A 113,126-nucleotide genomic window follows, 5' to 3' on the forward strand; every position below is an offset into this window, starting at 1 on the left:
AAAACGACGTGAACCGGGGGGAGCGCTGTGTTCACGGTCACGTCCCGCTGTTGATCATCCCTGCCCCGACGGTGACGCCGGTGGCCTCGTCGATCAGGATGAACGAGCCCGTGGTGCGGTTCTTCGAGTACGGGTCGCAGAGCAGCGGCACGGTGGTGCGCAGCTGGACGCGGCCGATCTCGTTGAGCGCGAGCTCGCCGGCCTCCTGGTCGCGGTGCAGGGAGTTCACGTCGAGGCGGTACTGGATGTCCTTGACCATCGCGCGGCCCATGCGGGTCGTGTGCTTGATGGCGAGCTTCTGGCGCGGACGCAGCGGCTCGGTGGTCATCCAGCAGATCATCGCGTCGATGTCCTGGCTGGGCTTGGGCGCGTTCTTCGGGCGGGCGATCATGTCGCCGCGGGAGACGTCGACGTCGTCCTCGAGGTGGATCGTCACCGACATGGGCGGGAACGCCTCGGGGATCTCCTGGTCGAAGAGCTCGACCTTGGAGATGGTCGACGTCATGCCGCTGGGCAGCACGACGACCTCGTCGCCCTTCTTCAGCACGCCGCCGGCCACCTGACCGGCGTACCCGCGGAAGTCGTGATACTGGTCGGACTTGGGGCGGATGACGTACTGCACCGGGAAGCGGGTGTCCACGAGGTCGCGGTCGGAGGCGACGTGGACGTGCTCGAGGTGGTGCATGAGCGTCGGGCCGGAGTACCACGGGGTGTTCTCGGAGCGGTTGACGACGTTGTCGCCCTGCAGCGCCGAGATCGGGATGACCTCGAGGTCGGGGATGTTGAGCTTGGTCGCGAACGTCGTGAACTCGCGGTGGATCTTCTCGTAGACCTCCTCCGACCAGTCGACGAGGTCCATCTTGTTGATCGCCAGCACGAGGTGCGGGACGCGCAGCAGCGAGAGCAGCACCGCGTGGCGGCGCGACTGCTCAGTGAGGCCCTGGCGGGCGTCGACCAGGACGAGGCCCAGGTCGGCGGTCGAGGCGCCGGTCACCATGTTGCGGGTGTACTGGATGTGGCCCGGGGTGTCGGCGATGATGAACTTGCGGTTGGGCGTCGCGAAGTAGCGGTAGGCCACGTCGATGGTGATGCCCTGCTCGCGCTCGGAGCGCAGGCCGTCGGTCAGCAGCGCCAGGTCGGTGTAGTCGTAGCCCTTGGACTGGCTGGTCGACTCCACCGCCTCGAGCTGGTCCTCGAAGATCGACTTCGAGTCGAGCAGCAGGCGCCCGATGAGGGTCGACTTGCCGTCGTCGACGGAGCCGGCGGTCGCGAACCGCAGCAGGTCGGCGTTCTCGGTGACAGCGGCAGCTTCCTCGCCGGCCGTGGTGGTCTGGTCGGCCATCAGAAGTAGCCCTCCTTCTTGCGGTCTTCCATGGCGGCCTCGGAGAACCGGTCGTCGCCACGGGTCGCGCCGCGCTCGGTCACTCGCGCCACGGCGATCTCTTCGATGATTGCGGCGGTGTCGGTGGCCTCGGACTCCACGCAGCCGGTCTGGGTGCGGTCACCCACGGTGCGGAAGCGGACCATCCTCGTCTCGACCTTCTCGCCGCCCTTGGGCTGGATCTCCGGGCCGAGCGACAGCAGCATGCCGTCGCGCTCGATGACCTCGCGCTCGTGGGCGAAGTAGATGGAGGGGATCTCGATCTGCTCGCGGTGGATGTAGCTCCAGATGTCGAGCTCGGTCCAGTTCGACAGCGGGAAGATGCGCATGTGCTCGCCGGCGTGGATGCGGCCGTTGTAGAGGCTCCACAGCTCGGGGCGCTGGTTCTTCGGGTCCCACTGGCCGAAGTCGTCGCGGTGGGAGTAGACGCGCTCCTTGGCGCGGGCCTTCTCCTCGTCGCGGCGTCCGCCACCGAAGGCGGCGGTGAAGCCGTTCTCCTCGATGGCGCCGAGCAGGGTGCCGATCTGCATGCGGTTGCGGCTGGTCTTGCCGTCGTCGACGACGTGACCCGCCGCGATCGCCTCGTCGATCGTGGCGACGATCATCCGGGCGCCCAGCCGCTCGACCCACGAGTCGCGCGTGGACAGCACCTCGTCGAAGTCGAGGCCGGTGTCGACCTGGAGCAGCGGGAAGGGCAGCTTGGCCGGGAAGAACGCCTTCTCCGCCAGCCGGAGCATGACGATGGAGTCCTTGCCACCGGAGAACATCAGGACCGGCTTCTCGAACTCGGCGGCGACCTCACGGAAGATGTGGATCGACTCGGCCTCGAGCTGGTCCAGCTGACTCAGCTGGTAGTCGACGTGGGTGTTGGTCATGGCGTGTGCGACGGCCTCTCTCGGGGACAGCAGCCATCATCGTAGCGACGGGCAGCGCCACCGACGATTCGCACTGCCGGGCGTGGTCCGGCCGCTGCCCGGGGTGCCCTCCGGTCCCGGAGCGATTCGAGAGGTTTGGCACCGTCGCGCGTGGGGTACTCGTCACACATGCTCCTCTGGGCCGTGGTGATCCTCGCAGCGTGGATCCTGCTGTCCCTGCCCGTCGCCCTGATCGTCGGCCGGATGTTCGCGGCCCGTCCCGAGGTCGACGCCCGCCCCGCCCGTACGCCGTCCATGAGCGCCGCGCGAGTGGCTCACCTCTCACGGATCGAGTCCCGGCGCTGCGCGGCGTCGCGGTGGCCCCACGAGGCCTGGGCTCTTGCCGAGGCGCGTCGGCGCGAGGCAGTGACATCGGGCGGCTTCGCACGCACGGGGTGACGTCGCCCACCTGAGCGCCGGGCGGTCGCCGAGACGATTTGGTCGCCGCCACCGTGGCTTGGACACAATGGCGCGCATGCGGACCACCCCCCGGGCCCTCGCGGCCGCGCTCGCAGGAGCCCTGCTCGTCACCGGCTGCAGCTCGTCCGACGACGGCGACCCCACGCCCCCGTCGTACGACACGAGCGACAGCGTGCACGCCGAGGTGCTGCCGCAGCTCGCGGCGAACGGCGAGGACGTCGAGTCCGCCGCGGACGCCGCCTGGGTCGTGGACGCCACGATCGACGACGTCGACGAGGGGACCGCGGTCACCCTCGTGGCCAAGGACGACGACGGCTGGTCCGAGGTGGACGAGCAGGAGACCGACGACAAGGGCCGCGTCACGCTCACGAGTCGCGACTCCGGCGACCTCCACGTGATGGTCGGCGACGGCGACGACGCCATCGGCACCGAGGTCTCCACCGACGACGCCCCAGAGGCCACCTTCACCGACGACTTCGACGACGAGAGCACCCTCGACGACAAGGACGGCTCCTGGCACACCCGGGACCAGGGCTACACGGGCGTCCGCACCTGCTCCCGGGCCAGCGCCGACGCGGCCGAGGTCGCGGACGGCGTCCTGCGGCTGAGCGTCACCGAGGACCCCGAGCGCAAGGGCGACGAGTGCCAGCTCCCCGGCCGGCGCAAGAAGTTCGCCTACCGGCTCAACGGCCACGTCGGCACCGAGGGCCGGGTGGCGTTCACCTACGGGTTCGCCGCTGCGCGCATCAAGACGCAGGCCGGCCGCGGCCAGCACTCGGCCTTCTGGATGCAGACCGTCGGCGGCCAGGGCCCCGGCGGCCCCGAGAAGGGCGGCGCCGAGATCGACGTGATCGAGTACTTCGGCGACGACCACCCCGAGGGCGGACTGACCAGCTTCACCTACTTCCTCGACAAGCAGGGCAAGAAGCAGACCGTCGGCGGCTGGCTGCCGAACGCCGACGAGCTCGGCGACGACTGGGCGAGCAAGTACCACGTCTTCTCCGTGGAGTGGACGCCCGAGGAGTACGTCTTCCGCATCGACGGCAAGGTCACCCAGCGCCTGAAGGGCGTGAGCTCCGGGAAGCCGGAGTTCCTCATCCTCAGCCTGCTCTCGTCCGACTACGAGCTGCCGCGCTTCGACGGCGACCTGCCGCAGACCATGGAGGTCGACTGGGCGCGGGTGTGGGAGACCGGCCCGAAGTCCTAGGGAGTGTCGAGGACCAGCGTGATCGGGCCGTCGTTGACGCTCTCGACGCGCATGTCGGCACCGAAGCGGCCGCGCTCCACGTGGGCGCCGAGGCGCTCCAGCTCCGCGCAGACGGCGTCGTAGAGAGGCTCGCTCACTGGGCCCGGCGCGGCGGCCTGCCAGGTGGGGCGGCGGCCCTTGCGGGCGTCGCCGTACAGCGTGAACTGGCTGACGACGAGCACGGGCGCGCCCACGTCGCTGGCGCTCTGCTCGTCGCGCAGCAGGCGCAGGTCCCAGATCTTGCGTGCCGTCCAGGTCACCTCGGTCGCGCCGTCGTCGTGCGTCACGCCGAGGTAGACGAGCAGGCCCGGGCGGTCGAGCTCGCCCACGACCCCGCCGTCGACCCGCACGCTCGCGGACAGCACCCGCTGGATGACGGCCCGCACGTCGCGACTCCGCTCCGGCTCAGACGCGGTCGAGGACGCCGACCTCGACGAGGTCGTCGACGTGGGTCTGCACGAGTGACCGGGCGTCACCGGACTCCGGCTCGCCGAACTCGACGAGGAGGGCCTCGGCGAGCTGGTCCAGCGTCGCGGAGCCCTCGCCGAGCAGGGTCAGGATGCGGGTGGCGAGGAACGACAGCGCGACGACGCTCTCGCCGAGCATCACGCAGCCGATGCCGTCGCTGACGTGGAAGTCGACGAACTCGCGCCGGCGTACGCGCTCACTGCCGTCGGCCGTGTCGGGACCGAGGAGCTCGACGACGGTCGGCTCGGGGGCCGGCGCCACCTCGACGTCTCGGACCGGCGGGTGGTTGAGCAGCTGCTGGGTGACCGCGACGAGGTCGTCGGCCTCGCGGTAGTCGACGCGGTGCACGGCCCCGACCTCCTCGACGAGGGCGGCCAGCCGGTGCAGCGGCTTGTCGAGCGAACGGAGGTAGGACGCGTTGCCCGACAGGTGGGCGATCGCCTCCGCGGTGGGGAGCTCGGTGAGGACGGGCGGGACGAAGTCCTCGCTGTGGCGCTCCAGCAGCAGCACCGCAGCCGGGCGCAGGTCGCCGGGCGCCTCGCGGAGGCCGAGGTCGTCCGGGGACTGCAGTCCCAGCCCGGGCTCGTCGGCGGAGACGAGCGGCTTGCTGTAGGCGACCAGGTCGAGCGACGTGGTGAAGGCGACCGTGTCGTCGGTGACGTAGCCGAAGTGGCGCGCGAGGGTGCGGGCGGCCGTCGAGCGGCCGCTGCCGGCGGGCCCGACGAGCACGACGCACCTGCCGGTCTCCGGGTCGGCCACGGCCGCCGCACGGAGCATCAGCAGGTCGCCCTCGTTGGCCTCCATCGCCTGGAGGGTGACGGCGAGCGCGACCTGGTCGCCGACGACGGGCCCGCTGGGTCCGGCGATCGCGCCGTGCGCAGCAGCGTCGTCGATCACGGCGGGGTCGTCGTCGACCAGCACGCGCACCGTGCGTCCTTGCGCGTCGTCGACCCGCCGGGCGTCGCAGCGCGACCACGCGCGGAGCAGGTCGTCGGCGATGCTGCCGGCGTTGCCCCCGGCGACCTCGACGTGGACCTGCGTCCCGAGAGCGGTGACGGCGACGACGTGGCGAGGGCTGGCCGAGAGGGTCACGCGCGGGAGTCTAAGGTGCGCGCATGGACGAACTGCTCATCACGGTGGCACCCACGGGCGCCGAGACGGCGAAGGCCGACTGCCCGCAGCTCCCCACCACCCCTGAGGAGGTGGCTCGCACCGCCGCCGACTGCGAGGCCGCCGGCGCGGCGATGATCCACATCCACGTGCGCGACACCGCCCACCAGCCCACGCTCGACCAGGGGCTGCTGCGCGAGTGGGTCGCCGCGGTGCGCGAGTCGTCCTCGCTCGTCGTCCAGCTCTCCACCGGCGGCTCGGTGCACGACCCGCTCGACGAGCGGCTCAAGGTGCTCGACGCCGAGCCCGACTCGTGCTCGCTCACCATGGGCACGACCAACTTCGGCGACGACGTCTTCCTCAACCCGTGGCCCTTCGTGAAGGACCTCTACCAGCTCGCCCTCGAGCGCGGGGTGGCGCCGGAGTTCGAGCTCTTCGACCTCGGCCAGGTCCACGCGCTCGGACGCCTGATCCGGCAGTACGGCGTCCCGGCCGGCGGCAAGGTGCACGTCGACTTCGTCATGGGCGTCCCCGGCGGCATGCCCGGCACCGCCCCGGCGCTCGTCGCCGGCGTCGCGACCCTCCCGCCCGAGGTCACCTCGTGGTCGGCCACCGGCATCGGCCGCTCGACGCTGTCGGTCGCGATGGCCTCGCTGTCGATGGGCGGCCACCTGCGCGTGGGCATGGAGGACGTGCTCACCATCAGTCGCGGCGTGCCCGTCGAGTCCAACGCCCAGCTCGTCGAGCGCGCGGTCGAACTGGGACGGATCGCGCAGCGTACGCCGATGACGCCCGCGCAGTGCCGCGAGCTGCTCGGCCTGGCCTGACACGCCGGGCCCGCCGTCAGGTCAGCGGCGGCGGCGCTTGCCGCCGCCGGACTGCGGGGTCTCCTCCAGTGGAGCGTATCCGTAGCCGTATCCGTAGCCGCTCGCGGACTTCCTGGCCGGCGTCTGGTTGACCACGAGGCCCAGCGTCGTGGCGCCGACGGAGTCCAGCCGCTCGATGGCTGTGGACAGCTGGTCGCGCGTCGTATGACCGTGGCTGACGACCACGACCGCGCCGTCGGCCCGGGTCGCGAGCAGGGCCGCATCGGTGACGGGCAGCAGCGGCGGCGCGTCGAGCACGACGACGTCGTAGCGCGAGCGGAGGTCATCCAGCAGCGCTTCCATCGCCTGCGACTGCAGCAGCTCCGACGGGTTGGGCGGGATCTGACCGCACACCATGACGTCGAGCGTGGTGTCGGCGTAGGGCTGCATCACGTCGTCGGCGCTCACCTTGCCGATGAGCACGCTGGTCGTGCCGATGGAGCCGTCGAGCTCGAGCCGGTCGGCGATCAGGGGCCGGCGGAGGTCGCACTCGACCAGCGCGACCTTCTGACCTGCCTGCGTCAGGGTGACCGCGAGGTTCACCGCAGTCGTGCTCTTGCCCTCGCCCGGCAGTGAGCTCGTCACGACGAGGATTTTCTGGTCGTGGTCGACGTCGACGTACTGCATGTTGGTGCGCAGCACGCGGAAGGCCTCAGCCCACGGTGTTGCCGTGAACAGCACCTCGTGCGGTGCCCGCTTGGCGTCGGTGTCCGAGAAGATGTTGCCCAGCACCGGAGCTGACGTGATCGCGGCGATGTCGTCGGCGCCCTTCACGCTGGTGTCGAGCAGCTCGCGCGTGACGGCGAGGCCGACGCCCAGGAGCAGCCCGAGGACGCCGCCAAGTGCGAGGTTGCGCAGCGGTTGCGGAGACACGGGAGACGTCGGCACCTCGGCGTCGTCGATGAGCGTGGCCTTGATGACAGCAGTCGACTTCCCGTTGGGGGTCTCCAGCTCTTCCACGAGGACCTGGAGCTGCTCGGCGTAGGCCTGGGCGATGTCGCGGGCGCGCTCGGGGTTGGCGTCGGTGGCCGTGATCTCGAGGAGCACCGTCTCCGGGACCGCCGACGCGGTGACCTGCCCGCGAACTGTGGTCGGGTCGGCGTCCTCGAGCTCCCCGGCCACCCGCTCGGCAAGCTGGTTGCTGGTCACCAGGTCGGCGTAGGACGCCACGCGCTGGGTCGCGAAGAGGTTGCCGGTGTAGGCGCTGTTCTCGTCGGTCTGGCTCGTCGAAACGAAGAGTCGGGTGCTGGAGGAGTAGAGCGGGGTCGTCGTCCACGTCCACACCGCGGCGATCGCAATTACCACCAGGACACTTCCGAGAACCAACCGCCAGCGTCGTCGAACCGTGCGCCAGTAGTCCTGCAGCTCCACTCGTCATCCTCTGCTTGTCAACAAAACTTTGACAAGCCTAAGCGACTACTCGCGGACCTTCTTCATCCCCACGACTCCCGGGCGGTAGTCGGGGTCCTCGAGCTGGGCGATGGTGGGGGAGCCGAACATCGGCAGGCCCTGCTGCTTGCGCAGGAAGCCCCAGACAATCGGCAGGACGACCAGCACGACGATGCCTATGCCGGCGATCAGCATCGGGTGGGTCTCCTCGACGCCGAGCGGGGCCCAGCCCGACTTGTCGAGCAGCGCGACGCCGCTCATCGTCAGCACGACGACGATGCCGCGGCGGATGAAGGACTGCGGCACGCGTGGAGCGAGGCTCGAGCCGAGGATCGTGCCCGGCACCGAGCCGATGAGCAGCGGGACGAGGATCGTCCAGTCGATGCCGTGCAGGGCGATGTTGGAGATCGCGGCGGCGAGGACCAGCGGCACGGCCTGCACGAGGTCGGTGCCGACGAGCCGCACGGCCGACAGGCCGGGGTAGAGCATCAGCAGGGCGATCATGATGACCGAGCCGGAGCCGACGCTGGTGATGCCGACGAGCAGGCCGCCGAGCATCCCGACGAGCAGCGTGGGCACGACCCGGATGGCGGGATCGTCGTCGTGGACGTGGGTGCCCGAGCGGACGCGGAGCAGGTTGACGTAGAGCCGCAGGGCGTACGTCGCCGCCGCCAGCAGGAGCGCGAAGCCGATGCTGATCACCAGCACCTGGTTGAGCTCTTCGGTGTCGTCGGTGAACCACGCCACCAGGTGGGGCCCGAGCAGTGCCATCGGGATGGAGCCGATCATCAGCCACATCGCGAGCCTCATGTTGGGCGAGCCCTCGCGCTTGTGCACGATCGCGCCGCCGGTCTTGTAGACCGCGGCGGCGGTGAGGTCGGCGGTCACGACGGTCGCGGCCTCGCCGACGCCGAGGAACAGCAGCGCCGGCGTCATGAGGGCGCCGCCGCCCATGCCGGTCAGCCCGACGACGATGCCGACGAGGAAGCCGGCGGCGAGGATCGAGAAGAACGTGACGGTCAGCAGCTCAGCCACCGGAGCCTCCTGCAGCGAGCCGAGGAACGATCACACCCAACATTCTCGACATTGTGTCTGCTGCGGTGGCTGCAGCCGATTCCCCGCGCCGGTAGGGGTCGGCGATGTCGAGCTCGCGGCGCGCCGCCGTACGCCGCGCGCCGACCGCCGCGACCAGCTCGCGCCCGCGCAGGTCGGGGTGCTCCTCCACCGCGGCGGCGAACTGGCCGACCGTGAAGACCTTGCGGAGGTGCTGGGGGAACTCCTCGAGGATGAAGCTGCGGTGCGTGGCCTCCGCGGTGAGCACCAGGTCGGCCTCGGCGAGGATCGGCCCGGTCAGGCGCCGGCTCGCGAAGCCCGAGGAGGTGTCCTCGGCGAGCGTGGCGACCATGACCTCGTCCATCGCGTGGCTGTCGAAGCCGTGGGTGCCCGCGCTGGAGAACTCGACCCCGGAGCCGGGCCCGGACAGGGCGCGCGCGGTGAGCTCGAGGAACGGCGAGCGGCAGATGTTGGCGGTGCAGACGAACAGCACCTTGAGCGGCTCAGCCACCGGTGCCCCGCAGATGGAGGTAGCCCGCCTTGTCGAGCGCGGCGAGGACGTCGTCGAGCGCGTCCTCGATGGTGCGGCCGGTGGTGTCGACGCGCACGGCGGGGTCGACGGGCTCCTCGTAGGGGGAGGAGATGCCGGTGAACTCGGGGATCTCGCCGGCGCGCGCCTTGGCGTAGAGGCCCTTGCGGTCGCGGAGCTCGCACTCCTCGAGCGGGGTGGCGACGTGGACGAGGAAGAACGCGCCCCCGGCGGCCTCGACCATCTGCTGCACCTGGTCGCGGGTCTCGGCGAACGGGGCGATCGGCGAGCAGACCGCGACGCCGCCGTGGCGGGCGATCTCGGCGGCGACCCAGCCGATGCGGCGGATGTTGGTCTCGCGGTCGGCCTTGCTGAAGGTGAGCCCGGCGGACAGGTGACGTCGTACGACGTCGCCGTCGAGGCTGGTCACCGTGCGACCGCCCTGCTCGAGCAGGAGGTCCATCAGCGCGCGGGCAAGCGTCGACTTGCCGCTGCCGGAGAGTCCGGTGAAGAACAGCACGAGGCCCTGCTCCTCGGGCTCGGGCTGGTCCTCGTCGACGATCGCGGCGATCGACTGGGGCAACTGGTCCCGTGACGGGCGCGGGGCGCCCTCCTCGACCAGCGGGGGCGGGCCCGCCAGCGCGTGGACCGGGTCACCGGCGGCGTAGGTCCCGACCACCTGGGCGCCGAGGGCGTGGTCGGCGTCGGCGTCACCGTGGGACGGGAGCGGGACCGCCACGACGGAGGCGTCGTCGAGGAGGTCGGCGGCCGCGAGGGTGGCGCGCACCAGCGCGACGGGGGACAGCGACGACGTGCCGGTGCCCATGAGGGCGAGGAGCACCACCCGGCCGAGGCCGCGCAGCTCCTCGAGGTCGGCCTCGGTGAGCGCGTCGACGACGGGGACGAAGGTCGCTCCCGCGTGCTGCTCGCGCGCCTGGGCGGGGGTGAGGTGCAACCGGCGGAAGGGGCCGTACTGCGCGTGGGTCAGCGGCTCCAACGAGCCGTCGGCGGCGACCCGGGCCAGCGGGAGCCCCTCGGGGTCGACGAGCTCGGCCTCCGTGGCTCCGTCGGGCAGGTCGAGGGTGACGACGCTCCCGTCCTCGTTGAATCGCGTGAGCGGGGCGTAGGCGCCGGAGACCAGGAGCTCCAGGTCGTCGAGCTCGGTCGGCGTCGGGCAGTGCTGGATCACCCGCGCATCCTCTCAGAACTGCGGTGAGTAGCCTGCCGCCATGTCTGTCGCAGGGTCTGTCGCGGGTCGCCCCGTCGTCGCCGAGATCGTCCGCTCCGGGTTCGTCGAGGGCCACCACTACGGCTCGGTCGTCGCCCTGGCCGCCGACGGCTCGGTGGACTGGTCGGTCGGCGAGGTGACGGCCCAGGTGCTGCCGCGGTCGAGCAACAAGCCGGTCCAGGCGCTGGCGATGGTCGAGCTCGGCCTCGACCTGCCCGACGACCTGCTCGCGCTGGCGTGCGCCTCGCACTCCGGGGAGCCGTTCCACGTGGAGGGCGTACGTCGCACGCTGGCGTCGGCCGGTCTCGACGAGTCCGCGCTCCAGACGCCGGCCGACTACCCGCTCGACGACGACGCCCGCGAGGCCGTCGTACGAGCCGGGGGCGCGAAGGCGCCGGTCCTGATGAACTGCTCGGGCAAGCACGCGGCGATGCTCGCGACGTGCGTGCTGCAAGGCTGGGACACCGCCACCTACCTCGACCCCGCCCACCCGCTCCAGGTGGCCATCGCCGACACATTCGCCCGCCTCACCGGGGAGCCGATCGACGCGGTCGCCGTCGACGGCTGCGGCGCGCCGCTGCTGTCCACGTCGCTCACCGGGCTGGCGCGGGCGTTCTCCGTCCTCGCTACCGCGACCGACGGGCCCGAGCGTCGGGTCGCCGACGCCATCCGGCGCCACCCGGAGTACGTCAGCGGCACCACCCGCGACGAGCTCGCCCTCCACCGGGCCGTCCCCGGGCTGATCGGCAAGGCCGGCGCGGAGTCCTGCTACGCCGTCGCGCTCCCGGACGGACGCGCCTGGGCGCTGAAGACCGACGACGGAGCCGCGCGGGTGCGCCCGGTGCTGATGGCCGAGGCGCTGCGGCGCTCCGGCGTCCTCGAGGACGACGGCGTGGACGCCGAGGCCGTCTGCTCAACGGGGCGGTTCGAGCTCCTCGGCGGAGGCGTCCCGGTCGGGGAGATCCGCGCGGCCTTCTGACCCCCTCGCGAGCAGGAGCCACCTGACGAGGACGGCGAGCAGCGCGCCCACCAGCATGCCGAGGGTGTTGGCGACGACGTCGGCGTTGGTCGCCTGCCGGTCGCCGAGCGCGAGCGCCTGCACCACCTCGACGAGGAACGACACCACGAAGCCGACCGCCGTCCAGTCGCGCCAGGACGGCCGCGGCCACAGCAGGCTGCCCAGCAGGGCCAACGGCACGAACGCCACCACGTTGAGCATCGACTCGACGCGCCCCGGGTGGGTCAGGACGTCCGGGAGGCCGAGCCGTCCCAGCGCGTCCGACAGGTGGAAGATCAGCCAGTCCGGGCCGCGCGACGACGGGGCCAGCAGGACGACCGCCAGCAGCACCACCCAGGCGACGAGCGCGGCGAGCACCGCCGTACGTGCGCGGCGACCGAGGGGGCTGGGGGACACGGGTGGATCCTAGGTCGCCGTCGCTTTCGAGGATGCGTGCGAACTGCGTTGCTAGCGCCGTCTCGCGAGATCAGTAAAGGGTTTGTGAGTGTCGTCACCCGGTGAGGGTTTGCATTCTGCTAACAAGTGTTAGCACAATGGGGGTATGGCCAAGGACAAGCTGACCCCGGCCAGGGCGAGCTCCAGGAAGGAAGGCACGACGCCTTCCAGGACGACCAAGACCAACGGCAAGACCAGCAAGGCGGTCGTCGGCTCGCTCGGCACGCTGGGCGACTACCTCAAGGAGCAGCGCCTCGCCGCGCAGCTCTCGTTGCGACAGCTCGCCGACCAGGTCGGGGTGAGCAACCCCTACCTGAGCCAGATCGAGCGCGGCCTGCGCAAGCCGTCGGCCGAGGTGCTGCAGCAGCTGGCGCGCGCCCTGCGCGTCAGCGCCGAGCAGCTCTACGTCCGTGCCGGGATCGTCCACCCCGACCCCGGCCAGCCCGGGTCCGTGGAGCTCGCGATCCTCGCCGACACCGCGCTCACCGAGCGCCAGAAGCACTCGCTGCTCGACGTCTACGCATCGTTCCTCGCGCTCAACGAGCGCGAGCAGTCCTGACCGCCAGCACCACCCCACCCTGAAGGAGAACCACATGGCCACCACCAAGCGCGACCTGAAGACCGAAGCCCTCAAGCCCGTCCTCGCCGGCGTCGGCGTCACCGACCTGGCCGTCGAGGCCGTCCGCGAGGCCGTCGCCGACGTGCAGAAGCGCGTCGCCGCCGTGCAGAAGGACGTCACCACCCGCGTGAGCGACGTGCAGAAGACCGCGACCGACCCCAAGGTGCTGCGCAAGCAGGCCCAGGCCCGCCGCGCCCTCATCGAGTCCCGCGTCGCGGAGCTGCAGGCCGAGGCCCGGGCCTACCCGGCCAAGGTGACCACGCAGGTCTCCGCGCTCGTCGACGAGAACGTCGCCGCGGCCAACGCCACCTACGCCGACCTGGTCAAGCGCGGCGAGTCCCTCGTGGGCCGCATCCGCCGCCAGGAGTCGACCAAGGCCACCGTGACCTCCGCCAAGACCACCGTGACCAAGGCGAAGACCACCGCGACCCAGGCCAAGAAGGCCGCCGAGGCCACCGCCGCCGCTGCGGACAAGACCGCCGCCACCAAGGTCGCCCCCAAGCCGAAGCCGACCGCCAAGAAGGCCACCCAGAAGGCCGCGGCCAAGAAGGGTGCCGCCACCACGGCCCGCAAGACGGCCGCGAAGAAGACCGCCACCGCGCAGAGCAGCGCCAAGGCCACCGCCAGCGCCGCCACCGAGACCGCGACCAACGCCGCCAAGGCCGTCGCCGACGCCGCCGAGAAGGTCGGCGACTGAAGAGCACCCGCCGATGAGCAGCAGCTGATGCTGTTCTGAGCAAGGCCGAGGGCCCCCGTCCGACAGGGCGGGGGCCCTCCGTCGTTGCCCGCCTTTGTCCGGCATGGACAACTGTGGGCAACTCCGCTCCAATGGGAGGGGCGGCAGCGGTGAGTTCTCGACCCGCCGCGGGAGGCCGCGGAGGCTGGCCATGGATGTCACGAACGCGAAGCTCGTGGAGCTGCGGGTCCACGGCGTGAGCGGGACGCCGCCCGAGGAGATGCTCGAGACGCACCACGCGCGGCAGGAGGCCGGCGACGAGTACTCCCGCTTCTTCGTCGCGGTCGACTGCTTCGGCGACAAGCCGCCCGACCCGGTCGAGGACGGCAAGGGCCCGCACGTGCGCACGACCAGGCTCGAGGGCTTCCACTGGGGCCGCTACACCTCGGGCAACTGGCGGCAGGCGCTGTGGCTCGCGCTGGTCCCGTTCGGCATGGTCAACGCCGCGCAGTTCATGCTCACCCCGCCCGTGACGTGGCGTGAGCGGATCCTCCACACGATCGTCGGCGGGGCGCTACGACTGCTCGCCCTCGGGCTGACCGCGACGTTCGCCCTGGCGGCGGCCTCGATCAGCATCGACCTGGTCGCCCGGCAGCGGCTCGCCACCACGCGACTCGGGCAGGCGCTCGGCGAGGGGACCCTGCTCGCGGGCGGTGCGCTGGTGGCCGCCGGTGCCGTGCTGCTGCTCTACCGGCTGGGACGGCGCAACACGACGGTCCCCGAGCCCCCGGACGCCGCCGACACCCTGGGCCGGTCGCTGGGGGCGACCTCGGGCCTGACCCGGGAGAACTTCTACGCCGGCGACCCGGACGCCACCAGCCTCGGGCGCCTCCACCTCGCGGGTGGCTGGGCGACAGTGGCGCTCGTCGGCAGCCTCAGCGACGGGGATGCCCAGGTGGCCACGGGTCTCAGCTCGTTCGTGTACGCCGCCAGCGCCGGGCTGCTGGGCGCCCTCGCCGTGCTGGTGACGGTGCTCGGCGACCCCGAGCACAGCGCGCCCCGGTCGTGGGAGCGCGACTCGGCGTGGGAGCACTGGAACCACGTCCTGCAGCGCCCGGTGGTCGGCCTGACGGCTGCGCTCCTCGCGCTCGCGGTCCTGCTGTCGTCCGTGGTCATGCTCGTGCTGCGCGGGGTGAACCCGGACAACCCGCTCGCGGCCGTGGACGAGGTGTCCAACACCCTCGTGGTGGTCCTGACGGCCACGCTGACCGTCCTCTTCGCGGCCTCCGCCGGGCTCGCCCACGCGACCCGGCACGTCGACGAGGAGGTGCCGCGGCCCTTCCGCCGCTACGCCCGCGGCATGGCGGCACCGGTCGTCGCGGCCCTCGGCGGCTTCCTCGCCGTCGGCTACTCGGCGGCGCTGCTCCTGGCCAGTGCCGAGCTGCTGGTCGAGGACGCCGCGCTGCCCAAGCTGGTCGAGGGCGTCACCTTCACGTGGGGCGTCTCGGTGCTGCTGCTCGTCGCCGTCGGCGTCGTGCTCGGCTTCCGCACGTGGACCGACCGCGACTGGCGTACGGAACGGGTCCGGCGCAGCTACGGCCTCGTCTACGGTCGCCCGGCGGACGACGGGTCCGATGCGGGTGCCCGGTCCGACCGGCCGACGTGGCTCACGGACGAGCGGGTACGCCGGATCGCGACGGCGAGCGCGGTGGCCCGGGTCAAGCTGGGTCTGCCCGTCGTGCTCGTGTGCTTCTCGCTCCTCGGCATGGTGCTCGCCGTGCTCCTCGCCGTCGACCTCATGACCGGGGTGGGGGCGCCCCGCGACGCACTGCCCGACGACTGGGTGTCGGTGGTCTACCGGCTCGGCGCGCTGACGCTGATCGCCCTGGCCGGCCTGCTCATGACCACGGCGCGCCAGTCCCTGCGCGCCCGCGACCGGCAGCGGGTCGTCAACGTGGTGTGGGACGTCGTGTCGTTCTGGCCGAGGTCCGTGCACCCGTTCGTGCCGCCGCCGTACTCGCAGTTCGCCGTGCAGTCGCTGCGCGACCGGATCCGCCACCACCTCGGCACCTGCGCCAGCGAGGACCCGCCGACGACCGAGGTCGCCGACGCGGTCGTCGTGGAGGCGCACAGCCAGGGCAGCTTCATCTCGGTCGCGGCCCTGCTCTGGCTCAACCCGCAGGAGCTCTCCCGCGTCGGCTTCCTGACCTTCGGCTCCCAGCTGCAGGTCATCTTCCCGCGCGCGTTCCCGGCGTTCACGAGCTATCGCGTCCTCACCGAGCTCGACCGCGCGCTGGACGGTCGCTGGATCAACCTCTTCCGCGACACCGACCCGATCGCCGGCCCGGTGCTCAGCTGGGCGCACACCGGCGAGGAGAAGGGGGGTGTGCTGCGCTCGCGCCGGCTCGGCCCGCGCTCCCCGGACGCGCGCGACCCGTGGCCGCTCGAGCCCGACCGCCTCCCCGCCGTCCGCACCGGGCGGCGCGAGTGCGGACGGGACTGGCGGCTGCTCGACCCGAGCCCGCCCGACCGCCAGCTGCGCGCCGAACCCCTCACCTCGATGATGCAGCACAGCCACTTCGCGCTCTCCCCGGACTGGGACGACGCGGTCGAGTGGCTGGCGACCAGGACCCTGGGCGCGGCCGCCGCCGCCGCGCCGTCGGTGCCGGCCCCGCGCGAGGACGTACGCCCCGGGACTGACGAGGCGGGCGAGATGATGGGCCCGGTCGACTACCAGGCCCACGACTGAGCGGTCGGCGACGGCTCCCGTGTCGCGGCGGGTCCGGCTACCCTCGTGCCGTGGACATCTACGCGTTCCAGAGCACGCTCATGCTGGTGGTGCTCGTCGCGCTGCTCGCGATCAAGGGATTCGCGTTCATCAACTCGCTGACCTACTCGGCCGAGGCCTACCAGGCGGCCGGCAAGCTCACGAAGCCGGCGTGGTGCGCCATCACCGGCCTCGGCTTCGCCGCCCAGCTCATCCTGATCGGCTCCTCGCCGCTCGGCCTGATCCACCTCGTCTTCACCATCGCGTCCCTCGTCTACATCGCCGACGTCCGCCCGGCGCTGGCCGAGGTCACGTCCCGCCGCTGAGCACGCTGTCGATCGCAGCGGCAGCCCGCTCGGCGGACATGGGACTGTGCGGTGACGTGCGTGCCACGCGCATCCCGCGCGCGAGCGCCAGCACGATGTCGACGTGGTGGTCGAGCCTCAGGCTGTCGTGACCGCCGGGGTCGACCGGCCGGTCTGGCAGGCGTTCCTGGAGCAGGTCGGCGACCACCTCCTGCTCTCGCGCCTGCACGTCAGCCACCACTGATCCGACCAGCTCGTCCCACCGCCCCGCCTCCACGACAGTGAGCCATACCCCGTCGAAGACCTCCTCCAGCCACGTCTCCGGAAGGAGGGCATGCACCACCTGGGCGCGCGCCGCGTCCAGATCGTCTGGACGCGGAGCTCCCAGGAGCCTGCGACCCGCTTGATAGGCACGCTCACGGATCCACCTGTGGCCGTACCGCTCGGCGATGGCGACGCGCATCATGGCGACCGTCGGAAACCATGCCGCGATGGCCTGCGGCGTCACGTTGGCGGCTCGCGCGACGGTTCGCAAGGTCACGGCGGACCAGCCACCCTCGGCCAGGAGGGGGATGGCGAGGTCGGTCGCCATCTCGGCCTTCGCCGGGCTGCTACCCGAGAACATCGGGCCGAAGCGAGGGATGTAGCGCTCGTCGCTGTCCACGGCCTCAGCACAGCAGAGTCGGTGACGTCCTCGCAGAGCTCCTCCACAGGCACCATGACCAGTGCCCCCGACGCGCGTTCTGAATTGACGTCAAGTCAACTCGCGCGGGCACGAGGTGTGGCGCCTCCGCGAACCTTGATTGACGTCAATTCAGAACGCGAGGTAACGGTCGAGGGCGGCCATGGCGTCCTCGGGCTCGAAACCGGTGGCGCGGAGCTTGTCGAGCGACATCGCGGAGTTGAGCGGGCGCGGGGCGAACGGGTTGCCCTGCGCCAGCACCCCCTTGGCGTAGGCCTCGGTGGACGTGCCGGACACGTCGTCGGCGGTGCGGCCGGAACGCTCGAAGACCGCCTGCGCGATCTCGCGCCACGACATCGCCGGGCCGCCGTTCGAGACGTGGTAGGTGCCGAACGCGGCGTCGCTGTCGAGGAGGTGGCGGGTGGCGCGGACCAGCTCGTCGGTGAAGGTGAGCCGGCCGACCTGGTCGTCGACGACGCTGGGGGAGACGCCCTTCTCCGCGAGCGACTGCATGGTGCGGACGAAGTTCTTGCCCTCGCCGATCACCCACGACGTGCGCAGGACGTAGTGGCGCGGGGCCAGCGAGACGGCGACGTCGCCGGCCGCCTTGGTCTGCGCGTAGACGCCGAGCGGCGCGAGCGGCTCGTCCTCGGTGTGGCCGGGGTCGAGGGGCGCGGTGCCGTCGTAGACGTAGTCCGAGGAGTAGTGGACGAGGGTGAACCCGTGCTCGCGGGCGAGGCCGGCGAGGGTGGCGGGGCCGGTCGCGTTGGCCGCCCAGGCCGCGACGCGCCCCTCGGGCGTCTCCGCGGCGTCGACGGCGGTGTAGGCGGCCGCGTTGAGCACGACGGCGTACTCGTGCCAGGGCCAGGCAGCGACGGCGTCGGCGTCGGTGACGTCGAGCTCCGCACGCGTGGCCGTGTCGCAGCCCGGGAAGGCGTCAGTTAGGGCGAGGCCGAGCTGGCCGCCGCCGCCGAGGACGAGCGTCTTCTTGGCGGGGATCGCCGTCGAGGGGTCGAGGCCGGGGTTGTTCTGGTCCTTGTCGCTGATGATCGCCTCGGACAGCGGGATCGGCCAGTCGATCGCGACGGTGGCGTCGTCGAGCGCGAGCGCGGGGTAGGCGATGCCCGGGCGCCAGTGCGCGTTGACGAGGTAGGTGTAGGCCGTCGCGTCCTCGAGCACCTGGTAGCTGTTGCCGACGCCGCGGGGCACGAAGACCGCGACGGAGGTGTCCATCTCGAGGGTGAAGGTCGCGCCGAAGCTGTCGCCCTCGCGCATGTCGACCCACGCGCCGAAGATCCGGCCGGTGGCCAGCGAGACGAACTTGTCCCACGGCTCGGTGTGGATGCCACGGGTCACGCCGCGGTCGGCGTTGTAGGAGACGTTGTTCTGGACCGGCCCGAAGTCGGGCAGGCCGATGGCGAGCATCTTCTCGCGCTGCCAGTTCTCCTTGAAGAACCCGCGGGAGTCGTCGCGGCGGTCGAGCCGTACGACGACGAGGCCCGGGATCGGGGTCTGCTCGAGGGAGGGGAGGGTCACTGCCCCGCTCCTACTGACCCTTGGCGGCGTACGTCGCCTCGACCGCGTCCTTGTGGGGGCGCCACCAGTCCTCGTGTGACTGGTACCACTCGATGGTGTTGGCCAGGCCGGCCTCGAAGTCCTGGAACTGCGGCTGCCAGCCGAGCTCCTGGCGCAGCTTGCCCGACTCGATGGCGTAGCGGAGGTCGTGGCCGGCGCGGTCGTTGACGTGGTCGAAGTCGTCGGCGTCCTTGCCCATCAGGGTGAGGATCAGGCGGACGACCTCGAGGTTGTTCTTCTCGCCGTCGGCGCCGATCAGGTAGGTCTCGCCGATGCGGCCCTTCTCGAGGATCGTCAGCACGGCGGAGGAGTGGTCGTCGGCGTGGATCCAGTCGCGGACGTTCTCGCCCGAGCCGTAGAGCTTGGGGCGCACGCCGTCGATGACGTTGGTGATCTGGCGCGGGATGAACTTCTCGATGTGCTGCCAGGGCCCGTAGTTGTTCGAGCAGTTGGAGACCGTCGCGCGGACGCCGAAGCTGCGGACCCAGGCGCGGACGAGGTGGTCGGAGCCGGCCTTCGACGCGGAGTAGGGGGAGGACGGGTTGTAGGGGGTGTCCTCGGTGAAGCGCTTCGGGTCGTCGAGCTCGAGGTCGCCGTAGACCTCGTCGGTCGAGACGTGGTGCAGGCGCTTGTCGTGCTTCCGCACCGCCTCGAGGATCGTGTAGGTCCCGAGGATGTTGGTCTTGATGAACGGGCTCGGGTCGTTGAGCGAGTTGTCGTTGTGCGACTCGGCCGCGTAGTGGACGACCGCGTCGTGGGCCGCCACCAGCGGGTCGACGACGTCCTCGTCGGCGATGTCGCCGACCACCAGCTGCACCCGGTCCTCGGGCAGCCCCGCCAGCGACTCCTTCGAGGCGGCGTAGGTGAGCTTGTCGAGCACCGTGATCTTCAGGTCGGTGTGGTCGACGAGGTGGTGCACGAAGTTCGACCCGATGAACCCCGCGCCCCCGGTCACGAGAAGGCGTTCCATGCCGCGGAGTCTAGGGGCGGGCGACGATCTCGAACGAGTCGGCCACGTCGAGCGCGTTCGTGGTGTACGTCGCCACGCGACCGCCGCGCGTCGACCAGCCGTCGGGTAGGTCGTCCTCGACGGCGTATCCGCGGGGGAAGGCGACCCGCACCCGGACGTCCTGCGGGTCGACCATGCCCTGGGGGTCGAGCGCCAGCCGGTAGGCGAGCCCGTCGCCCTCGCGCACCGCGGCGGCAGGGACGTCGTACGTCACCGCGAGGGTGTGGCGGGCCTGGGGCGCGAACCGCACCTCGGGGCGGATGAAGTAGCGGCCGAAGAAGCTGCGCGGTGACGTCTCGACGGGCTCGCCGTCGACCTCGACCGAGTCGAAGGTGGCGCCGGTGGGGAGGAACGGCGCGATGCTCAGGGTGTTCCAGCGGGTGAAGTAGCCCTGCTGCGGGTCAGGCACCGGCTGGACGTAGGGCGGGGAGTCGTTGTGGACCTCGACCTCCATCCGCACCCGCGCGCTGCCGTCCTCGCGCAGCGCGACGTCGGTGCTGACGGTGCGCCGCTGCCAGTAGTCGGACTTGCTCGGCACCTTGTTCTGGGTGAAGACGCCGATGTAGTCGTGCTCGGTGTCGGAGAGCCGGCCGGTGAGGCCGAGCCCGTCGAAGGCTGCCTGCTCGTCGGGGCTGCGGAAGTACAGCGCGAAGCGGCGCTCGTCGGCGGCCTCGCCGAGGACGCGGCCCGTGCCGACCGGGTCGTTGCCGGACAGCAGGCGCTCGACGAACACGGGGGCGAGCGCGCGGTTGACCGCCTTGCGGGCGGCCGGGTCGGGGTAGTCGTCGTAGCTGCCGATGAGCTTCTCGACGAGGTTGTCGCCGGTCAGCGTGCCGAGGGTCGGCACCTCGATCGGGCCGGTGACCTCGACCAGCTTGGAGAGCGCGACCACGTCGATCACCACCACGCCGGCCAGCCGGCGCCCGCGCAGGCTGCGCCAGGCGTTGGCCAGCTCGTTGCCCGAGACCTCCCAGTCGGGGGCCATGGTGGCCAGCGCCGGCTTCATCCGGCCGCGGTGCAGCGGGTTGCCCTTGACCTTCTTCCAGTAGCGCGGCTGGCGCGTGCCGGGGGCGGTGGACAGGTCGACCGTCTCGCCCATCGACAGCCGGCCGCGGTCGAGGTCGACGGGGACGAACGTCTGCGGGGTGCCGCCGGAGTAGAGCATCTCGGCGGGGTTGAGCAGCGCCACGAGGTACTGCCGGCTGGCGTCGCGCCCGAGGACCTTCGGCAGGTGGTCGAGCAGCGGGTCGATCGTCTCCAGGCCGTCCGCGAGCGGCGCCACCTCACCCTGCGCCTGGTCGCGGGCCTCGGCGAGCCGGTCGCCGACCACCGCGCGGGAGTCCGCGACGTCGGCGAGCTCGGCCTGCGCGTCGGCCAGCCGCGTCGACACCTCGCGCAGGTCGTCGATGACGCCCTCCAGCACGTCGATGTCGACGTTGCCGTTGTCGACGAGGGTCGACTCCTCGCCGCGCACCTGCGGCAGGATGCGTACGCCGGTCTCCGCCACCCCGACGAGCTGGTCGAGGGCGTTGCCGAGGCGTCGCACGTCGCGCACGGGGCCGCCGGCGACCGGCACCCAGCTCCACACGTCGCCACCGACGCCCTGGACCGAGCCCTGAAGGTCGTCGGTCTCCGACCGGGCGCGCTCGACCGCCGCGACCGCCGCCTCGGTGTCACCGGCGTCCAGCGCGTCCTTGGCGGCCGTGAGCTCGGCACGCGCGTCCTCGGCGTGGCCGGGGGCCGAGAGGAAGGGGATCGCCAGCAGCGCCAGCACCACCACCAGCAGCAGGAGCAACCCGCCGATCACGGTCGCCGGCCGGAGCAGCCGTCGCGGCGTGGCGCGACGGGAGGACGGCATGCGCACATGGTGCCGCAGGGGCGGGAACCCGCGGCAATCGCGGACGCCCCCTAGGGTTCACCCATGCGCGGAATCATCCTGGCCGGGGGCACCGGCTCGCGACTGCACCCGATCACCCAGGGAATCAGCAAGCAGCTGGTGCCCGTCTACGACAAGCCGATGATCTACTACCCGCTCTCCACGCTGATGCTGGCGGGCATCCGGGACGTGCTGATCATCACCACGCCCCACGAGGCCGACGGCTTCCACCGGCTGCTCGGCGACGGCTCGCAGTTCGGCATCAACCTGTCGTTCGCGGTGCAGCCCTCGCCGGACGGTCTGGCGCAGGCCTTCATCATCGGCGCCGACCACATCGGCTCCGAGCGGTCCGCGCTCGTCCTCGGCGACAACATCTTCTACGGCTCGGGCCTCGGCCAGCAGCTGCTGCGCTTCGCCGAGCTCGACGGCGCCGCGGTCTTCGGCTACCACGTCGCCGACCCGCGCGCGTACGGCGTCGTGGAGTTCGACGACAACGGCCGGGCCCTCTCGCTGGAGGAGAAGCCGGAGAACCCGAAGAGCGACTTCGCGGTGCCGGGGCTCTACTTCTACGACAACGACGTGGTGCAGTACGCCGCCGAGCTGGCGCCGTCGGCCCGCGGCGAGCTCGAGATCACCGACCTCAACCGGCGCTACCTCGAGGAGGGCCGCCTCCACGTCGAGGTGCTGCCGCGCGGCACCGCCTGGCTCGACACCGGCACCTTCGACTCGCTCAACGACGCCTCCAACTTCGTGCGCACCATCGAGGGCCGGCAGGGCTTCAAGGTCGGCGCGCCGGAGGAGGTCGCGTGGCGGATGGGCTTCCTGTCCGACGACGAGCTCGTCGCGCGCGCCGAGCCGCTGCGCAAGAGCGGCTACGGCGAGTACCTCCTGGGTCTGCTCAAGCACGGCTGACGCGTTTGGGGGCGTTCGTGGCGGGGGAGGGTCAGGGGTAGCGGACCGGACGGCGGCCGCACCCCGCCCAGCGCGAAGGAGGCCCCGTGCCTGACCCGACCTCGCTCGACCTCGTCTCGGGTGCGCCCGCGGCCCGACAGGTGCTGCAGGACCCGTTCTGGGCGACCGTGCTGCGCCGCCACGACGACGTCGACCTCGTGGTGCTCCCGCAGGAGCCGCCCGACCGCACAGAGGTCCCGGCGGACGAGCCGACGCTCGACCCCGACGCGGCGCGCGAGGAGCTGCGGGCGCGGATGGCTGCGCTCTGGGCCGCCCTCGGCCTCGATGCCGAGCCCACCCACCTCGACGACGTCTGGTTCGCCGGCGCCGCGCCCGGCACCCTGCGCTGGCAGGGCACCGCGACCTTCGACGGCCTCGACCCGGTCGTCGCCTCCGGCACCCTCCAGCGCGCCCAGGGGCTCCTCGACGAGGCCGACGGGTGGCACGTTCTGGCCCCGCCCGACGGCGTACCGCGCGTGCTCGCCGGGCGCCCGGCGCGGGTCGGCCGCGAGGACGTGCAGGTCCTGGCGCCCGCTCCCGGCCGGGTGGTGCTGCGGATCCGCTCCGCGCTCGTCGTGGTCGGCGAGGCCGCCGTGTCCGAGGCGATCGCCGGGGGTGAGCGATGAGCGACCCGCTGGTCTGGCAGATGGAGACCCTTCGCCGCGGCACCCAGGGGTGGGAGTCGCAGGAGACGCTGATGGACACCTCGGCCCGCGAGCTCGGGGCCGCGTCGGCCTCGGCCCTGCCGCCGAGCGTGCAAGGGGCGGCGACGACGTTCCTGACGCGCTGGGCCGGCTGGGCCGGGGAGAGCGCCGCGATCGCGCAGGGCTTCGTGGGCGCCCTGCACGCGACCGCCGACGACTACTCGACCACCGACGACGCCACCGACCGGCAGTTCAGCGACCTCGACGGACGACTGGGGTCGGCCCGGTGACCGTCACGATCGAGGTGCCGACCTCCGTCCCGGCGCAGCTCAGGAAGCCCGAGGGCGACGCCGGCGGGGCCGACGGGCTCGCCACGACCATCTACGCCGCGGCCGGCCGCTACGAGGAGTTCGCCGACCGGTGCGCGGAACTGCAGACCCTCGGCAGCTGGACCGGCGTCGCCTACGCCTCCTACAAGGAGGCGTCCGGGAAGGCGTCCACCGAGCACGCGGCGATGGCGACGACCGTACGCCGCGTCGCGCGCGGGGTGACCGCCTTCGCCGACACCCTGCGCGACCTGCTGCGCGACCACGAGGACCTCGTCGAGCGCAAGCGTGGGCTCGACGAGCGGCGCACCGCCCTCATCGCCGACATCAACGCCGCCACCGACGTCACCGACAACGAGATCGCCGCCTTCCGTGAGCGAGCGGTCGACCTGCGGGCCGACTACTCCGAGCTCGTCACCGCCGACGACGACCTCCAGCGGCGCGTCCGCGACAACGAGACGCTGCTGCGGCAGGTCTTCCAGGCCGCCGACACGCTGCCCGAGTCGCTCGGCGCCGACGGCGGCATCCCGCCGATGGCGGAGTCGGCGATGAACCGCCCCGGGGCGCCCGGCAGCGGCGCGACGCCCGAGGAGGTGCAGCAGTGGTGGGAGGGCCTCAGCGAGGCCGAGCGCGAGGCGGTGATCGCGGCCTACCCCGAGCGCGTCGGCCAGGGTGACGGCCTCCCGGCCGGGGCCCGCGACCAGGCCAACCGGGTGCTGCTCGACGACGACCTCGCGCGGCTCGCCGCCAAGGACGAGGACGGCACGATCTCCCCGCTCGAGCGCCGCGTGCTCGCCAACGCCGGGCATGCGCGCGACGCGCTCGCCAACGCCGACGCCTACACCGACCCGCTCGACCCCGACCTGAAGCCCGGCGGCGTGCTGTGGCTCTACGACCCCGCCGCCTACGACGGTGACGGCCGCGTCGCCGTCGCGGTGGGCGACCTCGACCACGCGACCGACGTCGCGGTCTTCACGCCGGGCATCAACACCGACATGTCCGACACCACCTCCTACACCGACCGGATGATGAACCTCTACGAGTCGACGCGCTACAACGGCGACGGCTCGAGCGTGGCCACCATGTTCTGGCTCGGCTACGACGCGCCGCACGGACCGACCGACCTCGCGACCCTCAGCGAGGGGCGTGCCGAGGAGGGTGGCCGCAACCTCGCCGACGCCATCGACGGGCTGCGTGCCTCCCGGCCCGACGACCCCGCCCACCTCACCGCCGTCGGCCACAGCTACGGCTCCACCACGACGTCGTACGCCACCCACGGGGACACGTCCGACGTCGACGAGGTGGTCCTCATCGGCAGCCCCGGCGCGGGCCCGGCCGACCACGCCAGTGACCTCGGGCCCGGCGCCGACCACGTCTACGTCGGTCGCGACAGCCGCGACTTCGTGGCCGTGCTGGGCGACGAGGGATGGGTGGGGAAGCTCGGCGTCGGGCTGGGCACCGACCCGTCGTCGGAGGACTTCGACGCCAACCGGTTCGAGGCCGAGGACGTCGACCGCAGCTGGCACCGCAACACCGGCGACGCGCACAGCTCCTACCTCGACCAGGACACCGAGTCGCTCTACAACATCGGCCGCATCGTCGACGGCCACGGTGACGACATCAACACCGCGGAGCAGAGCTATGACCCGTGGTGGGGCCCGCCGCAGGACCCCGAGTGGGACCGCGACCCGACCGCCGACCAGCCCGGCCGTTCCGACACGAGCCCCGACCGGTGAGGATGGGGCGCATGAGACTCCTCCCGCTCCGCCTGCTGCTGGCCCTCGCGCTCGCCGTGGGGCTGGGGTCGTGCGGCGACCCCGACCCCGAGCAGGCAGCCGACGACCTGGCGTCGATGAAGCAGGCGGTCAACGCCGAGCTCCGCGACATGGCCGCTGCGATCACCGGCACCGGCCTCGCCGTCGAGCGCGCGCAGGGGAGGGTCGAGAGCGAGGGCATGTCGACCTACCGCGCCGAGGACTACAAGGCGTCCGCGGTCGTCGTCGGCGAGGGCGCCGAGGGGGACCAGGTCGAGCAGGCCGCGGCCGCGCTGGAGGAGGCCGGGTGGACGCGCACCTCCGACGGTCTCGACGCCTCCGAGCCGTGGGCGCAGCTCGAGCGCGACGACTTCCGCACCACCATCGGCTGGACCAAGGTCGGCGAGCGCGAGCTGGTGCTCACCCTCGACCAGGAGGGCGAGGTCGAGGTGCCGAAGGACTCCGAGCCGGTCGAGCGCGACAACTCCGAGGACATCCCGCTGGACTGAACGGTCGTCCTTCAGCCCAGGTCGGCGGCGACCATGCGCCGCACGATCTCGGCGAAGCCGACCGTGGGCGCCCACCCCAGCTCCTCGCGCGCGCGGCTCGCGTCGCCGACCAGCTCGGCCGGGTCGGCGGGGCGGAAGAACGCGGCGTCCTGGCGCACGAGGTGCTCCCAGTCGCCGATGCCGGCGGCCGCGAAGGCGGCGGCCACGAAGTCGCGCACGGAGTGGGCCGTGCCGGTGGCGATGACGTAGTCGCCCGGCTCGTCCGCTCGGGCGGCGCGCACCATCGCGTCGACGTAGTCGGGGGCCCACCCCCAGTCGCGGCGGACGTCGACGTTGCCGAGGACCAGCTCGTCGGCCTCGCCCCGCGCGATCGCGGCGACCGTCGAGGTGATCTTGCGGGTCACGAAGCGCGGGTGGCGGCGCGGCGACTCGTGGTTGTAGAGGATCGCGCTCGACACGTGCAGGTCGCGCTGCCGGAACACGCGGGCGGACAGGTGCGCGAAGGCCTTCGCGGCGCCGTACGGGTTGACCGGCGCGATCGGCGTGCCCTCGTCCTGGGGAGAGCCGGCGGCGTCGCCGAAGATCTCCGCGCTCGACGCCTGCACGAGTCGTACGCCGTCGACCCGGCGCGCCGACTCCATCAGCGCGACGGCGGCCAGGCCGTTGACGTGGGCGGTGCGGTCGGGCTCGTCCCACGACTGCGCGACCGAGCTGATCGCGGCGAGGTTGTAGACCTCGCGCGGCGCGATCTCGCGCAGCAGCCGCCGGGTGGCGTCGACGTCGCCGAGGTCACCGGTGTGGAGGACGACCTCGTCGGGGCAGTGGGCCGGGTGCCCGTCGGCCTCGAGGACCAGCGCGTGCACCTCCATGCCGTCGGCGACGAGCCGCTCGGCGAGGTAGGTGCCGTCCTGCCCGCCGATCCCGGTGATGAACGCCGCCGTCACCAGCCCGCCTCGGCGGCGGCGATGTCGGCGTCCACCATCATCGCGACGAGCTCGGGGAAGGTGACCGTGGGCGTCCAGCCGAGCCGCTCGCGGGCCTTGCTCGCGTCGCCGATGAGCATCTCGACCTCCGCCGGTCGCATGAAGCGCGGGTCCTGCGTGACGTGCTTGCTCCAGTCGTCGATGCCCACGTGGGCGAAGGCGACGTCGAGGAAGTCGCGGATCGACCAGGTCTGCCCGGTGGCGATGACGTAGTCGTCGGCCTCGTCCTGCTGCAGCATCCGCCACATCGCCTCGACGTAGTCGCCGGCGTAGCCCCAGTCGCGACGCGCGTCGAGGTTGCCGAGGGCCACCGAGTCCTGCCGGCCAAGGTGGATCCGGGCGACCGCCTGGCTGATCTTGCGGGTCACGAACTCGGGCCCGCGGCGCGGCGACTCGTGGTTGAAGAGGATGCCCGAGGAGGCGTGCATGCCGTAGGACTCGCGATAGTTGATCGTCATGTGGTGGCCGAAGACCTTGCTGACGCCGTAGGGCGAGCGGGGCCACAGCAGGGTGCGCTCGGTCTGCGGCACCTCCTGCACCTTGCCGAACATCTCCGAGCTCGAGGCCTGGTAGAACCGGATGGCGGACGGGTCGTCGCCGGCGTGGAGGCGTACGGCCTCCAGCACGTTGAGCACGCCCATGCCCGTGACGTCGCTGGTCACGAAGGCGTTCTCCCAGGAGTAGGCCACGAACGAAATCGCGCCGAGGTTGTAGACCTCGTCGGGCTGCGAGTCGCGCATCGCCCGCATCAGGCTGGACAGGTCGGTGAGGTCGCCCGTGTGCAGCCGGACGTCGGGGACGAGGTCCTCGACGAGCGCGCGGCGGGGGTTGTTCTGGCCGCGGAGCAGGCCGTGGACGTCGTACCCCTTCTCCAGCAGGAGCTCGGCGAGGTAGAGCCCGTCCTGCCCCGTGATCCCGGTGATGAGCGCGCTGGGCATGCGCGGCATTGTGTCAGCACGACCTCTCGTAGGGTGGGGCGCATGAAGATCCTCGTCAGCGGCGGCGCCGGTTACATCGGCTCGCACACCGTCGTCCAGCTCGTCGCCGCCGGCTACGACGTCGTCATCGTCGACAACTTCAGCAACTCGCACCCGACGGTGACGGGGCGGCTCGAGGCGCTGACCGGGACCCGGATCACCGTCCACTCGTTCGACCTGACCGACCACGACAAGACCGAGCACCTCTTCGCGACCGAGCACTTCGACGGGGTGATCCACTTCGCGGGCTACAAGGCCGTCGGCGAGAGCGTCGAGAAGCCGCTGGAGTACTACGAGAACAACCTCGTCTCCACCTTCTCGCTGGTCCGGGCGATGCAGCGCTACGACGTCGACAAGCTGGTCTTCTCCTCCAGCGCGACGGTCTACGGCGAGGACCAGGCCGCCGCGACCGAGGACCGTACGACCTACGCCACCAACCCCTACGGCTGGACCAAGGTGATGCAGGAGCAGATCCTGCGCGACGTCGCGGTCGCCCGGCCCGAGATGCGGTTCGCGCTGCTGCGCTACTTCAACCCGGTCGGCGCGCACCCCTCCGGCACGATCGGCGAGGACCCGTCGGGGATCCCCAACAACCTGGTGCCCTACATCGCCCAGGTGGCGGTCGGGAAGCGCGAGAAGCTGATGGTCTTCGGCGACGACTACGACACGGTCGACGGCACCGGCGTGCGCGACTACATCCACGTCGAGGACCTCGCCGCCGGCCACATCGCCGCGCTGAAGGCGCTCGCCGACACCGACGAGCCGGTCCACACCTGGAACCTCGGCTCCGGCCACGGCACGAGCGTGCTCGAGATGGTGAAGGCGTTCGAGAAGGCCGTCGGCCGCGAGATCCCCTACGAGATCGTGGCCCGCCGCCCGGGTGACGTCGCCGTCTCCTACGCCGACCCGTCCAAGGCCAACCGCGAGCTCGGCTGGAGCACCCGGAAGACCGTCGATGACATGGCCGCCGACACCTGGCGCTGGCAGTCGCAGAACCCCCGGGGCTTCGCCGGCTGATGCTCCGGCGGGCCGTGGTCGTCCTGCTGCTGGGCTGCCTGCTGCCCGCGCAGCCGCCGGCCTCGGCCGCTCCCGACAAGCCCCTCGCCGGGCGCGTGGTCGTCCTCGACCCGGGGCACCAGCTCGGCAACCACAACTTCCCCCGCCGCATCGACCGGCCGGTCCCGGCCGGCGGCTTCACCAAGCCCTGCAACACCACCGGGACCGCCACCGACGGGGGCTACCCGGAGGCGACCTTCGCCTGGCAGGTGTCGCGCCTGGTCGCGGCCCGGCTGCGCGAGCTCGGTGCGACGGTGCGGCTCACGCGGCACAGCAACCGTCAGGACCGCTGGGGCCCGTGCGTCGACGTGCGCGGCCGCACAGGCAACAGGATCGACGCCGACCTCAAGCTCTCCATCCACGCCGACGGGTCGTACGCCGCCGGCGCGCGCGGCTTCCACGTCATCGCCCCACCCGACCGCGCGCCGTGGACCGCCGACATCCACCGGCCGTCGATGCGGCTGGCGACCTCGGTGAAGGCCGGCCTGCTGGCCCAGCGCTTCGGCGTCGCGACCTACACCGCGGGCGGCGACGGGATCGACGTACGCCCCGACCTCGGCACCCTCAACCTCTCCGACGCCCCCACCGTGATGGTCGAGCTCGGCAACATGCGCAGCGCAGCCGAGGCACGCGTGATGACCTCACCCTCCGGTCGCGCCCGCTACGCCCGCGGCCTGGTGTCCGGGGTGCGCCGCTACCTCGACTGAGCACCATGCAGGCAGTTCGCGCGTCGGTCCGGCCGGCTGAGCGTGGGACCCGGGAAGCGCCACCCGAACTGCCTGCACGGTGCCTGTGGATGACCGGAGCGGCCGAAGGCTGACCTGTACCAGTGTCGGGGGATGGATCCGGTGGTGGCACTCAGGGAGCTCGGCGGCGTCGGCACGTTGCGCGAGCTGCTGGCGTACACCACCCGGTCGCAGCTCACCGCCGCGCTGGTCGCCGGACTGGTCCACAAGCCGCGTCACAACAGGTACTGCCTCGTCGACCTCGCCGATTCGCTGCGCGCGGTGGCGCGGACCGGGGGCACCGCGTCCCACCTGAGCGCGGCTCAGCAGTTCGGGTGGAAGCTCAAGCACGACCCGGTGCGCCCCTGCATCACCCTGCCCCGGAGTGCCCGCAAGCCCGCCGGGGCCTACGAGCTGCACTGGGCCGATCTGTCCGAGCGCGAGCTGCGCCGCAACGTCACCTCGCGCACGCGCACGGTCATCGACTGTGCCCGGGCGTACGACTTCGACGTCGCGCTCTGCGTGGCCGACTCGGCCGTGCGGGAGGGCATCGTCGACCGCGACGACCTCCTGATCGCTGCTGCGCGCAGCCCGCGCACCGGCCGCGCCAAGGCACAGCGGGTGGCCGAGGCAGCTGACGCGCGGCGGGCGAACCCGTTCGAGACCTGCCTGCACGTCATCGCGATGTCGGTGGCCGGGATGGAGGTGACCCCGCAGGGCCACGTGCCGGGGGTGGGGTACGTCGACCTGCTCGAGCGGCGCCTCGGAATCGTGCTGGAGGCCGAGTCGCTGGAGCACCACTGGACCAAAGCCGGCCTGCAGCGAGACGTCGACCGCTACACGAAGGCCGCTCGGCTCGGCCTGGTGGTCCTGAGGTTCACCTGGACCGACGTCATGTTCCGGCCCGACGACGTGCGCGCGGCCATCGAGGACGTCGTCCGGTGGCGCACCAGGCAGGCAGTTGGGTGCCACGGCCTCGTCGCGTGAGCGTGCGACACCAGAGCAGCAGCGCGAACTGCCTTCGTGGTGCTCGTCAGCGGACGTCGAGCTCGGCCATCGCGCGGAGGACGACGCGGAGGTGGGCGACCTCGTGGATCCTCAGCAGGTGGGAGCCACCGAGGGCGGCGAGGACGCCGTAGAAGCCCTCGGCCTTGCGGAACTCGTCACCGAAGATGTCGTAGGTGTGGGGCAGCACGTTGCACACGGGGACGCCGAGGGGGCGCAGCTGGAAGGTCTGCGCGAGCACCCGGGCCTGGTGGCGGGCGCGGGTCATCGGGTCGACGAGGTTGCCGTAGTAGAAGCCCATGCCGGGGTCGACGACGACCTTGTGGACGCCGAGGGAGCGGGCGTGCTCCAGCCGGGGCCCGAAGTGGTCGAGCAGCACCGGCATCGGGTCGGCGTCGGGCGGCACGTCGGCGATCTCGCGGACGTTGGCGGTGGTGCCGAAGCACAGGACGACAGCGGCGTCGTACTCGGCGGCCAGCGCGAGCATGACGTCCTCGTGCTGGCGTCCGGTCATGTTGAGCACGCGCGCGCCCGCGTCGAGGCAGGCGCGGACGACCTCCGGCTCGTAGGTCTCCACCGACACGACGGCCTCGGCCGCCAGCTCCTTCACGGCCGGCACGAGGGTCGCGATCTGGTCGGCGGCGGACACGCGCGCCGCGCGGGCATTGCTCGACTCGGCGCCGAGGTCGATGAGCGCCGCACCCTGCGCCGCCTGGATACGACCCATGCGGACGGCGTCGGCGGGGCCCGTGGCCACGCTCTCGCGGTAGGTCGAGTCGCGCGAGAGGTTGATGCAGCCCATGAGGGTCACCGCACCGTCGCCGATCGTCACCGGCCCGCGCGGTCCGTCGAGGACGACGGGGGCGACGGGGCTGTCCCACGACGCGCCGTGCTCGGCGTGCAGGGCAGCCAGATCCGCAAGGGTGATCACGCCTTCCAGCGTAGGCGGCAGGATGAAGGTCGTGAGCGAACCCCTCGACCTGCAGCGCCTGGCCGACCTGTCCGACGACGACCTCTCGGCGGCGTACACGCCCGAGCGCGAGCCGTGGCTGCGGGTGAACTTCGTGAGCACCGTGGACGGCGCGGCGACCGGGTCGGACGGGCTCAGCGGCACGATCAACGACGATGCTGACAAGCGGGTCTTCGACACCCTGCGCCGGCGGGCGCACTGCCTGGTGGTGGGGGCGGGCACGATCCGCGAGGAGGAGTACGACGTCCCGCGGGTGCCGATCGTCGTGGTCAGCCGGTCCGCCGACATCCCGCCGACGCTGGCCGAGGCGCCGCCCGGGCGCGTGCTGATGGCGACCGTGGCGACGTCCGACGGCCTGGCCGACGCCCGCGAGGCGCTGGGGGAGGACCACGTGCTCGTCCTCGGCGAGGAGGAGATCGACCTCGTCGCCCTCAAGGCCGCGCTGGCCGAGCGCGGCTGGACCGAGCAGCTGTGCGAGGGCGGGCCGTCGCTGTTCGCCGACATGCTCGCGGCGGGCGTCGTCGACGAGCTGTGCTGGACGGTCGTGCCGCGGCTGACGGGCGGCGACGCCGTCCGCATCGCCACGGGCGCCGAGGTCGACGTGGCGCTGCGTCCCGCCCTGCTGCTGGAGCAGGACGGGACGCTGCTGGGGCGCTGGCTGGTGGAGGCTCAGGGAGCCGGGTGGTCCACCACGTAGCTCGGCACCCCCGGCGCCGAGCTGTCCACCCGCGCGCCGACGTCGTTGACGACGTGCTCGATGCTGCCCGCCTCGAGGTTGACCGTCATCACGTGGTGCAGGCGCACCCCGGCACGCTCGGGCACCTCGAAGCCGCTCTCGGTCGTGATGGAGGGGTCGTTGCGGTTGAACACGTAGACCCCGCCGCCGAACAGCTGGTGGCGCCGCACGTCGTCGGAGACCTTGTAGCCCGACCACCCGAGCGTCCCGTCGGGGCGGGTCCAGTCGGCCTGGCTCGGCGGGTCGTAGGGCAGCTCGTTCTGGTAGAGCACGACGTGGCCGTCCTCGCCGTTCCAGACGGTGTTGAACTCCTGGAAGTGCTCGACGAACAGGCCGGTCGCGAAGACGCGGTCGCCGTTGACGACGGCGCCGACGCGGCCGGTGTTGGTGCGCCAGCGGTCGGTGTCGCCCGCGACGCCCGCGGTGAACCCCTCGACGCCGTGGTCGGCGCGCCACACCCAGGTGTGGTCGATGAGCACGTCGTCGGCGTCGACCTGGAGCGCGACGTCGGTGCGACCCACGTGGGGGCCGCCGACGCGGAAGTAGACGTCGTTGAGGGTGGTGGTGGGCACGGAGCCCTTCCGGGGCCGGTGGTCGCCGGAGCGGCCGGGACGGCCCTCGAGGTGCATGAGCGTGTCGGACAGCCCGGTGCCCGCGTCGACGGTCACGCCGGCGATGACGACGTCGGTGGCCTGCTTGGCGACGACGACCGGCGTCGCCCCGCCGACCGCGGTCAGCGTCGCCTGGCCGAGCCCGAGGACCACGGTGCCGCTGCGGCGTACGACGAGGCTGCGGTCGACGTCGTACACGCCGGGCGTGAGCAGGAGGTTCTTGCCGCGGTCGAGCGCCTTCGCCATCTCGCGCGCCGGCTGGTCCGGGGTGGCGACGTGGAACGACGACAGCGCGAGGTCGGTGCCGCCGGCGTCACCGGAGGTCCAGTCGGGACCGCGCGACCCGGTGCGCACGTCCGGCACGCGCACCTGCCACGCGCCGTCGGGTCCGATGTGCAGGAACGGCTTCTCGCGGCTCAGCGGCGTGGTGTCGAGGGTGGTGTAGGGCGGGTTCGGGAAGCCCGACTCGGAGGGCGCGCCGACGGTGCCGGCGAAGACCTGGTTCCACACGCCGTTGGTCCAGCTGCCGACCTCGGAGTTGCGGGTGATCCACTGCTGCTGCGACCCGTTGATGATCGTCCCGGCCCGCGAGTCGGCGAGGTAGCCGCCGCTGGCGTACTGCGGGCCCGCGGTGCAGTAGTCCATCAGCGACAGGTTGCCGCCGCGGACGTCGACGCGGCGCAGCGACGAGGCCTGGGAGACGGCCCAGAAGTTGGCCGACGAGCGGCAGCCGTCCTGCCCGGCGCCGTTGACCTGGATCGTGAGGTTCGACATCGAGCGCCAGAAGTTGTTGAGGGCCACGCAGTAGGGCTGCGTCGGGCCGTCGGTCAGGCAGCGGTTGTAGACCTCGACCTTGCCGTTGATCACCGTGTCGGACGGTGACGCGCCGAGCCCGGCGACCTCGGTGTAGTAGCCCACCTTGATCTGCAGCGGCTCGGCGTCGGTGCCGTAGGTGCCGGGCTCGAACAGGAGGCTCCAGCGCTCGGACGACATCTCGGCGTCGACCTGCTGCGCCCAGATGGCGTCGGCGCGCGCGCGGATCTCCGCGACGGGCATCGAGGGGTCGAAGACCACGACGCGTGGGCCGAGGTCGGGTGCGGCCGCCCCCGGTGGTGCCGGCGGCGGGCTGGCCGCGGTGCCGGGCGCGAGGGCGAGCGGCGTCAGGCCGGCGAGGGCGAGGACGAGGGCGACGAGGGCCGCGCGCAGCGGCGTACGACGGTGTGACGGGCGTGGGGGCATGGGGGGACCTTCCCGGGGGTGTGGGAGCGCTTCCACACCACTGTGCCCCAGAAGCGTGACGACCGCCACACCCCGGGAGGGTCCGGGCTCAGCCCAGCGCGTCGAGCAGGGCCTTGGAGAAGGCCGGGATGTCGTCGGGGTTGCGGCTGGTGATGAGGTTGCCGTCGACGACGACCTCCTCGTCGACCCACTCGCCGCCGCCGTTGCGGATGTCGGTCTGCAGGCTCGGCCAGCTGGCGAGGCGCTTGCCCTTGACCCGGTCGGCCTCGACGAGGGTCCAGGGTGCGTGGCAGATGGCGGCGACGGGCTTGCCGGAGTCGACGAAGTCCCGGACGAAGGCGACGGCCTCCTCGTCCATGCGGAGGGCGTCGGGGTTGGCGACGCCACCGGGCAGGACCAGGGCGTCGTAGTCGGCGACGGCGACGTCGGAGACCCGCCGGTCGACCCGCTGCGTGCTGGACTTGTCGAGGTGCTGGAACAGCTGCACCTCGCCCTCGTCGGTCGAGAGGAGCTCGGCAGTGTGGCCGGCGTCGACGGCGGCCTGCCACGGCTTGGTGAGCTCGACCTCCTCGATGCCTTCGGATGCGGTCAGGAATGCGATGCGCTTGGACATTCCTTCACCGTCGCTCGGCATCGGGGGACCGACAACACTCCGAGGGGTGAGGTGACTAGCCGATGGCGCCGGCGTCGTCCTTGGCGAGCGAGCGCGAGATGACCATCCGCTGGATCTGGTTGGTGCCCTCGAAGATCTGCATGACCTTGGCCTCGCGCATGTAGCGCTCGACCGGGAAGTCGCGGGTGTAGCCGTAGCCGCCGAGCACCTGGACGGCGTCGGTGGTGACCTTCATGGCGTTGTCGGTGGCGACCAGCTTGGCGACCGACGCCTCCCGCGAGAACGGCAGTCCGGCGTCGCGCAGCCGTGCGGCGTGGAGCATCGTGGCGCGGGCGGAGACGATCGCGGCCTCCATGTCGGCCAGCACGAAGGCGAGGCCCTGGTGGTCGATGATGCGGGTGCCGAACGTCTCGCGCTCCTTGGCGTAGGCCACCGCCGCATCGAGCGCCCCCTGGGCGAGGCCGACCGCGACGGCGGCGATGCCCAGGCGGCCCGAGTCGAGCCCGGCCAGCGCGATGCGGAGTCCCTCGCCCTCGGCGCCGAGGCGGCGCTCGACGGGCACGCGCACGTTGTCGAAGCGCATCGTCGCGGTCGCCGAGCCGGTGAGGCCCATCTTGCGCTCCGGCGGGTCCGCGCTCAGGCCCTCGGCGGACGCCGGCACCAGGAAGCACGAGATCCCGTTGCGGTCCTCCGACGTGCGGGCCATCACCTTGTAGAAGTCGGCGTGGCCACCGTGGGTCGTCCAGGCCTTGGCGCCGTTGAGGACGTAGGAGTCGCCGTCGCGGCGGGCCGTCGTCCGCATCGCGGCCGGGTCGGAGCCCGCGTGGGGCTCGGACAGGCAGTAGGCGCCGAGCAGGTCGCCGCCCAGCATGTCGGGCAGCCACTCGGCGCGCTGCTCGTCGGTGCCGAAGTAGGCCAGGCCGAAGCAGGACAGCGCGTGCACGGAGACACCGACGCCGACCGAGGACCACACGGCGCCGATCTCCTCCAGCACCTGGAGGTAGACCTCGTAGGGCTGGTCGCCGCCGCCGAACTCCTCGGGGTACGGCAGCGACAGCAGGCCGGCCTGGCCGAGCATCCGGAAGACGTCGCGCGGGAAGGTCTCGGTGGCCTCCGCCTCGGCCGACCGCGGGGCGAGCTCCTTGGTGCAGATCTCGCGGGTGAGGGCGAGCAGGTCGCGGGCCTCGTCGGTGGGCAGCTGGCGGCGTGCGGTCATGGTCCGGAGGCTACCCGCGCGGACGCGAGACCGACCGATCGGTCAGGTGCGCGGGTGGGCCCACCGGTAGAGGGCGATGACGCCGGGCAGGAAGAGCGTCAGCATGACCAGCCCGAAGATCAGCGTGCCCAGCTCGTCGGCGAAGAGCACCATGGCACCGCCGCCGAGGATGAAGGGAGCGGTGAAGAGTCCCACCACCCAGAAGACGATCCGGGGCAGCACGCCGCGCTGGGTCGGTCGGTGGCCCCGGAGCGCGGGGCGGTACGACGGCGTGACCGGAAGCTCGAGACCGGCCATCACGTCCTCGAGGTCGCCGTAGGTGCGTGCGGCCAGGGCACGTGACGTGCGCTCGTCGAGCTCGGGGGAGGTGATCCGGCCCTCGCTGAAGGCGGTGGACAGTCGTCGGCACACCTGGTCGCGCTCGGCGTCGGAGACGAGGAGGGCGTCGTGCTCGGCGTCGGCCTGCTCCTGGAGGTGCCGCCACCGCTGGTAGGACTCCCCGGGCCCGGGGTCGCCCGGTCCCGAGCGGGCGTCGTACGGCGTGCTCATGCGGCACAGGCTACGGCGCCGGCCGGGCCGCCGAGGCCGGGTTCGGAGGATCCGTGGGGAATGGTGCCCGGCCGGCGGGTGTTGTCGCAGGTCGATGACGACCTCCGCACCGGCCACCGGCCGCACCGACGCCCCGGACGACTCCCGACGGGTCTCGATGCTGCTGGGCCTGCTCTTCGGGCTCGCCGGGATGGGCTCGTCGAGCGCCGCCGTCGCGCTGGCCCTCCTCGCCGAGGACCTCGGGGTGAGCGCCGGGCTCGCCGCCTGGGCGATCAGCCTCTACGTCCTGATGCTGGCCGTCACGACGGCGCTCTACGGACGGATCTCCGACCTCGTCGGCGTGCGGGCCCCGCTGCTCGCGGGGCTCGTGCTGATGTCGGTCGGTGCGCTGGTCGCGGCGCTCGCGCCCACCTTCGAGGTGCTGCTGGGGGCGCGGATGCTGCAGGGCGCGGGCGCTGCCGCCGTGCCGACGCTCGGCGTCACCATCCTGTCGGCGAAGTACACCGGGGAGGTCCGCGGCTTCGCCTTCGGTCGCCTCGCCGGCGTCGCCGCCGCGGTGAGCTGCCTCGGCCCCTTGATCGGCGGCCTGGTCGAGGCGGCGTGGGGCTGGCGCGCAGTGATGGCGCTGCCCATCCTCGGCGCGCTCGTGGTGCCGCTGCTGTGGCGCGCCCTGCCCACGGGTGGCAGCGGCGCCCGCCTCGACGTCGTAGGCGCGGTCGTGGTCGCCCTCACCGCGGCCGGCATGGTGCTGCTCGTGCAGTCGCCGTCGGCGGGGCTCCTGGTCGCCGCGGTCGGCGCGAGCCTGCTCGTGCTCGGCGTCCCGGCGGTGCGCGCGAGCGTACGACGACGCCCCGACGGCTTCCTGCCGGTCGAGGTGATCCGCAACGCGACCGTGGTGCGCAGTGCCGTCGCCGCCTCGGCGGTCCCGGCGTCGTGGTTCGCCATGCTGATCGCACTGCCCGCGGTGCTGCTCGCCGAGGGCTGGGAGGCGTGGCAGGTCGGTCTCGCCATGGTGCCGAGCGCCGCCGTCGCCCTGCTCGTGCCGCAGGTCGCCGGGCCGATGCTCACCCGCCTCGGCCCGAGCCGGTCCCTGGCGATCGCCGGGCTCGTCGCCTCGACGGCGCTGCTGGTCGCCACCCTCGGTGCCCTCTGGGTCAGCGCGGCCGTGCTGGTCGTCGCCATCATCCTGGTGACCTTCGCCTTCGGCCTCGGCCAGCCGGCCCTCAGCGCGGTCGTCGGCGACGCGGTGGACGAGGACGTGCGCGGTGTGGCGATGGGTGTCTCGACGCTCCTCTTCCTCATCGGCGGCAGCATCGGCTCGGCCGTGGTGGCCGGCATCAGCGGGCCGCTGGGGATGCCCGCGGCCCTGCTCGTGCTCGCTGCGCTGCCCCTTCTCGGGCTCGTCGTGCTGGCCCCGACGCTGCGTACAGAGCCGGTCGACGCCTGAGCCCCAACCGCTACCAAAGAGGTATGGCGCCTGTCGGTGGGCCTACCTAGGCTGCGAGTTCGCCATCGAAGGAGCTCGCGTGCCATCTCGCTTCCGCAGTCTTGCCACAGGTCTGGCCCTCGTCGTGGGAGCGGGGGCGCTGAGCTCGGTCGCCCCGGTCGCCGCCGCCCCCGACGACCAGGCCTTCACCCCGCTCCGCGGCTTCGAGCCCTCGGGTGCGAAGGTCCGCGTCGAGCCGAAGGACTACGCCGCCTCGCGCGTCGACCTCGGCGCCGTGCGCGGCGAGCTGCCGCGCGGGTCCGCGTCCGCCGTGATCGACGTGCCGGCGCCGGACGGGCGCCTGCAGTCGTTCCGCGTCCAGCAGACGCAGCGGATGGAGTCCGAGCTCGCGGCCGGGCACCCCGAGATCGCCACCTGGTCCGGCGTCGGCATCGACGACCCGACGGCGAGCATCGCCCTCGACGTCACCCAGATGGGCTTCCACGCCTTCGTGCGCACGCCCGGCGGTCGCAGCGACTGGTACGTCGACCCGGCCTACAACCGCCCCGGCACGACGGCCCACCTCAGCTACCGCTCCGCCGACCTGCCGGCGGCGGAGGCGCGCCGCAAGGAGGGTGAGGTCGAGGCGATCCGGGAGACCGTGACGGCGGCCGCAGCCGACCGCTCGACGGCGTCGAACGCCCCCGTGCAGCGCCACTACTACCGCCTGGCCCTGACGTCCGACCCGTCCTACGCCGCCTACTTCGGCACGGCCAACGTGCTGGCCGAGAAGGTGACCCTCATCAACCGGGTCAACCAGATCTACAACGACGACCTCGCCACCGAGCTGCGCCTGGTCAACGAGACCGACAAGCTCAACCTCGACACCGACGCCAAGGCGACCGGTGCCGACGGCCCCTGCGGCTCCGCGCCGTGCTTCCGGCTCGAGGACCTCGGTGCCCCGGGCCCGAACGACGACATCCCGGGTGACCTCGACTTCTGCAGCGGCCTGACGCTCGGCCAGAACCGCACGGTCCTCGGGCAGCTGATCGGCGCTTCCAACTACGACGTCGGCCACATCACGCTCGGCAAGAACGGCGGCGGCGTCGCGTACGGCGGCGTGGTCGGCGGTGACTACAAGGGCGGCGGCTGCACCGGCCTGCCCGCACCCAAGGGCGACTTCTTCGCCATCGACTACGTGGCCCACGAGATCGGCCACCAGTTCGCCGGCAACCACACCTTCAACGGCGACCTGATCAACTGCGGCGGCAACATCTCCGAAGCGTCCGTGGAGCCGGGCTCGGGGTCGTCGGTGATGGCCTACGCCGGCATCTGCGGCAGGGACGACCTGCAGCCCCACACCGACCCCTACTTCTCCTTCCGCACCATCGACGAGGTCGACGCGTACCGCGCGGCCACCTACCCGAACATCGAAGTGCAGACAGTGTCGCTGCGCGGCTTCGACCCCGCCACCGAGGCGCTCGCGATCCAGTACGGAGCAGGCGCCCCCGTTCCCGTCGCGGCGTACACCCCGGCGGGTATCGAGACGGCCGTGGAGGCCGCCAGCGCGACCAACGTGTCGATCGCAGAGTGGGGGTTCGACGAGTTCGGTCTGGACGACACGCCCGTCGTGCCCGACGCAACCGGCTTTCAGGTCATCTTCAACGAGAGCCCGACCATCCAGGGTGCCACGCCCGCCGACGTCGACCGCCTGCCTCTGAAGGTGACCGTGACGAGCGGTAGCGCCGAGGCGTTCGTCGGCGAGACCGCGCGAGGCGGCCCGGCGCAGAACGACGGCATTGTGCTGCCCCCCACCGGACCGGGCCAGGTCGCCGACAATTCGGCGCCGGAGGTGCGGGCCCCGGACCCGAAGACCATACCGGTCCGCACGCCGTTCGCGCTGACCGGTCGGGGCGCCGACCCCAACGGCGACGCGCTCGTCTATCTGTGGGAGCAGACCAACAACGGCGATGGCACCGAGCTGGCGTCCAACACCAAGGACTACGGCCCGCTGTTCCGAGTCTTCGGCGACGACGCCGTCGTGAGCACGGCGGACTCGCTGAAGTCGCCATCGCCCGGTCTCAACATCGCCGACGGCAGTCCCACGCGCGTGTTCCCCGACATGACCCAGGTGTTGGCAGGCAACACCAACGCGAAGAACGGAACGTGCCCCGATGCGAGCGGGGTCCCGGAGGACGAGCAGATGCCCGACGAGCTGCTCGATTGCTACTCCGAATTCTTGCCCACCACCGATTACCTTGGCAGCTTGGGCGCCGGCGACGATCGGGTGATGACGTTCCGCCTGACTGCTCGCGACCTGTTCCCCAACGGCGGCGGCGTCGCGTGGGACGACGTGGCACTGACGGTCGACAAGACCGCCGGCCCGTTCCTCGTCACCTCGCAGGCGACGGCCGGCACCACGGTGGCCGGCGGCTCGTCGGTCCCGGTCACGTGGGACGTCAAGGGCACCGACCGGCTGGCGAAGAACGTCAGGATCTCGCTGTCCACCGACGGCGGGACGACGTTCGGCACGGTCCTCGCGGCGAGCACGCCCAACGACGGGTCGCAGACGCTGGCCATGCCCAACGTCGACGCGGCCAGGGCGCGCATCAAGGTCGAGGCGGTCGACAACTACTTCTTCGCCGTCAACGACAAGGACTTCGCGCTGAAGGCCACCCCGGCCCCCGACACGAGGATCACGTCCGGACCGGCGAACGAGTCGATCGTGCTGGAGCGCCGCCAGGCCTTCACCTACACCTCGTCGGTCAGCCCGGCGACGTTCGCGTGCACGGTCGACGAGGAGGCCGTGCCCTGCGACGCCAGCGGCCTGACGAAGCGCTTCCGCGCGGGCACGCACACCGTCACCGTCGCGGCGGTCAACGCGGCCGGCGTCGCGGACCCGACCCCGGCGTTCGTCTCCTTCACGGTGCCGCGTGACGAGAGCACCTTCGCGCGGAAGGGCTCGTGGAACCGCAAGAAGGACAAGCGGGCGTTGTTCGGCGACTACATCACCTCGCGGCGCAAGGGCTCCGAGCTCGTCACCCGCGTGCCGACCACCGAGCGCATCGTGCTCGTCATCGGCACCGTGAAGAACGGCGGCAAGGCTCGCGTCTTCCTCGGCAAGCGCAAGCTGGGCGTCGTGAAGTTCGCGGGCAAGCAGAAGTTCAGCAAGCTCCGCAGCTTCGACCTGCCGCGGGCGCGCAAGGGCAAGCTGCGGGTCGTCGTGACGAAGAACAAGCCGGTCCGGATCGAGGGCGTCGCGGTGGTGACGACCAAGAAGACCGGCTGACGCAGCAGGACGCCGGGTCAGCCCTGCGCCGAGCGAGTCCGCTCGGCCAGGGCGACCGCGGCGTGCTGCACGACGGGCAGCTCCTCGGGGTCGCGGGCCGCCTCGTGCGGCACGGCGCCACCCAGGAGGGCCGCCGGGGTGGTCAGCCAGATCCAGGCCCGCCACGGGTCGACGCCGGCGGCCAGCAGCGGCTCCAGCACGGCCAGCAGCTCCTCGCGCACCTCACCGGTGTCGTCGAGCTGGAAGGCGGGCACGAGGGTGCCGCCCTCGTGCTGGACGAGCAGCACGGTCCGGCGCTGGGCGGCCTTGTGCAGGGCGAAGCGGGCGGCGTTCTCCGAGGTCCCGCGCAGCCGCCCGACGCCGGCGTAGTCCAGCCAGCCGCCGTCGAGGAGCGACTGCCGCACCTCGGCGTCGCGCCGTAGGCGCACGAGCTCGACGGGCACGCCGTGGGCGGGGTCGTCACCCATCGAGCGCAGGGCCCGGTCGAGCTCGGCCAGCCTCTCGGCGTCCAGCTCCTCACCGGTGGCCGGGTCGCGCCAGCGCACGACGTCGCCGTCGCGCTCGTAGGTCGGCAGGCCGGCCGCGGCGAGCTGCCCGCTCAGGCCGAGGCGCTCGAGCCACTCCGCGAGCTCGGTCGCGAGCGCGGGCGGGACGTCGGGCACCTCGGCCACGCGGCGACTACTTGTTGGCCTTGCGCGCCCGCGACGCGGTCTTGGCACGGGCGTTGGCGTCGAGCACGACCTTGCGGATGCGCACCATCTCGGGCGTCACCTCGACGCACTCGTCCTCGCGGCAGAACTCCAGGCACTGCTCGAGCGACAGGCGCTTCGGCGGGATCAGCTTCTCGAAGTTGTCGGAGGTGGCGGACCGGATGTTGGTCTGCTGCTTCTCCTTGGTGATGTTGACGTCCATGTCGTCGGCGCGGGAGTTCTCGCCGACGATCATGCCCTCGTAGACCTCGGTGGCGGGCTCGACGAACAGCACGCCGCGCTCCTGCAGCGACGTCATGGCGTACGCCGTCGCCGCACCGGCGCGGTCGGCCACCAGCGAGCCGTTGTTGCGCGAGCGGATCTCGCCGGCCCACGGGAAGTAGCCCTCGGAGATGTGGTGGGCGATGCCGGTGCCGCGGGTCTCGGTGAGGAAGTCCGTGCGGAAGCCGATCAGGCCGCGGGCCGGCACGACGAACTCCATCCGGACCCAGCCGGTGCCGTGGTTGGTCATGCCCTCCATGCGGCCCTTGCGGACCGCGAGGAGCTCGGTGATCGTGCCGAGGTACTCCTCCGGCGCGTCGATGGTGAGGCGCTCGAACGGCTCGTGCAGCTTGCCGTCGATCTCCCGGGTGACGACCTGCGGCTTGCCGACGGTGAGCTCGAAGCCCTCGCGCCGCATCTGCTCGACGAGGATCGCCAGGGCGAGCTCGCCGCGGCCCTGGACCTCCCACGCGTCGGGACGCTCGGTCGGCAGGATGCGCAGCGACACGTTGCCGATGAGCTCGGAGTCGAGGCGGTCCTTGACCAGGCGCGCGGTGACCTTGGCGCCCTTGACCTTGCCGACCAGGGGCGAGGTGTTGGTGCCGATGGTCATCGAGATCGCGGGCTCGTCGACGTGGATCAGCGGCAGCGCGACCGGGTTCTCGGAGTCGGCGAGGGTCTCGCCGATCGTGATCTCGGGGATGCCCGCGATGGCGACGATGTCACCCGGACCGGCGGACTCGCCGGGCTTGCGCTCGAGGCCCTCGGTGACGAGGAGCTCGGTGATGCGGACGTTCTTGACCTCGCCGTCCCGCCGCATCCATGCCACGGTCTGGCCCTTCTTCAGGGTGCCCTGGTGGATGCGCAGCAGCGCCAGCCGGCCGAGGAACGGCGACGAGTCGAGGTTGGTCACGTGGGCCTGCAGCGGCGCCTCGTCGTCGTACTGCGGAGCCGGGATCGTCTCCAGGATCGTCTTGAAGAGCGGCTCGAGGTCGGAGCCCTCGGGCATGGTGCCGTCCGCGGGCTTCTCCAGCGAGGCGATGCCCGCCTTGCCGGAGGCGTAGACCACCGGGAAGTCGAGGGCGTCCTGGCTGTGCGAGTCGTCCAGGAGATCCATGAAGAGCTCGTAGGACTCGTCGACGACCTCGCTGATGCGGGCGTCGGAGCGGTCGGTCTTGTTGACGACCAGGATCACCGGCATGTCGGCGTTGAGCGCCTTGCGCAGCACGAAGCGGGTCTGGGGGAGCGGGCCCTCGGACGCGTCGACGAGCAGCACGATGCCGTCCACCATCGACAGGCCGCGCTCGACCTCGCCGCCGAAGTCGGCGTGGCCCGGGGTGTCGATGATGTTGATCGTCATGCCCTCGGGGGCCGACGGGCCGGTGTAGTGGACCGCGGTGTTCTTCGCGAGGATCGTGATGCCCTTCTCGCGCTCGAGGTCGCCGGAGTCCATGACGCGGTCGGCCACGCTCTCGGCCTGGTGCGCCGTGAAGGCGCCGGCCTGGCGGAGCATCGCGTCGACCAGCGTGGTCTTGCCGTGGTCGACGTGGGCGACGATAGCGACGTTGCGCAGGTCGGAACGGGACTGGGTGGGCATGCAAGGGCCTTCCGGGCGGAGATCGGGTGGCGACCGGCGGCCGAGGGGCCGAACGCACGAGGGCGCAGATCGCTGGTCAAGGTTACCGGCGGTCAGCGCGACGGCCTCAATCGCTGGCGCCCGGTGACCGGGTCGCGCACGGCTCCCCCACGGAGCGGTAAAATCGGTCCGCACTTCAACCACCCGTCCCTAGCGTCGCTCCCACCAGACCGGGACGGGCGCGTGGGGATGTGCCCGACCCGGTGCGAACACGTCATCCGGGAGGGATGAGCCTTGTCGACCACCTCCGTCGAGCCCGACGCCACCACCTCGCACGCCCCCTCGCACATCACGAGCCGCCGCACCGTGCTCCGCGCCGCCGCCTGGACCGCCCCCGCGGTGTCCGTCGCCGTCGCGGTGCCGGCGTACGCCGCCGCGTCCGGGCCGGTGGCGTGCGCGGACGCCACCTACGAGATCCGGTGGGCCTCGCACTACAACGCCCAGTCGAGGACGGCGGTCGCCGGGCTGGTGAGCGCTGCCGGCGCCGGCACCGTCGGGCGCGAGCCGCTGACGATGGTCGTGTCGAGCCAGTTCTTCGGCAGCACGGTCGCCGGAAGCACCGGGGGCTACTCGAACCTCGCGCTGTCGCCCGGCAACGTGGGCGGGACGGGCCGGAAGGGCCTGACCATCATGCAGCGGGCGACGGTCGACGAGTTCGCGGCCCCGCGGAGCAACCACCGTCAGGAGATCACGCTGACGTTCAGCCGCCCCGTGCGCAACCTGGCCTTCAAGCTGAGCGACATCGACGCCAACGCCGAGCCGTCGCGGTGGGAGTGGTACCGGGACGGGAAGCAGTGGAAGCAGCGTGAGATCAAGCGCGGTCAGTACCAGGACCGGGTGTGGCTCAGCGGCAACCCGAGCGGTGCCAGGGCCAGCGTGGTCGCCGGCTCAGGCACCTCGGCCGACCCCTGGCGCAGCACCAGCACCGACGTCGACCAGGACCCGGTGTCCGGTACGAACGGCAACGTGACGGTGAGCTACGCAGGGAAGCCGGCGTCCCCGGTCTACAAGCTCACCTACTGGAACGACCAGGAGGGCGAGCTCACCGCGCAAGCCCTGCAGGGCATCTTCCTCACCGACCTCAGCTTCACCGCGTCGTCCTGCGCCTGACCAACGCCTCCGCCCCTGGCCCGCTGTCGGCGGCCGGGGGTAGACAGGTGGCATGACGACACCTCGGGTGACCCGCTGCAGCTTCATCCCACCGTGGCTCGCAGAGCGGGTCGACGGCCCGGAGCGGGCCGCTCGCGACGACGAGCTCCGTCGCGAGCGCGCCCTCCGGGCAGGCGCCCCTCGGCCGACGCCCCCGTCGGCCGAGGGCGTCGTCGCCGGGCCGGCGTGGACGGTGCACGACGCCGAGTCGCGCACCACGCTGCCCGGCACACCCGCCCGCAGCGCCGGCGAGCCCGAGACCGGGGACGTCGCGGTGGACGAGGCGGCGTCCGGCATCGAGGCGACCCTGCAGATGTTCCTCGACGACCTCGGGCGCGACTCCCACGACGGCGCCGGTGCCCCGGTGAGCCTGACCGTCCACTACGGCTCGCGCTACAACAACGCGTTCTGGGACGGCACCCAGCTCGTCTTCGGCGACGGCGACGGCCGCGTCTTCGAGCGGTTCACCAAGCCCGTCGACGTCCTGGCCCACGAGTTCTCCCACGCCGTCGTCGAGCACACGGCCGGCCTCACCTACCGGGGCCAGTCCGGAGCGCTCAACGAGTCGGTCGCCGACGCGTTCGCGTCCTGCCTCAAGCAGCGGCTCCTCGGCCAGGAGGCGGGCGAGGGCGACTGGCTGATCGGGCAGGGCATCTTCACGCCGTCCGTCCAGGCCCGCGCCCTGCGTGACATGGCCGCCCCCGGCACCGCCTACGACGACCCCGAGCTCGGCGCGGACCCGCAGGTCGGCCACATGGACGACTACGTCGAGACGACCGCCGACAACGGCGGCGTCCACCTCAACTCCGGCATCCCCAACAAGGCGTTCCAGCTCGCCGCGGTGGCGATCGGCGGCACGTCGATCGCCGGTGCCGGCCGGATCTGGTACGACGCCCTCGTGGGCGGCGACGTGCCTGCGGGCGCCTCGTTCGCCACCTTCGCGGCGGCCACGGTGGCCGCCGCGGGTGACCACGCGCCCGCCGTCCGGGACGCGTGGGACCAGGTCGGCATCGAGGTCGCCGCGGCCCCCGGGGAGACCGGGGAGACCGGCGAGCAGCCGCCCCCGCCGGTTCCCGCGCCGCAGCCGGCCGGCCGGCTGCGCGTCGAGCGCAGCGGCGGCTTCGCCGGCCGCACCGAGACCGCCGAGGTCGACCTCGGCGAGGTCGACGACCCCGACCTCGGGCAGCTGGTCTCCGAGGCGGTGCTGCGGTCCGCCACGGCGGACGTGCCGCCCAAGCCGGACATGTTCGTCTACACCTTCACCGTCGAGGGCCAGGACCCGGTGCGGGTGCCCGAGCACCTCCTGACGGCCAGCCAGGCCGAGCTGGCACGACGCCTCCTCCGCGGCGGTGCGGCCGACGACTGGCAGGCCTGAGCCGTCGAGCAGACATCCCTCCGGGTGACGGCGCGACGAGGGCGCGTTCGCTAGGTTCACCGCATGCCCCGACTGCGGCGCACCTTCCCCGACCAGCCCGGCTGGACCCGACGCCGGTCCGGGAAGGGCTTCATCTACCTCGACGAGCACGGCGAGCGTCTCGACGCCGAGCAGGTGCAGCGCTGCAAGGACCTCGTCATCCCGCCCGCCTGGACCGACGTGTGGATCACCCCGCACCCCAACGGGCACCTCCAGGCCGTAGGCACCGACGACGCCGGCCGGCGGCAGTACCTCTACCACCCGCAGTGGCGCGCCAGCCGCGACGCGGCGAAGTTCGACCGGATCCTGGTCTTCGGCAAGGCGCTGTCGCGGGCGCGCGAGCGGGTGCTCGCCGACATCGGCGCCGACGGGATGTCGCTGGAGCGGGGGTGCGCGGTCGCCGTACGGCTGCTCGACCTCGGCTACTTCCGCATCGGCAACGACGTCTACACCGACACCAACGGATCCTTCGGCCTCACGACGATGCTCCGCGAGCACGTCACGCGCACCAAGGACGGGCTGCGGTTCACCTTCACCGGCAAGTCCGGGATCGAGCACGACATCACCATCGACGACCCGTCCGCGATCGAGGCGCTCGACGTGATGCGACGCCGGCGCGGCGGCGGCGACCGGCTGCTCGCCTGGAAGGACGGCCGGCACTGGAAGGCCCTCTCGTCCTCCGACGTCAACGACTACATCCGCACCTGCTTCGGCATCGACGCCACCGCCAAGGACTTCCGCACCTGGCACGCCACGGTGATCGCCGCGTCCGCGCTGTCCGAGACCGACGAGCCCGGGCAGACGAAGGCCTCGCGCAAGCGCGCGGTCTCCGCCGCGATGAAGGAGGTCTCGGAGTTCCTGGGCAACACGCCCACCCTCGCCCGTACGTCCTACGTCGACCCGCGGGTCGTCGAGGCCTACGAGCGCGGCCGCACGGTCAAGGTCCGCGGGAAGTACGACACGGACGATGCCCGGCAGGCCGCGCTCGAGCGGGCCGTGCTCAAGCTGCTCAATGCCGCCTGAGGCGCCGGCCTGATCAGCTGTTCGCGACGACGTGGTCGATCGCGGCGGTGAGCTTCTCGACGTCGGCCGGGTCGATCGCGGGGTACATCGCGATCCGCAGCTGGTTGCGCCCGAGCTTGCGGTAGGGCTCGGTGTCGACGATGCCGTTGGCGCGCAACGTCGCGGCGATGGCGGCGGCGTCGATGGAGTCGTCGAAGTCGATGGTGCCGATCACCAGGGACCGGTCGGCCGGCTCGGCGACGTACGGCGTCGTGTAGTCGGTGCGCTCGGCCCAGCCGTAGAGCGCGTCCGAGCTGGCGGTCGTGCGCTCGACCATGCCCTTGAGCCCGCCCTGGCTGTTCATCCAGTCGAGCTGCTCGGCCATGAGGAACAGCGTGGCCACCGACGGGGTGTTGTAGGTCTGGTTCTTCGACGAGTTGTCGATCGCGGTCGGCAGGTCGAAGAACGGCGGCACGTATCGGTCGCTCGCCGCGATCTCTTCCGCGCGCGCCAGCGCCCGCGGTGACATCAGCGCGATCCAGAGCCCGCCGTCGGAGGCGAAGCACTTCTGCGGGGCGAAGTAGTAGGCGTCGACCTGGTCGAGGTCGACCGGCAGGCCGCCGGCGCCGGAGGTGGCGTCGACCAGCACGAGCGCGTCGTCGGCCACGCCGGCCGGGCGCAGCACGGGCGCCATCACGGCGGTCGAGGTCTCGTTGTGCGCCCACGCGTAGGCGTCGACGCCGTCCTCGGCGACCGCGTCGGGACGCGAGCCCGGGTCGCTGGTGATCACCGACGGGTCCGCGAGCCACGGCGCCTTCTTCGCCGACGTGGCGAACTTGGAGGAGAACTCGCCGAACGACAGGTGCTGGCTCTTCTCGCGGATCAGCCCGAAGCAGGCGATGTCCCAGAAGGCGGTCGCCCCGCCGTTGCCCAGCACGACCTCGTAGCCGTCGGGCAGCTCGAACAGCGCCGCGAGGCCCTCGCGGACCCGGCCGACGGTCTTCTTCACCGGGGCCTGCCGGTGGGACGTGCCCATCAGCGTCGAGCCCGTCGCGGCGAGCGCGTCGAGGTGGCTGGTCTGGATCTTGGACGGTCCCGCGCCGAAGCGGCCGTCGGCCGGCAGGAGCTCAGCGGGGATCTTGAGGGCGTCGGTCATGGAGGAACCTCGGGTCGTTGCGGAGTACGGCGGGTCCTGACGACGCTGTCAGCAGTCCTATCCTGTCACCTGCTCGACCTCATCTCACATCGGGGGATTCCACGCGTGCCTGACCGCTCGTCCGTCACCTCACTGCGCATCGAGCGCCTGCCGATCACGCACCCCGACGCCCAGCTCCTGGTCGAGGCGGTCCAGGAGGAGTACGTCGCCCGCTACGGCGGTCGCGACGAGTCGCCGGTCGACCCGCGCGACTTCGAGGACCCGCTCGGCCAGTTCTTCGTCGGCTACCTCGACGAGGTGCCCGTCGCGACCGGCGCGTGGCGACGGTCGTCGGTCGCCGCGCTGGGCGCCGACGTCACCGCGGAGGTCAAGCGGATGTACGTCGTCCCCGCCGCGCAGCGCCGCGGTCTCGCCCGGCAGATGCTGGCCCACCTCGAGACGACGGCGGCCGCCGCCGGAATCGAGGCCCTCGTCCTCGAGACGGGGATGAAGCAGCCGGAGGCCATCGAGCTCTACCGCTCGTCGGGCTACGAGCCCATCCCCGGCTTCGGCTACTACTGCGGCTCCGAGCTCAGCCGCTGCTTCGCCCGCCGGATCTGACCCCCGGGGTGTCGCCACCCGCGGCCGGGTGCCGGCGGTGGTGACACACCCTCGGTCGGCACCCAGGACGTCGTGCGGCCTGTCGTGACACACCTCGTGCCGGAACCGGGTCATCCGCGTCCCCGGTCGTGGTCGGTGCTGTGCCACAACAGGCGCGGGCCGCCGCTGGGATCCGGTGTCCGCCGTGACACATCCCCGTAGCCTTGCCACGTGAGCCGCGGACTGATGCTGAACGACGCCGACTGCGGCTTCTGCATGCGCACCGCCCGCCTCGTGCCGAGGCTCGGGGTCGACGTCGACAGCTCGACCGTCCAGGCCGCCGACCTCGCGGCGCTGGGGGTCGACCCGCTGCGCGCGGTGGTCGAGATGCCGTACGTCCACCCCGACGGCCGGGTCGACTACGGCCACCGTGCCTTCGCCTCGATCCTCCGCACCGGACCGCTGCCCTGGCGCCTGGTGGGACGGCTGATCGAGTCCCGTCCGGTCGACCCGGTCGCCCGGCGCGCGTATGCCTGGGTGGCCGCCAACCGGCACCGCCTGCCCGGCGGGACGGCCGCCTGCGAACTACAGCGTTGATGTTCTGACGATCCCCGGACGGTGGCTCGTGGGGCCCCTTACGGTCCGTGTGCCACACGTGATCTCTGGGGAAGATGAGACGAGTCGATGCGAGGGTCACTGCGCGCTCCCGCGCTGCTCACGGGCACCTGCGCCCTGCTGCTCGCGCTGCTCGCCAGCGGGCTCACCGCGGCCTCGGCCGAGGAGAGCAGCAGTCGACGGGGGACCGTCACGGCGTCGGCGCCGTTCCTCATGCCGATGGAGCCGTACGCCGGCTACCAGCCGCAGACCACCTGCAAGCGCACGCCGAAGCCCGGCGTGCTGATGCTGGCCGACTGGCTCGTCGCCCGCGGCGGGGGCTACGGCCCGATCAGCCGGTCGTGCGCCGGGTCGAGCCGCAGCGAGCACAAGGAGTCGCGGGCCTTCGACTGGCTCCTCGACGCGACCGATCCCGCCGACGCCGCGCTCGCCGCCGCCCTGCTCGACGAGGTGCTCGCGCCCGACGACACCGGCCAGCCGCACGCGCTCGCGCGCCGGATGGGGATCATGTACATCATCTGGGACGACCGGATGTGGGCGTCGTACGACGGGTTCGTCGAGAAGCGCTACCTCAGCTCGGGCTGCCGCACCCGGCGCACCTGCTCGCCGACGCTGCGGCACCGCGACCACCTGCACATCTCGCTGACCCGCCAGGGAGCGAAGGGTGCGACGTCCTGGTACTACGCCCAGGAGCCGCCCGTCTGAGGACGGCTCACGCGCCCCAGCGCGCGTCCCAGCCGTCGACCTCGTCGGCCGGGCGCGAGGCCGGTCCGGCGTAGACCGCGGACGGGCGGATCAACCGCCCGGTGGTCTTCTGCTCGAGGATGTGCGCCGACCAGCCACCCGTGCGCGCGCAGGTGAACATCGAGGTGAACATGTGCGCCGGCACCTCGGCGAAGTCGAGGACGATCGCCGCCCAGAACTCGACGTTGGTCTCCAGGACGCGGTCGGGACGACGTGCCCGCAGCTCCTCCAGCGCGGCCTTCTCCAGCGCCTCGGCGACCTCGTAGCGCGGGGCGTCGAGCTCGCGGGCGGTGCGTCGCAGCACCCGGGCCCGCGGGTCCTCGGCGCGGTAGACACGGTGCCCGAAGCCCATCAGCCGCTCGCCGTTGTCGAGCAGCTCCTTGACGTACGACGACGCGTCGCCGTCGCGCTTCTCGACCTCCTCGATCATCCCGAGCACCCGCGACGGCGCTCCGCCGTGCAGCGGGCCCGACATCGCGCCGATGGCACCCGAGAACGCCGCCGCCACGTCGGCGCCGGTGGAGGTGATGACGCGGGCGGTGAAGGTGGAGGCGTTCATGCCGTGCTCGGCCGCGGACGACCAGTAGGCGTCGATGGCGTGGGCGTGCTTCGGGTCGGCCTCGCCGCGCCACCGGATGAGGAACCGCTCGGCCAGCGTGCGCCCCTGGTCGACCTCGGACTGGGTGACGATCGGCTTGCCGAGGCCGCGCGCCGACTGGGCGGCGTACGACAGCACCATCACCGCGACGCGGGACAGGTCGAGGCGCGCCTGCTCGTCGGAGATGTCGTAGGTCTGACCCATGCCGAGCATCGGCGCCAGCATCGCGACCGCAGCCTGCACGTCGGCGCGGACGTCGCCGGTGTGGATCGAGATGTTGTAGGGCTCGGCCGGCGGGAGGCCGGGTGTGTAGGAGCCGTCGACCAGGAGCCCCCAGACGTTCTCGAAGGGGACGCGCCCCACGAGCTCCTCGATGTCGACGCCGCGGTAGCGGAGGGCGGAGCCCTCCTTGTCGGGCTCGGCGATCTGCGTCTCGAATGCGACGACACCCTCGAGGCCGTGCTGGATCTCGGTCATGGCGGTCATTGTGCACCCCGGCGCTCGTGCGCCACGCCCCACTAGGGTCGGGACATGGACCTGTCCGGACTGCGCGAGGAGTACGGCCGCGGCGGGCTGGACCTGCCCGACCTGGCCGCCGACCCGATCGAGATGTTCGAGCGCTGGCTCGGACAGGCGGTCGAGGCGGGGGTGCACGAGCCCAACGCGATGGTGCTGTCCACGGCGACGCCGGAGGGTGCGCCGTCGAGCCGGATGGTGCTGCTCAAGGGCATCGGCCCCAGTGGCTTCGTCTTCTACACCAACCAGGGCTCGCGCAAGGGTGCGGAGCTGGCCGCCAACGCGCGGTGCGCGCTGCTGTTCCCCTGGCACCCGCTCGAGCGGCAGGTCCGCATCGAGGGCACGGCCGCGCCGATCCCGGACGACGAGGTCGAGGCCTACTTCCGCTCCCGCCCGCGCGGCGCCCAGCTCGGGGCGTGGGCCTCGGACCAGTCGCGGCCGGTCGCCTCGCGCTCCGCGCTGGCGGCGTCGTACGCCCGCGTGCAGGAGCGCTTCGGCGACGACGGACCCGTGCCGGTGCCGCCCGCGTGGGGTGGCTACCGGGTGCGCCCGGAGGTCGTGGAGTTCTGGCAGGGACGACCCAGCCGGATGCACGACCGGCTGGTCTACCGCCGACGCGGCGACGGCTGGACCACCGAGCGCCTCGCCCCCTGAGCAGGCGCGCGGCAAATCTCGGCAGAACACCGGGCATTTCCCGCAGACGCGCGCCGACCGGTGGGTCTAGCCTTCTGAGGCATGCAGGGAGCGCCGAGCAGGTTGCAGGTGCGGCTGGCCGCCGACGCCGCCAGCGTCCCCGCCGTGCGCCGCTTCGTGGCCGACGGGCTGGCCGCCTGGGGCGAGGCCAAGCTTGTCGACGCGGCCGAGCTCGTGGCGAGCGAGCTGTCGAGCAACGCCGCGCTGCACGCGATGGCCCAGTTCATGCACGTCACGCTCGAGCGCGCCTGCGACGACGCCGCCGGCGTGCGGGTCGCGGTGGAGGACGACGGCCCGGTGGGCGTCGAGGCCGTGCTGCCCCGGACGCCGGGCGGTGCCGAGCTCGACGTCGACGAGCTCGACGCCACGGGACGCGGGCTGGCGATCGTCGCCATGCTGGCCGGACGCTGGGGGGTCGACGTGACCCGGCGGGGCAAGCGCGTGTGGGCGGAGCTCGTCGACCCGGATCCCGAGCACGAGGCGCTCGACCCCGTGCGCGACGAGACCGACGCGGCGACACCTCCGGGCGACCTGCCGCCCGGCTGGGTGCTCGTCCGGCTGGTGCAGTGCCCGGTCGCGCTCAGCCTGCGCCAGGACAGCCACCTCGACGAGCTGGTCCGGGAGCTCCAGCTGCTGTCGGTCGACGGGCACAACCACGAGTCGGCCGCCATCGCCGAGGAGATCCAGGGCCTCCTCGCCTCGCCGACGCATGCGCGCATCGCCGGCCGTCGGGCCGCCGAGCAGGCGCGTGACGACCACCTCGAGGCGGTCGACGTGGACATGGCCATGCCTCGCGAGGTCGGGCTGCTCGCCGAGCAGCTGCACCGCGCCGTCGCGCGGGCGGACCGGCTGTGCGAGGAGGGGCGCCTGCTGACCGTGGCGTCCCCTCCCGAGCTGCGCGAGGTGCGTGCCTGGATGACCCACGAGGTGACGGAGCAGGCGATCCGGGGTGCGGCGCCGACGTCATGGCCGGACTGGCTGAAGGCGGCCGTCCCTCCCGACCACGAGGGCTGAGCGACCTCAGCTCGACCGCGGTCGCGGCAGCCCGACCGCGAGGGCGGCGACCAGCACCGCACCGCCGGCCGCGGCCAGCCAGGTGGGCAGGCCGGTCGGGATGCCGAGGAACGTCGTGATCCCCAGGATCCGCGCCATCCCCCACGGGAGCAGCGCGAGCTGGTCGTTCCAGACGGTCAGCGCGTCCTCGAGCCCGACCGCCGCGAGCAGGGCGCCGAGCGCGAGCACCACGGCACCGACGGTGCCGGCCGCCGTCGCCGCTGCCCGCCGGCTCACGGACCGGGCGGCCAGCGACCACACGAGGGCGGCGAGGACCCAGCCGGCGAGGACGACCGCCACCACGACGTACGCCGACCGCACGCCCGGCTCGGTCCAGAAGGCGAACCAGTAGCCCCCGGGCCCCCGCCACGCCAGCACGGCCAGCAGCAGCAGTGAGCGGAGGACCACCGCCCCGCCGACCGCCGTCGCCACGTGCCACGACCGCGTGCGCCGCGTCGCCACGGCGACCACGAGCGCGAGCACGCCCCACCCGAGGCCGACGGCGAGCAGGTGGCTCGGTGCCAGGAACCACGTCAGCACCAGCCGGCTCCACACCACGCCCGCCACCGGCAGCGCCACCACCAGCCACGGCGACACCGGGCCGGGGTCGCGCCAGGGCGTGGCCGCGGTGCGCACGAGCGCCCGGCCCGTGCGGGTCAGGCCCAGCCCAAGCAACAGCGCCAGCAGCCCGCCGCGGGCCAGCCACGCCATCGGCAGGTCGCGAGCGGCGCGCTCCTCGCCGATCCGGGCGGCGGTGAGGTTGTAGGCCGGCAGCGCAAGGTCGTCGCCGTACGTCTCCTCGTGCTGGGCCGCGGCGGCGTCGAAGCGCTCGCGGGCGGACTCCCACACGTGGCGGCCCTCGCCCGTGTCGAGCCACTGCCCGTGGCGCAGCACCATCTCGCGGTAGGCGCCGAGCAGGGCGTGCAGGTCGACCTGGTAGTCGAGCGAGGCGAGCAGCCGGTCCCGCAGCTCCGGGTCCCGATAGGTCGCCTCGTTGGTGCCGGCGACGAGGTCGCGCATGGTCGTGGCGACGTCGATCGCGTGCTGGCCGTCGTCGATCGCCTCCGTCACCCCGTCCGGGCCGGAGTCGCGGGTGACGGCGTAGAGGACGTCGAGGACCGCGCTGTCGCCGGTGAGGACGTCCCACTCGAACAGCAGCATCTGCGGCGGCGGCTCGAGGCCGAGCGCGAAGGCGCGCACCTCGGCGAACTGGGGGACGTACTGCCCGTGGGTGACGGCCTCGCGCGACAGGGCGAGGGCCTCGGTCACCTTCGCGACCGTGCCGGGGTCGGTGGAGAGCCAGCGCCGCACCCAGTCGGCGGTGAGCTCCGCGGGGTCGGCGTCCGGGTCGCGCGCCAGTCGGCCCGCGACCTCGGTGTTGAGGTCGTAGAGCTGCCAGAAGCCGGTCGTCAGCAGCAGCGACCGCGGCCCCGCGCGCCACGGGCCGCCGTCCTGCGTCCACGTCCAGATGCCCTCGACGTGCGGGTTGGCGGCGAGGAAGCGGCGCAGGGCGAGCTGGTGCAGCACGCCGAGGTCGTCGGGCACGCTGCCGAACGACTCGAACTCGCGCCGGCTCTGCATCTCGACGATGCGGCGCTGGCTGCCCTGCTCGAGCGTCTCGTTGAGGGGGAGCCAGGAGTAGAAGTCGCCGAGGCTGTACTTCGTCGACACCACGAGCCGCGGGGAGTCGACGCCAGCGAGCACCTCGTCGTAGGACGCCGGGTCGGTGTGCATGTCCCCGACGGCGCCGACGCCGACGCTCCACGTGCGGAAGACGACGTCCCGGTCCGCGCGCTCGGCCTGCCCGGTGAAGGCGTCGAGCATCGCCCGGACGGCGGGCACGGTCGTCACGGTGATCTCGGAGTAGTAGTCGATGCCGGGGGTGTTGTAGATCGAGCCGCCCTCGCCGATGCGCAGCACGACGCCGGACAGCTGCGGGAGCTCGGCGTAGATCTCGTCGAGCGCCGCCTCGTAGACGTCCCACAGCCCGGGGTCGGTCGGGTCGAGGTCGAAGCGCTCGGTGAGGTGGCGCTCCAGCGGCGTGCTGAGCACCAGCATGTCGGTGCGGAGGTAGACGTCGAGGCCCAGCTCGTCGAGCTCGGCCCAGATCGGGCCGAACGCGTCGCGGAACGCCTCCGCGCGTGCGACGTAGTCCGGGTCGTCGGCGTAGACCTCCGGCACCCCGGCGAAGGTGACGTACTCGAGGAAGCCGGGCACGGTCACGGCGTTGTAGCCCTGCGCCAGCACGTGGTGGGCGAAGTCGAGCACGCTCTCGCGGGCGGCGGGCAGGGCCGCCTCGTCGATCCACGGAGCCTCCGGCAGGAGGACGTCCTCGAACGCGCGCGAGTAGTGCGAGTAGTCGGTGCCGCCGCGCCACTGGTCGGGGTCGGGGTCGACCCCCGCCGCGCCGAGGTCGACCATCCGGAACGGGAGCCTGGAGGTGACCGTCTCGCCGAGCCGCTCGGTGAGGGGGCGGTGCGCCCACGCGGCCTGCGCGAGGTCGTAGACGCCGCGGACCGCGCCGGTCTCGGACGCCGCACGGATCACGAGCCGCTCGGCGGTGCCGGTGAGCCGGTACGAGTCGTCGTCGGGGTCGCCGTCGCCGAAGCCGACGCGCAGGGTCGCCGTCCCCTCGCCGTCGGCCGTCGCGTCGCGCAGCTCGGTCGTCGCCGCCTCCATGCGCGTGCCGCCGGGTGCTGCGACGCGCAGGTGCGGGGGAGCGACGGGCTGCCGCGGGGGTGCCGCCCGCAGCACCTCCCCCGGCACGTCCTTGGGCTCGACCCGGATGCCCAGCGCGACCGAGATGCCGTACGCCGTCGCCGCGCCCAGGGCACCCAGCACCAGGAGGGTGAGGACGACCTGGAGCCCCCGCTTCATCACGGGCGCACTCTAGTGACGAGGGCCGAGCCCCGGGCGGGAAAGGAAAGAGGTTGTGAGTGAGTGCTCACTCACTTAGGCTGGAGGGCGTGCCACCACGTGCCAAGCCCCTCTCGCCCGACGACCGCCGGGCGGCCCTCGTCGACGCCACGGTCCCGCTGCTGCTCGAGCACGGGCGTGCGGTGACGACCCGCCAGATTGCCGACGCCGCCGGCATCGCGGAGGGGACGATCTTCCGGGTCTTCGACTCCAAGGACGACCTGGTCCTGGCGGCCCTCGAGCACGCGCTCGACCTCGACCCCTTCATCGCCCAGCTCCAGCAGGTCGACCCCGACCAGGAGCTCGGCGCGATGCTCCTCGAGGTCGTCGAGCTGTTCCAGCGGCGCTTCTCCCGGGTGTTCCAGCTGATGACCCGGATGGGCATGGTCGGCCCGCCCAAGGCCCATCGGCACATGGAGGCCGAGCGCGAGCGGGTGGGCGTCATCCTCCAAGGGCTCGCCGAGCGGCACCGCGACTCGCTGCGGGTGCCGCCGGGCCAGCTGATGCACATGGTCCGGCTGCTGACCTTCTCCGGAACCCATCCCCACATCTCCGACGGCAACCCGCTGTCCGCCGAGGAGATCGTCGACACCGTCCTCCACGGCGTGCTCAAGCCCCGGCAGAACAAGGACTCCTGAATGCTGCTCCGACTCGTCCGCACCTACCTCCGGCCGTACGCCCGCCCGCTCGCCGCGGTCGTGGCCCTCCAGTTCGTCGGCACGATGGCCGCGCTGGCGCTGCCCAGCCTCAACGCCGACATCATCGACAAGGGCGTCGTCACCGGTGACACCGGCTACATCGTGCGCCACGGCGGGTTGATGCTCGCGGTCTCGCTCGTGCAGGTCGTCTGCTCGATCGCGGCCGTGTGGTTCTCCGCGCGCAACGCCATGGGCTTCGGCCGCGACCTCCGGGGCGCCATCTTCCGCCGCGTCGGCTCCTTCTCGGCCCGCGAGGTGCAGCACTTCGGCGCCCCGTCGCTGATCACCCGCGAGACCAACGACGTGCAGCAGGTGCAGATGCTCGTGCTGATGGGCGGCACGCTGATGGTCGCGGCGCCGATCATGATGGTCGGCGGCATCATCATGGCCGCACGGGAGGACATCGGCCTGTCCTGGCTCGTGCTCGCCGTCGTGCCGGTCCTCGGCATCTCCATCGGGCTCATCGTCCGCCAGATGGTGCCGAGCTTCCGGCTGATGCAGGAACGCATCGACGAGGTGAACCGGCTGCTGCGCGAGCAGATCACCGGCGTCCGCGTCGTGCGCGCGTTCGTCCGCGAGCAGCACGAGACGACGCGCTTCGCCGACGCCAACGCCCAGCTCACCGAGGTCGCGATCCGCGCCGGCCGCTGGCAGGCCGCGATGTTCCCGACGGTGATGCTCGTGGCCAACGTCGCGACCGTCGGGGTGCTCTGGTTCGGCGGGCACCGCGTCGAGGCCGGTCACATGGAGGTCGGCGCCCTCACCGCCTACATCTCCTACCTGATGCAGATCGTCATGTCGGTGATGATGGCGATGTTCATGCTGATGATGGTGCCGCGCGCGGCCGTGTGCGCCGACCGGATCACCGAGGTGCTCGACACGGACTCGTCCGTCGTCCCGCCGACCGACGCGGTCGCCGAGCTGCCCGAGCGCCTCTCGCTCGAGCTCGACGCGGTCACCTTCGCCTACCCCGGCGCCGACGAGCCGGTGCTGCGCGAGGTCACCATGGCGGCCCGCCCGGGGGAGACGGTGGCGATCGTCGGCTCGACCGGCGCCGGCAAGTCGACCCTCGTCAACCTCGTCCCGCGCCTGTTCGACGCGACCGGGGGAGCGGTCCGCGTCGGCGGGGTCGACGTACGCCACATCGAGCCCGAGACGCTGTGGTCCCGGCTCGGGCTGGTGCCGCAGAAGGCCTTCCTCTTCCGCGGGACCATCGCCGACAACCTCCGCTACGGCAAGCCCGACGCCACCGAGGAGGAGATGTGGGCGGCGCTGGAGATCGCCCAGGCGCGCGACTTCGTCGAGGCGATGCCCGACGGGCTGCAGTCCGAGGTGGCCCAGGGCGGCACGAGCCTCAGCGGGGGCCAGCGCCAGCGCATGGCCATCGCGCGGGCGGTGATCCGCCGCCCGGCGATCTACCTGTTCGACGACTCGTTCTCCGCGCTCGACCTCACCACCGACGCGCGGCTCCGGGCCGCGCTGCGACCCGTCACGCGGGAGTCGACGGTCGTCATCGTGGCCCAGCGGGTCGCGACCATCCGCCACGCCGACCGGATCGTGGTGATGGAGGACGGCGCCGTCGTCGGCAGCGGCACCCACGACGAGCTGCTCGACACCTGCACGACCTACCGGGAGATCGTCGAGTCCCAGCTGACCGCCGAGGAGGTGGCATGACCATGAGCACCAGCCAGACCAAGCAGGAGGCCCCCGCCGCCAAGGACGGCCAGCTGAAGGAGACCGAGCGCGTCCAGGCCGGACCCGGCCCCGGCCGCGGGCCGATGGGCGGCGGCATGATCGGGCAGAAGGCCGACACGTTCTGGCCCTCGCTCAAGCGGCTGCTCGCCCGGCTGCACCCGGAGCGCCACAAGGCGTACGCCGTCCTCGTGCTGACGGTGCTCAGCGTCGCCGCCACCGCCGTCGGCCCGTGGATCCTCGGCCGGGCGACCGACCTCGTCTTCGCCGGCCTGATCGGCAGGGACGTGCTCGGGACCGGGGCGACCCAGGAGCAGGCCATCGAGGCGCTGCGCGCCCGGGGTGACGACAACCAGGCCGACATGCTCGCGTCGATGGACCTCACCGATGGCGTGGACTTCGGGGCCGTCGCGGACGTGCTGCTCGTCGTCCTGGCCGTCTACGTCGCCGCGTCGCTGCTGGCCTGGCTCGGCGGCTACCTGCTCAACGACGTCGTGCAGGGCACGGTGCTGCGGATGCGCTCCGAGGTCGAGGACAAGGTGCACCGGCTGCCGCTGGGCTACTTCGACAAGCAGCCGCGCGGCGAGCTGCTCAGCCGCGTCACGAACGACATCGACAACGTGAGCCAGACGCTCCAGCAGACGATGAGCCAGATGCTCAACTCGCTGCTCACCGTCCTCGCGGTGCTGGCGATGATGTTCTGGATCTCGCCGCTGCTCGCGGCCGTCGCGCTCGTCTCCGTGCCGATCGCGATGTTCATCACCGGCGCGGTGATGAAGCGCTCGCAGGGCATGTTCATCCAGCAGTGGCGACGCACCGGCACCCTCAACTCCCACATCGAGGAGACCTTCTCCGGGCACGCGATCGTCAAGGTCTACGGCCGGCAGCGCGAGGCGGAGCGGGTGTTCGCCGAGCAGAACGACGAGCTCTACGAGGCGTCGTACGGCGCCCAGTTCGTCAGCGGCCTGATCATGCCGATCATGATGTTCGTCGGGAACCTCAACTACGTCGTCATCGCCGTCATCGGCGGCCTCCGGGTCGCCAGCGGCACGATGTCGCTCGGTGACGTGCAGGCGTTCATCCAGTACTCCCGCCAGTTCACCCAGCCGCTCACGCAGGTCGCCTCGATGCTCAACCTGCTGCAGTCCGGTGTCGCGTCGGCGGAGCGCGTCTTCGAGCTGCTCGACGCCGAGGAGGAGTCGGCCGACGCGACCGGCCGCCCGGCCTCGTCGGCCGACGCGCGGGGCGAGGTGCGCTTCGACGACGTGTCCTTCTCCTACGACCCCGGGCGGCCGCTCATCGAGCACCTGTCGCTCGTCGCCGAGCCCGGCCACACGGTCGCGATCGTCGGCCCCACGGGCGCGGGCAAGACGACGATGGTGAACCTGGTGATGCGGTTCTACGACCCGCAGTCCGGGCGCATCCTCATCGACGGCGTCGACATCACCTCGGTCCCGCGCGGCGTGCTGCGCAGCCGGATCGGGATGGTGCTCCAGGACACCTGGCTGTTCGCCGGCACGATCCGCGACAACATCGCCTACGGGCGGCCCGACGCGACCGAGGAGCAGATCCTGGAGGCGGCGCGCGCGACCTTCGTCGACCGCTTCGTCCACTCGCTGCCCGACGGCTACGACACGGTCATCGACGAGGACGGCTCGAACCTGTCGGCGGGTGAGCGGCAGCTCGTGACGATCGCGAGGGCATTCCTGTCCGACCCGGCGCTGCTCATCCTCGACGAGGCCACCTCGTCGGTCGACACGCGCACCGAGCTGCTGCTCCAGCAGGCGATGGCGGCGCTCCGCTCGGACCGTACGTCGTTCGTCATCGCGCACCGGCTCTCGACCATCCGCGACGCCGACCTGATCCTCGTCATGGAGGACGGCTCGATCGTCGAGCAGGGCTCGCACGAGCAGCTGCTCGAGGCGGACGGCGCCTACGCCCGCCTCTACCGCTCGCAGTTCGAGGCGGCCGTCGAGGACGTGGTGGTCTGAGGTCCGCTCGCTTAATCCATTGAGCACCTCCGCGCGCCGACGTACGGTTGGGGCACACAGAAGGGAGGTGATCCGAAGAATGAGTTCTTTTCGGATGAGTGAGGTGGCTGCCCGCTAAGGCAGCCCGGTCCGCCGACAGCTGCCGGCGAATCCACTGCAGCCACCCGACCCGCAGGCTCCCGGTGTCATCCCCCGGGGCCCCTCTCCGAGGGGCAGCAGGCCTGCGGGTCGCTGCATTTTCGGGCTTTGTCACTTCTGCGTCATACCGATCCGCACCTATGAGTGCTCCTTCGTATGACGCAACGGCCGCGGCAGGGGGCTGCGTCATACCGATCCGCACCTATGAGTGCCCCTTCGTATGACGCTGCTGGCGGGCGACCGGAGCCGTGGGGTGATCCACGTCTCGTCGCCGTCGGATGGTGGAACAAACCCCGCGCCCGTATGGTTGTGGAGAGCAACTATTGCTGATCGCAACCGAACGAAGGACTGCAGTGACCCAGGCTCCCCCCGTGACCGCCGAGCAGGGCGGCGAGATGACCCACCGCCAGGTGCTCGAGGCCCTCAGCGGCCTCCTCCTCGCGATGTTCGTCGCGATGTTGTCCAGCACGATCGTCAGCAACGCGCTGCCGACCATCGTCGACGACCTGGAGGGCAGCCAGACCGGCTACACCTGGGTGGTCGTCGCGACCATGCTCGCGATGACGGCCACCACGCCGATCTGGGGCAAGTTCGCCGACCTCTTCGACAAGAAGCTCCTGGTGCAGTCGGCGCTGGTGATCTTCTCCGTCGGCTCGCTCATCGCCGGCTTCGCGCCGTCGATGGAGGTGCTGATCGGCGCCCGCGTCGTGCAGGGCCTGGGCGTCGGCGGCCTGACCGCGCTCGTCCAGGTCGTCATCGCCTCGATGGTCTCCCCGCGTGAGCGGGGCCGCTACAGCGGCTACATCGGCGCCGTCTTCGCCCTCGCCACCGTCAGCGGCCCGCTGGTCGGCGGCGTGCTCGTCGACACCGTCGGCTGGCGCTGGTGCTTCTTCGCCGGCCTCCCGGTCGCCGTCCTCGCCTTCGTGGTGCTGCAGAAGACCCTCCGCCTCCCGGTGGTCAAGCGCGAGGTGTCCATCGACTACCTCGGCGCCTTCCTGCTCGTCGGCGGCGTCTCGATCCTGCTCATCTGGGTCTCCCTCGGCGGCCAGAACTTCGAGTGGGTGTCGTGGACCAGCGGCCTGCTCGTCGCCGCGTCGGTCCTGGTCACCGCCGCCGCGATCCACGTCGAGGCCAACGTCGCCAAGGACCCCGTGATCCCGCTGCGGCTCTTCAAGGACCGCACCCTGACCCTCGCCACCGTCGCGTCGGTGCTGATCGGCGTCGCGATGTTCGGCTCGACGGTCTACCTGAGCCTCTACTTCCAGCGCGCCAAGGACATGAGCCCGACCGAGGCCGGCCTGATGTCGATCTGCATGGTCGGCGGCCTGCTCGTCTCGAGCATCGTCAGCGGCCGGATCATCTCCAGCACGGGCGTCTGGAAGCGCTGGCTCGTCGGCGGCATGGTCGCCGTCATCGCCGGCATCGGCCTGCTCGCCACCATCGACGCCTCCACCCCGCTGTGGCGCACCGGCCTCTTCATGGCCGTCCTCGGCCTGGGCCTCGGCGCGACGATGCAGAACCTCGTCCTCGCCGTGCAGAACACCATCGCCCTCTCCGACATGGGCGCCGGCTCGTCGGTCGTCGCGTTCTTCCGCTCGCTCGGCGGCTCGATCGGCATCGCCGCGCTGGGCGCGGTGCTGGCCCACCAGGTCGCGGACGCCGTCCAGACAGGCCTGGCCAGGCTGCTGGCGGTCCACCCGGAGTACGCCGACGCGGTCGGCCACCAGACCGGCGGCATCCCCGACGTCTCCACCCTGCCGGCGCCGATCCGGGTGATCTTCGAGAGCGCGTTCGGTGACGCGACCGGTCACATCTTCCTCGTGGCCCTGCCGTTCGCGGTCGGCGCGCTGATCGCCGTCCTCTTCATCAAGGAGGTGCCCCTGCGCACGTCGGTGAAGCGCGAGGACGAGCTCATGGCCGAGGTCTCGCCGGTCTCACCCGCCTCTCAGGCGTGAGCCCCACAATGACCACCGTGAGCACCCCCAGCACCACGTCGTCCAGGTACGACGACCTGCGCCGCATCGAGGCGGAGGTCGCGACGCTGATCCGCCGCGTGAAGCGGGTGATGGGCGAGCGTGCACGCGAGGTGCACCCCGACCTCCACCCGATGACGTTCTTCATCCTCACCCACCTCGCGAAGGAGGGGCCGCTGCGCGGCGCCGACCTCTCCGACGCGTTCGGGATGGACAAGGGCGGCGTCAGCCGCCAGGTCCAGGCGCTGGTGGACCTCGGCCTCGTCGAGCGGATGCCCGACCCCCAGGACCGACGGGCGATCCTGCTCGACGCCACCGCGGAGGGCCGCCGGCGGCTCGAGACGATGATCCGCAGCCGCAGCGACCGGTTCGACCAGCGGCTGTCGGCCTGGAGCGACGAGGAGCTGGCCGGGTTCAGCAACCAGCTGGCGGCCTACAACCGGGCCCTCAGCACCGACTGACCGACCGGTCGCAGACACCACCGCCTCCGGCGCCGGCGTCATACGGACCCGCACCCATGGGTGCCGATTCGTATGACGCAGCGCCGGAGGCGACGTCGTTCTAGGGGCGCGTCAGCGCAGCCAGGCAGCAGTGTCGCCGGGCAGCTCGCCGCCGTCGACCGGCGCGCTGGCCAGCAGCAGGTCGCCCGCGGGGAGCGGGACGGGGGCCTCGCCGCAGTTGAGCACGACCGTGATGTGCCCGCGGCGGAACGCCAGCACGTCGGCGCCGAGGTCGAGCATCTCGACGTCCTCGCCCGCGGTCCAGGCGAAGTCGCGCCGGGCCGCGAGGGCCGCGCGGTAGAACTCGAGGGTCGAGCCCTCGGCGCCGGTCTGGGCGTCGACGGTGAGCGAGGCCCAGTCCTCCGGCTGCGGGATCCACGGCTGGCCCTCGCCGGGCCCGAAGGCGTACGGCGCCTCGCTGCCGCCCCACGGGATCGGGACGCGGCAGCCGTCGCGGCCGACCTCGCCGGTGCGGAGGTAGGAGGGGTCCTGGCGGTCCTCGGGGGCGACGTCGACCTGCTCGAGGCCGAGCTCCTCACCCTGGTAGAGGTAGCTGGAGCCGGGCAGCGCGAGCATCGCCAGCGTGGCGGCACGGCCGCGGGCCAGGCCGCGCGCGCCGCCGCCGTAGCGGGTCACGTGGCGTACGACGTCGTGGTTGCTGAGCACCCACGTCGGCGACGCGCCGACCGGCTCCACCGCGGCGAGGGTGTCGGTGATGACCGTCGCGAAGGCCTCGGCCGACCAGTCGGTGAGCAGCCACGCGAAGTTGAAGGCCTGGTCGAGCTCGTCGGGGCGCACGAAGGCGGCCATCGACTCGGGCGTCTGGGTCCAGGCCTCGGCCACGGCCATCCGGTCCGGTCCGGCCTCGTCGAGGACGCGGTGCCAGGCGCGGTAGACCTCGTGGACCTCGGGCTGGTCCCACATGGGCTCGTCCTTGAGGTCGCGCGAGACCATCGAGTGGTCGGTGTTGACCTGGCCGGAGCTGGCGCGACCGCCCTCGGCGACGATCTGGTCGCGGAGGCTGGCCTCCTTGAACAGGCCGTGCGCCACGTCGACGCGGAAGCCGTCGACACCGCGGTCCAGCCAGAAGCGCAGGACGTCCTCGAACATCGCCGGCACCTCGGGGTTGCGCCAGTCGAGGTCGGGCTGCGTGGAGTCGAAGAGGTGGAGGTACCACTGGCCGTCGTCGACCTGGGTCCACGCCGGGCCGCCGAAGACCGACTCCCAGTTGTTCGGCGGGGTGCCGGCCGGCTTGCCCTCGGGGGTGTCGCGGAAGAGGTAGCGGGCGCGCTCGGGGCTGCCGGGACCGGCGGCGAGGGCCGCCTGGAACCACTCGTGCTGGTCCGAGGTGTGGTTGGGCACCAGGTCGACGACGACCTTCAGGCCGAGCTCGTGGGCGCGCGCGACCAGGTCGTCGGCGTCGGAGAGCGTGCCGAAGAGCGGGTCGACGTCGCGGTAGTCGGCGACGTCGTAGCCGTGGTCGTGCTGCGGGGAGGTGTAGAACGGCGTGATCCAGAGGGCGTCGACACCGAGGTCCGCGAGGTGCGGCAGGCGCGACGTGATGCCCGGCAGGTCGCCGATGCCGTCGCCGTCGCTGTCCGCGAAGCTCCGCACGTAGACCTGGTAGACGACGGCGTTGCGCCACCAGTAGGTCCTTGGATCGTTCAAATCAGCCATGGCCCCATCTTCTCAAACCGCCGGCGGGCCAGGTCAATCCGTGGCCGGTCCCCGGCCGCCGAACAGCGCGGGGTCGACGGCGATCCAGGTGTGCTCCGCGGTGGCCACGACGCGGCCGTCGGCGTCGTACAGCGTCGAGGCGGTGAAGGTCTTGCGCCCGTCGCGGCCGCGGCCCTCGCCGACGACGACGTGCGGCTCGCCGATGACCGGGAGGTCGTCGACGCGCGCGGTCATCCGCCCGAGCACCATCAGCCGCTCGGTGAGGTCGCCGGCCCAGCCGCCGATGCAGTCGAGCGCCGCCCAGGTGGCGGCGACCGAGGCGCGCGGGTGCTCGTCGACGTAGGTGTGCCAGTCCTCGTGGAGGCTCGGGTGCGGCGTCCACGGAGCAGCGACGCGGTGGCCGTCGGGACCCTCACCGACCCGGCCCGGGAAGATCCGCAGACCGTCGGCCTCCTCGCGTTCGGTCCCGCAGGCGAAGCAGGTGGGGAACGGGTGGAAGGTGTGTCCCGGGTACGACGACGAGGCGACCGCGGCGGTCTCCGGGTCGACGGGCTCCACCTCGGCGAGGGTGCGGTCGACGCGGTGCGCCGTAGCTATTGGGACGCCGCCAAAGGACGCGGTCGTGACGCCGGCCTCGGCGGTGATGTCGAGCGGGGTGTCGAGGGGCGGCGGCTGGCGCAGCGACACCTCGATCGGCGGCCAGCTGCCGCAGTGGTCCTCTGGTGCGTCGGTCGCGTCGAGGGCAGCCAGCGTGCCCGCGGTCCAGCCGCCGTTGCCGGAGTCGGGCGGTCCGCAGAAGCGTCGGGGCACGATCAGCTCGGTCACCGGGTCACTGTGCCATGGCGGGCATGCGGGTCGCAGTTGCCGGATGGGGAACAATGACGACCGTGAGTGACCTGATCGACACCACCGAGATGTACCTCCGCACGATCTACGAGCTCGTGGAGGAGGGCATCGTGCCGCTGCGCGCGCGCATCGCCGAGCGGCTGCACCAGTCGGGCCCGACGGTGTCGCAGACCGTGGCCCGGATGGAGCGCGACGGGCTGCTCACCGTGCAGGGCGACCGCCACCTCGAGCTCACCGACGAGGGCCAGCGCCTCGCCACCCGGGTCATGCGCAAGCACCGGCTGGCCGAGCGGCTGCTCACCGACGTCATCGGCCTCGACTGGGAGCTCGTCCACGCCGAGGCGTGCCGCTGGGAGCACGTGATGTCGGAGACCGTCGAGCGCCGGCTTCTCGAGCTGCTCGACCACCCCACCGAGTCGCCCTACGGCAACCCGATCCCCGGGCTCGACGAGCTCGGCGACGTCGCCGGCGAGGACTTCATGGACAACGTCGAGCCGCTCTCGGGTGCCGCGGTCGCGGAGGACCAGCGCGTCCACGTCAAGCGGATCTCCGAGGAGATGCAGAAGGACGAGGAGCTGATGGGCCTGCTCCGCCGCGTCGGTGCGCTGCCCGGCAAGACCGTGACGATCGCCCGCACCGAGGAGGGCATCCTCATCGGCTCCGGCGGCGAGACCGCCGAGCTCGTCGTCGAGGCGGCCGAGCACATCTTCGTGCGCCGCTGAGGCGCCGCTGGGCGCTGGAGTCACCGGATATCCGGTGACCGCCCTGGTTACAGGTAGAGATCCGTACCTATGAGCACGAAACTCGGGTGCACAGCTCGGTCAGGAACTCGCTGCACCCCACCTCGAGCTTGTACGACGCCAGCTCGTCGCCGCGGGTCGCACCACGGTTGACGATCACGACCGGCGTCCCGCCCTGGGCCGCCCGCTTCACGAACCGCAGCCCGCTCATCACGGTCAGTGACGACCCCGCCACCAGCATCGCGCCGGAGCTGCCGAGCGCCTCGACGGCTGCGTAGCAGCGCGCGACCCGGTCGGGTGGCACGTTCTCGCCGAAGAAGACCACGTCGGGCTTGAGCGGCCCGCCGCACGGGCAGCGCGGCACCACGAAGTCGTGGGTGTCGTCGAGGTCGACGTCGCCGTCGGGTCGCGACTCCACCCAGCCGTGGCGTTCGAGCCAGCCGGGGTTGAGGGCGTCGAGCTCGCGCTCGAGCGCGTCGCGGGAGGACGTCGTACGGCAGGTGAGGCAGACGACCTCGGCGACGCGACCGTGGAGCGCGACGAGGCGCCGCGACCCGGCGGCCTCGTGCAGGCCATCGACGTTCTGGGTGATGAGCATGCCGGGGTCGAGGTCGGCCAGGGCGTGGTGCCCGGCGTTGGGCTCGGCACGGCCCATCCGCTGCCAGCCGAGGTGGCTGCGCGCCCAGTAGCGCTGCTGGGCCTCGGGGGTGGCGACGAACTCCTGGTAGGTCATCGGCGCACGTGCCGGTGCGCCCGGGCCGCGGTAGTCGGGGATCCCGGAGTCGGTCGACAGCCCGGCGCCGGTCAGGACGACCAGCGGCCGGGAGGCGAGCAGGTCGAGGGCCTGCTCCTCGGTCGGGAGACGGGCCGCGAGGCTCACGCGTAGCGCGCCTGGGCGCGGGCTCGGGCCTTGGCCGCCTCGACCTCGCGGTTCTTCGGCGGCGCGGAGGTGACGAGGTCGTCGAGGAGGTGCTCGGTGATGTGGGCGATCTCCTTCACCGCGGCGTAGAACGCCGCCTCGTTGGCCTGCGACGGCTTCGTCGTGCCGGCCACCTTGCGCACGTACTGCAGGGCGGCCGCGGTGACCTCGTCACGCGTCGCGGGCGGCTCGAAGTTGTTGAGCGGGCGGATGTTGCGGCACATGGCTCCGAGGGTACGACGCGGGCGGTGCGGCTCACAGCGCGAAGAACGAGACGTCCTCGCCCGTCACGAGCGCGACCTTGCCGGAGGCGAGCGGCACGAGGCGTACGCCGGCGACGTCGGTGCCGTGCTCGACCTCGACCATGCGGTTGCTCATCGACCCGTCGGCGAGCGAGAGCACCGAGACCCAGCCGGTGGTGCCCGTCCAGCCCTGGCCGACGACCGTCAGGACGGTGCGCTGCTCGGGCAGCCAGGTGAACTGGCGCGGGTCGGTCGCCGCCCCGGCCTGGGTGCCCTCGTCGTAGCGGACGACGTCGAGCTGGCGGGGGTCGGTGAGGTCGGTGACGTCGAACAGCGCCGCCTGCGCGCCGCGGACGGCTCCGTCGAGCGAGGCGTCCTGGCCCATCCCGACGAGCCGGTGCTCGCCGAGCGGGTGGAGGTACTCGGAGAAGCCGGGGATCTTCAGCTCGCCCAGCAGCCGCGGCGCGGCCGGGTCGCTGAGGTCGACCGCGTAGAGCGGGTCGGTCTGGCGGAAGGTGACCACGATCGCGAGGTCGTCGAACCACCGCACGGACTTGATCTCCTCGCCGACGCCCAGCTGGTCGACCCGCCCGTCCTCGACGAGGTCGGCGCCGTCCTCGCGGAGCGTCAGCACCGAGTTGAAGTCGCCGGTCTCGCTGCTCGGTCCGACCGCGACGCGCAGCGAGCCGCCGACGGCGTCCATCGACCAGCGGTCCGCGATGGTGCCCTCCACCTCGCCCGAGGCGACGTACGTCGCGTCGGTCCCGTCGAGGGCGAACGCGAAGAGGGGCGTGGTGCCGCCGGCGTCCGGCCCGCCGGTCGGGCGGCAGGTCATGCAGTCGACCCAGCCCCACTGGGGTGCCGAGGCGGCGAGGTAGAACCGGTCGGTCGAGAAGTAGGAGGTCGCGGAGTCCGTCGCCACCGCGGTCGTGGTGAGCTCGGTGGGCTCGGCGGGGTCGAAGGCCAGGAGGGTGGTGGTGCCCAGCGCCACGTCGGCCTGGGGGATCGCGACGTCCGCGCAGTCCACGACCGGCGCGCCGTCGATCGTGGGGAGCCAGTCGGCGAGGGTCGTGTCACGCACGAGCGCGCGGTTGCGCAGCCGCGCCCGGAGCTGGCCGAGGACCCCGTCGGGCGCGGAGAAGTCGAGCTCGGGCAGACCATTCTGGAGCACCACGCGCACCACGTCGCCGTGCAGGCGCACCGCCGACGCGCGGCCGCTGACCGTGGTCACGTCGACGACCGTGGGCGAGGTGGGGTCGGCGAGGTCGACCGTGGTGATCGTCGTCGACCTCCCGTCGGTCGAGGAGCCGAGCACGACCGCGCGCCCGTCGACGAGGACCATCTCGCCCCCGGGGTCGCCGACCCAGCCGCTGCCGCGGGCGTCGTCGAGAGGGGTGGCGGACAGCAGCCGCGGCTCCGCGCCCGAGACGTCGTACGCCAGCAGCTCGCCGTCGCGCAGCCGCACCAGCAGGCTGCCGGCCGCCTTCACCACGTCGGCCTCGTCGACGCCGGCCTCCTGGACGTTGGTGCCCGACTCGTTGCTCGTGGTGCGCGAGGTGCTCACCGTCGACCGGGCGGCCTCCGAGGAGGGAGCGGCACCGGCGGCCGCGTCGCCGCTGGTCATGACGTCGTAGACCACGTCCCCACCCCAGCCGTAGGCGCCGACCGCCTCGAGCGCCCGGTCGACGTAGGAGGCGAGGAGCTCGTCGCACCCCGCCGCGACCGTGAGGTCGGCATTGGCGAGCACGATCGGCGGCGACGACGGCGGCCGACCACCGCCCTCGGTGTCCCTGCCCAGCGCGTAGCCGACACCGACGGCGGCGGCGAGGCTGGTGACGACCGTGGCACCGGTGACGAGGCGTCGAACGCGCCGAGCCGTGGGCTTCGAGGTGGGCTTCGAGGTGGCCATGGCGGTGGGACGGGCTCCCGACGGCCGTGGTTCCGCGTGGCACGATGGCGCGATGACCGACCGCGACCTGGACCTCGTCCTCTTCGGCGCCACCGGGTTCACCGGCGGCCTCACGGCCGACTACCTCGCCACTGCGGCGCCGGCCGATCTGCGGTGGGCGATCGCCGGGCGCAACCCCGACAAGCTCGAGGACGTACGCCGCCGGCTGGCCGAGCAGGGGGCGAGCGACGTCGAGGTGCTGGTCGCCGACTCGACCGACGCCGCGTCCCTGGCCGACATCGCCCGCCGGGCGCGCGTGGTCGCCACGACGATCGGCCCCTACCTCGAGCACGGCGCCCCGCTGGTCGCCGCCTGCGCGGAGGCCGGCACCGACTACCTCGACCTCACCGGCGAGCCGGAGTTCGTGGACCGGATGTTCCTCGAGCACCACCAGACGGCCGTGCGCACCGGCGCCCGCCTCGTCCATGCCTGCGGCTTCGACTCCATCCCGCACGACCTCGGCGCCTACTACACCGTTCAGCAGCTGCCGGACGACGAGCCGATCACGCTGCGCGGGGTCGTCCGGTCGGGCGGCGCGTTCTCGGGTGGCACCTTCCACTCGGCGATGGAGCAGTTCGCCCGAGCGAAGCAGATGCGCGCGACGTACGCCGCCCGCCGGCGCGCGGAGTCGCGACCGGAGGGCCGGTCGTCGCGCGCCGTGCGCGGCAAGCCGCACCGCGACCCGGTGCTCGGCTACTGGCTGCTGCCGCTGCCGACCATCGACGGGACCATCGTGGCCCGCACCGGCGCCGCGCTGCCGTCGTACGGCCCGGAGTTCCGCTACTCCCACTGGGCCGGCACCAAGACCCTGCCGTACGCCGTGGGCGGCGCCGTGGGTGTCAGCGCCCTGACCCTCGCCGCGCAGGTCAAGCCGGTGCGCGACCTGATCACGTCGCGGGTCCCGCGGGGCTCGGGGCCGTCCGCGGAGAAGCGCGAGAAGTCGTGGTTCACCGTCGACTTCGTCGGCGAGGCCGGCGGTCGGACGGTCCGCACGCGCGTCTCGGGCGGCGACCCGGGCTACACCGAGACCGCCACGATGCTCGCCGAGGCGGCGCTGTGCCTCGCCCTCGACGACAACCCCGAGACGGCGGGGCAGGTCACGCCTGCCCAGGCGATGGGTGACGCGCTGCTCGTGCGGCTGCAGAAGGCCGGGATCAGGTTCGAGACGCTCGCCGGCTGACGACCTGCTGGATGATGGGCGGGTGACGGTCGATCGGCACCTCCCGGCTGCCGAGGTGCTGCGCTCCCACCTGGCCGGCAACTTCGCGACGCTGGGCGAGCAGGAGGCACTGGTCCGGTCAGGTGACGCGAGCGCGATCCACAAGATGCGCATCGCCGCGCGGCGCCTCCGGACGCCGCTGCAGACGGGACAGCCGCTGCTCGTGGTACCCACCGACGCGCTCGTCGACGAGCTGCGCTGGCTCGGCCGCGAGCTGGGCGGCGCCCGCGACGCCCAAGTGCTCCGCGAACGGCTCCGCCACCTGTTGTCCACGCAACCGCCGGAGCTCGTGATGGGGTCGGTGGACGTCCTCGTCGACGACGAGCTGTGCGCCGCCGAGCAGCGCGGACGCGCGCAGGCGATCGAGGCGCTGGGCGGCACCCGGTACGCGCGCCTGGTGGACGGGCTCGACCGCCTCGTGCGGGACCTCCCGGCGACGGAGGAGGCCGACGGACCGGCGGACGAGGTGCTGCCCCGCCTGGTCCGCCGCGAGCTGAAGCGCCTGCGACGGGCCGTCGGGATCGCCGAGCAGGCCGATGCCGGCGAGGCGAACGACGTGGCCCTCCACGTCGCGCGCAAGAAGGCGAAACGGCTGCGCTACGCCGCCGAGATGGTGGTCCCGGCCCTGGGCAGGCCGGCGGAGGAGCTCGCCGCGTCCGCGAAGGGGGTCCAGCAGGCCCTGGGCGAGCACCAGGACACGGTGATGTCGCGCCGGTTCCTGCGCGAGCTGGGGGCACGCGCGCACCTCGACGGGATGAACGGGTTCACCCTCGGCCGGCTGCACGCCATCGAGGAGGCACGGGCCGCGGCCGCGGTCGCGGACTTCGAGCGCGCGTGGGGCGAGCTGAAGGACAAGACGGTCCGCACGCGCCGCGGTGGCTAGTCGCAGTTCGCACTGACCGGCACGTCTGCGGCGACCCAAGTGAGCCCAGACGGGCCTCGCACGGTGCCAAGATGCGCCAACGCGTCACATGACCGTCCCGCCGAGACGACGGCGGGTGCGCTGAGCTTGGAAGGACGGCCGTCGACGATGTCCTCGCAGCCGACGCGTTACCCCAGCGGCGGCCAGACGTTCGCGTTAGAGGGCAAACGTTCGGCCCTTGCTCGGCAACTGCTACTGGGCGATCATGCCCGCGTGTCAACCAGCCTCAACGTTTCAGTCACCCGAGATCAAGGGGCCTCCAGTCGCGGGGAGGCCGCTCGAATCTGGGCCGTTGCCACGGCACACCGCGACGGACGATCTGAGCCGGCTCCGACCTCATCGGCGCTCCCCGTCATCGAACGCGGGCTGGGTCATGCCGGAGCAACGCTTCACCTCGCTTCGTTGCGCGGGCGCGCGGCTGGCTTCGCGCTGGTGGTCCCGCAGGACCGCGCTCTGGAGATCCTCTACCTCGGAGTCGACCCACAGGCATGGGGGGCTGGAGTCGCGAGCCGACTGCTGGCGGACGTCTGCGAGTACGCCAACGAAATGTCGAGTCAGGAGGTGGAGCTCTGGGTCTACGACGACAACACCCGCGCTGTCGACGTGTACACGCGAGCAGGCTGGGTCGACACCGGCGAGGTGCGGATCCATCCCACATCAGGTCGACGCGAGCGGCGCTACGCCCGCAGCACGACGGACCCGCGCAGCGCACACGACGAGGGGTGAACCTTCAACGAAGGCGCTGTTTGAGCCGTGAGGGGTCCCTCACCGCCGCGCGCCGATGCAGCCGAGCACTGCAGTAGTCAGGGCAACGGTCGCAGCCGCCAGGAATGCGGCCGGGAACCCGGAACCGGACTCTCGCAGCGCGAGAGTCGTGAAGGCGGCGGTGCCGAGTGCTGCGCCGACCTGGGTGGCGCTGCTGGCCAGCCCCGAAGCCAGGCCGGCGTGGGCGTCGGGGACGGCTGAGGCGATGACCATGGTGGTGGGGGTGAAGCTGAGCGCGACGCCGGCGGCAACCAGGAACAGGCCCGGGAGCACGCCCAGCAGGTAGCCGGCTTGGTCGGGGGCGCAGGCGAGCCACAGGTGGCCGCCCGCCAGGACGACGAGGCCGGCGATGAGGCTGACTAGGGGGCCGAACCTGCGCAGGACGCGAGGCAGGAGTACGAGCGAGACGACGAAGCCGGTCAGGGAAGTGGGGACCATGGCCAGTCCACCCGCCGCGGGGGACATCGCGAGCGCCTGCTGGAGGTAGAGCGCGACGAGGACGAACGTGGAGGCGCGGGCTGCTCCGCCGAGGACGGCCAGCGCCACCCCGGTCGCCAGCATCCGGGAGCGAAACAGGTCGAGGGGCACCAAGGGTTCGGGCGCACGCCGCTCGGCACGGATGAAGAGGGCCGTGAGCGCGACGGGGACTGCTACTCCGACGATGGCGGACTGCTCCCAGCTGCCGGACGCGAGGCTGAGTGCGCCGTGGACGAGCGCGACGACAGCTCCGGTGATGGTCACTGCTCCGCTCAGGTCGAAGTGGTGGTTGGCCCGCTGCGGGATGTCGTTGAGGACGCGCCCGGCCATGACGACGGCCAGCAAGGACACGGGGACGGTGACCATGAAGACCGATGACCAGCCGAACGTGCCGGCCAGCAGCCCGCCCGCGGCGACTCCGGTGGCGCCGCCTAGCGTGGATGCGGCGCCCCACAGGCTCATGGCCCGTGCCCGACGCTCGCCGGGGAAGTTGACGAGCAGCAGCGCCATCGCGGCCGGGCTCAGACACGCTGCTCCAGCACCCTGCACGACCCTGCCGGTCAGGAGCATCCATTCGCTCGTAGCGGCCGCTGCCACGAGCGTCCCCACGGTGAACAGGGCCGACCCGACGGTGAACATGCGTCGCCGGCCGACGTGGTCGGCGACGCGACCGCAGAGCAAGAGCAGCCCGCCGAAGGTCAGCACGTAGGCATTCACCACCCAGCTCAGGCTGCTGGCGCCCAGGGACAGCGACGACTGGATCGATGGCAGGGCCACGTTGACGATCGAGGTGTCGAGCATCACGACGAACTGGGCCGAGACCAGCAACGCCAGGGCGAGCCCGCGGCGGGACCGGCTGGGTCCGCCGGGGCGAGTGCTCGGGCCAGAGCTCGCCATCGCAGGAAGGGCGGCGGGAAAGGTGGCGGTCGGTGTGGCAGGAGGGGTCGTGCTGGTGGTCATGGCTGTCACCTCGGTCGTGGAGTCGTCTTCGTCCACGGTCGCGGCGACCGGTCACGGGTCGCACCGGGGAGATCGCCGGGATTGCGGGCCGGGCGCTGCGCGGTCCGCCCCCTGCCGCTGTCCGTGCGTAGCTGCCGCCACGCGCTGAGCACCCAGCACCGGAGTTGATGCCATCACCTCAACCGGAGGTAACCCGGCGGATCCACCGGCGCGACCGGGCCACCTCGGGTCGGACGCTCGGGTCACCGGCATCACCGAGCCGGCATCACCTTCCCGAGGAGAACGCCATGAGCACCCACTCGCCCCACTCGACGACGGCACCGCCGCCCGGACACGACGAGCACGCCGGCCACCACCCGGACGCCGCGGACCACCCGCCGGAGACCCGACGCCCCTGGACGGTTCTGGCCCTCATGCTGGCCGCGCAAGTCATGGTCGTCCTTGACGTGAGCGTGGTGAACGTCGCCCTTCCCAGCATCGCCACCGACCTGCACCTGTCCTCGAGCAGCTACCAGTGGCTGATCAGCGCTTACGTGCTGCTCAGCGGCGGTTTCCTCCTGCTCGGCGGACGCGTCGCTGACCTCTTCGACCGCCGTCGGGTGTTCCTCACCGGCCTCACGCTGTTCACTGCCGGCTCCCTCACCGCCGGCTTCGCCGACACCGCACTGACCCTCATCGCATCCCGCGGCGCCCAGGGCGCCGGCGCAGCGCTGCTCACCCCCGCAGCCATGTCCATCGTCATGGCCACCTACTCGGGTCGCCAGCGCGCCACCGCCCTCGCCATGTGGGGCACCGTCGCCAGCATGGGCATCGCCGCCGGCGTGCTGTTCGGCGGCATCCTCACCACCGCATTCGACTGGCGCGCCGTGTTCTTCATCAACGTCCCCATCGGCGTCGCAGTCGCCGCCGGCGTCCTGGTCAAGGTCCGTCTCGCGCCCACCCGGGCTGCTGGCCGCCGCCAGCTCGACGTGTCCGGGGCAGTGCTCCTGGTGACGGGCCTGCTCACCCTCGTGTACGCCGTGGAGTCCACCACCAGCCACGGCTGGACCGCACCCCACACGCTCGTCGCCGCTGGCCTCGCAGCCATCCTGATGACCGGGTTCGTGGCCAACGAGCGCAAGGTCGAGAGCCCCATCGTCCCGCCCGCCACCTGGCGCATCCGGTCCCTGGTGTCCGCATCCACCGTCATGGCGGGCGTCACCGGAGCCGTCGTGGGTGCCATCTTCCTCAGCTCGCTGTACCTGCAGCAGGTGCTCGGCTCATCCGCGCTCATCACCGGCCTGCAGTTCCTGCCGCTGGCCGCCTTCATCACCGTGAGCGCCGCCGCCGCATCGAAGGCTCTGCCACACGTCGGCGCGAAGAAGCTCATCGCGGTCGGCCTGGTGATCGCCACCGCCGGAGCCCTGGTCCTCTCGTTCGTCGACTCCGACCCCTCCTACCTGAGCGACGTGCTGCCGGGCTTCGCGCTGCTCGGCCTGGGCGTGGGCCCGATGTTCGTTGCCATCTCCGTTGCGGCGATGAGCGACGTCGCGCCTGAGCAGTCAGGTCTCGCGTCGGGACTGATGATGACCGGTCACGAGATCGGTGCCGCTCTCGGCGTTGCAGCCCTGACCGCGGTTGCCGGAGACCTCACCACCGCCGCGGGCATCACGTCGGGCAGCCACCACGCGTTCCTCGCCGTCGCCATCGGGCTCGTCGCCCTGCTCATCCCGACGTTCCTGCTGCCCGCCCACGACCCGGACCACACCCCCGCGGGGCACGGCCACGGGCACGGGCACTGACGGCGCTCAGCCGCACTGCTGACCCGGTGGTTTCCCCGGCGCGACCAGGCGCCGGGGAGACCGAGGCTCAACCCACCAGACGTGCAAAGCCCTCATCCGCACACCACCCGAGCACCCCAACCGTTCACCGGCCGTCACACGGCCACCCGACCAAGGAGCCACCATGACGAACCTGCTCAACACCACCCCCGGAATCGCGGACACCCGCCCCGCGGCAGCCTCGACCAAGACAGTCGCGGTGCGCGCCCGAGGCCTGGTCAAGACCTACGGCAGCGGCCCCGCAGCCGTGAAGGCACTCGACGGAGCCGACCTCGTCATCCACACCGGAACGTTCACCGCCATCATGGGACCCTCCGGGTCCGGCAAGTCGACCCTGATGCACGCCCTCGCCGGCCTGGACGTCCTCGACGCCGGCCAGGTGCACATCGGCGACACCGACGTGACGGGCCTGGGCGAGCGGCAGCGCACGTTGCTGCGCCGCGACCGGTTCGGGTTCGTGTTCCAGAGCTTCAACCTGCTCCCCGCCCTCACCGCGCAGGAGAACATCACCCTCCCGCTGGACCTGGCGGGACGGCGCGCAGACCCCGACTGGCTGGCGCGGCTCGTCGACACCTTGGGCCTGCGGGACCGGCTCGGCCACCGGCCCTCCGAGCTCTCCGGTGGTCAGCAGCAGCGCGTCGCCGTCGCCCGAGCCCTGGTCACCCGCCCGGAGATCGTGTTCGCCGACGAACCGACCGGCAACCTCGACACCCGACACGGACAGGTCCTGCTGAGCTTCCTCCGCGACGCCTGCGACGACCTCGGTCAGACCATCGTCATGGTCACCCACGACCCGCTGGCCGCCGCGCACGCCGACCGAGTCGTGCTCCTCACCGACGGCCGCGTCATCGAGGAGATCACCGACCCCACCGCCTCGGCCATCGCCGACCGGATGCTCCAGCTCGACACCGACCAGCACCCCAACCCCCACCCCCGCGCCGGCTCCGGCTTCGGCTCCGGCTCCGGCTCCATCCAGGAGGGCTGACCCATGCTCCGCCTCGTCCTCAAGCAGACCCTGGCCCACCGCGGCAGGCTGCTGCTCACCTTCGCTGCCATCACCTTGGGCGTCACGTTCGTCGTCGGCACCTTGGTCCTCACCGACACCTCCCGCGAGGTGTTCGACGACCAGTTCTGTGACGCCAGCACCGAGGTCGACATCGTCATCCGCGACGCTGTCGCCTTCGACGCCGCCATGGGCATCGAGGTCGAACGCGACCCCCTGAACTCGCGGCTCGCAGCCCACACCGCGACCCTGCCCGGCGTCAGCCGGGCCATCCCCGTCGTCAAGGGCACCGGACTTCTCATCGCCGACGGCGAGGCGATCGTCCCCGCCGGCCCCTCGATGCTCACCTCGTGGACCGGCGTCGACGGGTTCACCCTCCGCGACGGCCACGCACCCGAACAGCTTGACGAGGTCGTCATCGACGCCGCCACCGCGACCGCCCACGACATCACCCTCGGCGACACGGTTCGGGTTCAGGCCGACTCCGAGGCCGACCTCCGCGTGGTCGGGCTCGTCGGCTTCGGTGACGCGGACGGGCTGCCCGACACCACCGTCGCCCTCACCAGCCTGGCCACCGCTCAGCGTCTCCTGCGCCTCGGCGACGGCATCTCCCAGATCTCCGTCATCGCAGCCGACGGCACCGCCACCTCGGAGGTGGCCGACCGACTGCGCGCCGAACTCGGCACGGACGTCGATGTCGCCGCCAGCCAGGACACGGCCGCTGCCAGCGCGGCGGCCGCGAAGTCCCAGCTCGGCTTCATCACCGGTGCTTTGCTCGCCTTGGCCGGGGCGGCTCTGGTGATCGGTGCGTTCCTCATCGCCAACACGTTCTCCGTGCTGGTCACCCAGCGCACCCGCGAGCTCGCAGTCATGCGTGCGGCCGGAGCCACCGGCCGTCAGGTCATGACCTCCATCCTCGGCGAGGCCGCCGTCCTCGGCATCGCAGGCGCGGTCGCCGGAACCGGCGCGGGACTCGTCGCCGCGACCGGGCTCCGCGCCCTGCTGGACGCTGCCGGCGCCACCGTGCCGGACGGCCCGACGGTCCTGTCGGCCCGCACCCTGGTCGTCGCGCTGGCGGTCGGAGTGGTCGTCACGCTCATCGCCGCCTTCGGTGCCGCCCGCCGCGCAGCCCGCGTCTCGCCGGTGATGGCCATGCGCGAAGGCGCCCTTGGCACCGCCGGCGGCCGGGGCCGCATCCGCGCCGGCGTCGGCCTCACGCTCACAGCCGCGGGAGTCGCCGCGCTCAGCGTCGGCGGCGCCACCGAGTCGATGCCGGCGCTCGGAGCCGGCACGGCCGCCCTCGTGGCCGGACTGGTTGCCCTCGCCCCGGTGGTCGCGCCCGCCGTGGTGCACCTCATCGGCCGCGGACTGAGTGCCGTCACCGGCCGCAGCGTGCCTGCGGGGCTCGCCCGAGAAGCCGCCCGCCGGGCGCCGCGACGCACCGGAGCGACCGTGATGGCGTTGGCGCTCAGCCTCGCGCTGGTCGTGTTCGTCTCCGTCGTCGGAGCCTCGGTCCGCGCTGCCCTGCAGTCCGGGTTCGACGAGGCCATCACCGCCGAGCTCGTCGTCGAGAGCGCACGCGGTGAGATGCTCGGCGGCCTCGAGCCCGCGACCCGGGAGAAGATCGAGGAACTGGACGAGGTCGGCACGGTCTCGCCGCTTCGGTTCGGGCACTGGAAGGACTCCGGCGCCACTCGCGCGCTCACCGCGCTCGACCCCGCGACGATCGACGACGTCACCCATGTCGACATGGTCGAGGGCAGCCTGACCGACCTGTCCGACGGCCGCGATGGGGTGGTCATCACCGAACGCCAGGCGGTTGAGCGTGGCCGCGATGTCGGCGACAGGCTCGCCATGACGTTCGCCCGCACCGGGACCGTGCAGGTGCCCGTCGTCGGGCTCATCGATGACGACGACGCCAAGGCGCTGAGCACCGACTACCTCGTGTCGCTTGCCAGCTACCGAGATTGGTTCACTGAGCGCGTCGACGCCACCCTGCTGGTGCGCCCCAGTTCGGGCACCACGCTCGACCAGGCCCAGACCGCGCTCGAGGACGCCCTCGAGGGCATGCCGACGGTCGAGGTCCGAGACCAAGCCAGCGCAGCCGAAGCCCGCACAGCATCGTTGGACGGCATCCTCACCCTGATCACCGCCGTGCTCATGCTGACCGTCCTCATCGCCATGCTCGGCATCACCAACACGCTGGCGCTGTCCATCATCGAACGCACCCGAGAGCTCGGCCTGCTTCGCGCCGTCGGGATGACCCGCCGTCAGCTGCGCACCATGATCCGCACCGAGTCACTGCTCATCGCGGTCGCCGGGCTGCTCGTCGGAACCACGGTCGGCGTCGCCACCAGTGCCCTGTTCGTGCGCGCCATCGCCCAAGGCGGTGACCTGCACCTGCAGATCCCCACGACCGGGCTCGCGCTCGTCGCCGCCGCGGCCCTCGTGGTCGGCATCGTCGGAGGACTGGCGCCCGCACGCCGCGCAGCCCGACTGGAGGTGCTCACCGCCATCCACGAGCAGTGACCACCGCCCCACAGCAGCCGGGTTCTGCGCCCTCCCCACACGCCCCCGCGGGGCGCAGAACCCGGCGTTCTTCCCGGCGCGACGACGCGCCCGTCAGACCCAGGCTCGACCCACACCCACGGACACGAACGGGAGCACCACCATGACCGACCAGCCCGACCTGTACGGCACCGTCACCATCCGCCGCGCCGGCGTCGAAGACGCCGACGACGTACGCACCCTGCTCGTCGAGCTCGCCACCCACGAGAACTCAGCCGACGCCGTTCACGCCACCGTCCAGGACTGGCGCCGCATGCTCGCCAACCAGAGGGTCGTGGTACTTCTCGCCGTCGCCGGCGACCAGCCGCTCGGGTACCTCAGCGGCACCCGTCAGCTCAACCTCTGGCAAGGCCGTGACATCTTCGCCATGGACGACCTCTATGTCCGCTCCCAGGTTCGCGACCGCGGCATCGGCGGACAGCTCATGGCCGCCCTGGCCGAGCTCGTGGCCCCCGACCAGTCCGTCATCACGTGGGGCGTGAACCAGGACAACGACGCCGGCCAGCGCTTCTACCAGCGCCTGGGAGCCATGCTCCGCACCAAGGTCGTCGCCGCTTGGCGGCCCGATGCCTACACCCGCTACCTGCAGGACCAGGCATGACCACGACAACCACCACCGCCACAAACGCACCTCGGCTGTTCCTGCGTGAGCTCAACCACCGCGACACCGACGCCGTCCAGGCACTGCTGGAGGCTGACCCGGGCTACGCAGGCCGCGTCACCGGCGCGCGGGTCAGTAGGCACGCGGCGGTCGCGCTGATAGACGGACGTCCACCCAGCGTGCCGGCGGAGCGGAAGGTGGTGCTTGGGGCGTACGACGCCGACGGCACCTTGGTCGCGGTCGTCGACGTGCTCCGCGGGTGGCCGGACGAGCACACGGCACACATCGGGCTCCTTCAGACCCATGCCGCGCACCAACGGCGGGGTGTGGGTCGACGCACCCACGAGCTGCTGCTCGACTGGGTGTCCCGCTGGCCCGAGATCCGACGGATGCGGGCCATGATCGTCGCCACCAACGCCACGTTCGCCGATCCGTACTGGACCGCGCTGGGTTACGAACCGGACGAGGCGCCGAAGCCCTACCGGGCCGGCGACGAGGCGACCACCGTTGTGGCCTGGACACGCAACCTCACCGACAGTCCGAGCCCGGAACGGTTCGCAGACGTCGGTGACGTCACCTTGTGCTACCAGAGCATCGGCGACCCGGCGTCGCCCACGATGCTCCTCATCATGGGACTGGGCTTCCAGCTGATCCACTGGCCAGACGCGTTCTGCCGACAACTGGCAGACCACGGCTTCCACGTGGTGCGGTTCGACAACCGGGATGCGGGACGCTCGACCCACCTCTCCGAAGCCACGTACACGCTCGACGACATGGCCGACGACGCCGTGGGCCTTCTCGACCACCTTGGCGTGATGTCCGCGCACGTCGTCGGAGCCTCGCTCGGCGGCATGGTGGCGCAGCTGATGGCGATCCGGCACCCGGGCCGGGTGGCCTCGCTGGCGTCGCTGATGTCGACGACCGGACACCGTGGGAAGGGCCGCACCTCGCCTGCGCTCTTCCGGCACTTCCTCGCCAGCCGCCCGCGGACTGAAGAACAAGCCGTCGACCGACGGGTGCGGGTCTTTCGGGCCGTCGGGTCCACCGGGTTCGAGCAGGACCTCGATGAGCTCCGGCGAGTGACAGTCGAGGCGTTCCGTCGCGACCCTGACCCGCGCGACGGACGCAGACGGCAGCACCGAGCCGTGCGTACCGCTTCCGACCGCACTCTCGCGCTGGCGCGCTTGGCAGTGCCGACTGTGGTCATCCACGGCAGCGCCGATCGCATGTGCCATCCCTCCGGCGGTCGGGCCACCGCGGCCGCCATCCCGGGTGCACGACTCGAGCTTGTTGACGGCATGGGGCACGATCTGCCGCCCGCCGCCTGGCCGCGTATCGTCGTCGCCCTCACCCGCAATGCCCGCAGGGCCGTTCCCAGCCCGCCCGCGGGGCCGCAATGATGCACAACACCCCCCGAACTTTCGTCGGAACCGTGGTCTTCCGCCTCGCGGACCCGCCGTCCGCAGAGGTCGGCGAGCCAATCGAGCGACACGTGGGCGCCCTGCCGGGCGTCAGCTCCTGCGACTTCGACGAAGCCGCGGGGCTCCTCGTGGTCACCGCCGACGCACCCGTCGAACGAGCCGACGTGCTGGCACTACTGGACCACCTCGGATGTCGAACGACCCGGTGATCAGAGCGCTCGTGGGCCCCCGCGCCGCTGTCGACAAACGCCCCGATTTCGGCCTCGATGTCGGCCCTGTTCGGGTGTCGGGTCGGCTGGGTATGGTGCCGCCGTGCTGAGGGGACGGGAGGCCGAGCAGGCAGCGCTGCGTGCCCTCGCACGTCACGCAGCGTCTGGGCAGGGAGCAGCACTGGTCCTGCGAGGCCAGCCGGGGGTCGGGAAGTCCGCCCTGCTCGACGACGTAGTCACGGCCACCCGCGACGCCGCCGACACAGGTGACGCAGGTGACCCGGCAGTGACCGTGCTGCGCACCCGGGGCGTCGAGTCCGAGGCCCCGCTGCCGTTCGCCGCCTTGCACCGCCTCCTGCGACCGGTGCTCGACCGACTTGACGACATCGCGGCACCTCAGGCCGAGGCACTTCGCGCTGCATTCGGCGAAGAAGCAGGTGGTGCCGGAGGTGCCGGTGACCGGCACCTGGTCTACCTGGCCACGCTGAACCTCCTCTCGGAAGTCGGCAGCGACCACCCTGTGCTTGGCATCGTCGACGACGCCCACTGGCTCGACGACGCCTCCGCTGCAGCGCTGCTCTTCGTGGCCCGTCGGCTCGAGGGCGAACCTGTCGCCTTGATCTTCGCCATCCGCGAAGACGAGCGCGGAGCCTTCGACGCGCCAGACCTCACCACCCTCACCCTGGGCGGGGTCAACGCCGCCACCGCGGCCGAGCTCATCGCCGATCAAGCCGCGGACCTGGCCGCCAACCAGGCGGCGGCCCCGATCGCCGCCAGCGTGCTCGCCGAGCTCGTCGACGTCACCGACGGCAACCCGCTCGGGCTGCTCGAGCTCAGTGGCGCGCTCACCCCAGCCCAGCTCGCGGGAGAGCAACGGCTTCCAGCCCGCCTTCCGCTCACTGAACGGGTCGAGCGTGCGTTCCTCGACCGCTACCGCAAGCTCGACAGCTCCGCGCAGACCGTGCTTCTGGTCGCGGCCGCTGACGACTCCGGTGACCCCGCGACCGTCGCCCGTGCGGCGGCCGCTCTCGGCGCCCCCGAGCAGGCCTTCGACGGCGCAGAGGAGTCCGGCCTGCTTGGTGTCAGCGAGGAGGGCATCGTGCTACGCCACCCACTCGTCCGCTCCGCCATCTACGGCGCCGCCACCAGCTCGCGTCGCCGCCAAGCCCACCGGGCTCTCGCCGACGCCCTCTCCGGCACCGTCCACGAGGACCGCCGCGCCTGGCACTTGGCCGCATCCGTCGACGGCCCTGATCCCGACGTCGTGACAGCGCTCGACGAGACCGCCGAGCGAGCGAGCCGCCGCGGGGGCCACGAGGCGGCCGCTGCCGCGTGGACCCGGGCCGCCGAGCTCACCCTCGACTCCCACGCACGCGCCCAGCGCCTGCTCGCCGCCGCCGCCGCCAACCTCGCCGCCGGTCGCCACCTCGACACCGAGCTCCTCGCCCGAGCCGCGCTCGTGGACGCAGACGACCCACTCCTGCGCGCGGACCTGCTCCAGCTCCAAGGCCAGGTCGAGTGGAACACCCGCTCCCTCGACGACGGCTACCGCATCGTGTGCCAAGCAGCCACCACGGCCGCACCCCACGACCCCGCCCGCGCCCGCATCCTCGCCATGCTCGCCGCCGCCCTGGCGTCCTTCGGAGCCCGGTCCGCTGACGCCCCCGACCCCGCCACCATCGTCGAAGCGCCTGCCCCCGACGCGGCACCAGACCAGGTCGTGGCCGGCCATCTGCTCGACGGATTCACCGCCGTCATCCGCGATGACTGGGCGGCCGCGGCCACAGCTCTTCGACGGGCCTGGGACACCCCACTCCCGCCGAGCACACCACCGCTTCTCCACGCGAACCTCGCCATCGCCACCATGCACCTCGGTGACGACGAACGCGCCATCCGCTTACACGACCGCCAGCTCCAGCACGCCCGCGACGCCGGCGCCATCAACATGATCGAGCACGCCCTCACCCGCGGGGTCGTGTTCCGCATCGCCACCGGCGCATGGAGCGAAGCCGCATCAGCCGCCCAGGAGGCGCTGCTGATGGACCGCAACCTCGGCCTGCACGAGCTCGCTGCGTTCCCACTCGCAGAACTTGCCGTCATCGCAGCCCTGCGCGGCGACCCCTCCGCCCCGCAACACCTCCACGACCTCGACGCCGAACTCGAACAGCGTCCAGCCCACGGCGCCACCCTGGGACTCGTGCGCGGCCTCCACCACTGGGCGGCCGCCCGCCAACTCGACGTCACCCCAGCCACCGCACTGCACCACCTGCAGCAGATCGACCTGCCCGTCGCACGCTGGCTCACCGCCCTGGACCGTATCGAGACCGCCGTTCGTGCGGACCGCCCGGACCTCGCCCGGACGTGGCTCGACGAGCTCACCTCGTTCGCTGAAGGAACCGACATGGCGTGGGCATGGGCGACGGTCCACCACGCCCGCGCCGTCGTCGGCGACGGTGATGCGGAGGAGAACTTCACGAAGGCCCTGGAGTGGCACGCCCAGTCGCCGCGCTTGCCCGCCCGAGCCAGGACCCAGCTCGCCCTCGGAGAGCACCTGCGCCGCCACCGCCGACGCACCGATGCCCGAGTGCCGCTACGAGAAGCCCTCGACACGTTCGAGAGCCTCGGCGCCGGGTTCTGGGCCGACCGGGCACGCCAGGAACTGCGGGCCTCCGGTGAGACCGCGCGCCGCGGCGCCAACCTCGTCGCCAGCGACCTCACCCCTCAGGAGTCACAGATCGCCGCGCTCGTGCGCGGCGGACTCAGCAACAAGGACGTAGCCGCGCGGCTGTACATCAGCCCCCGCACCGTCGACTTCCACCTCCGCAACGTCTACACGAAGCTCGGCATCACGTCCCGCACCGAACTCGCAGCACTCGCCCACGACCCCACCTAGCGTCAAGGTCCCCGCTTGCGGACCGGCCGCTCACCGGGTCCCGGCAATCTCCCCGGCAATCTCCCTGGCAGTCTCCCCGGCGATTTCCCCGGCGCGACCACCCCTTCATCCAGAACACGATGGTGGCTCCACGAACCGCCCAGGAGACCATCATGACCACCAACCTGCTCAACCACGCAGCCGTCGACCACGAGATCCAGCGCCGCCTGCAGGCCGCCGCCGACGCCCGCCTCGCCCGACTAGCCCGAGGGCCCCGACGCTGGTCGACCCGACCACGAGGTACCCGGTGAACTCCCAGACGACCATCACTCCTGCCATCGCGCGCCACCACCCGCTTCCACCGCCCTCCTCGTGGTCGACGCACAGCAAGGCTTCGATGACTCCACCCACTGGGCCCACGCAACGGCTCAACGCGGACGCCAACATCGCTGCCCTCATCGCCGCCTTCGCCGCGACGCACAGACCCGTCGTGTTCGTGCAGGCGCAGGGCGCGGTGGAACCGCTCGATCCTGCCGGTGGTGGTCGGTGAGCGGGGCCGGGTGTGTGCAGGTGCTCGATCCCGTTCTCCCGGCAGATCCGGTCGAACCGCACCTCCACCGGCGGGGTGTTGAGACGGCCGGTGGCTGCTCGGTGACCCTCAACTCCCTCATCTGGGGAGTGTCACCAATCAACCGGAGTAGCCGTCACCCATCACCCGAAGATGTGTGACGACTCAACCGAAGGCCGAACGTCACCCATCAGGCGAAGCAATACAGCGGTGCTGGTGCCCCAGGCAAGAGTCGAACTTGCGACCTTTCGCTTCGGGCGTGCACCGTTGTTGGACGTTGCGCCACGTTGACTAGACGGTCCGTTAGACCGGGTGACCTGCCTAGTTAGACGGATGCCGTCGTTTCGCTGGACGTAGGCGCGTGATTCCGCGGCGCGGGTGTCGGTTCGTTTCCGCGGGGTTGACGCGGGATTCCGCGGGGCGTGGCGGTCCGTCCAAAGAAAGTGTGTTCGCGGACTTGTTTGAGTGGACGGCAGGACTTAGCGTCTTCGGTGTCAGCAAGTAACCGCACCGAAGGAGCCACACCATGAACGCCACCACCACCGCCCCCGCCGGGTTCACCCGCACCCCCGCCTGGCGCACCCTCGGCGGCTTCGTCCGCAAGGACAGCGGCAACATGACCGCCCGTGAGGCGATGGTCGCCGCGGGCCTCAACGACTGGAACGTCCGCAAGGAGCCGATGTTCACGGCGTCGGGGATCGAGATTCCCAACCGCGTCGCCACGGTCCGCACGGACCCGGCCACGGGCGGCACCGAGTACCTCGGCTATGTCGGTCACAACTACGTCATCCAGCAGAACGAGGAGACCTTCGACTTCCTCGACTCCATCGTGGACGAGTCGGGCGCGCACTACGACGCCGCCGGGATGATGAAGAACGGTGCCCGCATCTTCACCACGCTCAAGATGCCCGAGGGCATCAAGATCGCCGGGGAGGACGCACACGACATCTACCTGCTGGCGTCCAACGGTCACGACGGCTTCAACGCCTTTCAGGTCGCCGTGATGCCGATGCGTCTCGCGTGCACCAACCAGCTCACGATGTCCCTCCGCGGCGCGAAGCAGTCGTGGAAGATCCGCCACACCGTGAACATGGCCGGTCGCCTCACCGAGGCCCGCAACTCCCTCGAGTTGACGTTCGACTACATGGACGAGTTCGCCTCCGAGATGGGCCGCCTGCTCGACCAGGAGATGACCAACGACGCCTTCGACAAGCTCGTGAAGGGGATCATCCCCGACGCCAAGAGCGACAGCGGCAAGGCCGCCGTGGACGAGAAGCGCGGCGACCTGTGGCACCTGTTCACCGAGGCCGAGACGAACGCCTTCGGCCGTGGCACCAAGTACGCCGCCTTCAACGCGGTCACGGAGTGGGCCGACTGGCTCGCCCCCATGCGCGGCGACACCGACGGGACGAAGCGTGCGAAGCGCATCCTCGACGGTGGCACCGTGCAGGACGTCAAGGACTACGCGCTGGCGTCGCTCAGCGCGTGACACACGCCGGGCCGCCCCTTTCCCCGGGGGGCGGCCCGGTCCCGCGCTGTGGACACGTCACAACTAATCCGGCGGGTGCCCCGTCACACGGGTTCACCATCCGCAACCGCAAGGGGAATCATGCGACTCACACTCACCGCCGCCGCCGTCATGGGGGCGGCTCTGCTTGTCCCGATGGGGACGGCCACAGCAGCGGCCGAGACGTGCGACGGGAAGGCGGCGACCATCGTCGGCACGCCCGGGGGGACGATCACCGGCACGGAGGGGCCGGACGTCATCGTCACGAACGGAGCGACCCGGGTCGACGCGCTCGGGGGCGATGACCTCGTGTGCGCGACCGGAGACGCCACGGTGGGAGCGTTCCTCGGCGAGGGGGCCGACACGTTCCTCGATCAGGGCGGCAAGGGTCACGGGGTCATCGGCGGCACGGCCGACGGCATCGACACCGAGGCCGACGTCATCCGCCTCGCATCGTGGGGGACCGTCCGCAGCGGCACGCCCGGCCAGCCGAACGGCGACACCATCGACCTCGCCGCCGGGGGCGACCTGTTCTGGAGCGGCACCCAGACCGCGCCCGGGTCCGTGACCACCACCGGGGGCGGCCTGTTCCTCCGGGGCCAGACCGAGGTCACGGTGGACGCCAGCGGCACCGTCACCGGGCCGGACACGTCCTTCGCCTACACGGGCCGCTTCGACTGGTTCCACCTCACCACGAGGGCCGAGGCCGGGACGTTCACCTTCCGCGGCACCGACCACGACGAGAACGTGGTCGTGGACGCCCCGACGACGTTCGACCGCCACGTGACCCTCGGCGACGGGGACGACACGTACGAGACGAACGGCCTCGGCGGCAACGCGTCCTGGGCCAAGGGCAACGAGGGCGAGGATCGCCTGCTGCTCAACCTCTCGGGCCACCGGGTCAAGGCCGACCTCGGTCGCAAGGTCACCGCGGCCGACGGGCAGACGTTGACCCGCATCCGTGGCTTCGAGGACTACGTGATGAGCGCGCGGCGCGTGAAGGTGCGCGGCACGAACCGCGGCGAGCGCCTGTCGCTCATCGCCTGCCGGACGTTCGTCAACGCCGGGCCGGGTAAGGACGTCATCACGCACTCCGTCGAGTACGGCGAGGGCGACGAGTGGACGACGCCGCGGTGCAAGAACTACCGGGCCGTGGTCAACGGCGGCCGGGGCCGGGACACGATCAAGGGCACGCCCGGCAATGACCGTCTGATCGGCGGCCGGGGCTTCGACACCATCGACGGCGACTTCGGCCGCGACGTGTGCGAGGGCGAGTCCAAGCGGCGCTGCGAGCGTCGCCCCTGATCCTAGATTCCCCCGTCTAGGCGCTTCGGCCGCCCGTCTTGTTTCCTGAGACGGGCGGCCTTAGTGTCTCCGGTGTCAGCAAGCAGGCACCACCAAGGAGCACCCGATGGCCAGCAAGATGCGTCCCCCGTTCGTCCGCCTCCACGCCGCGACCCTCGACCCGGCCACCCGGCCCGACGAGCTCGCCGCCCGCCTCCGCGACGCCGAGGCCGTGACCGGCCGCCACCGCCTCGCCGAGGGTGCCGTCTACGCGTCCGGGTGCCGCCGCTACCTGCTCGACACCGGGGACGCGTGGACCCGGGCCGGTGACGCCGCCCCGTCGTGGGGCGGGGAGTCCGACCACCGCTCGCGCATCGCCGGGGACGCGTGGCGTTGTTCCTGCGGCGACAGCGGCACCGCGGCGGACCCGGTGGCCGCCCATGCCGCGCACGCCGCGTCATCGCGTGCCGTCGCCGTCTAAAGAATCTGGCCGTGTGGGCTTGTTTCCTGAGACGACGGGACTTAGCGTCTCAGGTGTCAGCAAGCAGCACCCGCACCACCTACCTAGGAGCACCCCATGACGAACACGACCGCGGAGACCATCGGCAAGTTGCTCGCCAAGGCCGAGCGCACCGACAACCCGCACGAGGCCGAGGCGTTCACCCGCAAGGCCGAGGCCCTGATGGTCAAGCTCGGCATCGACGAGGCGATGGCCCGACAGGCGGCCGGGCAGGATGTCCGGCCCGAGACGATCATCGAGCGGCGCATCCGCGTCGCCGTCGAGGCCGCCAAGATCGGCACGTGGTATCCCGACGGCACGACCACGACCTGGGCGTGCGTGTCGTGTGACCGCGACCTCCCCGTGAAGAAGTTCCCGACCACCGGCAAGGAGGGCGGCCGGGGCCGCGAGTGCCGCGAGTGCCGCGACAGCCGCGTGGCCGAGCGGAAGTTCATCACCGCCGAGACGAACGCGTACAACCGCGAGCACGTCGTCGGGTGGCACACCATCGCCAAGGCCCTCGGGTCGGACCTCTACTTCACCGGCAACTACGCCACCGCGCACCTCGTCGGGTTCGAGTCCGACGTCGCCCGGATCGAGATGCTCGTGACGTCGCTCAAGACGCAGGCCACCCTCGCGCTGTGGACGTGGTGGAAGGCCGAGGGCGACGAGGCGAACGCGTACGCCACCGACAACGACCGCACCAAGGCCCGCCGGGACTTCGTCGTCTCGTTCTACGTCGTGGTGGCCCGCCGCCTCCGCGAGCAGACCAAGCAGACCATCGACGCGACCCCGGGCGCGGCCCTCGCCCTCCGCGACAAGGCCGCCGAGCTCAAGGACCACATGGAGGACAAGGACCTCCGCACGACCCGGGGCCGGTCGTACTCCGGGTCCGACGCGGGCGCGGACGCGGGCCGCAGGGCCAACCTCGGCGGTTCTAACGCCGTCGGGGGCGGTCACCGGGCCATCGGTCGCTGACCCCCGGACGGGGCGGCACACGCGCCGCCCCGTCCCATCCGGCACCGTCCAAAGATTCTGGCCGCGCGGGCTTGTCTCGGTAGACGAAGGCACTTAGCGTCTTACACGTCAGCAAGCAGCACCCGGCACCACCACCAAGGAGCACACCATGAGCGAGCACTACCCGGCCGACGCGATCCAGACCGTCACGGCCGCCATCCGCGACATCGAGGGCGTGGGCACCCGCTACACCGGCCTCGACGTCGACCACGACGAGAACGGCGTCCGCGTGTTCCTGTGGGACACCGAGCTGGGCGGCCCCGTCACGTGGTCCGGCATCCCGCTCACCGTCACCGCGGCCGAGGTCACCGCCCGCGTCGTGGGCGACCTGTGGGACCGGGCATGAGCGCCCGGAACCCCGCGGGGAACGCCACCCTCGGCTTCAACGGCCGCCGCGCGGTCCGCATGTTCGAGCACGACGCCCTCGCCGAGCTCGCCCGCCTGGGCTTCGGCAACCCGCGGATCGTGCGCCGCACCGCCCACCACGAGAACGGCGACCGTCGCCGCCGGGTCGTCGGGGAGACGGTCGTCACCGACTACGACCGCACCGGCACCAACTCGGACGGGTCGCCCCGGTACGACCGGGCACGCCTCACCGCCACGTTCTCGATCTAGTCCACCGACGGGGCGGCACCACCGCCGCCCCGTCCCCACCCCGGAAGGAAGGAACACATGACCGCCACCGCCACGGACGAGGTTCGCCTGGTCTACCTGCCCGCCACGAAGGGGGCGGGCAGGGTCCACCGGACCACGTGCGAGCACATCCCGGCCAAGGGGACGCCGATCCCGGCCGAGCGCGTCGACCCGGACGCCCTGTACGACGCCACGCGGGCCACCTGCTGCTCGCCCCGCATGTTCGACATCCGCAACGCCATCGCCGCCCAGACCGGCACCACCACGAAGGAGAACGCAATGCCCAACGCCGCTCAGAAGTCCGCCAAGAACAAGGCCGCCGACGCCCCGAAGCCCGCCGCCGCGAAGGACAAGGCCGAGAAGGCACCCGCGAAGCCGGCCGCCTCCAAGAAGGCCGCCGCCGCACCCGCGAAGGACAAGGCCGACGCCGCCCCGGCGCGGACCAAGGTCGGGACGTTCGACGTCGGCACCAAGGACAAGTTCAAGTGCCAGGGGGAGTGCGGCGAGACGCTGCCCGTGAAGAAGTTCCCCACCGTCGGCACCGAGGGCAAGCGCGCGGTCGAGTGCCGCCCCGACCGCGACAAGCGCACCAAGGCCGAGAAGGCCGCCCGCGCCGCCGCCAAGGCGAAGTGACCATGCCGCGGATCAAGGTCACCGGCTACCTCGACACCGACGACCTCGACCCCGAGCACGTCGACACGTCGCACGAGATGGGCCTGTCCACGGCAGGCTACGAGCACATGATCGGGGCCGACGGGTCGCGCGGCCTCGGCCTCGATGACGTCGAGTTCCAGATCGAGGACTGACCCACCCGGGGGCCGCCGGACCACCGCCCGGCGGCCCCCCACAATCCACCTCACGGCGTGACATCGCCGCCGTGTGCAAGACCGGCCGACACCCCGTAGTGTCGGCCCAACGACGCCCCCCGTCGACCCGGTGCGCTTGCTGACACTTGTGCTCCGAAGGGTCCGGGGGGCGTCGTCTATGTTCCGACAAGATCGTCTAAAGAAAGTAGGCGTGTTGTCTTCGGTTCGTGGACGCGGCGACGTAAGTTCTTGAGCGTCAGCAAGCGATCACCACTCGGAAGGAACGCCCAATGAACAAGGACGTACGCCAGCTCATGAAGGCCGCGAAGCGCGAGGGTCTGGAGGTCGCCACGCAGGGCGACCACCTCCGCGTGACCAACCCCGCGACCGGGGAATGGACCACCGTCGCCAAGACGCCGAGCGACTACCGCTGGCGCAAGAACTGCCTCGTGCACCTGCGGCGGATCGGGTTCCGCGGCTGCCGGTGACGTAGGCGGCCACAGGAACGACGAAACGCCCCCCACCCGACCAGTTGGCCGGATGGGGGGCGTTCGTGTGTCAGCGGTACGTCAGACGGTCACAGCGGGCCGTCGTCGTCCTTGATCCGCGGCGCGGCCAACAGCCACGGCGCGAAGCGGCCGATGATGTCGTTGACCCCCGGGAGGGCCATGACGCGGGTGATCCCGCCCGCGACGGCGATGGACGCCGCCACGAGGGGGAAGCCCGGGTCCACGCCCGCGGCCTCGATGACGAGGCCCCACACGGCCGCGACAGCGACCACGAGGGCGAACACGGTGCGGATGGTGGCCCGCCACGGGTAGGCGGCCTGGGTCGTTGCGCGGTGACGCATGGGGGCTCCCATCACTTGAAGTCGATCAGGTCGACGGTGCCGACGAGGACGTTGTGGGCCGACGTCTCGGAGCGGTTCGACGTCGCGCCGACGCTGAGCTTCGCCTTGACGTAGGTCTTGCCATAGAAGATGTAGTCCGACTTGCGGCCAGACTTGCGGAGGGTCTTCTCGCCATCGCGGCACACGTTGTCGAAGGCGGACTTGCACGCGGTGCCGTCGATGTTCTGCTTCATGCCGGTCTCCCAGAACAGGCCGGACGCAGCGCCGGACCCGTCGCGCTTGACGCGGTGCAGGAGGTCGATGTTGTAGGTCTTGGGCGACGAGTTGAAGTCGCCACCGAGGACGACCTTGCCGCCCGCGTCGTACGCGTTGACCGTGTTCGCAACGGCGGTCGTCGCCATCGTGCGCGAGGAGATGTCGTCGGCGTCCTCGTCACCGGCCGGGAGGTGGGTGTTGAAGACGTTCACGATGCCCTTGCCGCCGCCCGCGCCCCAGAGGATCTGGGCACCGGCGAGGGTGTGACGGCGCGACTTGCGGGTCTGGAAGGTGGCGTCCGCCGTGCCCGCGACCGGGATCACCGGGAGGACCTGCACCGACTGGTCAACGATGGGCCACGCGCTCATGATGAACGTGCCCTTCTGCTCGACCGTCTGCTGGCCGTTGGTCTTCTCGCAGGAGTTCTGCGTGTAGGGCGGGACCGCGCCGAGGTCCGGGCGCGAGCCCTGCTGCTGCCACACGAACTGGCCGAAGTAGTAGCCCGGGAACTTCTGCTGCATCTTGGCGTAGTCGCGCTCGCACGCCTCCTGGATGAACACGACATCCGGCTGGTTGGCGTTGATCTGCGCCGTGAGCTCGACGAGGGGGTTCTCGTTCGTGCCCCACCCGTCGAAGGTGCCGTTGTCGTTGAGGTCGTTGTCGGCACCGGAGCCGATGTTGGCCGTGATGGACGTGAAGCGGTGCGTCGCGGCCGAGGCCGGGGACGCGGTGAGGGCGACGAGGAACGTCGAGGCGAACATGACGAGGGCTGCCACGATGGCGGCCGGGGACTTAGCGATCCGCAAGGGAGACGCCTTTCTTCTAGATGACCGCGGGCCGCCCCGGGATGGGGCGGCCCGTCTAACGGTGGTTGGTCGGCCGTACACAATCGTTGGACGATGTGCGCGTGCAAGTCGGGTCCGCCGACTTGAGCCGGGGGGGTGGGTCAGGCGACGACGCGGAAGCCGTGCTTGTCGCCGAGGGCCACGAGGGACGCGCGCCCGGGGATGCCGTCGGCGTCCTTGCCCGTGTAGCCGAGGCTCTGCTGCCAGCGGCGGTACGTCGGGACGCCCTCGGACTTGAGCGCGGCCTTGATCCGCTGGCGGTCCGCGCGGGCCGCCTTGGACGTCACCGCACCCGACCACCCCGCACGCCGCGAGAGGCGCTGAGCGCGGGCGAGGGACACCGCCGGACGGTTGTCGACCGGGCGGACCACGGTCGGCAGGCCGACGAGGCGACCGGCACGGATGGCGGCCATGAGCGGGCCACCCGGGCAGGCGGTCGAGTTTCCGGGCACCTGCTGATGCCCCTCGACCTTCGTCGCGTTCTTGAACGTGCCGAGGATGTGCTGCCGGAGCTTGAGGAAGGCGTCGATGGCCTCCTCGCTCGGCTGCTCGTTGTTGCCGATGACGAACAGGACCCCGACGCGGGTCGGGTTGCCGATGGCGTTCGCGTGCGCGCCGATGTTGAAGCCGGTGAGGTTCCACACGCGGCCGGAGCCGTCGATGGCGAAGTTGTAGCCGATGTCCGCCCAGCCCTTGCGGACGTGGAAGTCCCGCCACCCGCGGAGGCGCTGGGCGACCTGGGCCTTGGACAGCCCGTTGAGCGGGGCGTCCCCGGCGGCCGGGTAGTGGACGGCGATCCCGACGACGCGGGACGTGAGCAGGGGGCGACCGAGGCGGCCGTTGCGTGCGGTGGTCCACTCGGACCGGTCGAGGATGTTCATGCGGTGTCCCTTCGGGATGACGAAGGCCCCCCGCCCGGGATGGGCGAGGGGCCTTGGTGGTGGCCGGGTCAGCAGTCCGCGTGAGCGTCCGGCTCGGCCGGTGGCCGGACGGTGCGGGGGAACGGCGGGAACTTGGCGGGGTCCACGCCGTTGTCGATGGCGATGCGCCGGACGTTGGACGCGTGCTCGCGGGCGATCCGCGCGTTGGCCTCGGCGGTGTCGCGCTCGCGGCGAAGGCGGTTGTTCTCCTTCTGCTCGCGCGGGCGACGGTTCGTGAAGTAGCCGATGGCGGCCTTACCGATCTCAGGCAGGATGGTCCCGACCCCGAGAGCGGTGATGAGGGCGACCACCGCCTGGATCGTGTTCATGGGTCACTCCTTCTCGGGACGTGGCTCGTAGTTGACGCCGCGGATCTTGTAGGCGCGTCCCACGAACACGAGCGCGGCGATGGACACCGCGCAGAAGGTGGGGATGAGGTTGTTGGACACGTCGCCGTGAAGGTGGACGAGGACGGCCGCGTAGATGGCCGCCCCGGTGCCGCCCGCCTTCACCGCCACACGCTCGGCCCACCACAGGCCGGGGAGGACGCCGTACGCGCCGAACCCGCCGCACACGACGAGCAGGCTCGCCCACGTGTACGCCAGCGTGGTGCCCACCGACCCCTCGATGGAGTTGGGCGGCATGTGGATCGCGGATGCGCCCATGACGAGGGTGAGCAGGTAGACGAGGAACATGAGCAGGCGCTCGAACCGCGGCTCGCGGACCCGGTAGTACCACCGGACGAGCCACCGGCTGAACGCCACCACCCGGTCGGGCGGGCACCCGGCCCGCGTCACGTGGACGGCCCCTCGGCGTCGGCCACCGCGCGGGCGTCGGCGAGGGCTTCCTCTGCCTGCTCGGCGCGGGCGGTCTGCATCGCCACGTCGAGCGCGAGGTCCGACACCTGCTTCTGGAGGGCCGCGATGACACGGCCCGGATCGACCTTGATGTTGTCCATGCCTACTCTCCGATCTTCGTGATGGCGACCCACGTGTTAGCGACCCCGCTGAGGAGCGACAGGTCCTGGGCCGCGTTCTGAAACGCGTCCATGTAGAGCCAGTCCCCGGCGTTGAAGCGCTGCGTGGTCGTGATGGTGTGCGTGGCCCCGTTGGCGTCGAGCGCGGTCGACGGCACGCCGACCTCGGCGAAGGCCCCGGCCGGGCCGACGAAGCGGATTGCGCGACGGTTGCGCGTGTTCCGCTCCCACACCACGGACCCCTGGCAGAGGTAGACGCCGGGGTGCTGGATGCGGAAGAAGTACCCGGCCTCCCAGCCGATGCCCTGCTGGTCGACCGCGCCGTTGAGCGTCACAATCGCGTAGTCGCCGCCCGACGTCGTGCGCTGGTCGGCCGTCGAGTACCGCTTGGCGAACACGGGCATGAGCACCTGACGCTGGACGCCGCCGACGAGCACCCGGAGGTCGGTGGCCTCAAGGCCGCCGGACACCTTGACGCGGTGGCCGTTCCCGGTCTGGAGCAGGATGCCGGTGCGGGAGCGGACGTTGGCCTCGTAGCCGCCCGCGGACGAGGTGACGTCGAGCCACATGGCCGTCGTGCCGGTGCCGTCGGCGTCCGCGCCGATGATCGTCCGCTGCATCCCGGCCATCCGAACGCCGCCACCCTGCCAAGACGTGATCGTGCCCGTTTTGGATGCGGCCTGATAGAAGCCGACCACGGCACCGCCGTACGTCGTGTCCTCCGACACCACCACGCGGTAGCCCGTGGGCGTCCCGGCGGTCACCGTGCCGGACACCTCCGCGTCTACGGCGGTGAGGCGTCCTGTGGCCGCGCTGATCGTCGTGCGTGCGCTGCCGGACGCCGGGAACGCCCGAAGGCCCTCGGTGTCGAGGACGACCCGCTGGCCCGTCTCGGCGGTGCGGACGGTCGCGCCCGTGACCACCATGCCGTCGACCGCGCCCGCGGCGAGGTTGTTGGCCTTGACCGAGTTGAGCTCAAGGTCGCCGCCCACGATCCGGTCGACCTTGCTGAGCAGGGTCGTCTCCGACGTCGACACGTTCCCCACCCGGTCGTATGCCCGGGCGCGGGCCATGACGGCGGTGTCGTACGGGAGGCCGGTGATCGGCACGGAGCCGCCGGTCCGCTCGGTGACCTCGCCGACCGCGCGCCACGTGAGGCCCATGTTGGACGAGACCTCGATGACGACGCGGGCGAAGTCCGCGGGCATCGCGGGGGAGCCGTTCCACGTCGCGGTGACGACGCCCATCCGGGAGGTGAGGATCGGCTTCGACGGGGCCGGGGGCGGGGTCGTGTCCTTCGCGGTGGTGACCGCCCGGACGTTCGACCAGCCGCCCGCCACGTACGAGTCGCTCACCGCGCGCACCCGGTACTCGCGTGCCTGCCCGGTCGGCAGGGGCGAGAGGGCGACGTCGGAGGCGACGGTCGTCGTGACCTGCGACCACTCGCCCGAACCGACGCGCGTCCACACCTCGTAGCCGCGGACGGCCAGCAGGACGCCCTCGGTGTCGGTGGTGACGTCGGCCCAATCGAGGACCACGCGCGCCTGGGCGAACCCGTAGACGTCGGTGTAGGCGTCCGACGATGCCGTGAGGCCCGCAGCATCCGCAGGGACGCGCGAGTCCGGGCCGTCGGGGATCGTGGGGGACACCGGGGACGGTGAACCGCCAGCGCCGCCCGGGGTGGCCCCGCCGGTCACGGATGCCGTACGCCGGGCGAGGCGTGCGAGCAGGTCGTCGAGGCGCGTGCCGAGCGTGGTGTGCCCGGACACCCCCTCGGCGTCGGCCGTGAGGCTGATCTGGACGACCCGGGACCGCTCGCGCACGAGCACCCCGTCCTCGTCCTCGCGGTCGACCCAGACCCAATCGCCCGGGCGGTAGTTGCGCCACGGGACGACGGTCGCCGAAGCGGTGTGGAACTCGCGCGTGAACTGGACGCGCTCGTCCGCACCGGCCGCGAGCTCCTGCTCGATGAGCAGGGCGGCCGTCCCCTCGTCGGTGACACCCGACTGCGTGGCGTAGCCCTCAAGGCGGCCGTACGTGGTGTCCGCCCCGGGGTTGTCGACGTCCCACGTTGCGCCCGCGTCGCCCACGAGGCGGACGAACGTCACGAGGTCCTCGATCGAGCCCTGCTCGGGGGCCGACGTCACGCCGTCGTTGTGCCGGACCCACACCGGGGCGTCGCCCGTGGTGAGGTCGCGGCCGAGGGTGGTGTCGGCGTTGTAGAGGTGGAGCGCGCGGCCGTCCCAGGCGACGTCGGCCATCCCCTGCTCGACCACCGCGGCGATGACCGAGTGGAGGTCGGCGGACGGCTCGAAGGCGAGGGTCACCTCGTCGGCCCACGGCTGCCCGGCCGAGTCGTGCGTGGCGGTGAACGTGCGGGACAGGCCCGGTCCCCACCCGCGGCCCTGCGCGTCATCGAAGATGGTCCCGACGATGGTCCCGGCGTTGGCCGCGTTGAACTGGCGCTTGCCGTCGCTGTTCATGTTCTCGCCGGTCCACACCCGGGCCTTGCGGCCGAGCCAGCCGACGTGGACCGCCTCGTACGTGCGGGCCTGTGCGCCGTCGTCCTTGGAGTTCCACGACCGCTTGACCACGTGGAAGCGGGCGTTGAGCGGCTCGCGCCACTCCCCGGCCGGCTCGTCCCACCATTCGACGGCGACCTCGGGCTTGGTCTCCAGCAGGGGGAACCGGCGACCGTGCTTCGTGTACTCGATGCGGAGCGTCGGCAGGTCCGACCCGAAGGGGTCGGTGATGGTGAACGTGAGCGAGTCCGGCAGGACGCCGAGCGGTGCCCCGAGCGGGGTGTACGCCACGAGGCGAAGGTGCATCACAGGAACGCCCTCCTAGCGCGTATCTGGTTGGCCCCGGGTGCGCCCGTGATGGTGAGGGCGACCCGCTGCTGGGCGTTGGGGTTGAGGTCGAAGCCGCCGGGGCCGACGGACAGGCCGCCGGACACGTCCGCGCCGCCGGTCCATGCCGACGTCGTGGTGACGCGGGCCGTGTAGGTCGCGGGCTCGATCCGCAGGAACGAACCAGCGGGCACGTTGCCCGACCACCGGAGGGTCTTGCCCGTGGCGGTGTCGGTGGCCCGGACATCGGTCACCGGGCCGGGGAAGCGGAGTACGGGGTCGGTGATCGACCCCGTGGTGCCGTCGAGCTCGGCGACGATGCCGCCCTGGCCTACGGCGATGGTCTGCTCGTTCGACTCGCGCCAGAACACGCCGGGCAGGTCGAACGGCAGGACGACCTCCGCCGTATACGGGTCGTGCATCTCAGGCTCGACGGCGGCGAGCAGGCGGACGGCCGCAGCGCGCCACGTAGGCGCGTCCGGGGCCGCGTAGTACCGGAGGTCCGGCAGGCGGCCGAGCGGGGCGGCGATGGCCCACAGCGCGGCGACGTTGGCCCGCATCTGCTGGTGCCCGCCCGGCTTCCCGGCCGCGTCGTTGTCGGTGACGATCAGCCCGACGGTGTGCGACCCCGGGCCGCGCACGGTGGGCGGCACAGGGGCCGAACCGTGCACGCCCGGGATCGTGACCGCCGACAACGCCGGGGCCGGGAGCGGCCCGAGCAACGTCTTGTCGCTCACCGCCCACCGGCCCGCGGGGTCATCGAGGGCCACACCGTCGAGGACGTATGTCCCCATGTTCACAGCGCACCTACCATTCCGAGGGTCCGTGCGGCGGCGTCGACCGTCTTGGACGTCGGCTCCGCCTGCGGGTTGTTGATGGTCTGCTGCACGAGGACGCGCGGCCCGGCCACACCGGCACCGGACTCGCCCGGGCCGTCGCCACCGAACGGCGGCGGGACGTAGGGCATCCGGGGGGCGGGCGGGTCGACGTTGACCGCCAGCGCGTTGCTGACGGCCGTAGACGCCCGCTCGACCTCGGCGAGGCCCGAACGGACACCCGCGGCGGCGTTGGACGCCAGCGCGGCTGCTGCGGCCGTGACCTGCCGGACCTTGGACGTGGCACCCATGCCGACCGCGAGGCCCGCCGGGATGAACTGGCCGAGGCCAGCCATGACCCGCGAGGGCGACTTGATCTTGAGTGCCTTCTTGATCGCCTTGGTGAGTTTCTTGGCGATCTTCTCGGCGGCCTTGGTGAGCAGGTCCATCTGCGACTCGATGCCCGCGACGAGGCCCTGCGCCGCGTCCACGCCCGCCTGGTAGAGGTGGGTCGAGGACGTCGCGCCGAGCGACTCGGCCGCCGCGCTGATCTGCGAGTTGAGGTCGTTGACCTCCGCGACCGCCGTCGCACCACCGGCCGCGAGGGCGGCGGCGTAGTCACCCGCGGCCTCGGGACCGGCGGCGACGAGCTCGGCGTACGTGTCCTTGTTCAGACCCGACGCGAGCAGGGACGCCATATCCCCGGCGAACTTCTGGACGACGGCGAGCCGGTCGCGCATGGATGCCGCGATGTCGGACGCCGTGACCTTCTGGAGGAAGCCGTAGATGTTGGTCTTGCCCTCGGCGTTGAGCAGGGACGTGAACGAGCGCACGCTGTCCACGACCGACGCCTTGAAGTCGTCGCGGATGCTGAGCGCGTCCTTGAGCCGTTCCTTGGCGTCCTCGAGGCGGACGGCCAGCACGTCGCGGGCCTTGGCGATGTCCTTGAGCGTGATGGCCTGGAGGTCCGCGGACTTCCGAAGCGCACCGCCGGGGAACAACGACCCGAGCAGGCGGTCCGTCGCGGCGTCCTTGGACACGCCCTTCCAGAGCGCCTTGGTGCGCTTCTGCTGGGCGGCCGTCAACTTCCGCGCGGCCTTGGCACCGGCCTTCAGCGCGACCGACGTCGACTTGGCCCGGCGCTCGGCCGTGGCCCGGTTGATCCGCTTCCCCGCCTGCCGCTGCAACCGCATGATCTGGTTAGCGAGCTTGGGGATCGACGTCTTGGCCTTCTTGCTGAGCTTGTCGGCAACGGCCTTCATCGCCTTGTCGCTGTCCGACGCCCCGGCGCTGATGCCCTTGGCCAGACCGCGGGGAATCCACACACCGAGGGCGGCCATGACGCGGGACGGCGAACGGATGCCGAGCCGCTTCTTGACCCACCCGGGGATCTTGTCGGTGATGGTCGACGTGATCGTGGAGAGGATCGACCCGGCCGACGACCGGATGCCCGACACGAGGCCGGACACGACGTTGCGACCGGCAGACACCAGCCACGACGCGGCACCCGCGAGGGCACCACGGACGCGGCCCGGGATCGACCCGAGGAACGACGTCACGGTGCCCCATGCGCCGCTGATGCCGTTGCGGAGCCCGGTCATCGTGGAGCGGCCCGCGTTGACGAGCCACGACCCGGCGGCGGCGAGCATCCCGACGACACGGCCGCGGATGCTGCCCACCCACGACGCCACCGCGCCCCACGCCCCGCTGATGCCGTTGCGGAGGCCCGTCATCACGGACGACCCGGCCTTGCGGAGCCACGACCCGGCGGCCGAGAACACGCCGCGGACCTTGCCCGGGATCGACTGGAAGAAGCCCATGATGGCTCCCCAGTTGCGGACGATGATCGCGAGCGGGTGGTACTTGGCGAAGCCCGCGATGACACTGATGACCTTGCCGATGGCCGACCCGACGGCCTTGCCCGCCTTCGCCACCGCGCCCTGAACCGCGTTCCACGCCGACGTGACGACGCGGCGGAAGGTCTCGTTGCGCTTCCACAGGACGGTGACGACGGCGACGAGCGCCATGACGGTGACGATGACGACGCCGAGGGGGTTGGCGGCCATCGTGAGGTTGAGAATCGCCATCGCGACCTTCGCCGAGAGGATCGCGCCCCGGGCGAGGTTGATGGCGGTCGTGACGCCGGTCGTGACCATCGCGAAGGCCTTGAGGCCACCGACGACGGTGAGCACGGTCCCGGCGATGGGGACGATGACCTGACGCCACCGGATGAACCAGGCGACGACGGCCGAGACGACGGTGACCGCCGTTGCGATGGCGTGGGCGGCCGTGGTGATGGCGGTCCCGATCAGCGGGCCGATGGTGGACGCGAAGGCCCTGCCGTCGCCGGACGCGCTGCCGAGGGCGTCCCCGATGCGGTCGAACGCCGGGCCGAGGGCCGAGCCGATGATGGACGCGCCCTCGGTGATCGCGGGCCACAGGTACTTCTTGAACCAGCCCCACGCGGCCTTCACGGCAGGCACGAGCGTCCCCATGATGACGCCACCCGCGGCGGTCGCCATCGTGGACACCTTCGGCGTGATGGCGTCCACGCCGGATATCACACCCCCGAGGCCGTTCTTGATCGCGGGGAACGCCCCGGACACGACCGTCGCACCGAGACGCGAGAACGCCGCGCCGACGTTGGCGAGGGTGCCGCGCATGGTGGACCCCGACGCCTGAGCCGCGCCGCCGATGTTCTCGTCAATGACCTTCTTGAAGGTCTTCGCGTCGACCTCGCCCGCGGCGACCATCTTGCGGAGTTCGGTGGCCGTGACCCCGTACTCCTTCTGGAGCCACTGGTAGACCGGGATACCCCGGTCCGCGAGCATGTTGAGCTCCATCGTGTAGGCGCGCTGGGCCGTCTCGACCTTGTTGAGGATCGAGCCCATCTCGGACATCGAGACGCCCGCGATGGTGGCCGCGTCGGCGGCGGTCGTGAGGTACTTGGTGAGGTCCTTGCCGGGCTTCACCCCGGCGGCGACGGCACCGGCCGCGGTGGTCGCGGCGGCGTCGAGGCCGAACGCGGTCCCCTTCACGGAGTCGAGGGCGGACCCCATGATCCGGTCGACCGACTTCGCATCGTGGCCGAGGCCCTGGAGCTTGCCCCGGGCGGCGTCGATGTTGAGGGCGCGGTCGATGCCGCCCTTGATGACCTTCGCGGTGAGCAGGCCGCCCGCGATGACACCCGCGGTCTTGGCGTACTTGCCGACGGTCGACACGAAGCCGCCGCCGAACCGCTTCCCGCTGGACTTGCCCGCCGACCCGAGGGAGCCGTTGAGCTCGCCCTCGATGACGCCACGCGCGCCCTTGACGGACGGGATGACCTGTAGCGCGGCGTAACCGATTGTCTCCATGACGGCTCCCCTCGGGTCGTTAGGTGATGACGCCCTCCGCGATGAGCCGCTCGCGCTCACGCTTGCGCTCAAGGGCACGGTTGACCTGTGCCTGGCGCTGGGGGTCGGACTGAGCGCGCTTCACGTTCGACGGAAGCGCGGGATGCTTCTCGCCGGTGAGGGCGGTCCACACGTGAGCGGTGAGGTAGTCCCCGATACGCCACGGGGCCTCGTCGTCGTTGAGGACGCGGGCCACGGATGCGTCGGGGTTGTGGAGCAGGTCCACGAACAGGGACACGCCCTCGGCCAAGGGCACGCGGCCCCGCACGACGTCGGAGAACGGGATGCCGTAGAACCGGCGGAAGTCCGCTCTCACGGCGTGCGGGTGCCGCGCCGCCACATGGACGAGGGTTCTCAGTTTCCCGTGTCGATCCCGCAGTGGGCGAGGTAGCGCTTCACGAGCGCCTGCATCGGGCCACGGCGCAGGACCTTCGCGCTCTTGAACTTGGCGAAGTCGTCGCCGAGGGCGAGCTTGATGACCTCGATGTCGGCACCGGCCTCGCCGCCCGCGAACGCCTCCGCGGCCTTCCAGCCGTCGAGCTCGTCGAGGTGGGTGAACGAGTACGGGGTGCCGTCGTGGACGACGACGAAGGGCTTCGTCTCGGCCTCGTTGCGGAAGGTGTCGAGGTTGAAGTCGACGGTGGGGTTGTCGTGGTGCGTCATAGCGGTGTGCCTTCTTTCGGTAGCGGTGTGTGTGTTCAGCGGGTGGGGAGCGGGATGTGCTGCTGGTTGACCCCGAGCACGCGGTCCCCGTGGGTGATCTCGACCGTGACCGTGAGGTGGTCCGGCCCCTCCGCCGCGGGTGCGGCGGGCGGTGTGTGGGCGTCGACCTGGCTCTGGGCGAGGTCGCGCTTGATGTGCTGCCGGTCGCGGGCGTCGAGGGTGGCCGGGTCGATGTCCCGGCGACGCGCCTCGGCGTCCACGTCGGCGTCGCTCACGCGGATAGCGGGCATGACGGCTCCTAGCGGTGTCGGCGGTGTGGACCGGCCGGGCGCGCCCACCGCTGAAACGCGCCCGGCCGGGGTCATGTGCGCCGGGGATCAGGCCCCGGTGGCGTCGTCCGACTTCTGCTCGATGAACAGCTCGCCTGCCGCGTTCGGGTAGATCGTGGCGAGGAGCTCGTACTTCGTGAGGTCCGACTCGTTCTCGGTGATGTCGCCGTTGACGGTGATGACCGCGTACCGCGCGGTGATCAGACGGCGCACGATGTCGCCGTCACGCGTCTCGAAGCCGACCTTGACCGGCACCGGGCGGGGGACGATGAGCTTGCCCGCGGTCGACCCGGGCCACAGGAGCGAGCGCGTGGTCGCGTTGTCCTCCAGCGCCGAGAAGGCCTTGGTGAGCTTGAAGTTGCGGCGGGACGTGCGGACGAGGATGCCGCCCCAGGCGTAGTGGTCGCCGGTCTCTTCCTCGCGGGCCTCGGTGAACCCGTCCTCGCCGTTGAGCAGGCCGACCTGGCCCCACGCGGCGGCGAAGGCCTCGGTGATCGAGGCGGGGATGGTGGCCGAGGCGACGTCGGGGTTGACGTAGACGTCGGCGTCCGCCCACAGCCGGGCGTTTTCGGTGTTTCCGCTCATGCGTTTCTCCTTGTGTGGGCATGACGAAGACCCCCGCCGGATGACGGGGGTCGGTGGGTGTGCGGTGGATCAGATGTGGCGGGGTGCCACGTTGACGAGGACGGTTGCCCACGCCATCGGCTCGCCGGTGTCGGGATCGACGGTGCGAGCGGGGGACAGGGACGGCCGTGCGTGGCGCACGATGGGGCCGCGGTACTCGGCCGCCAGCCCGAGGGCGAGCGATGCGAGGTCGTACGCGTCGTCCTCTGTGTGGTGCCACACCGAGAGGCGGATCGTCGCGCGGCTGTTGGCCCGCTGCTGGATCGTGCCGGGGCCGTCCTGCGTGACGACGACCAGCGGCGTGGGGCCGTTGTGGGGCTCGCGGTCGTCCGGGGTCCGGGTGCCGACGGTGACGCCATCGGCGTACGGCTCGTCCCGGGCGGCGAGGTCGATGCGGAGGCGGCGGGCGATGACCGCCACGGCGTCGCCGAACACGACGGGCATCAGCGCCCCCTAACCGTCACGCCCGCGGACGCGGCGGCCGACGTGAGGATGCCGTACTTCGCCTGGAGGCCGACGGCGCGCGGGTGCTTCACGATGACGGCGGCGGCCCCGCGGTCGGTGGTGTACCGCTCGACCACGACCTCGCCGCCCATGCCGTCGTCGGGCAGGCGGGACCGGGCACCGGCCGCGATGGTCGAGGCCGTGCGGTTGACCATCTCGGGAACCGCGCCGGTCTTGAGGATGTTGCCGACGCCCGCGCGGTTGAGTTTCACCTTCCACGCCATCGTCAGGCCCCCTTCCATGCGGTCATCGTGAGCTCGATGTGATCGGCCCCGTGGGGGTCGGGCCAGAACGCGACCTCACCCGAGACGACGTGGACCTCGCCGCGGTACTCGATCCGGTCGGTTGAGCGGATGTCGGGCGTCGCGCCCGGGGCGGTGAGCACCCGGTAGCCGGTCGACCGGGTGATGCCCCCGGCGTCGGTGTCCTCGTTCTGGAAGTTGGGCTGGACCGACACGCCCTCGATGAGGCGGCGGGTCACGGCGGACGGGGACCAGTCGGCCACGATGTCCCCGGCCCGGCTCTCGCGTTCCCCGGCGCGGATCACCACGACGGACTGGCCGAAGATCATGTGCGGCCCCCGATGCGGTAGCGGTCCACCGCGTCGGACCACGCCTGCGAGACGCCGACGGCCTCGCTCTGCCCGTAGGTGAGCGTGATGCCGCCGACCTGCTTGGACGACAGGCCGCGGAGGATGTTGTACCCGACCTCGGCCTGGTCCTGCACCGCCTCGGCGATGTCGTCGGGGATCGGGTCGAAGCCGTAGGTGGCGGTGATGACGACGGCCCGGCGGCGACGGGGCCACAGGCGGCCGTCCGCGCGGTTCAGCAGGCCGTACTCGTCCCACTCGACCGGGACGGCCACCCCGTCGACCTCGACGGCGCTGATGTCCACGATGTCGCGGATGGGGAGGGCGAGGTCGCGGGTGCCGGTGCCGTTGACGACGAGGCGCTCGTCGGTGACCCGGTGGACCTGCCACCGCACCGCCCCCCGGAACCGCGCGGAGGCGGCCCGGAGGGCGACGAGCAGGCGGGCGTCGGTGGCCGTGGTCCCGACCTTGGTCGCGAGGTCGTCGGCCGGGGCGAGCAGTGGTGCCGTGGTGTCCTCGGCCATGACGCGACCTCCTACTTCTTGCGGGACCGGGACCGGGCGGGCTTGGCGGCCGGCTCGGGCTCGGGGGCGGGATCGGCCGTCTCGGCGTCGCTGGCGTCGTCAGCGGCGTCGTCGGCGTCGTCGTGGGCCTCGGCCCCGTCGGCGTCGTCGTCGTCCGTCAGAACGGCGAAGCCGTCGTCGGTGGCGTCGGGGGTGGCGTCGGGGGTGGCGTCGGGGTCGGGGTCGACGTCGCCGGATGCGAGCAGCGCGGACGCGGGGCCGCCGGTCGGGGCCACCGGCTCCGGTGCGGTGCGGGCGCGGTGACGGGTGCCGGGGAACCGGCCGAGGTCCGCGACGTTGACGCGGATGCCGTTGACGATCTCTACGGGTGGCATGTGCTCTCCTTCGTGGTGGTCGTGCCCGGGGGGCCGCCCGGCCGATCACTCGGCCGGGCGGCCATCACGCGGGAACCGCTCAGGCGGCGGCGGGCTCGTCGGTGTAGACCGGGGCCTCCGGGTCCACGACCTCGCCGACGGTCATGAGCTGCGGGTTGAGCGAGCCGAACGCGGCACGCGCCTCCGCGAGGACGGCGACGAGGTTGCGGACGAAGAAGTCCTCGTGCGAGTCGGTCGCCGTGAGGGTGGTGTCCTCGCGGTCCCACAGGACGAGCGTCGACCACTCGCCGCCGAGGATCACGTCGTCGCCGAGGTCGGGGACCTCGACGCGCGGGCGACCCCACAGCGTCTGCGGGCCGGTCGAGAAGGGGCCGTTGCCGAAGAAGCGGCCCTGCCGGTCCTGGAGCAGGTCGATGGCCTCGTTGACGGCCGGGGACACCGCGAAGGCGGTGAGGTTGCCGCCCTTGTCGCGCACCTGACGGATCATGCGGCGCGCGGTGGCGACGACGTTGCCGCGCCACGGGGTGTTCTGGACGCCGGTCATGTTGAGCAGACCGTCGAACTCCTCGTACTGCGCGTCCACCGGGTTCGCGCGGTCACCGGCGAGCATCTGGCGCTCGAACTCGCGGGCGACGCCGGTCCGAAGGAAGGCGTCGATGAGCGTCCGGAGCTGGCGCACGTCGGACAGCGCGCGCTTGGTGGCGGGCATCCAGTGGGCGACGGTGATGACGTCCGCGCTCTGCTTGCGGAACGTCATCTTGGACTTGGGCTTCACGCCCGCCTGCGTCGAGGTCACGGTGTCGGACACCGGGGCCTCGGTGGTGGCCTCGTAGACACCGCGGGCACCGGAGCGGGTGCCCTCGGGGTCGACGCCCTCGGGGATGACCTGGGCGTACTCGACCTTGTCGCTGCCGGTCGAGCCGACGGTCACGAGGTCGCGGATGCCGCCCGCGGCAGGGGCGCGGTACTCGACCACGCCGAGGTGGTCGTTCTCGACGAGCGTGCCCGCGCCGCCGTTGCGGTCGGACCCGGTGAGCAGGTCCTTGAAGCCGCCGATCTGGACGGCGGGCATGTTGATGCCCTTCGCCGACTCCGCGATGGTCCCGTTGTGGGCCTTCATGAGGGCCTTGTAGCCCTCGGAGTCGGTGAACACGTTGCCGACCGACTTGCGGCTCGCGCCGAAGCCGAGGCGGGCGTTCTGGAGCGCCTTGGCGTTGAGGTCCCCGGCGTCGGCCTCGCCCATGAGGGCGTCGATCTCGTCCGTGGTGGCGGACACCGCCTTGAGGCGGCTGATCTGGGTGTTGACGTCGGCGGCCTTGGCGAGCCGCTCGGTCACGGTCGCCTGCTCGTCGTCGGTGAAGCCACGACCGGCCTCTTCCGCCTTGGCCGCGATGTTGCGGACCTCGGTGAGGATGCCGTTCCGCTCGGACTCGAGCGCCGCGAGTGCGATGGTCATTCGATTCTCCTTTGTGGATGACGAAGGCCCCCGCCGTGTGGCGAGGGCCGATGGTGCGGGGTGGTGCTGCCGGTCGGCGTCAGCCGAGTGCGGCGATGTCCGCGAGCAACGCGGCGCTGCGCGGGTCGAGCGACGCGGCCTTGGCCTCGGGGGCGTTCCCGGGGTCCGTGGTGGCGTTGTCGTCGTCCCCGTCGCCCTGCGGGGGCGCGGGGGGATCGGTGGGGGCCGGGTCGTCGGTGGTGTCACCGTCCGGCTCGGGGGTGGTCGGCTCGTCGGGGGTGGGCGGGGCGTCCTCGGCCTTGCGGTCCGGCTTCGGGAAGTCGGCGCGGACGGCCTTCACGTCATCGAGGCGGGTGTCGCGGTTGACGCCGACGAGGCACGGGCCGACCTCGTGGAGGGCGGCGAACTTGCGGAGCTCGAAGACCTCGCGCTGCTGGTCCCCGGTGCCGCGAAGGCCCCATCCGGCCTCGGCCACGTCGAAGGCGAACGAGAACTGGCTGATCCGCTTCTGCGCGAGCAGGCGGTGCACCTGCTGGGCGAACGCGGCGGCCTGCGGCACGGGCGAGTCGACGTCGAGCTTGCCGATGACCTCCAGGCCCTCGTCCGTCTCCTTGGCGTTGCCCGGCTCCACGTGGCCGATGTGGGCGAACACGTCGGCCCACGCGTGCGACCACACGACCGGGATCGGTGCGCCCCGGGTGGCGTAGTCCGCGAGGACGTCGGCGAAGGCACCCGCCATCACCTCGTCGCCGTAGGAGTCGACGTTGCCGAACACGGACACCACGGCGCGGAACTCGCCGGGGCCGAGGCCGGTGCCGTCGTCCGCCTTCTGGTCGGGGTCGGTGGGGCCGACCGCCTTGACGACCACCTGGGCCGCCTTGGTCATGGTGTGCGTCATGTTGGACTTCCGTTCACTCAGATTGGACGGTGTGGGCACGACTACGGGGAGTAGTCGAGGCGGCACGTGCACCCGGCGTTGTCGTCGGCGGTGCCGAAGTGGTCGCCGGGCCAGCGGAGGCCGTTGCTGAACACGTCCCCGATGTCGACCGTCTCGCCGTTCTGCGCGGCGTGCGACGTCCGGGGGTTCGATGACGTGACCCGCCACGTCTTCGTGCGGAGTCCCGACTTGGTGGCCGCGTCGTGGCGGCCGAAGGACAGGGCCTCGGTGACGAACGCCCCGGCGAGGGCGAGGGCGAGGGCGTTGCTGCCGAGGAAGCCGCGCACGGCGTCCTCCGCGTTGCCCGGGTCATCCGCGACCGCACCGGCCAGCCCGTCCCCGACGGCCGTCGACCACCGGCCCGCGTTAGTCGCGGCGGCCTTGGCGATGTACGCCTCGACCATGCTGGGGTCCCAGCCGTCGCTGTCGGGGTTGTACGCGGCGAGCACGTCCCACGCGCCCACTTCTGCCAGCCTCTGCATCGTCGCCCGCAGAACGGGCGTCAGCGCCGCCGCTTCGACGTCGTGGTCGAACACGTCGGCCACGGCCGGGATCGCCTTCGCGTCGAGGGCCTCGGCGAGGCGGGCCGCCTGCCGTTCCCAGAACACGCTCAGGCGGGTGACCGCTGCCTGGCGCTCGGCGTCGAGGCTGCCGTGGTCATCGGGGCGGGCCGCCTTCAGCCCGCCCCGCGCGCTTTTGGGGCGTCGTCCCGGTCCACCGGATCGGGGGCGGTGTCGCGCGGGTTGGCGACGCCGCCGACGATGACGTTGAGCGGGGTGACCAGATCGTCACCGCCCTCGACGGCCGGGAGGTTCTTGCGTGCCCGGACCTCGTTCGTGGACATCCACGGGCGACCGGTCGCGGACGCGAAGGCCTTCGCCTCGGCGTCGAACGAGCCGCGGAGCTTGGCGTCCACGTTCGCCTCGACGTACTCGTCATCCCCGAGCAGACCGGCCGTGAGCAGACCGACGTTGAGGGCCTGTTCGAGGTTCACGATCCACGACCCGAGGACGTCGACCCACTTCGCTTCGCGGAAGGACTCGATGTTGGAGTACGTGCCCTCACGCGCGCCGAGAAGTTCGGGCGGGTAGTTGTAGAGCAGGCACGCCTCGATGAGCGTCAGCGAACGGATGCCCGCGGTGTCGAAGTCCTTCGGGTTGAACACGTCGGCGGGCTTGAGCTTCATCCCGTCCTCAAGGATCGGGAACCCGCCCTCGTTGCCGCCGCCGCGCTTGTAGGAGTCGATCCCGGACTTGAACCGGTTGAAGGCCGCGTCATCCCACTTCGGCGCATCCACCGGCCGCTCGATGACCGCGGGGACGCGTGCGCCGTTGCGGAGCACCTGCCCGCGCCACTCGTGCACGGCGTTGAGCTCGATGGCGAGGTCCGCGAGGGTGCGGAGGCGGGACGAGCCGCGGTACGTGCCCCCCTGGTCGTCCGGCATGGCCGACGGGGCGACGTCGAACACGACGCGATCCAGCGGGATCAGCACCGGCTCGCTGTCGTTGGGCGGGAAGTACCAGACGCCGACCCGGACGCCGCCGGACAGGCCGATGGCGACGCGGTGGGCGGGCAGGCGACGAAGGCCCCACCGACCGGTCGACGCGTCGGCGGTGATGAGCGCCGCCCAGCGGTCGTGCACGGCGAGGTCGAGCATCGCCTGCTCGAACCAGCGGGCCGCGCCGTACCCGGGGGCGGGCATCCGCATCATCTGCGAGACGGGGGTGTCCGTGAGGCGGTCGCGGTCGGTGTCGGACGTGCGCCGGTAGTGGTGGAGCGGGATGCTGCCGACCTCGCGGGCAATCTCGCCCGTGACGGTGCGGACCGCGGGCTGGGTGGCCCACAGGTCGGCGGGGTCGCCGCCGGTCTGGTAGTCCATGAGCGGGACGGACATCGTGAGCGAGCCGGCCTTCTCGTTGTCGAGGGCGATGATGTCGCCATCGCGGTTGAAGTACGCCACCGTCACACCACCTGAATCCACGTCACGGACGCCGCGGGGACGACGACCTGGCCCGACAGATCGGACTCGGTTGGCTCGATGACCTTCGCGTGCTCCAGCACGATGACGTCCGCGTCAGCGGCGGCAACGGTGCCGGTGAACGCCTCCCGCGCCGTGTTCACGACGACGGTCCGGGCGATGTAACGCCTCATGTGCTTCATCGGGGTCCTCCCATCAGACGACCCGGAGGCCGCCGTCGTCGTACGCGGATGTCTTGGGCGCGTTGCCTGCCATCGCCTCGCTCATCGCGTTCACGAGCGCAGACCAACCGTCGATCTTGTCGGCGGCCGAGGCCTTGTCGGGCTTCACGTTCCCGGCCGCGTCGTACGCGACCGCGAGGTTGTCGGTCATCCACGTCATCACGTCGTTACCGCCGTGCCGGATCATCGGGACGCCGGACGCCTGCCCGGTGAGCAGGAGGCGCTTGACTTCCTTGAGCGGCGCGGACATCGAGGCGAACCCCTGCCCGAGCTTGACCATCTCGAAGCCGTCGTCGGTGAGGTCGATGGTCAACTGCGAGGCGTTCCACCGGTCGAAGGCGACGGTCTGGACGTCGAGCAGGTCGGCGTCCTCGTTCATCGACGCCCTGACGTACGCGTAGTCCGTCACGTTGCCCGGGGTCGTCCGGAGCCATCCGCGGCCCAGCCACACCATCGCTTCGCCCGCTGTGCGGGTGTTCAGGTCGTCCAGCGCCGCCTCGGGCACCCACATACGCCAGAGCGCGTCGAAGCCGTCGTCGTCGCGCGGCAGGAGCCAACACAAGGCCGTGAGGTCGGATGTGGATGCGAGGTCGAGGCCGCCGTACGCCCGCCGGTTGCGGAGCGCGTCGGTGTCGAGCCAGGCGTTGTCGTCCCCGGCGTTGGCGCGCCACGTGTCGAGGTTGACGAACCGGGCCGCCTGCTTCGTGCGGATGCCGAGGTGGAGCCGCTGGTAGGCGGCGAGGGCCGACGGGTCGTTCTTCGCCTTCTTCGCTTCGGCGGCGAGGTACGCGGCCGACGGGCTGATGCCGTAGCCGGGGTTCGCCTTCTTCTGCGTCTCGACGGCGAAGGGGTCGTCGTCCTTGTTGGCCGCCCACACCACGCCGTAGACGTGCTCGTCGCGGATCGTGCCCGCGGCGAGGGAGTCGACGTAGCGGCGCTTGCGGTCGTAGATGGTGCCGGGCTTGCCCGAGTCGGCGGTGGTGATGATGACCGACAGCGGCTGGGTGCGCGATCCACGACCCGTCTCGATGGTTTCCACGAGGTCGGGGTTCTTGTGCACGTGGAGCTCGTCCACGACGGAGCAGTGGATGTTGGCACCGTGCTGCGCGTCGGCCACCGACGACACGGGGATGATGGTCGACGCCGAGCGCAGGTGGATGACCTTCTCGGCGTACGCCTTCACGCGGCCCTTGAGCGCGGGTGCCTTCTCGGCGAGGGTCTTGATCGGCGAGAACACGAACTTCGCCTGTTCCTTGCCGGTCGCCGCGGTCACGACCTGGGCACCCTGCTCGCCGTCGGCGCACGCCATGTAGAGCGCGATACCGGACGAGATGGTGCTCTTGCCGTTCTTGCGGGGGACGTCCACGTAGAGGTCGCGGATGATGCGGACGTACGCGTCCGCCTCGTCGTCCCAGCGGACCCAGCCGAACGTGGGGGCGAGGATGTATGCGACCTGCCACGGATCGGGCGTCAGCGGCTGCCCGGCCCACCGGCCGGACACGTGCGTCAGCGCCTTGAACGCGGCGAGCACCTTGTCGACGCGCTCGAAGTCGAACGCCGCCCCGGGGACGTCGCGCGGCTCGGGCGTCTTGGTGTGCGGCGGGCAGTCGGGGAGCGGGATGCCCCGGTCCACCATGTACGCGTGGACCTCGGGGGAGAGTTTGAGGTCCTTGATCGGGTCGGGCTTCTTCGCCGCGGCACGCTTCGCCGGGTTGCCCGAGCGCCGGTCAGTCGAAGGGGTTCTCCGCGTCGTTGTCATCCGCCCCACCCCTCGCAAGGGCCTGCTCCGTCGAGGGCGTCAGGCCGAAGTGGGCGGCGATGGCGCGAAGTTCCTTGGCCGCCGCGTGCTTGATCCCGACCGCGGGGTGCTTGAGCGTCCCCTGCCGGGCGTCGATGTAGTAGCCCTCGCGCTTGATGGTCGCCGTCGCCTCCACGAAGTCGACCCACGTCTCGCAATAGGTGGCGAGCACCTCGGCGTCGCCCTCCTTGAGCAGGTCGAGGCGGGTGAGCTCGGGCGTGATGCGCCGCCACACGTCGAGGGCCTCGCCCTCAAGCCAGATCGGCGGGTGCGGCGGGGTCCGCTTGAACCCCGGACCCTGCTCGACCTTCCGGCCGCCGCTGTCGCGTCCATCCCCGCGCCCCTTGAGGAGACGGAGGTTCGCCGGTTCCTGTGCCTGTGCCATGCCGTGCCCCCCGTTCGTCTCGGTCTAGGTCTGATGGACTCCCCCTATGTGGGAAGTTGATCCACTGCGTACGCGGCTACCGCGCCGTGGCCTCGTGGGTGGGGTCGCCGTGATGGCGACTCCCCTTCGTGGTGGGTTGGTTCCCCCTAGGTAGGCGCATACCCGTGTATGCGTCCCTAGGGGGCGTAGGGGGACACCGGTAACCGGTGGGTGGTCTACCCGACTAGGGGGACCGTCGTGCCCGGCGCGTGTTCCTAGAGGCGTTCTCCGCGCGAGTCTTGATGTCGTGGCAGGCATGGCAGAGGCCCTGGCCGTTGGCGACGTCGTGGAGGGAGCCCCCATCGGCTACGGGGATCACGTGATCGGCTTCCGTTGCATCCGCTTCGCCGCACGCACGGCATACCGGGTCACGGCGTAACACGGCGGTACGGAACCGCTCACGCTGGCGGCGGGTGATCTTCTGCCCGTGCTGGCTGCGCTGTTCCCACGGCGTGTAGCAGTCGGCGCACCGGCCACGGGTCACGGCCCATCCGGTACGGCACACGAGGCATCGGGAGCGTGGTGCGGTTGGCACGGTGCGTCACCCCCGGGCGTGTGGTGCGTGGTGTGTGGCCCCGTGGTGGGGGGGGTGGGGGGAGGCAGGGGGTGGGGGGTGCGTGGGGGGTGGTCCCACCCGGGGGGATGCCGATACCCGGGGGGTGGCACGTGGCAGGGGGAAGGAGGCCCCGCCGTGTGCCACCGCCCCGGGTGGCCGCAGACACAACGACGCCCACCGGGTAGCGGGCCGGTGGGCGTCGGGTGCGGCTGGTGTGCGGTTCGTGCTGCCCCGGAGCGATGAGGACGCACGTATCCCGCTGTGCATCAGTGTTGCGTAAGACGGGGGTGCTTGCCAGTCGGTGTGACCGGCGTGTCAGCAGTAGCCGACGACCCACGTCTGACCGCCGTAGGAGGCCAGGTGCTCGGGGGTCCAGCGGTGGGTGTGGCCGTCCACGGTGACCACGGCGAGACGGTCGGGGTCGAGGGACACCGGGCGCTTGGTGCACCCGGGGAACGCGTCGGCGTACCGGTGCCACGTGACCTTGTTCGACGGCTTGCCCTGCTCCCCGGGGCCGGACGCTGCCACCTCGTCGAGGTGGT

The 113,126-nt window shown here is 71.7% G+C and carries 111 protein-coding genes and 1 pseudogene (1 of these 112 only partly in view); 53 read left to right on the top strand and 59 right to left on the bottom strand.

Annotation, left to right across the window (positions count from 1 at the left end; translation table 11 throughout):
* Positions 1-37: 37 nt before the first annotated feature.
* Positions 38-1,342, bottom strand: a complete 1,305-nt coding sequence (gene cysN, locus NYO98_RS09965; RefSeq protein WP_268111506.1) for a sulfate adenylyltransferase subunit CysN — start codon at positions 1,340-1,342, stop codon at positions 38-40.
* Positions 1,342-2,256 carry a sulfate adenylyltransferase subunit CysD gene (gene cysD, locus NYO98_RS09970; protein WP_268111507.1) on the bottom strand — a complete coding sequence of 305 codons (915 nt, stop codon included), beginning with the start codon at positions 2,254-2,256 and terminating at the stop codon, positions 1,342-1,344. Before cysD ends, cysN begins: the two co-directional genes overlap by 1 nt.
* Positions 2,257-2,424: 168 nt before the next feature.
* On the opposite strand from cysD, the gene NYO98_RS09975 reads away from it, so the two are divergent.
* Both NYO98_RS09975 and NYO98_RS09980 read left to right on the top strand, forming a co-directional pair.
* Positions 2,425-2,694, top strand: coding sequence for a hypothetical protein (locus NYO98_RS09975; protein WP_268111508.1), 270 nt, complete (start codon positions 2,425-2,427; stop codon positions 2,692-2,694).
* A 76-nt stretch (positions 2,695-2,770) separates the two neighbouring features.
* Entirely contained in the window at positions 2,771-3,922 is a 1,152-nt protein-coding gene (locus NYO98_RS09980; protein ID WP_268111509.1) for a glycoside hydrolase family 16 protein, read from the top strand.
* Here the strand turns inward: NYO98_RS09980 and dtd are convergent.
* On the bottom strand, positions 3,919-4,347 hold the full coding sequence (dtd, locus tag NYO98_RS09985; RefSeq protein ID WP_268111510.1) for a D-aminoacyl-tRNA deacylase: 429 nt from the start codon (positions 4,345-4,347) through the stop codon (positions 3,919-3,921). The genes NYO98_RS09980 and dtd overlap by 4 nt on opposite strands.
* A gap of 19 nt (positions 4,348-4,366) precedes the next feature.
* Positions 4,367-5,521: a hypothetical protein gene (locus NYO98_RS09990; RefSeq protein ID WP_268111511.1), complete on the bottom strand. Its 1,155-nt coding sequence runs from the start codon at positions 5,519-5,521 to the stop codon at positions 4,367-4,369.
* Between the two features lie 23 nt (positions 5,522-5,544).
* Between NYO98_RS09990 and NYO98_RS09995 the strand changes: the two genes are divergently transcribed.
* Complete coding sequence (locus NYO98_RS09995) at positions 5,545-6,366, top strand: BKACE family enzyme (RefSeq protein WP_268111512.1); 822 nt, start codon at positions 5,545-5,547, stop codon at positions 6,364-6,366.
* Between the two features lie 21 nt (positions 6,367-6,387).
* On the opposite strand, the gene NYO98_RS10000 is transcribed toward NYO98_RS09995, so the two are convergent.
* Genes NYO98_RS10000 through cysC form a run of 4 tightly spaced genes read right to left on the bottom strand, consistent with a single transcriptional unit; the run spans position 6,388 to position 10,565 of the window.
* Positions 6,388-7,776 carry a polysaccharide biosynthesis tyrosine autokinase gene (locus tag NYO98_RS10000; protein ID WP_268111513.1) on the bottom strand — a complete coding sequence of 463 codons (1,389 nt, stop codon included), beginning with the start codon at positions 7,774-7,776 and terminating at the stop codon, positions 6,388-6,390.
* 45 nt (positions 7,777-7,821) lie between these two features.
* The gene (locus tag NYO98_RS10005) at positions 7,822-8,829 is read right to left on the bottom strand and encodes a sulfite exporter TauE/SafE family protein (RefSeq protein WP_268111514.1); all 1,008 of its coding nucleotides are present in this window, start codon (positions 8,827-8,829) and stop codon (positions 7,822-7,824) included.
* Complete coding sequence (locus tag NYO98_RS10010; protein WP_268111515.1) at positions 8,822-9,358, bottom strand: arsenate reductase/protein-tyrosine-phosphatase family protein; 537 nt, start codon at positions 9,356-9,358, stop codon at positions 8,822-8,824. The genes NYO98_RS10005 and NYO98_RS10010 overlap by 8 nt, the downstream gene beginning before the upstream one ends.
* Positions 9,351-10,565: an adenylyl-sulfate kinase gene (cysC, locus tag NYO98_RS10015; RefSeq protein ID WP_268111516.1), complete on the bottom strand. Its 1,215-nt coding sequence runs from the start codon at positions 10,563-10,565 to the stop codon at positions 9,351-9,353. The genes NYO98_RS10010 and cysC overlap by 8 nt, the downstream gene beginning before the upstream one ends.
* 40 nt (positions 10,566-10,605) lie before the next feature.
* Here cysC and NYO98_RS10020 point away from each other — a divergent pair, with 40 nt between their 5' ends.
* On the top strand, positions 10,606-11,583 hold the full coding sequence (locus NYO98_RS10020; protein ID WP_268111517.1) for an asparaginase: 978 nt from the start codon (positions 10,606-10,608) through the stop codon (positions 11,581-11,583).
* Here NYO98_RS10020 and NYO98_RS10025 read toward each other — a convergent pair.
* Positions 11,518-12,018, bottom strand: a complete 501-nt coding sequence (locus tag NYO98_RS10025) for a VanZ family protein (RefSeq protein WP_268111518.1) — start codon at positions 12,016-12,018, stop codon at positions 11,518-11,520. The two genes, NYO98_RS10020 and NYO98_RS10025, sit on opposite strands and share 66 nt — an antisense overlap.
* A 145-nt stretch (positions 12,019-12,163) precedes the next feature.
* On the opposite strand from NYO98_RS10025, the gene NYO98_RS10030 reads away from it, so the two are divergent.
* The 4 genes from NYO98_RS10030 to NYO98_RS10045 all read left to right on the top strand — a co-directional run bounded on the left by NYO98_RS10030 (position 12,164) and on the right by NYO98_RS10045 (position 16,445).
* Positions 12,164-12,616, top strand: coding sequence for a helix-turn-helix domain-containing protein (locus NYO98_RS10030; RefSeq protein ID WP_326494430.1), 453 nt, complete (start codon positions 12,164-12,166; stop codon positions 12,614-12,616).
* A 34-nt stretch (positions 12,617-12,650) separates the two neighbouring features.
* Positions 12,651-13,373 (top strand): hypothetical protein, encoded by a 723-nt coding sequence (locus NYO98_RS10035; protein WP_268111519.1) that lies wholly within the window; start codon positions 12,651-12,653, stop codon positions 13,371-13,373.
* A 190-nt stretch (positions 13,374-13,563) separates the two neighbouring features.
* A complete protein-coding gene (locus NYO98_RS10040) occupies positions 13,564-16,101 on the top strand; it encodes a hypothetical protein (RefSeq protein WP_268111520.1) in 2,538 nt (845 codons plus the stop codon).
* Positions 16,102-16,151: 50 nt separating this feature from the next.
* Positions 16,152-16,445 carry a DUF2516 family protein gene (locus tag NYO98_RS10045; RefSeq protein ID WP_268111521.1) on the top strand — a complete coding sequence of 98 codons (294 nt, stop codon included), beginning with the start codon at positions 16,152-16,154 and terminating at the stop codon, positions 16,443-16,445.
* Here the strand turns inward: NYO98_RS10045 and NYO98_RS10050 are convergent.
* The 4 genes from NYO98_RS10050 to NYO98_RS10065 all read right to left on the bottom strand — a co-directional run bounded on the left by NYO98_RS10050 (position 16,429) and on the right by NYO98_RS10065 (position 21,548).
* Positions 16,429-17,088 carry a TetR/AcrR family transcriptional regulator gene (locus NYO98_RS10050; RefSeq protein WP_268111522.1) on the bottom strand — a complete coding sequence of 220 codons (660 nt, stop codon included), beginning with the start codon at positions 17,086-17,088 and terminating at the stop codon, positions 16,429-16,431. The genes NYO98_RS10045 and NYO98_RS10050 overlap by 17 nt on opposite strands.
* Before the next feature lie 150 nt (positions 17,089-17,238).
* A complete protein-coding gene (locus tag NYO98_RS10055; RefSeq protein WP_268111524.1) occupies positions 17,239-18,642 on the bottom strand; it encodes a bifunctional dTDP-4-dehydrorhamnose 3,5-epimerase family protein/NAD(P)-dependent oxidoreductase in 1,404 nt (467 codons plus the stop codon).
* A 10-nt stretch (positions 18,643-18,652) separates the two neighbouring features.
* Complete coding sequence (gene rfbB / locus NYO98_RS10060) at positions 18,653-19,651, bottom strand: dTDP-glucose 4,6-dehydratase (RefSeq protein ID WP_268111525.1); 999 nt, start codon at positions 19,649-19,651, stop codon at positions 18,653-18,655.
* A 10-nt stretch (positions 19,652-19,661) separates the two neighbouring features.
* Positions 19,662-21,548, bottom strand: coding sequence for a DUF4012 domain-containing protein (locus NYO98_RS10065; protein ID WP_268111526.1), 1,887 nt, complete (start codon positions 21,546-21,548; stop codon positions 19,662-19,664).
* 63 nt (positions 21,549-21,611) lie between these two features.
* Between NYO98_RS10065 and rfbA the strand changes: the two genes are divergently transcribed.
* From rfbA to NYO98_RS10090, 5 genes are all read left to right on the top strand, one after another.
* Entirely contained in the window at positions 21,612-22,478 is an 867-nt protein-coding gene (gene rfbA / locus NYO98_RS10070) for a glucose-1-phosphate thymidylyltransferase RfbA (protein ID WP_268111527.1), read from the top strand.
* An 86-nt stretch (positions 22,479-22,564) separates the two neighbouring features.
* Entirely contained in the window at positions 22,565-23,143 is a 579-nt protein-coding gene (locus NYO98_RS10075; protein WP_268111528.1) for a hypothetical protein, read from the top strand.
* Positions 23,140-23,451: a hypothetical protein gene (locus NYO98_RS10080; RefSeq protein ID WP_268111529.1), complete on the top strand. Its 312-nt coding sequence runs from the start codon at positions 23,140-23,142 to the stop codon at positions 23,449-23,451. The genes NYO98_RS10075 and NYO98_RS10080 overlap by 4 nt, the downstream gene beginning before the upstream one ends.
* Entirely contained in the window at positions 23,448-25,223 is a 1,776-nt protein-coding gene (locus NYO98_RS10085; protein WP_268111530.1) for an alpha/beta hydrolase, read from the top strand. Before NYO98_RS10080 ends, NYO98_RS10085 begins: the two co-directional genes overlap by 4 nt.
* Before the next feature lie 11 nt (positions 25,224-25,234).
* A complete protein-coding gene (locus NYO98_RS10090) occupies positions 25,235-25,750 on the top strand; it encodes a hypothetical protein (RefSeq protein WP_268111531.1) in 516 nt (171 codons plus the stop codon).
* An 11-nt stretch (positions 25,751-25,761) separates the two neighbouring features.
* On the opposite strand, the gene NYO98_RS10095 is transcribed toward NYO98_RS10090, so the two are convergent.
* Positions 25,762-26,694, bottom strand: a complete 933-nt coding sequence (locus tag NYO98_RS10095) for a GDP-mannose 4,6-dehydratase (protein WP_268111532.1) — start codon at positions 26,692-26,694, stop codon at positions 25,762-25,764.
* Positions 26,691-27,671: a GDP-mannose 4,6-dehydratase gene (locus NYO98_RS10100; protein WP_268111533.1), complete on the bottom strand. Its 981-nt coding sequence runs from the start codon at positions 27,669-27,671 to the stop codon at positions 26,691-26,693. The genes NYO98_RS10095 and NYO98_RS10100 overlap by 4 nt, the downstream gene beginning before the upstream one ends.
* A 42-nt stretch (positions 27,672-27,713) precedes the next feature.
* On the opposite strand from NYO98_RS10100, the gene galE reads away from it, so the two are divergent.
* The 3 genes from galE (at position 27,714) to NYO98_RS10115 (ending at position 30,478) form a co-directional block, all read left to right on the top strand.
* Positions 27,714-28,727 carry a UDP-glucose 4-epimerase GalE gene (galE, locus tag NYO98_RS10105; RefSeq protein WP_268111534.1) on the top strand — a complete coding sequence of 338 codons (1,014 nt, stop codon included), beginning with the start codon at positions 27,714-27,716 and terminating at the stop codon, positions 28,725-28,727.
* A complete protein-coding gene (locus NYO98_RS10110) occupies positions 28,727-29,473 on the top strand; it encodes an N-acetylmuramoyl-L-alanine amidase (RefSeq protein WP_268111535.1) in 747 nt (248 codons plus the stop codon). The genes galE and NYO98_RS10110 overlap by 1 nt, the downstream gene beginning before the upstream one ends.
* Positions 29,474-29,617: 144 nt before the next feature.
* On the top strand, positions 29,618-30,478 hold the full coding sequence (locus NYO98_RS10115) for a PDDEXK family nuclease (RefSeq protein WP_268111536.1): 861 nt from the start codon (positions 29,618-29,620) through the stop codon (positions 30,476-30,478).
* 46 nt (positions 30,479-30,524) lie between these two features.
* On the opposite strand, the gene NYO98_RS10120 is transcribed toward NYO98_RS10115, so the two are convergent.
* A complete protein-coding gene (locus NYO98_RS10120; RefSeq protein WP_268111537.1) occupies positions 30,525-31,427 on the bottom strand; it encodes a dihydropteroate synthase in 903 nt (300 codons plus the stop codon).
* A gap of 31 nt (positions 31,428-31,458) precedes the next feature.
* Between NYO98_RS10120 and NYO98_RS10125 the strand changes: the two genes are divergently transcribed.
* Positions 31,459-32,163, top strand: a complete 705-nt coding sequence (locus NYO98_RS10125) for a dihydrofolate reductase family protein (protein WP_268111538.1) — start codon at positions 31,459-31,461, stop codon at positions 32,161-32,163.
* On the opposite strand, the gene NYO98_RS10130 is transcribed toward NYO98_RS10125, so the two are convergent.
* From NYO98_RS10130 to NYO98_RS10145, 4 genes are all read right to left on the bottom strand, one after another.
* Positions 32,136-34,052 carry a pectate lyase family protein gene (locus tag NYO98_RS10130; RefSeq protein WP_268111539.1) on the bottom strand — a complete coding sequence of 639 codons (1,917 nt, stop codon included), beginning with the start codon at positions 34,050-34,052 and terminating at the stop codon, positions 32,136-32,138. The genes NYO98_RS10125 and NYO98_RS10130 overlap by 28 nt on opposite strands.
* Before the next feature lie 88 nt (positions 34,053-34,140).
* Positions 34,141-34,665: a type 1 glutamine amidotransferase domain-containing protein gene (locus tag NYO98_RS10135; protein WP_268111540.1), complete on the bottom strand. Its 525-nt coding sequence runs from the start codon at positions 34,663-34,665 to the stop codon at positions 34,141-34,143.
* 55 nt (positions 34,666-34,720) lie between these two features.
* A complete protein-coding gene (locus NYO98_RS10140) occupies positions 34,721-35,881 on the bottom strand; it encodes an acyl-CoA dehydrogenase family protein (RefSeq protein WP_268111541.1) in 1,161 nt (386 codons plus the stop codon).
* A gap of 42 nt (positions 35,882-35,923) precedes the next feature.
* Entirely contained in the window at positions 35,924-36,430 is a 507-nt protein-coding gene (locus NYO98_RS10145) for a DUF1707 SHOCT-like domain-containing protein (protein WP_268111542.1), read from the bottom strand.
* Positions 36,431-36,524: 94 nt separating this feature from the next.
* On the opposite strand from NYO98_RS10145, the gene NYO98_RS10150 reads away from it, so the two are divergent.
* Positions 36,525-37,877, top strand: a complete 1,353-nt coding sequence (locus NYO98_RS10150) for an MFS transporter (protein WP_268111543.1) — start codon at positions 36,525-36,527, stop codon at positions 37,875-37,877.
* Positions 37,878-37,956: 79 nt separating this feature from the next.
* Entirely contained in the window at positions 37,957-41,145 is a 3,189-nt protein-coding gene (locus tag NYO98_RS10155) for a reprolysin-like metallopeptidase (protein WP_268111544.1), read from the top strand.
* A 17-nt stretch (positions 41,146-41,162) separates the two neighbouring features.
* Here NYO98_RS10155 and NYO98_RS10160 read toward each other — a convergent pair whose 3' ends face one another.
* Positions 41,163-41,816, bottom strand: a complete 654-nt coding sequence (locus NYO98_RS10160; RefSeq protein ID WP_268111546.1) for a hypothetical protein — start codon at positions 41,814-41,816, stop codon at positions 41,163-41,165.
* 7 nt (positions 41,817-41,823) lie between these two features.
* Complete coding sequence (gene typA, locus NYO98_RS10165; RefSeq protein WP_268111547.1) at positions 41,824-43,713, bottom strand: translational GTPase TypA; 1,890 nt, start codon at positions 43,711-43,713, stop codon at positions 41,824-41,826.
* 273 nt (positions 43,714-43,986) lie between these two features.
* On the opposite strand from typA, the gene NYO98_RS10170 reads away from it, so the two are divergent.
* The 3 genes from NYO98_RS10170 (at position 43,987) to NYO98_RS10180 (ending at position 47,338) form a co-directional block, all read left to right on the top strand.
* On the top strand, positions 43,987-44,862 hold the full coding sequence (locus NYO98_RS10170; protein WP_268111549.1) for a hypothetical protein: 876 nt from the start codon (positions 43,987-43,989) through the stop codon (positions 44,860-44,862).
* A 52-nt stretch (positions 44,863-44,914) separates the two neighbouring features.
* Positions 44,915-46,276 carry a protealysin inhibitor emfourin gene (locus tag NYO98_RS10175; protein WP_268111550.1) on the top strand — a complete coding sequence of 454 codons (1,362 nt, stop codon included), beginning with the start codon at positions 44,915-44,917 and terminating at the stop codon, positions 46,274-46,276.
* Positions 46,277-46,339: 63 nt separating this feature from the next.
* Positions 46,340-47,338, top strand: a complete 999-nt coding sequence (locus NYO98_RS10180; RefSeq protein WP_268111551.1) for a DNA topoisomerase IB — start codon at positions 46,340-46,342, stop codon at positions 47,336-47,338.
* 13 nt (positions 47,339-47,351) lie between these two features.
* On the opposite strand, the gene serC is transcribed toward NYO98_RS10180, so the two are convergent.
* The gene (serC, locus tag NYO98_RS10185; protein ID WP_268111552.1) at positions 47,352-48,473 is read right to left on the bottom strand and encodes a phosphoserine transaminase; all 1,122 of its coding nucleotides are present in this window, start codon (positions 48,471-48,473) and stop codon (positions 47,352-47,354) included.
* Positions 48,474-48,578: 105 nt separating this feature from the next.
* Here serC and NYO98_RS10190 point away from each other — a divergent pair, with 105 nt between their 5' ends.
* The 3 genes from NYO98_RS10190 to NYO98_RS10200 all read left to right on the top strand — a co-directional run bounded on the left by NYO98_RS10190 (position 48,579) and on the right by NYO98_RS10200 (position 50,372).
* Positions 48,579-49,073: a GNAT family N-acetyltransferase gene (locus NYO98_RS10190; RefSeq protein ID WP_268111553.1), complete on the top strand. Its 495-nt coding sequence runs from the start codon at positions 48,579-48,581 to the stop codon at positions 49,071-49,073.
* A gap of 210 nt (positions 49,074-49,283) precedes the next feature.
* On the top strand, positions 49,284-49,649 hold the full coding sequence (locus tag NYO98_RS10195; protein WP_268111554.1) for a thiol-disulfide oxidoreductase DCC family protein: 366 nt from the start codon (positions 49,284-49,286) through the stop codon (positions 49,647-49,649).
* Between the two features lie 87 nt (positions 49,650-49,736).
* Positions 49,737-50,372, top strand: coding sequence for a hypothetical protein (locus NYO98_RS10200; RefSeq protein WP_268111555.1), 636 nt, complete (start codon positions 49,737-49,739; stop codon positions 50,370-50,372).
* A gap of 7 nt (positions 50,373-50,379) precedes the next feature.
* Here the strand turns inward: NYO98_RS10200 and NYO98_RS10205 are convergent, their stop codons facing one another.
* Positions 50,380-51,486 (bottom strand): citrate synthase 2, encoded by a 1,107-nt coding sequence (locus NYO98_RS10205; protein WP_268111556.1) that lies wholly within the window; start codon positions 51,484-51,486, stop codon positions 50,380-50,382.
* A 54-nt stretch (positions 51,487-51,540) separates the two neighbouring features.
* On the opposite strand from NYO98_RS10205, the gene pdxH reads away from it, so the two are divergent.
* Both pdxH and NYO98_RS10215 read left to right on the top strand, forming a co-directional pair.
* Entirely contained in the window at positions 51,541-52,179 is a 639-nt protein-coding gene (pdxH, locus tag NYO98_RS10210) for a pyridoxamine 5'-phosphate oxidase (RefSeq protein WP_268111557.1), read from the top strand.
* A gap of 81 nt (positions 52,180-52,260) precedes the next feature.
* Positions 52,261-53,232, top strand: a complete 972-nt coding sequence (locus tag NYO98_RS10215; RefSeq protein WP_268111558.1) for an ATP-binding protein — start codon at positions 52,261-52,263, stop codon at positions 53,230-53,232.
* Between the two features lie 6 nt (positions 53,233-53,238).
* Here the strand turns inward: NYO98_RS10215 and NYO98_RS10220 are convergent, their stop codons facing one another.
* The gene (locus NYO98_RS10220; RefSeq protein ID WP_268111559.1) at positions 53,239-56,151 is read right to left on the bottom strand and encodes a hypothetical protein; all 2,913 of its coding nucleotides are present in this window, start codon (positions 56,149-56,151) and stop codon (positions 53,239-53,241) included.
* An 86-nt stretch (positions 56,152-56,237) separates the two neighbouring features.
* On the opposite strand from NYO98_RS10220, the gene NYO98_RS10225 reads away from it, so the two are divergent.
* The 5 genes from NYO98_RS10225 to NYO98_RS10245 all read left to right on the top strand — a co-directional run bounded on the left by NYO98_RS10225 (position 56,238) and on the right by NYO98_RS10245 (position 63,140).
* A complete protein-coding gene (locus tag NYO98_RS10225; RefSeq protein WP_268111560.1) occupies positions 56,238-56,825 on the top strand; it encodes a TetR/AcrR family transcriptional regulator in 588 nt (195 codons plus the stop codon).
* Positions 56,826-58,559, top strand: a complete 1,734-nt coding sequence (locus NYO98_RS10230; protein WP_268111561.1) for an ABC transporter ATP-binding protein — start codon at positions 56,826-56,828, stop codon at positions 58,557-58,559.
* Positions 58,560-58,561: 2 nt separating this feature from the next.
* Positions 58,562-60,568, top strand: a complete 2,007-nt coding sequence (locus NYO98_RS10235) for an ABC transporter ATP-binding protein (RefSeq protein ID WP_326494438.1) — start codon at positions 58,562-58,564, stop codon at positions 60,566-60,568.
* Between the two features lie 509 nt (positions 60,569-61,077).
* Positions 61,078-62,661, top strand: coding sequence for an MDR family MFS transporter (locus NYO98_RS10240; protein WP_326494431.1), 1,584 nt, complete (start codon positions 61,078-61,080; stop codon positions 62,659-62,661).
* A gap of 17 nt (positions 62,662-62,678) precedes the next feature.
* Positions 62,679-63,140 carry a MarR family winged helix-turn-helix transcriptional regulator gene (locus NYO98_RS10245; protein ID WP_268111562.1) on the top strand — a complete coding sequence of 154 codons (462 nt, stop codon included), beginning with the start codon at positions 62,679-62,681 and terminating at the stop codon, positions 63,138-63,140.
* Between the two features lie 111 nt (positions 63,141-63,251).
* Here the strand turns inward: NYO98_RS10245 and NYO98_RS10250 are convergent, their stop codons facing one another.
* Entirely contained in the window at positions 63,252-64,856 is a 1,605-nt protein-coding gene (locus NYO98_RS10250) for a glycoside hydrolase family 13 protein (protein WP_268111563.1), read from the bottom strand.
* 33 nt (positions 64,857-64,889) lie between these two features.
* A complete protein-coding gene (locus tag NYO98_RS10255) occupies positions 64,890-65,681 on the bottom strand; it encodes a hotdog family protein (RefSeq protein ID WP_268111564.1) in 792 nt (263 codons plus the stop codon).
* Positions 65,682-65,743: 62 nt separating this feature from the next.
* Between NYO98_RS10255 and NYO98_RS10260 the strand changes: the two genes are divergently transcribed.
* The gene (locus tag NYO98_RS10260) at positions 65,744-66,424 is read left to right on the top strand and encodes a metal-dependent transcriptional regulator (protein WP_268111565.1); all 681 of its coding nucleotides are present in this window, start codon (positions 65,744-65,746) and stop codon (positions 66,422-66,424) included.
* A gap of 67 nt (positions 66,425-66,491) precedes the next feature.
* On the opposite strand, the gene NYO98_RS10265 is transcribed toward NYO98_RS10260, so the two are convergent.
* The 3 genes from NYO98_RS10265 to NYO98_RS10275 are packed head-to-tail and all read right to left on the bottom strand — an operon-like array spanning position 66,492 to position 69,512.
* Complete coding sequence (locus NYO98_RS10265) at positions 66,492-67,322, bottom strand: Sir2 family NAD-dependent protein deacetylase (RefSeq protein ID WP_268111566.1); 831 nt, start codon at positions 67,320-67,322, stop codon at positions 66,492-66,494.
* Positions 67,319-67,585 (bottom strand): DUF2277 domain-containing protein, encoded by a 267-nt coding sequence (locus tag NYO98_RS10270; protein WP_268111568.1) that lies wholly within the window; start codon positions 67,583-67,585, stop codon positions 67,319-67,321. The genes NYO98_RS10265 and NYO98_RS10270 overlap by 4 nt, the downstream gene beginning before the upstream one ends.
* A 31-nt stretch (positions 67,586-67,616) precedes the next feature.
* Positions 67,617-69,512, bottom strand: a complete 1,896-nt coding sequence (locus NYO98_RS10275) for a beta-propeller domain-containing protein (protein WP_268111569.1) — start codon at positions 69,510-69,512, stop codon at positions 67,617-67,619.
* A gap of 52 nt (positions 69,513-69,564) precedes the next feature.
* On the opposite strand from NYO98_RS10275, the gene NYO98_RS10280 reads away from it, so the two are divergent.
* From NYO98_RS10280 to NYO98_RS10290, 3 genes are all read left to right on the top strand, one after another.
* Entirely contained in the window at positions 69,565-70,731 is a 1,167-nt protein-coding gene (locus NYO98_RS10280) for a saccharopine dehydrogenase family protein (protein ID WP_268111570.1), read from the top strand.
* Positions 70,732-70,753: 22 nt separating this feature from the next.
* Positions 70,754-71,653 (top strand): CHAD domain-containing protein, encoded by a 900-nt coding sequence (locus tag NYO98_RS10285; RefSeq protein WP_268111571.1) that lies wholly within the window; start codon positions 70,754-70,756, stop codon positions 71,651-71,653.
* 252 nt (positions 71,654-71,905) lie between these two features.
* Positions 71,906-72,418 (top strand): GNAT family N-acetyltransferase, encoded by a 513-nt coding sequence (locus tag NYO98_RS10290; protein ID WP_268111572.1) that lies wholly within the window; start codon positions 71,906-71,908, stop codon positions 72,416-72,418.
* A 39-nt stretch (positions 72,419-72,457) separates the two neighbouring features.
* Here the strand turns inward: NYO98_RS10290 and NYO98_RS10295 are convergent, their stop codons facing one another.
* Positions 72,458-73,894 carry an MFS transporter gene (locus NYO98_RS10295; protein WP_268111573.1) on the bottom strand — a complete coding sequence of 479 codons (1,437 nt, stop codon included), beginning with the start codon at positions 73,892-73,894 and terminating at the stop codon, positions 72,458-72,460.
* Positions 73,895-74,181: 287 nt separating this feature from the next.
* On the opposite strand from NYO98_RS10295, the gene NYO98_RS10300 reads away from it, so the two are divergent.
* From NYO98_RS10300 to NYO98_RS10335, 8 genes are all read left to right on the top strand, one after another.
* Positions 74,182-75,675 (top strand): MFS transporter, encoded by a 1,494-nt coding sequence (locus NYO98_RS10300; protein ID WP_268111574.1) that lies wholly within the window; start codon positions 74,182-74,184, stop codon positions 75,673-75,675.
* 163 nt (positions 75,676-75,838) lie between these two features.
* Positions 75,839-76,699 (top strand): ABC transporter ATP-binding protein, encoded by an 861-nt coding sequence (locus NYO98_RS10305; protein ID WP_268111575.1) that lies wholly within the window; start codon positions 75,839-75,841, stop codon positions 76,697-76,699.
* Positions 76,700-76,702: 3 nt separating this feature from the next.
* Positions 76,703-79,246, top strand: a complete 2,544-nt coding sequence (locus NYO98_RS10310; protein WP_268111576.1) for an FtsX-like permease family protein — start codon at positions 76,703-76,705, stop codon at positions 79,244-79,246.
* Positions 79,247-79,388: 142 nt separating this feature from the next.
* Entirely contained in the window at positions 79,389-79,886 is a 498-nt protein-coding gene (locus tag NYO98_RS10315) for a GNAT family N-acetyltransferase (RefSeq protein WP_268111577.1), read from the top strand.
* Positions 79,883-81,286, top strand: a complete 1,404-nt coding sequence (locus NYO98_RS10320; protein WP_268111578.1) for an alpha/beta fold hydrolase — start codon at positions 79,883-79,885, stop codon at positions 81,284-81,286. The genes NYO98_RS10315 and NYO98_RS10320 overlap by 4 nt, the downstream gene beginning before the upstream one ends.
* Positions 81,287-81,619: 333 nt before the next feature.
* Positions 81,620-84,409 carry a helix-turn-helix transcriptional regulator gene (locus tag NYO98_RS10325; RefSeq protein WP_268111579.1) on the top strand — a complete coding sequence of 930 codons (2,790 nt, stop codon included), beginning with the start codon at positions 81,620-81,622 and terminating at the stop codon, positions 84,407-84,409.
* Positions 84,410-84,561: 152 nt separating this feature from the next.
* Positions 84,562-84,699: a hypothetical protein gene (locus NYO98_RS10330; RefSeq protein WP_268111581.1), complete on the top strand. Its 138-nt coding sequence runs from the start codon at positions 84,562-84,564 to the stop codon at positions 84,697-84,699.
* 86 nt (positions 84,700-84,785) lie between these two features.
* On the top strand, positions 84,786-84,938 hold the full coding sequence (locus NYO98_RS10335) for a hypothetical protein (protein WP_268111582.1): 153 nt from the start codon (positions 84,786-84,788) through the stop codon (positions 84,936-84,938).
* Here NYO98_RS10335 and NYO98_RS10340 read toward each other — a convergent pair.
* Positions 84,891-85,030 (bottom strand): annotated as a pseudogene (locus NYO98_RS10340) (IS481 family transposase); the annotation flags it as partial. The gene NYO98_RS10335 and the pseudogene NYO98_RS10340 overlap by 48 nt on opposite strands.
* 452 nt (positions 85,031-85,482) lie before the next feature.
* Here NYO98_RS10340 and NYO98_RS10345 point away from each other — a divergent pair.
* From NYO98_RS10345 to NYO98_RS10385, 9 genes are all read left to right on the top strand, one after another.
* On the top strand, positions 85,483-86,445 hold the full coding sequence (locus NYO98_RS10345; protein WP_268111583.1) for a DUF932 domain-containing protein: 963 nt from the start codon (positions 85,483-85,485) through the stop codon (positions 86,443-86,445).
* A 120-nt stretch (positions 86,446-86,565) separates the two neighbouring features.
* Complete coding sequence (locus NYO98_RS10350) at positions 86,566-87,768, top strand: hypothetical protein (protein WP_268111584.1); 1,203 nt, start codon at positions 86,566-86,568, stop codon at positions 87,766-87,768.
* 106 nt (positions 87,769-87,874) lie between these two features.
* Positions 87,875-88,228 (top strand): hypothetical protein, encoded by a 354-nt coding sequence (locus NYO98_RS10355; protein ID WP_268111585.1) that lies wholly within the window; start codon positions 87,875-87,877, stop codon positions 88,226-88,228.
* Positions 88,229-88,324: 96 nt separating this feature from the next.
* Entirely contained in the window at positions 88,325-89,224 is a 900-nt protein-coding gene (locus tag NYO98_RS10360) for a DUF2786 domain-containing protein (RefSeq protein WP_268111586.1), read from the top strand.
* 148 nt (positions 89,225-89,372) lie between these two features.
* A complete protein-coding gene (locus NYO98_RS10365; protein ID WP_268111587.1) occupies positions 89,373-89,609 on the top strand; it encodes a hypothetical protein in 237 nt (78 codons plus the stop codon).
* Positions 89,606-89,878, top strand: a complete 273-nt coding sequence (locus NYO98_RS10370) for a hypothetical protein (RefSeq protein WP_268111588.1) — start codon at positions 89,606-89,608, stop codon at positions 89,876-89,878. Before NYO98_RS10365 ends, NYO98_RS10370 begins: the two co-directional genes overlap by 4 nt.
* 57 nt (positions 89,879-89,935) lie before the next feature.
* A complete protein-coding gene (locus NYO98_RS10375; protein WP_268111589.1) occupies positions 89,936-90,529 on the top strand; it encodes a hypothetical protein in 594 nt (197 codons plus the stop codon).
* 2 nt (positions 90,530-90,531) lie between these two features.
* Entirely contained in the window at positions 90,532-90,702 is a 171-nt protein-coding gene (locus tag NYO98_RS10380) for a hypothetical protein (RefSeq protein ID WP_268111590.1), read from the top strand.
* A 290-nt stretch (positions 90,703-90,992) separates the two neighbouring features.
* A complete protein-coding gene (locus NYO98_RS10385) occupies positions 90,993-91,190 on the top strand; it encodes a hypothetical protein (protein WP_268111591.1) in 198 nt (65 codons plus the stop codon).
* 89 nt (positions 91,191-91,279) lie between these two features.
* Here NYO98_RS10385 and NYO98_RS10390 read toward each other — a convergent pair whose 3' ends face one another.
* The 27 genes from NYO98_RS10390 to NYO98_RS10515 all read right to left on the bottom strand — a co-directional run.
* Complete coding sequence (locus NYO98_RS10390) at positions 91,280-91,552, bottom strand: hypothetical protein (RefSeq protein WP_268111592.1); 273 nt, start codon at positions 91,550-91,552, stop codon at positions 91,280-91,282.
* Between the two features lie 11 nt (positions 91,553-91,563).
* The gene (locus tag NYO98_RS10395; protein WP_268111593.1) at positions 91,564-92,613 is read right to left on the bottom strand and encodes an endonuclease/exonuclease/phosphatase family protein; all 1,050 of its coding nucleotides are present in this window, start codon (positions 92,611-92,613) and stop codon (positions 91,564-91,566) included.
* Between the two features lie 140 nt (positions 92,614-92,753).
* Positions 92,754-93,533 carry an N-acetylmuramoyl-L-alanine amidase gene (locus NYO98_RS10400; protein WP_268111594.1) on the bottom strand — a complete coding sequence of 260 codons (780 nt, stop codon included), beginning with the start codon at positions 93,531-93,533 and terminating at the stop codon, positions 92,754-92,756.
* 68 nt (positions 93,534-93,601) lie between these two features.
* On the bottom strand, positions 93,602-93,901 hold the full coding sequence (locus tag NYO98_RS10405; protein ID WP_268111595.1) for a hypothetical protein: 300 nt from the start codon (positions 93,899-93,901) through the stop codon (positions 93,602-93,604).
* A 3-nt stretch (positions 93,902-93,904) separates the two neighbouring features.
* Entirely contained in the window at positions 93,905-94,369 is a 465-nt protein-coding gene (locus NYO98_RS10410; protein WP_268111596.1) for a hypothetical protein, read from the bottom strand.
* Positions 94,366-94,530: a hypothetical protein gene (locus NYO98_RS10415; protein WP_268111597.1), complete on the bottom strand. Its 165-nt coding sequence runs from the start codon at positions 94,528-94,530 to the stop codon at positions 94,366-94,368. Before NYO98_RS10415 ends, NYO98_RS10410 begins: the two co-directional genes overlap by 4 nt.
* Positions 94,531-94,532: 2 nt before the next feature.
* Positions 94,533-97,361: a phage tail protein gene (locus NYO98_RS10420; RefSeq protein ID WP_268111598.1), complete on the bottom strand. Its 2,829-nt coding sequence runs from the start codon at positions 97,359-97,361 to the stop codon at positions 94,533-94,535.
* Positions 97,362-97,375: 14 nt separating this feature from the next.
* The gene (locus NYO98_RS10425; RefSeq protein ID WP_268111599.1) at positions 97,376-98,191 is read right to left on the bottom strand and encodes a hypothetical protein; all 816 of its coding nucleotides are present in this window, start codon (positions 98,189-98,191) and stop codon (positions 97,376-97,378) included.
* 2 nt (positions 98,192-98,193) lie between these two features.
* The gene (locus tag NYO98_RS10430) at positions 98,194-101,568 is read right to left on the bottom strand and encodes a phage tail protein (protein WP_268111600.1); all 3,375 of its coding nucleotides are present in this window, start codon (positions 101,566-101,568) and stop codon (positions 98,194-98,196) included.
* Between the two features lie 19 nt (positions 101,569-101,587).
* Complete coding sequence (locus NYO98_RS10435) at positions 101,588-101,923, bottom strand: hypothetical protein (RefSeq protein WP_268111602.1); 336 nt, start codon at positions 101,921-101,923, stop codon at positions 101,588-101,590.
* Between the two features lie 38 nt (positions 101,924-101,961).
* Positions 101,962-102,270: a hypothetical protein gene (locus NYO98_RS10440; protein WP_268111603.1), complete on the bottom strand. Its 309-nt coding sequence runs from the start codon at positions 102,268-102,270 to the stop codon at positions 101,962-101,964.
* A 35-nt stretch (positions 102,271-102,305) separates the two neighbouring features.
* Positions 102,306-102,560 (bottom strand): protealysin inhibitor emfourin, encoded by a 255-nt coding sequence (locus NYO98_RS10445; RefSeq protein ID WP_268111604.1) that lies wholly within the window; start codon positions 102,558-102,560, stop codon positions 102,306-102,308.
* 87 nt (positions 102,561-102,647) lie between these two features.
* The gene (locus tag NYO98_RS10450; RefSeq protein ID WP_268111605.1) at positions 102,648-103,184 is read right to left on the bottom strand and encodes a hypothetical protein; all 537 of its coding nucleotides are present in this window, start codon (positions 103,182-103,184) and stop codon (positions 102,648-102,650) included.
* A 69-nt stretch (positions 103,185-103,253) separates the two neighbouring features.
* Positions 103,254-103,667 (bottom strand): hypothetical protein, encoded by a 414-nt coding sequence (locus NYO98_RS10455; protein ID WP_268111606.1) that lies wholly within the window; start codon positions 103,665-103,667, stop codon positions 103,254-103,256.
* Entirely contained in the window at positions 103,667-103,969 is a 303-nt protein-coding gene (locus NYO98_RS10460; protein WP_268111607.1) for a hypothetical protein, read from the bottom strand. Before NYO98_RS10460 ends, NYO98_RS10455 begins: the two co-directional genes overlap by 1 nt.
* Positions 103,954-104,298, bottom strand: a complete 345-nt coding sequence (locus tag NYO98_RS10465; protein ID WP_268111608.1) for a hypothetical protein — start codon at positions 104,296-104,298, stop codon at positions 103,954-103,956. The genes NYO98_RS10460 and NYO98_RS10465 overlap by 16 nt, the downstream gene beginning before the upstream one ends.
* Complete coding sequence (locus NYO98_RS10470; RefSeq protein ID WP_268111609.1) at positions 104,295-104,840, bottom strand: hypothetical protein; 546 nt, start codon at positions 104,838-104,840, stop codon at positions 104,295-104,297. The genes NYO98_RS10465 and NYO98_RS10470 overlap by 4 nt, the downstream gene beginning before the upstream one ends.
* Positions 104,841-104,851: 11 nt before the next feature.
* A complete protein-coding gene (locus NYO98_RS10475; RefSeq protein ID WP_268111610.1) occupies positions 104,852-105,214 on the bottom strand; it encodes a hypothetical protein in 363 nt (120 codons plus the stop codon).
* 79 nt (positions 105,215-105,293) lie between these two features.
* Entirely contained in the window at positions 105,294-106,670 is a 1,377-nt protein-coding gene (locus NYO98_RS10480; RefSeq protein ID WP_268111611.1) for a phage major capsid family protein, read from the bottom strand.
* Between the two features lie 79 nt (positions 106,671-106,749).
* The gene (locus NYO98_RS10485; protein WP_268111612.1) at positions 106,750-107,568 is read right to left on the bottom strand and encodes an HK97 family phage prohead protease; all 819 of its coding nucleotides are present in this window, start codon (positions 107,566-107,568) and stop codon (positions 106,750-106,752) included.
* 41 nt (positions 107,569-107,609) lie between these two features.
* On the bottom strand, positions 107,610-108,215 hold the full coding sequence (locus NYO98_RS10490) for a hypothetical protein (RefSeq protein WP_268111613.1): 606 nt from the start codon (positions 108,213-108,215) through the stop codon (positions 107,610-107,612).
* A gap of 68 nt (positions 108,216-108,283) precedes the next feature.
* Positions 108,284-109,567, bottom strand: a complete 1,284-nt coding sequence (locus tag NYO98_RS10495; protein WP_268111614.1) for a phage portal protein — start codon at positions 109,565-109,567, stop codon at positions 108,284-108,286.
* Between the two features lie 2 nt (positions 109,568-109,569).
* A complete protein-coding gene (locus NYO98_RS10500) occupies positions 109,570-109,758 on the bottom strand; it encodes a hypothetical protein (protein WP_268111615.1) in 189 nt (62 codons plus the stop codon).
* 22 nt (positions 109,759-109,780) lie between these two features.
* Complete coding sequence (locus NYO98_RS10505; protein WP_268111617.1) at positions 109,781-111,565, bottom strand: terminase large subunit; 1,785 nt, start codon at positions 111,563-111,565, stop codon at positions 109,781-109,783.
* Positions 111,534-111,989, bottom strand: a complete 456-nt coding sequence (locus NYO98_RS10510) for a phage terminase small subunit P27 family (protein WP_268111618.1) — start codon at positions 111,987-111,989, stop codon at positions 111,534-111,536. Before NYO98_RS10510 ends, NYO98_RS10505 begins: the two co-directional genes overlap by 32 nt.
* Before the next feature lie 223 nt (positions 111,990-112,212).
* Positions 112,213-112,563, bottom strand: a complete 351-nt coding sequence (locus tag NYO98_RS21900; protein ID WP_407673901.1) for an HNH endonuclease signature motif containing protein — start codon at positions 112,561-112,563, stop codon at positions 112,213-112,215.
* 336 nt (positions 112,564-112,899) lie between these two features.
* Positions 112,900-113,126 carry the 3' portion of a hypothetical protein gene (locus NYO98_RS10515; RefSeq protein ID WP_268111619.1) on the bottom strand. The gene runs 112 nt beyond the window's last position, so only the last 227 of its 339 coding nucleotides appear in the window; its start codon lies beyond the right edge, outside the window; the stop codon is at positions 112,900-112,902.

The sequence above is a fragment of the Nocardioides pini genome (genome assembly GCF_026712185.1).
In the GTDB taxonomy this organism is placed as follows: Bacteria; Actinomycetota; Actinomycetes; order Propionibacteriales; family Nocardioidaceae; genus Nocardioides; species Nocardioides pini.

What these genes read in the sequence shown, in the direction of transcription:
- cysN (WP_268111506.1), bottom strand. Translation starts at nt 1,342, where the DNA reads ATGGCCGACCAGACCACCACGGCCGGCGAGGAAGCTGCCGCTGTCACC.
- cysD (WP_268111507.1), bottom strand. Translation starts at nt 2,256, where the DNA reads ATGACCAACACCCACGTCGACTACCAGCTGAGTCAGCTGGACCAGCTC.
- NYO98_RS09975 (WP_268111508.1), top strand. Translation starts at nt 2,425, where the DNA reads ATGCTCCTCTGGGCCGTGGTGATCCTCGCAGCGTGGATCCTGCTGTCC.
- NYO98_RS09980 (WP_268111509.1), top strand. Translation starts at nt 2,771, where the DNA reads ATGCGGACCACCCCCCGGGCCCTCGCGGCCGCGCTCGCAGGAGCCCTG.
- NYO98_RS09995 (WP_268111512.1), top strand. Translation starts at nt 5,545, where the DNA reads ATGGACGAACTGCTCATCACGGTGGCACCCACGGGCGCCGAGACGGCG.
- NYO98_RS10020 (WP_268111517.1), top strand. Translation starts at nt 10,606, where the DNA reads ATGTCTGTCGCAGGGTCTGTCGCGGGTCGCCCCGTCGTCGCCGAGATC.
- NYO98_RS10030 (WP_326494430.1), top strand. Translation starts at nt 12,164, where the DNA reads ATGGCCAAGGACAAGCTGACCCCGGCCAGGGCGAGCTCCAGGAAGGAA.
- NYO98_RS10035 (WP_268111519.1), top strand. Translation starts at nt 12,651, where the DNA reads ATGGCCACCACCAAGCGCGACCTGAAGACCGAAGCCCTCAAGCCCGTC.
- NYO98_RS10040 (WP_268111520.1), top strand. Translation starts at nt 13,564, where the DNA reads ATGGATGTCACGAACGCGAAGCTCGTGGAGCTGCGGGTCCACGGCGTG.
- rfbB (WP_268111525.1), bottom strand. Translation starts at nt 19,651, where the DNA reads ATGGAACGCCTTCTCGTGACCGGGGGCGCGGGGTTCATCGGGTCGAAC.
- NYO98_RS10065 (WP_268111526.1), bottom strand. Translation starts at nt 21,548, where the DNA reads ATGCCGTCCTCCCGTCGCGCCACGCCGCGACGGCTGCTCCGGCCGGCG.
- rfbA (WP_268111527.1), top strand. Translation starts at nt 21,612, where the DNA reads ATGCGCGGAATCATCCTGGCCGGGGGCACCGGCTCGCGACTGCACCCG.
- NYO98_RS10080 (WP_268111529.1), top strand. Translation starts at nt 23,140, where the DNA reads ATGAGCGACCCGCTGGTCTGGCAGATGGAGACCCTTCGCCGCGGCACC.
- NYO98_RS10090 (WP_268111531.1), top strand. Translation starts at nt 25,235, where the DNA reads ATGAGACTCCTCCCGCTCCGCCTGCTGCTGGCCCTCGCGCTCGCCGTG.
- NYO98_RS10100 (WP_268111533.1), bottom strand. Translation starts at nt 27,671, where the DNA reads ATGCCCAGCGCGCTCATCACCGGGATCACGGGGCAGGACGGGCTCTAC.
- galE (WP_268111534.1), top strand. Translation starts at nt 27,714, where the DNA reads ATGAAGATCCTCGTCAGCGGCGGCGCCGGTTACATCGGCTCGCACACC.
- NYO98_RS10110 (WP_268111535.1), top strand. Translation starts at nt 28,727, where the DNA reads ATGCTCCGGCGGGCCGTGGTCGTCCTGCTGCTGGGCTGCCTGCTGCCC.
- NYO98_RS10130 (WP_268111539.1), bottom strand. Translation starts at nt 34,052, where the DNA reads ATGCCCCCACGCCCGTCACACCGTCGTACGCCGCTGCGCGCGGCCCTC.
- NYO98_RS10135 (WP_268111540.1), bottom strand. Translation starts at nt 34,665, where the DNA reads ATGTCCAAGCGCATCGCATTCCTGACCGCATCCGAAGGCATCGAGGAG.
- NYO98_RS10140 (WP_268111541.1), bottom strand. Translation starts at nt 35,881, where the DNA reads ATGACCGCACGCCGCCAGCTGCCCACCGACGAGGCCCGCGACCTGCTC.
- NYO98_RS10145 (WP_268111542.1), bottom strand. Translation starts at nt 36,430, where the DNA reads ATGAGCACGCCGTACGACGCCCGCTCGGGACCGGGCGACCCCGGGCCC.
- NYO98_RS10150 (WP_268111543.1), top strand. Translation starts at nt 36,525, where the DNA reads ATGACGACCTCCGCACCGGCCACCGGCCGCACCGACGCCCCGGACGAC.
- typA (WP_268111547.1), bottom strand. Translation starts at nt 43,713, where the DNA reads ATGCCCACCCAGTCCCGTTCCGACCTGCGCAACGTCGCTATCGTCGCC.
- NYO98_RS10175 (WP_268111550.1), top strand. Translation starts at nt 44,915, where the DNA reads ATGACGACACCTCGGGTGACCCGCTGCAGCTTCATCCCACCGTGGCTC.
- NYO98_RS10180 (WP_268111551.1), top strand. Translation starts at nt 46,340, where the DNA reads ATGCCCCGACTGCGGCGCACCTTCCCCGACCAGCCCGGCTGGACCCGA.
- serC (WP_268111552.1), bottom strand. Translation starts at nt 48,473, where the DNA reads ATGACCGACGCCCTCAAGATCCCCGCTGAGCTCCTGCCGGCCGACGGC.
- NYO98_RS10200 (WP_268111555.1), top strand. Translation starts at nt 49,737, where the DNA reads ATGCGAGGGTCACTGCGCGCTCCCGCGCTGCTCACGGGCACCTGCGCC.
- NYO98_RS10205 (WP_268111556.1), bottom strand. Translation starts at nt 51,486, where the DNA reads ATGACCGAGATCCAGCACGGCCTCGAGGGTGTCGTCGCATTCGAGACG.
- pdxH (WP_268111557.1), top strand. Translation starts at nt 51,541, where the DNA reads ATGGACCTGTCCGGACTGCGCGAGGAGTACGGCCGCGGCGGGCTGGAC.
- NYO98_RS10215 (WP_268111558.1), top strand. Translation starts at nt 52,261, where the DNA reads ATGCAGGGAGCGCCGAGCAGGTTGCAGGTGCGGCTGGCCGCCGACGCC.
- NYO98_RS10230 (WP_268111561.1), top strand. Translation starts at nt 56,826, where the DNA reads ATGCTGCTCCGACTCGTCCGCACCTACCTCCGGCCGTACGCCCGCCCG.
- NYO98_RS10235 (WP_326494438.1), top strand. Translation starts at nt 58,562, where the DNA reads ATGAGCACCAGCCAGACCAAGCAGGAGGCCCCCGCCGCCAAGGACGGC.
- NYO98_RS10250 (WP_268111563.1), bottom strand. Translation starts at nt 64,856, where the DNA reads ATGGCTGATTTGAACGATCCAAGGACCTACTGGTGGCGCAACGCCGTC.
- NYO98_RS10270 (WP_268111568.1), bottom strand. Translation starts at nt 67,585, where the DNA reads ATGTGCCGCAACATCCGCCCGCTCAACAACTTCGAGCCGCCCGCGACG.
- NYO98_RS10275 (WP_268111569.1), bottom strand. Translation starts at nt 69,512, where the DNA reads ATGGCCACCTCGAAGCCCACCTCGAAGCCCACGGCTCGGCGCGTTCGA.
- NYO98_RS10280 (WP_268111570.1), top strand. Translation starts at nt 69,565, where the DNA reads ATGACCGACCGCGACCTGGACCTCGTCCTCTTCGGCGCCACCGGGTTC.
- NYO98_RS10295 (WP_268111573.1), bottom strand. Translation starts at nt 73,894, where the DNA reads ATGACCACCAGCACGACCCCTCCTGCCACACCGACCGCCACCTTTCCC.
- NYO98_RS10300 (WP_268111574.1), top strand. Translation starts at nt 74,182, where the DNA reads ATGAGCACCCACTCGCCCCACTCGACGACGGCACCGCCGCCCGGACAC.
- NYO98_RS10305 (WP_268111575.1), top strand. Translation starts at nt 75,839, where the DNA reads ATGACGAACCTGCTCAACACCACCCCCGGAATCGCGGACACCCGCCCC.
- NYO98_RS10310 (WP_268111576.1), top strand. Translation starts at nt 76,703, where the DNA reads ATGCTCCGCCTCGTCCTCAAGCAGACCCTGGCCCACCGCGGCAGGCTG.
- NYO98_RS10315 (WP_268111577.1), top strand. Translation starts at nt 79,389, where the DNA reads ATGACCGACCAGCCCGACCTGTACGGCACCGTCACCATCCGCCGCGCC.
- NYO98_RS10320 (WP_268111578.1), top strand. Translation starts at nt 79,883, where the DNA reads ATGACCACGACAACCACCACCGCCACAAACGCACCTCGGCTGTTCCTG.
- NYO98_RS10330 (WP_268111581.1), top strand. Translation starts at nt 84,562, where the DNA reads ATGACCACCAACCTGCTCAACCACGCAGCCGTCGACCACGAGATCCAG.
- NYO98_RS10335 (WP_268111582.1), top strand. Translation starts at nt 84,786, where the DNA reads ATGACTCCACCCACTGGGCCCACGCAACGGCTCAACGCGGACGCCAAC.
- NYO98_RS10345 (WP_268111583.1), top strand. Translation starts at nt 85,483, where the DNA reads ATGAACGCCACCACCACCGCCCCCGCCGGGTTCACCCGCACCCCCGCC.
- NYO98_RS10350 (WP_268111584.1), top strand. Translation starts at nt 86,566, where the DNA reads ATGCGACTCACACTCACCGCCGCCGCCGTCATGGGGGCGGCTCTGCTT.
- NYO98_RS10355 (WP_268111585.1), top strand. Translation starts at nt 87,875, where the DNA reads ATGGCCAGCAAGATGCGTCCCCCGTTCGTCCGCCTCCACGCCGCGACC.
- NYO98_RS10360 (WP_268111586.1), top strand. Translation starts at nt 88,325, where the DNA reads ATGACGAACACGACCGCGGAGACCATCGGCAAGTTGCTCGCCAAGGCC.
- NYO98_RS10365 (WP_268111587.1), top strand. Translation starts at nt 89,373, where the DNA reads ATGAGCGAGCACTACCCGGCCGACGCGATCCAGACCGTCACGGCCGCC.
- NYO98_RS10370 (WP_268111588.1), top strand. Translation starts at nt 89,606, where the DNA reads ATGAGCGCCCGGAACCCCGCGGGGAACGCCACCCTCGGCTTCAACGGC.
- NYO98_RS10375 (WP_268111589.1), top strand. Translation starts at nt 89,936, where the DNA reads ATGACCGCCACCGCCACGGACGAGGTTCGCCTGGTCTACCTGCCCGCC.
- NYO98_RS10380 (WP_268111590.1), top strand. Translation starts at nt 90,532, where the DNA reads ATGCCGCGGATCAAGGTCACCGGCTACCTCGACACCGACGACCTCGAC.
- NYO98_RS10385 (WP_268111591.1), top strand. Translation starts at nt 90,993, where the DNA reads ATGAACAAGGACGTACGCCAGCTCATGAAGGCCGCGAAGCGCGAGGGT.
- NYO98_RS10390 (WP_268111592.1), bottom strand. Translation starts at nt 91,552, where the DNA reads ATGCGTCACCGCGCAACGACCCAGGCCGCCTACCCGTGGCGGGCCACC.
- NYO98_RS10400 (WP_268111594.1), bottom strand. Translation starts at nt 93,533, where the DNA reads ATGAACATCCTCGACCGGTCCGAGTGGACCACCGCACGCAACGGCCGC.
- NYO98_RS10405 (WP_268111595.1), bottom strand. Translation starts at nt 93,901, where the DNA reads ATGAACACGATCCAGGCGGTGGTCGCCCTCATCACCGCTCTCGGGGTC.
- NYO98_RS10415 (WP_268111597.1), bottom strand. Translation starts at nt 94,530, where the DNA reads ATGGACAACATCAAGGTCGATCCGGGCCGTGTCATCGCGGCCCTCCAG.
- NYO98_RS10425 (WP_268111599.1), bottom strand. Translation starts at nt 98,191, where the DNA reads ATGGGGACATACGTCCTCGACGGTGTGGCCCTCGATGACCCCGCGGGC.
- NYO98_RS10430 (WP_268111600.1), bottom strand. Translation starts at nt 101,568, where the DNA reads ATGGAGACAATCGGTTACGCCGCGCTACAGGTCATCCCGTCCGTCAAG.
- NYO98_RS10440 (WP_268111603.1), bottom strand. Translation starts at nt 102,270, where the DNA reads ATGACGCACCACGACAACCCCACCGTCGACTTCAACCTCGACACCTTC.
- NYO98_RS10445 (WP_268111604.1), bottom strand. Translation starts at nt 102,560, where the DNA reads ATGCCCGCTATCCGCGTGAGCGACGCCGACGTGGACGCCGAGGCGCGT.
- NYO98_RS10450 (WP_268111605.1), bottom strand. Translation starts at nt 103,184, where the DNA reads ATGAGCGGAAACACCGAAAACGCCCGGCTGTGGGCGGACGCCGACGTC.
- NYO98_RS10455 (WP_268111606.1), bottom strand. Translation starts at nt 103,667, where the DNA reads ATGCCCGTCGTGTTCGGCGACGCCGTGGCGGTCATCGCCCGCCGCCTC.
- NYO98_RS10460 (WP_268111607.1), bottom strand. Translation starts at nt 103,969, where the DNA reads ATGGAAGGGGGCCTGACGATGGCGTGGAAGGTGAAACTCAACCGCGCG.
- NYO98_RS10465 (WP_268111608.1), bottom strand. Translation starts at nt 104,298, where the DNA reads ATGATCTTCGGCCAGTCCGTCGTGGTGATCCGCGCCGGGGAACGCGAG.
- NYO98_RS10470 (WP_268111609.1), bottom strand. Translation starts at nt 104,840, where the DNA reads ATGGCCGAGGACACCACGGCACCACTGCTCGCCCCGGCCGACGACCTC.
- NYO98_RS10475 (WP_268111610.1), bottom strand. Translation starts at nt 105,214, where the DNA reads ATGCCACCCGTAGAGATCGTCAACGGCATCCGCGTCAACGTCGCGGAC.
- NYO98_RS10480 (WP_268111611.1), bottom strand. Translation starts at nt 106,670, where the DNA reads ATGACCATCGCACTCGCGGCGCTCGAGTCCGAGCGGAACGGCATCCTC.
- NYO98_RS10485 (WP_268111612.1), bottom strand. Translation starts at nt 107,568, where the DNA reads ATGACGCACACCATGACCAAGGCGGCCCAGGTGGTCGTCAAGGCGGTC.
- NYO98_RS10500 (WP_268111615.1), bottom strand. Translation starts at nt 109,758, where the DNA reads ATGAGGCGTTACATCGCCCGGACCGTCGTCGTGAACACGGCGCGGGAG.
- NYO98_RS10505 (WP_268111617.1), bottom strand. Translation starts at nt 111,565, where the DNA reads ATGACAACGACGCGGAGAACCCCTTCGACTGACCGGCGCTCGGGCAAC.
- NYO98_RS10510 (WP_268111618.1), bottom strand. Translation starts at nt 111,989, where the DNA reads ATGGCACAGGCACAGGAACCGGCGAACCTCCGTCTCCTCAAGGGGCGC.